Raw genomic sequence first — 115,343 nt, 5'->3', positions numbered from 1 at the left:
CGGTTCGACCGCCAACGCCCTAGCGATACAAATGCGTTGCCGCTGGCCGCCGGAAAATTCATGCGGATAGCGCAATGCCGAAGACTCCGGCAAACCGACCTGTTCCAGCAGCTTAGCGACTCTTTCCTGTCTATCCGCTGAACGGACATTCAGGTGCAGCGCCTTGAGGCCTTCGGCGACAATATCGCCGACCAGCATGCGCGGATTCATCGCCGCGAAGGGATCTTGAAAAATGATCTGCATCGCGGCTCGATGACGGCGCAACGCCTCGCCCTGTAAGGCGCTGATATCGACACCGTTAAAAATCACTCGTCCCGCGCTGGATGCGGTCAGATTCAACAGCGCCTTGCCCAATGTGGTCTTACCGCAGCCCGATTCCCCCACCAGCGCCAGCGTTTTCCCCTGTTGCAATCGAAAGTCGACGCCGTCCACCGCCTTGACATGGTCGACCACTCGTTTGAAGATACCCTTTTTTATCGGATAATAAACCTTAAAGTCGGAGACTTCCAGCAAAACCGGCTGTTCGCGCTGAGCTTTATTCAGGCAACTGTCCATCGACGGCAAGGCCGCCAACAGCTTCAGGCTATAAGGATGGCGGGCTTGTTTAAAAAACACCGACGTCGCCGCCGTTTCGACGATACGTCCCTGCTGCATCACCGCAATGCGGTCGGCCATATTCGACACCAATGCCAAATCATGACTAATCAACCACAGCGCCATGCCGGTCTGGCGCTGTATGTTCTTCAGCAGCTCCAGGATCTGCGCCTGTATCGTCACGTCCAGCGCCGTGGTCGGCTCGTCGGCAATCAACAAATCCGGCTGACCGGCCAAGGCGATCGCGATCATCACCCGCTGTCGCTGGCCGCCCGACAACTGATGCGGATATTCATCGATGCGTCGTTGCGGTTCGGGAATTTCGACCTGCTTCAGCAATTTCAGGACCTTGCCGCGGATGCCTTTGTTGTTGTCATCAAAATGTATCCGCATCACTTCGGCGACCTGTTCGCCTATCGTCATCACCGGATTCAGCGACGACATCGGGTCTTGAAAAATCAGGCCGATGCGTTTGCCGCGCACCTGGCAGAAATCGATTTCCGGAATGCGCAGCAGATTCTCGTCCTGCAGCAGGATCGAAGAAGCCTGCAAGCGTGCGCCGCTCGGCAGCAGTCTCAGCACCGACAAGGCGGTAATCGATTTGCCGGAGCCAGATTCGCCGACCAACGCGAAGGTTTCACCGCGATTGATCGTGAAGCTGATATTATCGACGACGGTCTCGTCTTTGAACGAAACGCTCAGGCCGTTAACGCTTAATAACGACTCAGCCATGTTCGGCCCTCCTGGGATCAAAGGCGTTTCTGACGGAATCGGCGAACAAGTTGGCGGCCAACACCAGCGAGAACATGAACACGAACGACGCCGCCAGCGACCACCAGACGATCGGATCGCGCGCCATTTCCAGCCGGGCGCCGTTAATCATGTTGCCCCAGCTATAGGTCGTCGGATCGACGCCGATATTGATATAGGACAACACCGCCTCCGCCAGCACCAACGAGCTGAAATCCAGCACCACCGAAATCAACACGATATGCATGACATTGGGCAGGATATGACGGAATAAAATCATCGATCGAGTCACGCCCAAGGCCTGCGCGGCCAGAACATATTCCATCTCACGCAATTTCAGAGTTTCCGCCCTCAACATGCGGCACAGGCCGGTCCAACTGGTGACGCCTAGGATCAGACATAGAAACAGCAACCGCATATCGGCCCTGACCAGCAAACTGTTGAATTCCTCCGGATGGTTCGCCATGTAGACCTGCACCATCAGTATCGACGCGGCGATCAACAGCACGCTGGGAATCGAGTTCAGCGTCGTATAGACATATTGAATGACATCATCGACCCAACCGCGAAAAAACCCCGCCATGATGCCGAACAAAATCGCCAACGGCAACATGATCATCGTCGTCAGCGAGCCTATCACCAAGCCGGTGCGTACGCTTTTAATGGCCTGATAAAACACATCTTCACCGACCTTGTCGGTGCCTAACACATGATAATAGGACGATAAATAAACCAGCGTATAAAAACCGCTGACCAAGAGGAACAAAGTCGTCAACACGGCGCGGGTAGAACCATGGGCCAACAGATGCCGGTGCCGGTCTTTAAAAAAGCTCCACAACAACAGCATAAACAACAACATCAGACCTGCGCCTTTAGCGAAACCGACCAAGCCTTTCGCCGCGATATCGCCGCTTTTCTCTCGTTCAGGGTCCTGCAGGTGGGCGCCGCCATAACGCAAACGCGGATAGCCCCATCGCGTCGATCCATCGGCCTGAGTGATCGTTTCCTTGCTGTACAAATAAGCCGCAAAAGGCGCCGAATAGGTCTTCTCGCTGTTTTCTTGCAACGGCCTGGCCAGGTAATCGAGCACACTGATGACTTCGCCGTTATCCTTAAAATGCAGCGAGTCGAGCAGCCCGATCAGCAGAAAAAACAGCAGCACTACCAGCGCAGCCATGCCGGTTTTACTGCGGCCTATTTTCCGCAGCGGCCTGCGCATATGAGCCTTGCGGCTCATATAGACACCCAAAATTAGCAACATCAGCACCAAGATGAACAACAATGCATCGGTCCATAATACTATCATCACGACAACCTGACTCTCGGGTCGACAAGGGTATAAGAGATATCGGTCAACAACAAACCGAATATATAAAGGGCGGAACCGAGAAACACCATCGAACGGACGATGGCGAAATCCTGTCGGTTGATCGCATCGATCGTGTAGCTGCCCAGCCCAGGAATGCTGAAAAACGATTCCATGATCAAGCTGCCCATGAACAACAACGGCAAGATGACGACCACGCCGGTCAGGATCGGAATCATCGCGTTTTTCAACACATGCTTAAACAGCACCTGGGGTTCGCTCAAGCCCTTAGCCCGTGCCGTACGCACATAATCCTTCTCCACTTCCTCCAGAAACAGCGTACGATACCAACGCGCGCCGGAGCCGACGCCGGCGACCACGCTGATCAATACCGGCAGCACCAGAAACTTGATCGCCTCTAAGCCTGTGTCGTAACCGGAAATCGGCACCAACTTCAGCAGTTTGCCGATCAGAAACTGGCCGCCGATAATATAAAACAACGAGGAAATGGACATCAGGATCACGCATAACACGATGCTGCCGAATTCCAGATACGTATTGCGGAACAGCACCATCATCAAGGCCACCGTGATATTGACCAAAAGTCCCACCAGCAGCGATGGCAATGCCAGGGCAAGGCTAGGCCACATTCGCTGTTTAATGTCGGCGCCGATATTTCTACCGCTGTCGGAAGTACCGAAATCGAACAAAAACAAACCGATCGATTTGCGATAAAAAATGGTTTCGCTGATCTTTTTGACGCCGCTCTGCTCGGCATTCCATAACAACGGTTTATCGTAGCCATGCTGACGCTTCCAGTTGACTATCGCCTGTTCGGTCACGTGTTTCTGCCCCAACTGCATGCGCGCCATATCGTCGGGACTGTTGACGACAAAGAACAATACGAAGGTCAGGATATTGACCCCTAACAGTAGCGGCAATGCATAAAGACTACGACGGATGATGTATTGAATCATTGCAGACTCTCCCTTAAGCGACGGCGGTAAGCTCGGACCGCCGGTACGACCAATACTAAAAGCAGCGCAGCCAATACGATCAATGGCCAAAATTGCGCTCGATTCCATTGCCGGCGTTTTTTCAGTCTTTCGCTGGCGTCTATGCGGGTGTATTTCAGACTATTATTGGCCATCAAATTAGGTTTAATGTTTTTATACCAGCTGTGATAGAGGCTGAAATCCTTCGGATGCAAGCCGAAAACCCAGGGGGCGTCACGGCGCAGAATAGCCTGCATCTGCTGAATAATCCGATAGCGTACCGGGCCATCATCCATGTTGCGCATTTTTTCGAACAAACTGTCGAATTTTCGATTATGGTAATTGGCCGCGTTCTCCCCGCCATGCTTGACCTTGCCGTTCGGGCCATACAGCAGAAAGAAGAAGTTTTCCGGATCGGGATAATCGGCATTCCACCCCCACAAAAAAAGCTGGCCGCTGCCGCTACGCATTTTTTGTTGAAAACGGTTGTAATCGGTCGCCCGGATGATCAGTTTGATGCCGAGTTTCTCCAGCTGCTTCCTGAACCAATTCATCCGCGGTCGATCGTCTACGCTGACCGAGGTGATATCGAAATACAACGTCAAGGCCTCACCGGATTTCGGATCGATCCCCTGCGGATAGCCGGCCTCCGTCATCAGCTTCCGCGCTTCTTCAATGCTCTTGCGCTGCACCTGGCCACCTGCCCAGTCGTAAACATAGGGGTTCATGCCGGCCTTCCCTTCCTCAAAACCATAAATTCCCGGTGGCAGCAGACCCTGAGCGGCGACGCCACGACCATTCATGAAAATAGCGATGTATTCTTCATAATCGATCGCGATCGAAATAGCTCGTCGCAGCTTGCGCGCCCGTTCCGATTCGCCGCCGATCACCGTATCGAGCATATTGAAGCCCAAATAATAAATCGAGGTGGTGACCGAGGTTTGCAATTGTATGCCTTTTTCTTCCATCATCGGCGTCAATTGCGCATCGCCTTCACCGGTGAATTGCACGGCCTGATCGAAACTGTCCGACGCGATACCCGAGGCGTCGTAATAGCCTTGCAGAAACTTATTCCAATAGGGAATCGTTTCCTTTTCCAGCATATAAACCACGCGCTCGATGAACGGCAGTTTTTTTCCGGCGTCGACTAACAGCTCATTTTCCTTGTCCCCTTCTTCTCCTTCATGGGGATAAAACTCGTCATGAAACAACGGATTTTTCGCCAATACCATGCGCCGGTTAGGATTATTCTCTTCCAAAAAATAAGGCCCGGTGCCGACCGGATACCAATCCAGCGTGATATTTTTTTCTTGCAAGCCGGCTTGTTGGTAAAAGGCGTCTGCCTCCCAGGGCATCGGCGCAAAAAAAGGCATGGCCAGCCAGAAGCGAAACTGAGGATATTTGCCTTTGATCCTGACCCGATATTGATAACGGCCAACGGCTTGAACACCGCTGATCGCATAGTTTTTCAACTCGGTCTTGGGGACCTCGGCGACTTGGCGGGAAAATTCGTCGAAGCCTACGATATAGTGTTTCATGATTTCGGCAATCGGCGACTGCACCTTAGGATGCGCCAAGCGTTTGATCTGATAAACATAATCTTCCGCCGTCAACTCCCGGCTTTGGCGAATCTCAAAATCGCTCAAATCGTCGATGCCGGACAATTGCTGTTCATTCAAATGATGATATAGAAAACGACCGCCTTCATCGCGGCTAAACAGCGGATGTGGTTGAAAACGTATGCCGGGTTTGATTTCAATCAGGTAATCGCTGTAGGCCACATCGTCATCGGCGAATCGACCTTTCAGCTGTTTGCCGCCCTGGTCGTAATAGCGGATTTGCGGCATGTCCGCTGCCGTCAACGGCACCAACTGATAAGGCCTTTTCAGATAATGATATTGATAAGGCGGCTCGTAAATCTGGGCGATAAACGCGTATTCATTGGCGCTGTAGGCCTTGGCCGGATCGAGATGCTTCGGCCTCTCGGAAAAAGACGAATAAAGGATGTTCCGCCCGTCTTCGCTTTCCTGATAGGGATTGTTCAACTGCGAAACATTGCAACTTACAAGCAACGCGGCGAACACGCTGAAAACAAGGCATCGACTGATTTTTGCTGACAAAATACTGGACATCATTATTAGGGTCATAGATACTGGCGCCTATTCTAACAACAAATACAATTGGAGATACTAATGGGTTTTATGCAGGGCAAACGTGTCTTGATTGTTGGCCTGGCCAGCAACCGTTCCATCGCTTGGGGGATTGCTCAGGCCATGCATCGTGAAGGCGCTGAACTGGCCTTTACCTTCCAAAATGACAAGCTGCAAAGCCGGGTCGAAAGCATGGCCGCGGAATGCGGCTCCAATATCACCGTCGAATTGGACGTCAGCAGTGATGAGCAAATTGCCAATGTCTTCACCGAATTGGGCAAACACTGGGACGGCCTGGACTGCATCGTTCATTCCGTAGCTTTCGCGCCGCGTGATGCGCTGGAAGGCGATTACGTTGACGCCACGACGCGGGAAAATTTCGCCACTGCCCACGACATCAGCTCTTACAGTTTCACCGCGCTGGCCAAGGCCGGCCGCGAAATGATGAAAGGCCGCAACGGCTCATTGTTGACGCTCAGCTATCTGGGCGCGGAAAGGGCGATCCCCAACTACAATGTCATGGGCGTCGCCAAAGCCAGCCTGGAAGCCAATGTCCGCTACATGGCCGCAGCGCTGGGAACGGAAGGCACGCGTGTCAATGCGGTCTCGGCCGGACCGATCAGAACGCTGGCGGCTTCCGGCATTAACAATTTTAAATCGATGCTGAGCAAAGCCTCCGACACCTCGCCGTTAAAACGTAATGTCACGATCGAGGAAGTCGGCAATGTCGCCGCCTTCCTATGTTCCGACTTAGCCTCGGGCGTGACCGGCGAAATCACCTATGTCGATTGCGGCTATAACATTGCCGGTTTAGCAGCGGGCTGATTAACCAGGTTATCGATAAACCGTCATAAGCCGGCCTTAACCCCCGCTTATCAGCAATTCCCAGTTTGAGTATTTTTGCGGGGTTTAGGGCATGGGGTGTGTCTGTCGAGGAGCGCCGTTCACCCCCATGCCCTTTTTGAACGCCAAAGTGGGAATTGCTGCCCGCTTATGATGGTGTTTGGATTCAATTGTTTTTTTAGCCGTTGTCATACCACTGACATATTAATGCTTTATAAAAGCCGAATGGATCACAAATCAACTTATTTACCCGGTTAAACAGAGCCATTAATGACGTTTTCACGATTAGTTCGCAGTATGCTTGCGCAAAATCATTATTCTTTTATTCATCAGCAATCAATAAGGAGGATTTAGTCATGAATAAACTAGCTATCGAACGGATGAATTTTATCGACATGCTCAATGAGGAGTTTTTATCCGTGACCGGCTATGGGGCCTATGCGTTTCTCTCCACTTTTGAAGGAGTGGATTTGTTCGACCGCTTTAGTGAACAACAATCGCAACCGGCAAACTTGTTTATCAGATCGTTTGTCAGAAACTTCTACGCCTAAGCCTTACACCCCACAAACTCCCGAGCGAGCATCATGCCTGTCTCGGTCGGCATTGCAAACATGCCGACCGAGAATCACTTATTTTTCATCCCAATTAACCTCGGCGCCGCAATGCGGACAGAATGGCTGCGTCGCCGTCAAAACGCCGCCACATTCGGAACAATGGGACGATTCCGCTATTTTATGACCGCATTGACTACAATAATTGGCATTGGCGTCAATCTCCGCATCGCATTGATTGCAGATGACACGTTGATTCGGGACAAAGCGCGACAAAAAGCCGCTCACTTTCTTTGTCGAATCGACTAAATACAGTGCATCGCGATAAGCGCTTAATATCAGCCAGACACTGATTGCCAAGATCAAAACGATGGCGGCGCTGTAGTAAAACGTCCTGCCGTCGGCATCGACAAATGGGCCCAGCAATTGCCAGAGCAATGCCTGTCCGATGATCACGATCACCAAGACCGTCAACGGTTCGGCAATGCCTTTGACAAAAGACAGCATCCCGCCACTGTTTGGGACGGCCTTAATCGAATAGCGGGCAAACAAATAAAATACCAACAACGCGGCGGCCTTGGCGACAAACCAAACAACGTCGGCGGCAGTGAAGGTATCGAGGACTTGCAAGCGCTGCATAACCGGCACCCAGGTAATCAGTTTACCTAACACCAGTATCATCAACATCGTGATGAAGTATTGCGCGGCATGCCGGCATGCATTAACCGCCGGCGAGGCTGGACCAGTCATGACGAAACCTCCTGCTTTTTTGGATAAAGACTGATTTCGATGATGCGCCCGGCGCCTATATTTTGCAAGCCTACAAAGCGATTTGTTTGTGTGCCGGTGCCGGATGCCTGCCTTATTCTGGAAATAGCCTCACTTGACGCCGCATTGATGGCAGTTCGAAACTTTCAGCGTTTTCCCGGTCCTATCGATAAGGAGGGAAATCATGCCAAACGACGAACTCTCGGCATTGCGCCTAGCCATCCATCAGCATTATCTCGACGATGAAGAGGCTGCTGTCGCTCGTTTATGCGCCAGGCTTTCACGTTACCGTCCCCACGAAGTCGAAAGCGCCGCCGGTAAACTGATTGCAGCCATTCGCGGCAACAAAGAAGACCAATCGCTGATTGCAGCCTTTTTACACGAATACCGTCTCGATTCGGCCGAAGGCCTCGTGCTGATGAGTATTGCCGAGGCGCTATTACGCATACCCGACCGCAAAACCCAGGACTTGTTATTACAGGATAAATTAAGCTCCCATTTGTGGCGGAATCAAGGCGATCACTCTTTGCTCATCAGCCTTTCCAACCATGCCTTGCAACTGGCCGGCGCCCTCGAACAACATTTGCGCAACCCCGGCAAAGTCTATGAACGAATGCTGTCTCGCCTGGGGGCGCCGCTGATCCGCTCGGCGCTCAAACATGCCATGCAACTGATGGCCCATCAGTTTGTCATCGCCGAAGATATCGAAACCGCCTTACAGCAGACCGACGATCATTATCGCTATTCGTTCGATATGCTTGGCGAAGCGGCCTTGACCGAAACCGATGCGGAACGTTATTTTCAGGCTTATCTGAAGGCCATCAGCGCATTAGCGAGCCAGTCCGAACACGACGACATCATCGGTAATCCAGGCATATCGATTAAATTATCGGCGCTTTATCCGCGCTACGAGCCTTTGCAGCACCGAAAAGCGGAACGACAGCTGATCGACAAACTGTTCGAACTGGCCCGGCTAGCCCGTGATGCGAATATTAGCATCACGATCGATGCGGAAGAATCGGAACGACTGGATATGTCGCTGACGATTTTTCAGGCGCTGTTCGGCCATGACGAGCTGCAAGGCTGGCAGGGTTTAGGCCTGGCGGTTCAGGCTTATCAAAAAAGAGCCTATGCCCTGATATGCTGGCTGGCGGCGCTGGCCGAATCGAAACAAAGACGCATCCCGCTAAGACTGGTTAAAGGCGCCTATTGGGACAGCGAGATCAAACGCGCCCAGGAAAACGGCTTGAGCGATTACCCCGTTTTTACTCATAAATCGGCTACCGACATTTCTTACCTGGCTTGCGCAGAACTGATGCTGGCCAACCCTCATGCATTTTACTCCCAGTTCGCCACCCATAACGCCCACACGGTTTACGCCATTAGTCAACTGGCAGGCAATACCGAATTCGAATTCCAACGCCTGCAGGGCATGGGGCAGCGTTTGTATCAACAGTTATTCGACAGCAAAGGGCAGCCGCCTTACTGTCGCGTCTATGCACCGGTCGGCGACTATCGGGATCTCTTGCCTTATCTGGTCAGAAGACTGCTGGAAAACGGCGCCAATACCTCGTTTATCAATCAGCTTGAAAATCCGAACACAGCAATCAAAACGTTGATCCAAGACCCGGTAACGGTTTATCGGTCACAAGCGGCGAAAAAGCCGGCTGTCGTTTTACCCCGCGACCTGTTCGGCAAACAACGCCAGAATTCGGCCGGCCTGAACCTAGCCGATCCATTGCAATTGCAATCCCTACAACAGGAACTGGAGATGCTGGCCCAGCACCGCTGGCAGGCCGCGCCACTGATCAACGGCCAAGCGCAATCCGGCGTCAAATATGTCAGTTATAGCCCGGCGAACCGGAAAACCAGACTGGGAGAAGTGACCATGGCGGATCATTCCGCGATACAGGCGGCTCTCGATTCGGCGGCCGCCGCCTACGGCGAATGGCGACTTTGCCCGGTGAAGAAGCGCGCACTCTATCTGCAACAAGCCGCCGAACTGCTGGAAAATCACCATATGGAACTGGCCTCGCTATGCATACGCGAAGGCGGCCGAAGTGTTAAAGATGCACTCAACGAAGTGCGTGAAGCGGTCGATTTTTGTCGCTATTATGCCGCCATCGCAGAGGATACCTTCGGCCAACCAATCCTCTTGCCCGGTCCTGCCGGTGAACAGAATCGATTACTGCATTACGGCCGCGGCGTGTTTGCCTGCATCAGCCCCTGGAATTTCCCGATCGCCATCTTCGTCGGTCAAATCAGCGCCGCGTTGGCGGCCGGCAATACCGTGATCGCCAAGCCCGCCCAGCAAACATCATTGACGGCGATGTTTTGCATCCAATTGCTGCATCAAGCCGGCATCCCTACCCAGGTTTTGCAATTCCTGCCTGGCGAAGGCGCAACGATCGGCAAAATCCTGTTAAGCGATCCACGTATTGCCGGAGTCGCTTTCACCGGTTCCACCGCCACCGCTAACTTAATCAACCGGCAATTGTCCTCCCTTCCCGCCATCGTAGCGCTGATCGCCGAAACCGGCGGCCAGAATGTCATGATTGCCGACAGCTCCGCACACTGCGAACAGCTTGTTCAGGACGCCATCGTCTCGGCATTCAACAGCGCCGGTCAACGCTGCTCCGCTTTAAGAGTGCTCTATTTGCAACAGGATATCGCCGATAAGGTCATCGCGATGTTGACCGGCGCGATGAAACAGCTGGTGATCGGCGACCCGAATGATTATGCAGTCGACATCGGCCCGGTCATCGATCAACAGGCGGTCGACCGCCTCGAAAAACATGTCCGAGCTCGACGAGAAGATGCTGAAGTGCTCTATCAAATAAATCTGCCTGCCTGCTGTGCAGCAGGCAGCTTTTTCCCGCCGACGCTGATCGAATTGACATCACTGAATCAGCTAGAAGAAGAAATTTTCGGTCCGATACTGCATGTCATTCGTTACCGTGAAGGGGAATTGCAACAAGTCATCGAGGGTGTTAACCGCTGCGGTTACGGCCTGACCTTAGGCATACAAAGCCGTATTCAACAAACCATCGACCGCATACACCGACAGGTCAAAGTCGGCAATGTCTATGTCAATCGCAACATGATTGGCGCCGTGGTCGGCGTCCAACCGTTCGGCGGCATGGGGCTGTCCGGCACCGGTCCTAAAGCGGGAGGCCCCTCCTATTTACAGCGCTTTTCAGTGGAACAAACCCTCACCGTCAATAGCACCGCCATAGGCGGAAATGTCGCCTTATTATCCCGTCAACTTTTATAACCTGAGTTCGAGTTAAGCAACCAGCCTGTATCAGGCAGCTCTTCCAGAAGACGCCGCTCACCCAGCACTAAATAAACGAAGATGATTTATCGCAGCCATTAGCCTATGGAATTTAGGTGCTGGGCGCACACTTCTTCCAGAGTGACCTGATACTGTCTTACCCCTTTGCAATATACGATTCTTTTACCCCGAACTGAGATTTTTATAAGTTCATTAGGAACTTCCTGAGACGACAGCCTACTAATACATTACACCTTGACAGAAATCGACTACACTGTTAACCATTTCCTCTTTGTTTGGCCTGTTAACGTCATGAGCTCAGATGATTCCAGACAACATTCCAGCAGACGCCAGCATGAACGACGCATTAAAGAAAGGCGAGCGGTAGAATATCCATTCGGCAGCGCCGAATGGATCAGAAGAATTCAACAGGAAAACCTGTTGTGGCCGAAATACGATCGTCGTTGCAACGACAGACGTCAACATGACAGACGCCAGCAAGACCGCAGAGCAAATAATCGCAGTCTCAAAAGCCGCAGAAGATTAGCCCCCTCGCAACCGTTCAAAGACCACAATATACTGACCGACGAAGAGAAACAAATGCTCAGAGAATTAATGTCACGGGATAACAGCCATTAATCAACGTTTGCGTTCTCTCTGAGACGAGATCACGGACTGGCTTTCCAATAATCTTACTTCATCGGCGGACAAGCGTTTATTGCGCGACAAGCGCTCATGTCTGGCGCGGGCCAAATAACCTGCCAAACCGCTTCCCGAGGCGATCAACACCATCATGCCGACGGTGATCAATTGGCTGAATATCATCACGCCGCCGGCCGCAGCCGCCACGGCAAATGCGGCGCCGACCTTCAAGTTGGCTTTGCCATGCGCCTTTCTGATCTCTTTTTCCAGATTCCGATAACTTTCCAATGCGATGCCGGCTTTTTCCCGTTCGGCGTCCAGCAATATTCTTTCCCGCTCCCGGGCGTGCCGCTCCTGTAATTTCGATCTTTCCGCAACGATATCGGCCTTTTCCCGTTCCGCGTTGAGCAATAGTTTTTCTCGTTCCCGGGCGTACTGCTCCTGCATCTTTTGCAGATCGTTTTTATAGAGATCGCGGGCAATATAGGCGAACCAGAACGCCGCCAATAGCCCGGTGATCAGGCAAAACAACACAATAACGGCCGTGAGCTGAACATCTTCCGACCAGTTGATGGCGGTCACCACCATAACGCTGGTGACCAATTGTATCAGCAGGATTCCGGGTAGAAACTTAAACACGTTATTTCTCGCAGCCTAAAGCGGAACGGTTAAAAACCATCATTGCGCTCAATTAAATGATATTTGCCCACCCTCACCGGGCCGGATAGACAAAACGTCAGCTCTCACCTTTCGGCTTTCGTCGTCGCCGCTTAAAACTGCGTTTTTGGCCGTCTCTGCCCTGTCCGGTTCGTTTTTTCACGGCATTGCCCTGCTTGGGTTTTCTTTTTCCGGGTCCCTGTGCCGCCTTCTTCTCGACTTGCAATGAAACCGGCTCATAACCGGTATCGGCGACCCTAGGAATCTTTTTATCCAACAGCTTCTCGATCGCGTACAGTAAATGCGCCTCCTCCTGCGCAACCAATGAGATCGCCTCGCCTTCGGCTCCCGCGCGACCGGTGCGGCCGACCCTGTGCACATAGTCCTCGGCCACCGTTGGCAGGTCGAAATTGATGACATGAGGCAATTGATCGATATCTAGACCGCGGGCAGCGATATCGGTCGCCACTAATGCGGTAATCTTATTGCTTTTGAAATCTTCCAGCGCACGATTCCTGGCCGCCTGGCTTTTATCGCCATGCAAGGCCCGACAGCGGATGCCATCCTTGATCAATTGCCGACACAAGCGGTCGGCGCCATGCTTGGTTCTGACGAACACCAAAACCTGTTGCCAATTACCATGGCCAATCAGCCAGGAAAGCAATTCGCGTTTATATTCTTTCTTAATCGCGTATATGCGTTGCGAAACAGTATCGGCGGCCACATTTTCCCGGGCGACAGCCACTTCGACCGGATCATGTAGAATTTGTTCGGCCAAGACTTTGATTTCTTTTGAATAGGTCGCCGAAAACAACAGATTCTGCCTACGCGCCGGCAAGCCATCGATAATTTTGCGGATATCTTTGATAAAGCCCATATCCAACATGCGGTCGGCTTCATCCAGCACCAGCAACTGTATCTGTGCTAAGTCGACCTTTTTCTGATAAAGCAAATCCAGCAAGCGTCCGGGGGTGGCGACCAAAATATCGGCGCCGCGCTGCAGACGCTTAATCTGGGTGTTGATGTTGACGCCGCCGAACACTACTTCGGCAAATAACGGGGCATGCTTGCCATAAGTTCTGACGCTTTGATAGACCTGCATCGCCAATTCGCGAGTGGGCGCCAGTATCAGGGCGCGCGGCGACCGCGGTTTGCGCGGTTGCGGCTGATTCAGCAATCGTTGCAATAAAGGTAGGGTGAAACCGGCGGTCTTGCCGGTGCCGGTTTGTGCGCCGGCCAAGATATCGCGCCCTTGCAATATCACCGGAATGGCCTGTTCCTGCACCGGCGTCGGCTGCTGATAGCCCTGCTCGGCGATGGCCTGCAACAGTGCTGGGGATAAGTCTAATTGATCGAATGACATATGGGAATTAGGTTGCGCCGAGTAAGACCTCAGCGTAGTTTTTTATCAGAGATTGTTATATGAAGCGCTAAGGCGCAAAGTCACAGAGTAATTTACCGCCGCACCACTGCGCCATAGCAATTCCGCGGCAGTCTAATTGGTAATGACAAAACGGACCGCATCCAGCTTCAGCTGTGCCGCCTGAATATTTTCATGGGACAGCAGCAGCTTTTCCTTCAACTGCTCGATTTCCTGTTCCCTGATGCCCGGATTGACCTTTTTCAGCCTGACCAGCCGTTTGATTTCCCCGGTCAACGCCGCGAGCATTTCCTGCCCTGCGTTGGCGACCAGGTTCTGCATTTGCAGGCGGGCATCCTGCTCGGCCACCTTGATCATATCGAGCACAAGTTGGCGTTGATGATTCAGGAAACCGACGATCTGCGCCTTATCGAATTTTTCTCCGGTTTCGATCATGCTCTGATGACTGATCAGCTCGGTCAGATCTTTTTTATTCTGGTCGATCAACACTCTAATCGGCGTAGGCGGTAAAAAACGGCCGATCTGCAACTCGGAGGGCGCACTGCACTCGACGACAAACAGCATTTCCAATAGAAACTGGGCGGCCTTCAGCCGCGGATGCTGGATCACGCTGACCGCGGCGTTGCCGGTTTCGCTGGATAATACCAAATCCATCGCCGCCGTCACCAGCGGATGTTCGGCGGTCAAAAATTGCATATCTTCGCGCGCCAGCGCGACCTCGCGACTCGTCGTGACGGTCAGACCGTCATCCTGCAACATCGGGAAATGATCGATGCGCAAGCTTTCGCTGGGCCAGAGTATGTGACAATTCTGAGAATGAAACTCCACATCGACGCCATAACAATCGAACATAGCTTCCATATAATCCCATAGACTGTCGTCCTGTTCCCGGCTTTCCAACTGTCCGATCAATTGCGCCGCTGCTTCCGGGCGACAGGAATTTAGCTCCAACAACTGATCACGACCTTGCTGCAATTCCTGTTCGATGCGGGCATTGAGCTCTCGGGTTTTATCGATAAACGCGTCGATAATGTGCGGATCCTGACTGTGCAGCGCTTGGCTAAATTGATCACCCAGCAGCTGCAAGACTTGTGAGGCGCCGGCGCAGTTATGCCTGAACGCATTCAATCCTTCGTCATACCAGCGAAACAAAACCTGCTGACGGCTATTTTCCAGATAAGGTATATGAATCTGGATGACATGTTGCTGTCCGATTCGGTCCAGTCGGCCGATACGCTGTTGCAGTAAATCCGGATTGTCGGGCAAATCGAACAAAATCAGATGATGCAGAAACTGGAAGTTACGGCCTTCGCTGCCGATTTCCGAACAAATCAACAAGCGCGCGTGGCTTTCCTCGTCGGCGAAATAGGCGGCTGCCCGGTCCCGTTCGACGATGCTCATGCCTTCATGAAAGACCGCCGCTGCAATGCCATGACGATTTTTCAACAATTGCTCCAGCTGGATAACGGTCTCCGCCTGCTGACAGATCAACAAAGTCTTATCATCGCCCAGCGCCTGTAATTGGCCGACCAGCCAATTGAAATAAGGATCCTGTTGCAGATCATCCGGGCGCGCATCGCCCTGCAAAGGATAGGCATGGCACTGACGTTCGGGAAACCCCTTGACCGTGTGACGCGAATTTCTGAACAGAATCCGGCTGGTGCCATGGTGATCCAGCAACAGTTTGATCAGTTCCTCGCGTACCGGTGTCGCCTGCTGAAGATCGTTGACCTTGTCCAGCAATTTTTCGACATGGTCCTGCTGCAGCAGGCCGTTCAGCTTACGCCGGTCGTCTACACCTAAGACTTCACCGGCGATCAATAAGTTGGCAATTTCCGCGACCGGCGCAAACGTTTTTTCCTCTTCCATGAATCTATCGAACGAGTAAAAGCGGTCGGGATCGAGCAGACGCAAACGGGCGAAGTGGCTTTCCTGGCCCAGTTGTTCCGGCGTCGCGGTCAATAAAATCAAGCCGGGCGTTTCTTCAGCCAAGCCTTCGACGAACAGATATTCAGCACTCGGCGACTGCTCGTTCCATTCCAAGTGATGCGCTTCATCGACCACGACGATATCCCAACCGGCTTCCAGAGCCTGCTGCTGGCGCTGCGGATAGGCGGCAAAAAAATTCTGACCGCACAACACCCATTGTTCGCTTAAAAACGGATTGTCTTCATGAGTTTCGACGCAACGCTCCTCATCGAAAAGACTGAAGCGTAAATTGAAACGCCGGAGCATTTCCACCAGCCACTGATGCATCAAGCTGTCCGGTACGATAATCAGTACCCGCTGGCTAAGGCCGTTCAGTAAGCGGTGATGCAGAATCAATCCGGCTTCGATGGTTTTGCCCAGTCCAACTTCATCGGCCAGCATGACGCGGGGAGCGCTGCGTTTAGCGACCTCATGGGCAATGTAGAGCTGATGCGCTATCAGTGCGATGCGCGCGCCCCGCAGCCCTTTCACTTCCGATTGCTGAAACTGCCGCTGACGACGCCAGGTCTCGTAGCGCAGCAGAAACCAACCGGTCGGGTCGAACTGGCCTGTAAACAAGCGGTCCTGCGGCTTATTGAATTGAATATGATGATTCAGCTCCATCTCATCGATGCGCACCGGCTTGCCATTTTCGTCGGCGCCCAGATAGGTGATCATGCCGTCCTGTTCCAGCAGATCTTGCACAGTCATACTGATATGATCGGCCGACTCGATCACGTCGCCGACGGCAAATCTGACCCGGGTCAGCGGCGCATTATCCCTGGCGTAAACGCGGCGGTCTCCGGTCGCCAGAAACAAAACGGTGACGCGGTTATAGTCGGCATCCAGAATCAGGCCCAAGCCCAGTTCCGATTCGGTATTACTGATCCACCGTTGCCCGGGGATAAAGTCATTCATAGATATTTAACATTACGATTGTATTAAAGGGCTGCAGAGCGCGGTTTGACCGACTTTCTTACCGTCAGCCCATCCTCCATCCATAACTAGCGAGGCGCGAAAACTTGACGATAGGACACATACATCAGCGTCGAAACCAGCATGTAAAACAGCGGTGTCAGCAGCGGAACCAAACCCATGCCGATAAGAGCGCACAGCAACAAGAAAGCGTTCAGCTTATACATCGCCCCGGCGTTCTCATTAAAGGCTCGTCGTCCGAGCTCTCTAGCTTCGCTCCATCCGCAGCGCCGAAACATCATCAACGGATAACTGAACCAGCTGGCAAAGCTGTTTATCATCAACAACACGAAGATCAACGCAACGATGGCCGACGAATAAAGCCATAGTATTAACTGACGCAAGGTCTTGCCGGCCAGATTCTCCGGCGTCAATTCCCAGGCGAAGAAGAAGCGGACGATTTTTTCGCTTTCGCCGGCATTGAGATTAGCGACGACCCTGAACACGAACCAACACAGCATGATGACGGCCGCCCACAACAACGCCGGTCCGATATGACGGCTGATGACAGCGGCCAAATTCAGCGGTTCATCCCGGTCGATCGCCGCGACGATGCCGACACCGACGAAGAGACAGGAAACGGAAGTCAGGATACCCAGCATCAACGAAATACGCTCCAACCCCAGCAGTAAAGCCATCAGCAACACACAGCCCAACCACAGCGCCGGTCTCTTATTGGCCAATTCGAATGCCTGAACCAAGCAAGCGCCAAAAGTCATGTGGTTCAAAGAGAAATTTTGGAAATACCGACTGCTTCACGCAATTCCTGAATGAAGGGCTTGCTGATTTCGCGGGCTTTTTTCGCCCCTTCCTGCAATTGCTCTTCGATATGTTCGGGCGCCTCCAACAGGGCCTCGTAACGTTCGCGAGCCGGGGTGATTTCGTCGTTGATTTTTTCAAATAATATTTTTTTCATTTCTCCCCAAGCGATGCCTTCGGCATATTGCTGACGAACCGCCTCCACTTCAGCCGGTGTAGCGAAGGCCTGGTAGATGCCGAACAAGGTGCAGCCTTCCGGATCTTTCGGCTCGCCAGGCTCCAGCGAGTTGGTTTTGATCTTATTGATCAATTTTCTGAATTTCTTTTCCTTTTCAAACAACGGAATCGTATTGTTGTAACTCTTACTCATTTTACGGCCATCGAGGCCCAACAGGGTTGCGGCGTTGTCATCGACCACCGCTTCCGGCAGGGTAAAATGCTCGCCATAAAGATGATTGAAGCGACTGGCAATGTCCCTCGCCATTTCGATATGCTGAATCTGATCCTTGCCGACCGGGACCTTATCGGCATTGAACATCAGAATATCGGCCGCCATCAGGATCGGGTAACTGAACAGCCCCATATTGATGCCTTTATCCGGGTCGTTGCCGCCGGCCTCTTCATTTTCCGCGACCGCCGCCTTGTAGGCGTGAGCTCGGTTCATCAGGCCTTTCGCAGTAACGCAGGTCAGCATCCAGGTCAGCTCCATGATCTCCGGCACATCGGATTGACGATAGAAGACCGCATTGGAGGTATCCAGCCCTAACGCCAGCCAAGTGGCGGCGATTTCACGACTGGACTGCTTAACCCGCTCCGGTTCGTTGCATTTGATCAGGGCGTGATAATCGGCAAGAAAGTAGAAAGGCCTGACATCATCATTTTTACTGGCGGCGATAGCCGGTCGGATAGCGCCCGCGTAGTTGCCTAAATGGGGGGTTCCTGTGGTGGTAATGCCGGTAAGGACAATGGACTTGCTCATTAAACTATTCCTGAATGTGGTAAGTGTTTCTTACTGAAAAAATCTGTGAAATATTACATAAATTGACGTTAATAGCCAGCGATTAGCACATTAATTCGTATTTAAACGGCAAGAATTTTCAGCTCGATAACAGCAATTTCCATATTTGGACTCCTCCCCAATTGCAAGCCAAGATTGTTCAAAAATGATGTTTCCAACAGAGATCGAGATTGCCGCCATATATTCGGCCTCTTGATGAAGGTATCCGCGCGCTTTTATCTCTATCAATTTGCCGATTTCAAGGAATCTTTGGGGATAACGGATTTTCTGGGCGGGGTGGGTTATTTAACCCGCCCCGAACGTTTAACTTACTCTAGTCACGGTCGGAATCGTTCAGGACCTCGTTGACCTGCATTCCGCATAGCGGCATGCGACTACTTGCGGCGCTCCTACGCAAAGCACCGTCTTGCCTTCGGATGCGCTGAACTGCGCGAAGCGCATCAAAAACCGGTGCGCTTCCTATCGTCAGCACACCCTACCGCATCGTAGGGCGGCTTCGCGTAGGGTGGCTTCGCGAAGCAAGCCACCAAAACCTGCACCGGAGGCAAAATTAGCCGTTGTGCGTATCCAGGCGGATTGCCTGGCGGCGAATCCACCCTACGGTTACGATGCCAATGCAGCCTTGCCTTCGGATGCGCTGAACTGCGCGAAGCGCATCAAAAACCGGTGCGCTTCCTATCGTCAGCACACCCTACCCACATCCGTGAGGTGGATCACGCGCAGCGGAAAGGAGAGGAGTCCATATCATCCTGCCTGGCGTATTTGTTGTTAATTTTCTGTTTTGCCACTCATTCATTTAATGAGGTAGCCCTGCTGACCCAGTAGTTTGATAAACTATTGTTACTATTTTTATAGTAAACTCTCTGTTATTGAATTTTGATAGTTCAACTAAGGCATAACGCCAGGGGAAACAGATGCTGGAATATGATGAGAAACGTAGTTATATTCGGATGGATGTTGATTGTGACATCACCTATAAATTAGCAGATTCCGACGAAGTCCAAACCGGACGTTGCACATCGATCAGTGGCGCAGGCTTATCATTTATCACGGAAAGCCCGTTTAACGAGGGCGCCGCAATGGAAGTCAGCGTTTTACCGAAAAAATCTGTCACCCCGCCGATGACGGCCTTCATCAAGGTGGTTCGCTGCACCGAAATGGACGTCAACAACTACGAAATCGCCGCGACTATCAAGAGTATCAAGGGGAATTAACAGGTATTCCCCTTTCTTTCCGGAAACCGGGGAACAATTAACTATGTATATCATCACCAAGGAAGTCTATTTCTGCTACGGCCACCGTTTGATGCATCATCCCGGCAAATGCCGAAATCTGCACGGCCATAGCGTCAAGGCGTCTATTTCCATCAAACAAGAACAGCTGAACGAACAGGCCATGGTTTGCGACTTTTCCGACATCAAGGATAGCGTCGAACGCTATGTCGATGAAAACCTGGACCACAATTTCCTGCTGCACAAGGACGACCCGATCATCCCGGCATTGGAAGCCAATAACGAACGCTTCATGACGCTTGACGAACATCCCACCGCCGAAGTGTTAAGCAAAATGATCTATCGCTATCTGCAACAGCAGGGCTTCAATGTCGATCAAGTCGTGTTATGGGAAACGGCCAGCGCCAGCGCCTGCTACCGGGAGAACTGATATGAGTTTGGTGCATCCCGTCAATACCTCGCTGTGTTTGGAAAAGCTTTGCGAATCCAATTACCAAAAGTTGTTCCGTCTGATTCCGAACTTGGAGCGCTTTGATAAAAAAGCGACCGGCTATACCGGCAATCAACCGGCCTTGCACCTGAACGTGCTGGAACACAATCCTTACACGATGACGATAGAACTGAGCCATTGCTTCAATCATCAACTGGAAGAATTCATGGAGCCGGCCGTCAAGATTCGGCTTTATCTGGACGCGCAATTGGCCGAAGTGTTGCGCGACCACGCCCGCCACGACGTCCACAAGGTTTACCGCTGCCCGTCGCAGACCCAGGAGATCATGGACTACAAATGGCGCCTGAACTATTTTCTGCAAAAATGGCTGGACCACTGTTTGCAGCACAAATACCGGTTTAGCGAGCAGCAACAGGAATTGGTCTACGCATAGCCTCCTTCCCGTGAATAGATAAGAGTGGAGTCTGGCTGTTATGAATAAAGCCATCGTCGTCGGCAGCATCAACATGGACATCGTCGCCTTCGTTCAAGACCATCCGAAGACTGGGGAGACGATCTTCGGCCGCGAGGTCAAATATTTCCCCGGCGGCAAAGGCTCGAACCAGGCGGTTTCCTGCAAGCGCCTGGGCAGTGAGACCTTGATGATCGGCCGTCTGGGCGACGACGCCTTCGGAGGGCAATTACTGGCCTTTCAACAGCAGCAAGGCATCGACATATCAGGCGTGCGACAACTGGAAAACACTGCGACCGGCGCCGCCTTCATCACGGTCGCGGACAGCGCCGACAATTCAATCGTCGTCGTTCCCGGCGCCAATGCGCTGTGGGACGATGGCTTTATCGATGAGTTGACGATCGAGCAAGGCGATATCGTGCTGGCGCAATTCGAGATACCGGACACCGTGATCGAAAAAACCTTCAACAAGGCCAAGGCTGTCGGCGCGATGACGATACTGAATCCGACGCCAGTCCGAACAATCAACGCCGACATCAGGAATTCGACCGACCTGATCGTGGTCAACGAGCATGAGCTGGCCGCCTTATCGGGCCGCGAGATCGACGTCCATAAGGACGACACGATCTTCAACGGCGCCGCGCGACTCCATCAAGAAGACTACGGTACGATCATCGTGACGTTGGGCGATAAGGGCGCGCGGCTGGTCCAAGCCGGCCAAAAACATGCTATCGCCGCCCGCCCTGTCAGCGCAGTCGACACGACAGGGGCCGGCGACACCTTCATCGGCGGAATCGCGGCGGGATTATTGTCGGGATTGGATTTGATTCGGGCCTGCGAACTGGCCAACATCGCGGCCTCGATCAGCGTCACTCGGGAGGGAGCCGCGGCATCGATTCCCAGCCTCGACGAAGTCAACAAACTATTGCGGAAACGCGGACATATGTGATGCCTACCCCATCAAACGCAGATGATGCAGGCTAGTACATAGTCAATCTTATGCTGTCGGCAATTGTGAATGTAGGTGGGTGAACGGCGTCTTCTGGAAACGCTACCTGATACCGGCTGACTTCTTAACCCTAACTCAGGTAAATGCAGCAAAAATGCTCAAACTGAGAATTGCCGGCGCCTGCCGAGTATCCGAGTAAAAGTACCTGAGTAAAAGTAGCCTATCCCCTTTTCCTTGTCCCCTTTTCCTCCCAAAGGGTTAAGACGGTATCAGGTCGCTCTGGAAGAAGTGTGCGCGGCATGGAGGCGGCGCTCAAGCCTACATGGACGTATTCACGGCGTCTTCTGGAAGCGCTACCTGATACCGGCTCGCTTCTTAACCCGAACTCTGGTAAACACAGCAAAAATGTTCAAACTAGGAATTGCCGGCGCCTTCGAGTACCCGTCATATATGACATGACTGAGAAAAGTAGCCTGTCCCCTTTTCTCTGTTTGGAGCTCAAAAAGGGCATGGGGTGTGTTTGGCGAGGATGTCGGCAGCAAGGATGCTGCCGTCAAGCCCCCAAGGATGGGTCTACGGCGCTCCTCGACAGACACACCCTGTGCCCTAAACACAGCAAAAATGCTCAAACTGGGAATTGCCGACGCCTGCTGAGTATCCGAGTAAAAGTAGCCTGTCCGAGTAAAAGTAGCCTGTCCCCTTTTCTCTGTCCCCTTTTCTGTTCGCAAATTGGGAATTGCTGACGCCTGCCGAGTTTCCGTGATATATAACATGACTGAGTACTAGCGCTGCAAATTGGCCCGGATGCAGCGCAGTATATTGTAGCTGTAGGCACCCTCGAACTGTTCATATACCGGTTTCAGCGCATTTTTCTTATCCTCCGGCAAATCCAAAAATGCGGCCTCCACCCTTCGGAGCTCCTGTTCCGGCATGTCCATGACATCGGCCAGCATCACCGCCCCGTCTTCCAGCGCATGGGCGAGATGATTGTAGACGGTGTCGGCTTTAAGCTCGCGTTGCCGCGCCACCTGCTCCACCGTATAACCGAGCCGGAACAACGCCACGCTTGCGGCGACGGTATCGTTCAATTCGTCGCCCTGCTGGTCGCGGAATTCATCGATCACGGCGAGAAAGTCGTCGCCATACAATTCAAGCTTACGTTCGCCGACCCCGGAAATCTGCGCCAGCTGCTGATGATTGATCGGTTTTTTCTCCAACATCTCCATCAGCGTGGCGTCATGAAAAATCACATAGGGCGGAACATCTTGTTCATCGGCGATTTCCCGGCGTTTAGCCCTTAATGCATTCCATAACAACTGATCTTGCTGATTGCCGAACTCCCGGCTTTCCGCCTTGCTGCGTTTTGTTTTTTCCGGCAGGCTGTCTTTGCGCAGCATCAGGGTTTGTTCGCCTCGCAACACCGGCCGGCACGTTTCGGTCAGCTTGAACGCGCCATAGCCCTCAAAATCGATCTCCACCAAACCCTTGGCGACCAACTGCCGAAACACCGAGCGCCATTGTTTTTCTCCCAGGCTTTGGCCGATGCCGAAAGTGGATTGTTTGTCGTGACCGAAACTGCGCATTCTGTCGTCGGCCTTGCCCAGCAGCACGCTAATCAGATAGGTCGCGCCGAAGCGTTGACCGGTGCGATAAATGCACGACAAAGCCTGTTGCGCGGCGACCGTGCCATCCCATGTCTCCACCGGCTCCAGACAGGTGTCGCAGTTACCGCAGCCTTGCTGCAATTCATCGCCGAAATAAGCCAGCAGGGTTTGACGCCGGCAACCGATCGATTCGCACAAAGCCAACATCGCATCCAATTTGTGATATTCGACCCGTTTATGCAGCTCATCGGCATTGGAACCGGCCAACATCTGTCGCAACGTAATCACATCCTGCAAGCCGTAAGCCATCCAGGCATTGGCCGGCAGACCGTCGCGTCCGGCCCGGCCGGTTTCCTGATAATAAGCTTCGATGCTCTTCGGCAGATCCAGATGGGCGACAAAGCGCACATTCGGCTTGTCGATGCCCATGCCGAAGGCGATCGTGGCGACGATGACCAGGCCTTCTTCCATCAGAAAGCGGTGCTGATGACTTTGCCGCAGTTCATGGCTCATGCCGGCATGATAAGGTAAGGCGTTAACCCCCTTGTCATTCAGCCATTTCGCCGTCTCCTCGACCTTCTTGCGCGACAAACAATAAACGATGCCGGCATCGCCCGGATGTTCTGCGCGAATAAAGCCGAGCAACTGCTGACGGGCGTTTTGCTTTTGGATGATGCGGTAACGAATATTGGGCCGGTCGAAGCCGCTGATGAACACCTGGGCCTGCTCCAAGGCCAAGCGTTTGATGATTTCCTGGCGGGTTCTTTCATCGGCGGTTGCGGTCAGAGCAATGCGCGGCACGTCCGGAAATTGCTGATGCAACAGGGATAGCTGCAAATAATCGGCGCGGAAATCATGTCCCCATTGGGAAACGCAGTGCGCCTCATCGATCGCAAACAAGGCGATTTTGAGGCGGGCGAACAATGCCTGAGTGCGTTCGCCAGTCAAGCGCTCCGGCGCGATATAGAGCAAGTCCAGCTCGCCGTTCAGCAGATCCTGCTCGACCCGGCGCGCCTCGTCAAAACTGAGCGTCGAGTTTAGGAACGCCGCCCTGACGCCTAGCTGATGCAAGGCGCTAACCTGATCCTGCATCAATGCGATCAACGGCGATACGACGATGCCGACACCGTCCATGACCAATGCAGGAATCTGATAACACAAAGATTTTCCGCCGCCGGTCGGCATCAACACCAGGACATCCTGACCGTCGATCACTTGCTCTATGATCTGTTGCTGCTGCCCTCTAAAGCTTTCGTAACCGAATAACGAATTCAGTGTTTCCAACGGTGTTTGAGGCACGACCCACTCCGTCACTTTATTGCTAATGTTTCTCAAATCTATCCGAACCTTTATAATAGCAAGATTATATCAGGACTATCGGGCTGTTAGGCCCTCTTTAATGAATAAGCACTCACAGCAATATCCATCACGACTGCAATATATACTCGATAAGCAACAGCAGCATTTATTAAGCAGCGGATTAAAGGGGATTGAAAAAGAAAGCTTGCGCATTTCCGCGGACGGGATGATCGCCCAAACCGATCATCCTGCCGTTCTGGGATCGGCATTAACGCATCCGCATATCACCACCGATTACTCGGAAGCGCTGCTGGAATTTATCACGCCGCCGTTCGCCGATATCAGGAAATCATTGGACTTCTTGCGAGATATTCATCAATTTGTCTACGATCGCCTGGACGGCGAAATGCTGCTCGCCGCCAGCATGCCCTGCGGCATCGATGGCGATGAAAGCATACGTATCGCAGAATACGGCGCATCCAATATCGGCAAGATGAAACATATTTACCGGGTCGGCCTATGGCACCGTTACGGCCGCACCATGCAGGCGATTGCCGGCATACATTTCAATTATTCGGCGCCCGACGCCCTGTGGCCACTGCTGCATCAGCATAGCGGCTCCACGTTAACGCAGGAAGCCTTTATTTCCGACGCCTACTTCGGCCTGGTCCGCAACTTTCTCCGCCAGGGCTGGTTGATTCTATATTTATTCGGCGCCTCCCCGGCGATCTGCAAAAGTTTTTTCAAGAGTCGTCCGCATCTGATGGCCCAGTTCGATGAGTTTGATCGTTATACGCTCTATCACCCCTATGCGACCTCATTACGCATGAGCGACATCGGCTATAAGAGTAAGAATCAAGCCGATCTTAAGATCGACTACAATTCATTGATAGGCTATGTCGACAGTCTCAGCGCCGCCATTGCAACTCCCTATCCTGAATATCAAAAATTCGGCGTCAGAAATCGGGAGTATCATCAACTGAACGCCAATATTCTACAGATTGAAAACGAGTTTTACAGCATCATTCGTCCGAAACAGATTACCGACTCCGGCGAAAAACCGACGCTGGCGTTAAAACGCCGCGGCGTGCGTTATGTCGAGATTCGCTCATTGGATCTGGACTTGTTCAATCCGATCGGCATCGATGAAGAAAAAAGCCACTTCCTGGAAGCGTTTCTGCTTCACTGTCTACTGCAGGACAGTCCTTTGCTGGCCGAGGAAGAACGCCAAATCAACAACCGCAACCAACTGACCGTCGCCCACGAAGGCAGAAAACCCGGCGTCGAACTGACTAACGTCGGCAGGACTATAGCATTGCAAGACTGGGCCACACAGATCCTGCACGACATGGAGCCGATCTGCGACATTCTCGACCAACAACAGCCGGACCAGCCTTATCGGCGGGCGCTGGCGCAACAACGGACATTGGTCGACAACCCCGACCAGACTCCGTCGGCCAAGATTCTGGCGGAAATGAGAAACAAACGACAACCCTTTGGTCGCTTCGGCTTAGACACCTCGGCCGAACACCAGAGATATTTCAGCGATAAAAAACTGGCCGAAGAAACCTGCCGCCGCTTCGAGGAACTGGCCAGCGTTTCGCATCGCAAACAACGGGAAATCGAGTCAAATAACGAAATGAGCTTCGAACAATTCTTACAGAATTATTTCGCCCAAAAATAATAGCCACCACACATCATGACAGCATTCGACCTAACAAAAGCGCAAAATGAATTACAGCAAAAGAATCCTCGCATCATCCTGAGAACGGCATTGGAAAATTTCGATAATATCGCCATCTCCTTCAGCGGCGCGGAAGATGTCGTATTGATCGATATGGCCCTGAAAATTCGTCCGGATATCCAGGTTTTCACGTTAGATACCGGACGCCTGCATCCGGAAACTTACCGCTTTATCGAAAAAGTCAGGAAGCACTATAAGATCGACATCGAGGTGCTGACGCCGGACAGGGAAAAGTTGGATGAACTGGTCAAAAACAAAGGATTGTTCAGTTTTTACGAAGACGGTCATCAGGAATGCTGCGGCATACGTAAGGTCGAACCGTTGCGGCGTAAACTGGCGCAATTGGATGCCTGGATCACCGGCCAACGTAAAGACCAGAGCCTGGACACACGCTCCGATTTGCCGAAAGTTCAGTTAGACAGCGCTTTTTCAACTGACGATAAAAAACTGATCAAGTTTAACCCGTTGGCAAACTGGAGCTCCGCACAGGTTTGGGATTACATCGAAGCCTATCAGGTGCCTTATAACGAACTGCATGAAAAAGGCTTTACCAGCATCGGTTGCGAGCCTTGCACCCGCCCGGTGCTGCCTAATCAACACGAACGTTCCGGACGCTGGTGGTGGGAATCCGACCACAAAAAAGAATGCGGCCTACATGTCGATAATGTGAAGAAATGATGACGATATTGACCCCTCTCCTTTCCAAGGGGTTTGGCGGCTTGCTTCGCGAAGCCGCCCTACGATCCGCTGCGCGTGATCCATCTCACCGATGTGGGTAGGGTGTGCTGACGATAGGAAGCGCACCGGTTTTTGATGCGCTTCACGCAGTTCAGCATATCCTACCTGACAGGAAACAACCTGAGGTAAGTTAATAGCCATTTTGAAATAAGCATTAAGATTAAGAGGGTCGATATTTTTCTGGTACAGTTTGAACCTGAATGGTTTTCTGAACAATCGGCCTTCGAATCTTGAACAAAATCGCTCAAGCCATAGCTTGCTATGGCATTCGTGATGTTTGTCCAACCGTCTTCGCCCGATTTTCCAGAAACTCCATTTCCTTCACGAAATATCAGGATTAAGGGGGAGATAGATGTCAGCCAGAATCGATTTTACCTTGGGTTTCAATACCCAAAAACCGGCGCATGAACGCGGCCATGACAACGGCTTGCTGATTTATGTCCTGGGAAACTTCTCCGGCCGGCAACAAGATACACCGGCGCAACGGAAGATCAGGAAAATCGACATCGATAATTTCGAGCAGGTGATGACACTGATCAAGCCGACGCTTGCAATCGACCCTACAGCATCGCTGACATTCGAGACAATCGACGATTTTCATCCCGATAGCTGGTTGGAAAAAGTCCGCTTACTCTCTGATTGGCAGAGATTAAAAAAGAAGCTAAACGAGCCGGCTCTTGCCGCGCAAGCGTCGGCGGCCATACAGGCTTATTATCGTGCTGAAACAAACAGCGACGCGCCTATTCAAACTAATGAGGCGAAGGAAAGTCAGCAGGACACGCTGCAGCGCCTGTTAGGCGACAAGCCTAAAAAGACTGGCGCCCGCCAGGATTCGGTGGATCATCTGATTGAGCGGATCGTCTCCCCTTATGTCCAGGAAGACGCCTCCCCCCAGCTTCAGGTCTTGACTTCCGAAATCGACGCCATAAGCAGTGAACTCTTACGCACATTGTTGCACCGGCAGGACTTTCAACGTCTGGAAGCGCTTTGGCGCGCCACCGAAGGGCTGATTAATGAAGAAGGCGGCGACGAACATGATTTTTTTCTGGTCGATATCGATCAGGCCGAATTATTGGCCGAACTGAGACATGACAAGGGTTCGGCATTCGAACAGCGCTTGCTGCAACACGCCCACTCTATTGCTGACTATGGCGATATTTTATTGGTCGGCGATCATTATTTTTCCGACAGTGAAGATGACCAAGACCTGATGCAATACTGTAGCCGCTTGGCAAAAGCCTGCGCGGGCAGCTATCTGGGTTCAACCGCCCCTTCTTTGCTTGATCTCGCCATCGCCACTGATCCGGAAATCAAGCCAGTCGGCGCAAAAGACGTCTTGCTCAGCTGTCCGCGTTATTTGCTGAGATTGCCTTATGGCGACAAACGTGAGCCGCTGGACACATTTTCTTTTGAAGAATGTCCGAATCTTCCCCAAACGCATGAATTGCTTTGGGGGAACCCGGCATTCCTATGCGCGCGCGTACTGATAAGAAACCAATTGAAACAGGAAGAAGCGCGTTTTTATTTCGACGACATACCGGCCTTCAGCTTCGAACAGGATGGAGAACCGCGGCTGCAACCCGGAACGGAAAGAGTGTTAACCGAAAACCAGATCAATGCCTTGTTGTCGCAAGGCATCATAGCTTTGATCGGTTTTCATCGACGCCCAGGCGTTCGATTAGCGATCTTTTAGCCCTTAGGATCGCGCCTTCCTGCGTGTCTGAAAAAGCCTATAAATCAGCCGCTTTATTTCTTCTCCTTTAAGCACAGAGTTCATTCTCGTTTAACATCGTCAAGCGATTAGGTTATGCTTAGGACCTAAACGATTTTTTAATTTTTCAGCCGTAGAGCTCTGAAAACTTAAAGCAATGACCTCTGTACACGATAAAAATTTACCCAATGGTTCATGGAGATGATGGTAGGATGGGCAGAAGCGATAGCGAAACCCATCCTCCACAAGAAATCATAATTCCCCATGAGAACCAATTTATGACAAATTATTAAGATTTTTTGTCGTGTATAGAAAGCAATGACAATTAAAACAAAAAATAGGTGCTTACATGGCCAAAAACTTTATAGACAAAATACTCAGCCTGACTGGAATAAAACTCCCCGATGCCAACGGCTATTATGATCCTTCGGTATACCGTCAAGAACCGAGCCAAACAACAGAGGCCACTTCCGCTCAAACAACGCCAAGTCCAGCTGAAACGGAGGGACTCTCCAGTGTCGAGAAGTATTTGCGCAAAAAAAACGGCGTAGACACTTCACCCCAAACCGAAGAACCGACCGGTGTCGAGAAATATCTGTCCCATAAAAAGCAACCTGAAGTTGCCGAGTCCGCGGAGACGACGGAAGAACTTACCGGCGTCGCCAAATATTTAGCGCAAAAACAACTGGAAGCGCAGCAAAAAGCCGAGGCCGAGGCGGCGGCATGGGCGCAGATGACCGGGGTGGCAAGGTATCTGGCAAAATTGGAAGGCCGCCCCCCAAGCACGACACGTCCCGATACGACCGCCGTCAAAAAAACCACAGAGTTAACCGGCGTCGATAAATATCTTGCCAAGTCATCACGGACGCTCGCAGAAAAACCACAAGCGAAGCCCGAGGCGCAACCCAAGCCTATCGAAGCCGAGTCCGTCAGCAAGGCAGAGATCACAGAAGACAAAGCCGCAAGCGTAAAAACCACCGAAAGCGACAGCGAAACGAGTCCCGAAGCTAAAGCCGAAACTAAAAAACGGTCCGTCACGCCAGCCAAAAAAACAAGCGCTAAGATCATCGATCTTGCCGAGCACGCCGTTCGATGTCAGGCAGCCACGCAAAAAGGCTCTCAATGCCGCCGCAAATCAGGTTTGGAGGTGCTGGAAAAAACCATAGATAAGCAAAAATATAAATTTGCCGTCTGCAGTCAACACCATAACGATGCGTTCACCCCTTTTGCACAACTGCTGAAAAACGATTAATTAAAAAGGGTGAAAGGCTTCAGCCTTTCGCCTTTTCGACACGCATCCCTAACGTCAATATAGCTAACCGATCATCTCCACACAGCGATCGGCTATCAGAATATCCTGTTTTTCACGGTTGAATGATGCGTATTTATCGGCGAATTCTGCAGACTTTTGATGGTATTTACGATGCGCCAACATTTCTTTGACGGCGGCGCGATAATTCGGTTTCTTGACCTCACTCGGGATACATACTCCGGCTCCCAGCGCCACAACATTGCTTGCCGTCAATGCAGCCTCGATATGCATGGGCAACAACAGTAACGGTTTACCTGCCAACAACATCGTTGCGACGGTGCCGGCGCCGGCATGGCAAATTACGAGATCGCACTGTTGTCCCACTTGCCGCATATTAAGCGGCTTAGCCGAAACATGCAGATTGGCGCCGCTGTATTTTTGCAAAAATGCCTGGGTAGCCCCCGGTATATGAACCAGAACCGAACAGGATGTCGACCGCAACTGTTCCAGCAAATGAGGCAAGCCTTTATAATCTTTATGTAAATAAGCGAAGATACGCTTATCGCCTAGCATAGGCCAGGTCGGATCTAGTCCGTCCGTGTCTATGAAAGCCGGCCCCCAATATTCGGCTTGTTCGCGTTGTTGATAATGATCCAACTCCGGCAGCGTGCATAGAAAATCTTGCTCCACATCGAATAAATCCGCCAACATCGACAGACGCTGTCCGCCTAGCCGATCGATGACGGCGTTTATCGAGGCGACAATTTGAGTCTCACTGTCGATTAATTGTTTTTCCGGGAATTTCTTGTAGGGAAGCATCGTAGGCATCGGACTGAGTCGCGGCGGCGCATAAAAACCGCTGCCGAATAAGGCGCGCGGAACCTTCAATTCCCGTGTCGCCACTAAGGCCGTCGGCGCATGATCAAACAGTAGCAGATCCGGCTGCAAACAGGTTATCAACGTTTTCCAGGCCTGCGCTCTGGCCAACAAGCCAGCCTCATTAAAGCCGGTATTGCGCAGAATCCCGGCGTAGTTGATTGCCGGCGGCTGAGCGATGACCGGCCAACGCATCGGCGCCTGCAGATAGGAAAAACCATATTTACCGAGCAGCGTATCGGCGTGTTCGAGGTTTTTCAGCACGAAAACGACGTCATGGCCGCGTTGCTGCAACTGTTTCGCCACCGCAAGGAAGGCGCCGATATGCCCGTAGCCTCCTCCCAATTCCCAGGCGTAAACTATTTTACTCATGTCGTTAAGCTAATTGCGGCAATCCACATATAGACCGAGGGCTCCCTCATTAAAAAATACCTGAACCAACACATGGGTTAATATCGCGTCATCCCTCTAGGCGGGGCGGGTTATTTACCCGCCCCAAACGTATAACTTACTCTAGTCACGGTTGAATCGTTCAGGACCACGTTGACCTGCATTTCGCATAGCGACATGCGGACTACTTGCTTTTCGCGCCAAGGGCGGCGCTCCTACGCAAAGCACCGTCTTGCCTTCGGATGTGCTGAACAGCGTGAAGCGCATCAAAAACGGTGCGCTTCCTATCGTCAGCACACCCTACCGCATCGTAGGGCGGCTTCGCGAAGCAAGCCGCCAAAAACCTGCACGCGGGGCGGGTTATTTAACCCGCCCTAAACGTTTAACTTACTTTAGGCGTATTTGTTGTTAATTTTCTGTTTTGCCACTCATTCATTTAATGAGGTAGCCCTGCATATAGACCGAAGACTAATTTATATTTGGTAGCAGATAAGCTATGTTCCGCCAGCAATTCCCACTTTGGCGTTCAAAAAGGGCATGGGGTGTGTTTGGCGAGGATGTCGGCAGCAAGGATGCGGCCGTCAAGCCCCTAGGGATGGGTTTACGGCGCTCCTCGACAGACACACCCCATGCCCTAAACACAGCAAAAATGTTCAAACTGGGAGTTGCTGATGTTCCGCCTTCGAGTTTCTGGTAATATTCATTTACAATTAGGTTAGCGAAGACTAAAAAACAATCATGCTGTCGGCGGTGATAGCCGCCCATATTTCTGGAGCCGCACCCACTATGCAATCACCCTCGCTACCTGTCAAGCATCCTTCGCCACATTCGAACGGACCGATCTCGACTCAGCGAACTGCGACCTTCAAGACGCCTCGCTTATATGGCTCCAAGCCGATCATCATGGCGGCCTTGAGCATGATGGCGTTATCGCCAACGGCGGTCGATGCCTGGACCTTGGATTTCATCCCTAACTCTTATACCGTCGACGAGGCGGCCGGTAGCGTGCAGGTAGGCGTCACCCTGACGCCAGATTCTAACGATTATGGCGGTTGTTTTGTGAACGGCGATGTGGTCGCTGTTGGCGGTACGGCAACGGCGGGCAGTGATTATAGTTTTAATGGCGCATTTAGTGTCAGCGATAATTCCGAAATACCGCCAGCGGCCTCGACCAATATCAGCATCAGCATTATCGACGATATCGACATTGAAGGTCCCGAGGACATCCAGCTAGAGCTACAAAATATATCAGCTGACTGTTCTTCCATCCCCATAAACAACACCACCTCCGCGACTGTCAACATCAGCGACAATGACATACCACAGCCCGGCACGATCAGCTTCGACAACGCCTCGTCCAGCGCCAGCGAAGGCAATACGGTGACGGTGACGGTCAATCGAACGGCAGGGAGCGATGGCGAGGCGCGCGTGGACTATGCGACCGCCAACGGCACGGCCGTCGCCGGCAGCGATTACACCGAAAAATCGGGCACGTTGGTCTGGAACGATGGCGATGCCAGCCCGAAAACCATCACACTACAAACCTTGACGGATAGTGATACACTCGAACAGGATGAATTATTTTCAATCATCCTCAGTAACCCGAGCGGCGCCACACTCGGCTCGGTCGATACCGTCGACATCACGATAGGCAACACGACACCGACTCTCAGCGACATTGTAAACCTCACGCCCAATCAACGATCGGTCGCCGAGGCCTTGGACCAGTCCTGTGCGACGGCAACCGGCGAATTCAAACAACGTTGTGACGAATTGTACCAGTCAGGACTCAGCGATGGCGACATCATCCAAATCCTCGACGCCATCGTTCCCGAACAAATCGCGGCGCAGGGGTCCGCGGCGGTCGATTTCGGCTCACAGCAGTTACAGATTATCCATGGCCGCATCATCGAATTAAGAAACAATCAAAATAAAAATCGCATCTCGGTGCTCGGCTTTTCGATGGATGTCGACGGCGAATATATCCCCCTAGGAAAAATCGCGCAGAGCGCCTTCAACACTGCATTAGGCGCCGCCGCGGCGGCCGGCGATGAACCCTTGCGGGACAGTCCGCTGGGCTTTTTCCTAAAAGGACAGATCAAAGTCGGAGACAAAAACAAAACCGACCGAGAAAAAGGCTTTGACCTGTTAACCCGAGGCATTACGATGGGCGTCGATTATCAATTTACCGACACACTGGTGATGGGGGCGGCGGCTGGTTATGGTTACAGCAAAACCGATTTTGACAGCAACGGCGGCGAGATGACCACGCAATCGGGCGACTTTGCCGTCTATGGCAGCTATTTCATGCCCGAAGATTTTTATGTCGACTGGGTCATGAGTTATGCGATCCATGATTACGATATGGATCGTCGTATTGTTTATCCGGGCATGACAAGCTCGGCGACCAGCAACCCGCAGGGCGACCAGTACGGAGGCAGCCTGGGCTTCGGTAAGGATATTTATATTAAAAGTTTCTTCATCAGCCCCTATGTGCGTGGCGAATATATCGAGACCACCATCGACCACTACGACGAACAAGGCGGCGCGGGCTTCGCCTTGAGCGTCGCCGATCAATCGATTACCTCGATCAGCACGATCATGGGCAGCCAGTTCGGTCATTCGATCAGCATGCCCTGGGGCGTTATCGCGCCGGCCGCTCGCTTCGAATGGGTGCACCAATTCAAGGATAATGAACGAGTATTACGCTCGCGTTTTATTAATGCATCGGCCGGCGCCGGTAATTTCTCGATACTGACAGACAATCCCGACCGGGATTATTTCAACCTCAGCGCCTCAATCGCCGCCACTTTACCGGAGGGGCGCTCGGCCTTTGTCCGTTATGAAACTCGCTTGGGCCAAAACGACATCTCCAACCATATTATCGAGCTGGGCCTCAGAATACCTTTTTAATGCTAGCGATTCCCATCAGTTTGGCGTTCAAAAAGGGCATGGGGTGTGTTTGGCGAGGATGTCGGCAGCAAGGATGCTGCCGTCAAGCCCCCAGGGATGGGTTTACCCAGCACCTAAATTCCATGGTTACTGGACTATAATTTACATTCCAGGATAATTTAGGTGCTGGGTGAACGGCGCTCCTCGACAGACACTCCCCATGCCCTAAACACCGCAAAAATACTCAAACTGATGACATTACTGTTTTAATGCGGCTAGTTTTATCCGAAACCGAGGCCTTCTATAACGTAATTATTCAGACACCCTAACAATTGGCAAGGCCGGTACCGGCAAGCCTGACCGCTGACTTGCGATCACTTGTGCCAAATAAATCCACGGTGACTGATTTCTTTTGCGGCAGGTTTCAATGACGCTGATTAAAATAGCGAACACACGCGTCCCATTTTCCGAGCGCGTGCCATAGCAAATGCCGCGTAAAATAACCCAGTGGCGCAACGCTCGCTCCGCTTCATTATTCGTTAAGGGCTGATGCGGTTGATCCAGAACTTGAAAAATAGCTGTCCAGTCATTTAGCATTTCCGTGGCTAATGCTGCTGTTTTCTTATGTTCATGGGTTTTCATTTGTATACACATCTGCTGATAGAGCAGTAATTGCAGGCGATAAGTTTCAGAAAGTGGCGTATCAGGTGGTGTTATTCGCGCTTTGCGTACCGCACCTATCAACACAGCCAGTAAATCGTGCGTTTGTTGACCAAAAAGCTGGGCGTCTCTGTTTAAGCTTTCATTGAGCCCTTTCGCTTTACGCAGAAGATGAGCCCAGCAACGTAACCGACTCAGATATTTGCGATAAACCGTGTAGCCATCGCTCATTAACCAACCATTAAAGTCGTCGCCTAAAAGATTTTCCAATAATTCAGCGCTACGCGTAGCAATCCAATAGGCTGTGACGCGATTCGTACTGAACACCCATAACCAAAGAAAAGTCGTGTGCTCCATCCAGGAGGTTTCGTCTACATGCAGCAATTCGCTGTTAATGATTTCTTGTGCAAACTCATCTTCAAGCGGCATAGCCGCTGCGCCACTTTCATGCAGGGTATTATTGATGGTGCCAACACTTAATTTAATACCTAACCAGTCATATAAAAATTCCTGAATACGCTCACGCGATAGGCGCATACGGTAGGCAAGACAAACAATCATTGCTGCCAGTCCAGGCCCCACTAAACGCCATTCAGTTCGGCTAATACCCGGCAATTGAGCATGACTGCTACGACTGACTTCTTTGCGCGTGATATGTCCATTGGCGCACACTACTTCATAGAGAGTGTGCTTGGTATGGGTGACTAGAATGCCTGGATGCTCAACATCGCCCCATTCGACATTGATTGTTTCATACGCGGCATAGGCGATAGCATGACGCGGCTCTAATGTTTGATGGCAGCAGGCACATATTTCAGGGTAATGATCTTGATAGTGGGTAATGGCTAGCTTTTGTGTCCGGCCAAAGCCTTGTGCGCCTGGTTGTTTGCCGGGTTTGCGGGGTTCTTGATGTTCATTGTTAGGATCAGCGGACTGTTGCTGATCTTTTTTAGAAGGCGACGGGGGGGTGACGGTGTCTTCCGTTTCAGCAGACTTATCGATCTCCGTTTGTTCTTGATCGTTTGTATTATCTGTAGCTGCTTTATCCCAAGGCGCTTCGCTGCTAGGTGGACGAGAGCTGTTGCGCGAATTTTGGCTTAAGCGCTCACGCGCTTCTTTTAGGTCGTTAAGTAACTTAATCGATAGGTAACGTAATTCCTCTTCCGGTAAATTGAGAAGCTCGTCTTCATCGATTTGGCTTAGGTCCTGGTTACTGAGTTGCATGGGATAAATACTAAGGCTTCTTAATGGATTTGTACAATGTTCTTGTGTCGGTTTGTCAATTATTTTGTATTTTCAGCTAGGGTGTGTGAATACTTACTCTATAACGATTCCAGGGTTTCCAGTTCCAGCACCTGCTCCAGATTTTTTCTTAATTCGGCCAATTCCTTGGACTTGAAGGAGTTTTTAGTTTTTTCTAAGACACAAACGGCGTCCTGAACAGCCTTGATTAATCGTTGGGGTCTTTGGCATGCCAGAGTCAGACAGGCATCGCCAGAGAGGTTGACGGGGTTCGATAAGGCGTTTAACGCCTTGTTTAAATCGATCACTGAGCGCGTAATCGCCAATAAATTATTGGTGACAAATTCATTCAGTGGTGAAGCGCTATTGCGGCTCGTACGCCGACTTTCAAGCTGAAAATCTTGCAAACTGTTATCTAGCTCCCGGATTTTCGTCAGCAACATCGCTTGCGCCTCCCTATATTCATGCCCCTTCGCCAGCGCCTTGTCGACATAGCCGAATAATTCCTCACAGGCAAAGGGCTTTATCAGGTAGGCATCCACCGAAAGATTCACCGCATCGATAGCGGTATTGATATTGGGGTAACCCGTCACCAGAATGACCGATAAATGATTGGACTGTTGAGAAATCTCTTTGACCAAAGCCAGATCGTGATTGCCCGGCATCTTGATATCGGCAACGATCAAATCGAACGACTCTGTTTTTAACAACTGCAATGCCTTTTCCGCATCGCTTACGCATGTGCAATGACAACCTTGGATGCGTAATAAATCGGCGGTCGATTCGAGAAAGGTTTTCTCGTCATCGGCGATTAAGATTTTGCCCGTCTTTTCCATAACAATTAGTTGTTGTAATAATTAAGAGGGATGATCAATTCGATGATCAAGCCCCCGTTATCTTTATTTTTGAGCTTCAGCTCGCCATGCATCAGCTTAACGGCGCTGTGGACGATGGTCAGTCCGATTCCCAGCCCGCGATATTCGCTGTCGGACCGGGTAGAATAAAACGGTTCAAACAATTTATGCAACTGCTCATCATTAATGAACTCGCCCTCGTTTTCGATCGTAACCTTCAGTTTCTGATCGCTTTTGAGCGCCTCGATGGTAATCGTCTCGTTCTCCGGAGAATGATCGATCGCGTTCTTGATCAGATTAAACAGCACTTGCCGGATCAGATTCTCTTGCAGAGTCACGCCGCATTCATTCATCGCCGAAACATGGCGAATGTTGACCTTTTTTTGTCCCGAGTTACATAACAGCACGATTTCCTCGATGACGATATTGCAATCGAATTCATGCGCTTGGGTATCTTCCTGTTTGTACATCGAATAAAGCTGCTTGGTGATCAAGCTGATGCGGTCGATTTCCTTGTCGATCAAGCCGACATACCGAAAATACTGATGATCATCGGGAATCGCGCTTTTCAGCAACTGAAAGGAATTCTTGATGCCGGCCAAAGGATTATTGATTTCATGCGCCACCCAGGCGGCCATGCGACCAATCGCCACCGATTTTCGCTGTTCACTGCGTTGCTGCTCCAATAATTTGATTTTTTGGGTGTGTTCCTTGAGCTGACGTTCTAATTCCTTCGATGCATCAATCATCTTGCTGACATCTTCCTGTATGGCGACGAAATGAGTGATTTGACCACCGCTGTTTCTGATAGGGGCAATCGCTTCCTTCACCCAGAAATACTGACCGTCTTTCTTTTTATTTCGAATCGTGCCATACCATTTTTTTCCCTGGGTGATTTTGCTCCACAGATCCCGATAAAGCGAGACCTCGGTGCGACCGGATGAAAACAACTTGGGCGTACGGCCAAGGACCTCGCCTTCGTCGTATCCCGTCAACTCGGTGAGTTTCGAATTGACATACTCGATAATCCCCCTGGTGTTGGTGATAAAGATCGGACATGGGCTTTGCTCCACCGCGCTGCTCAATTTAAGCACTTGCTGTTGAGTATGGACGATGTCGCTAACGTCCATCATCGAACCGATCACTTGACAAATTTCACCCTGCTCATCCCTCTGCACGATCAATTTTTCATTCAACCAACGGTACTCGCCATTTTTATGTCGAAAACGATATTGGTTATCGAGGCCGGTTTCACTAGATAAATGTCGATAACCTTCTTTTAATGACTTGACGTCGTCAGGATGAACGCGCTCCAACCAAAGCGAGCAATCGGACATATAGTCACGTTCAGAAAACCCGGTGATATCTTGAATACTGGCGCTGATAAAAGACAAATGCATCTTGCATTGTGGATCCGACGCGCATAATGGGCAATTGGGCCCATCGCCCAAGGTCAGTATATAAATGGCGGCCGGACTAATGTTGAGAACGGCTCTTAACCGCGCCTCTTTGTCGCGGAGCGCCCATTCCACCCGCTTGATGGCCGTGATGTCCTTGCAGGTCGCCGAGATCGTTTCCCCGGCCGGTGCTTGATTCAAATGCGCATTAATCAACAAATAAATCTTACTGCCATCGTCCCGTTGGCAAACGCATTCATAATCCGAAACAAACCCCTGTTGTTGGCAGCGCAACAAGGCCTGAACGAAACCTCTTTTCGCTTTCTCCTCCATCCAATCAGTGATCTTATCGCCGCTAATTTCCGAGAAATCCTTACGACCCAATATTTTTAAAAAAGGGGCGTTTGCTTCTAAAATAAGGCCTTAAACATCAACGGTGACCAGCCCGGTGTCTGTTTGATCGATCACGCTGCGAGTTTCGTTTTGCAAAATCTTATACGTTTCCTTTAACGACTGATAACTTCTTGTTTTTTTGCTTACCGAAAAATCGATCCATAAAAACAATGTAAGTAACAAAAAGCCATAACTCCATCGAACCCAGCTTGCTAAATCAGTTTGGAGCATGCTCCATGACGTTGAGCTTAAGACCTGCCGACTGACGGCTATTATGTGTGGCCATGCAAAGCAAACCAGAACGAGAAAAAAAGCCAAACAACGCGCAATTATCCGTCCCATGCACCTAACACAACTAGTCTTAAATTATCATTATCTATAAAACCAATAACTTTGTCACATTTTCTGATTGCAAAATATGACCGGGTTATTTTTTATGCTATAAATTACTCCGAAGTAAGCTGTTAATGACGAACAACAGTGAACGGAAGCCGGTTTTGGCCGGCTTCCGTCCTTGTCGGGTTGGATCATAGGCCAATCAGTCGAAGGCACACAAAAATACCTTGTGGCGAAATGCCCAGGAAATTTTTGTGTGCCTTTTTTTTTGCCAAAAATTTGTTCCCGACTGGCTTAAGCCGCACCGAAACCGTTACCTGCAGCGGCTGACCGGATATCCACCGATATCGACGATTCAGGTGACTTAACCTAAAAAATCACATACGAGGGCAAACCATGAATGAGAAAAAATTAACGTCACTATTGAATCATCTGAACTGCAGCCACCGTGACATCGAAATCGAGGCCTCCGAAATTGTAACGACGGATGGCGTATCCAAGGCCGCTGCGCTACCGGACGACTGCAATGAAGACCGCGTCGGCCCCTTGTGCGCTGGCGTGTTTTGCTTTGCTAGAGGGGTCGCGAAAGCATTCGGCATGGGAGAGGTGGAACAAATCATCCTCACCGCCGGCAAAAGCAGCGCCCTGATCAACCTCACCGACGAACAAACGCTACTGGCAATGAAGATCAAATCGCATAACGATATTGAGCGACTCAGTCAAGCGGGCAAATGCGTTACTGAAGAAATCGGCCATGCCATGGCTTGAGCCGTACGCGCGGCGGCTAATAAATAATGCGGTGATGTCGGCAATAGTTTGCTTGAAGGCTAATGTTCCGTTACAGGCATCGCATCAAAATGCCAAAGGCCTTTAACTAGACACATCACCCTCCACTTAGGAACGAGTATGAAATAACTTCTCCAAATGCCGGAAGAGGAATCGGTGGCTCGATTGACAGGTGTCGGCGGCAGGGATAGCCGCCGTCAAGCCTACGCCGCACAAGGATGTGCAAGTGCCGCGTGAGATAGGAAATCGGAAGCGGCCGCCGCACAAGGACGTGTAAGTGCAGCGGTAAGCAGGAGCTGTTAGCTGCCACGGATGTATTCACCCAGCACCTAAATTCCATAGGCTAATGGCTGCGATAAATCATCTTCGTTTATTTAGGTGCTGGGTGAACGGCGTCCTGGCAAGCGAGTTACCGAACCTCCACAAAGCCTACTGTTTCGGGAAGTTATTTTGTGCATATTCCTTAATGCACCACCAACAATTATAAAAAATGAAGAGGTAGAAAATGCGTCAAGATATGTTGACTTCGATATTAACCGATTTGAATGGCACTTCAGCAGATATCGAAGCCTCGGGAATCATCTCCACCGACGGCCTGATGATGGCGTCGGTATTAACGCCCGGACTCGATGAGGACCGAGTCGGCGCAATGAGCGCAGCGATGCTTTCTTTAGGCGACAGAACCGCAAAAGAATTGGCTCGTGGGGAACTGGAGCAAGTTTTGATTAAGGGTGACAAAGGCTATGTATTGATGATTTATGCCGGCGCCGAGGCGGTTTTAACGGTTATTGCGAAACCGAATACTAAATTGGGACTGGTTTTCCTGGATGTTAAACGAGCATCTCAACAAATTGAAAACCTAATCTGAATATTTTGGGAAAACAAAGATCCATTCGGTCATTACGCCAAATAACTATTAGCCATTGAGGAGCTAGCCATGAAAGACATAAAACAGATCACCTCGGAAATTTTTGAATCCATGCCGTCTAACACGCGTTTCAGCGCGGCCGACGCCGCCTTGATCAAAAAGCATAAAGACATTTTATTAGGACTGGAAGATGAATTAGCCAAAGGTTTTTACGACACCCTATATGACCATCCGAGTACGTTTGAAATTCTAAAACAAGAAGACCGCTCCAAACGAGAAAACGTCCTGCGCTCCTGGTGGCAAAAAACGGTCAACAGCGATTTCGACAATGCCTATTGGGAATGGCAAGTTTTTGTCGGCCTAATCCATATCAAACAAAAAGTCAGCAACCCGATGATGATAGCGATGTGGGGCTGGATTCTAACCACCTTGCGCAGGCAACTTAGCGCACACCTGGATCAGGCCGAACTCGATGAAATCATGATTTCCTTCGAACGATTGGCCGCGACCATTCAATCATTAACCGCGGAAAGCTTCTTGTCGAATTATGTGCAAGCGATCGAACAGGCAACAGGATTCAATAATAAATTGATAGACAGAATGGTCAATTTGCAAATCGATGATCTAATTTCTCAGAAAGCATAAGCAACGATATTTTAAATGGCTATCAACAAACATCAAATTAACGACGCTTTGTTCATAGCCATATTATTGGGTTAATGATTAATGAATAGTCGGACCAAACAACCTGATAGTTTTGACGCAGCGATCAATATTTGGTAAAAAAAAACTGACTTTTTTTATTGATTTTATACTCCGAAATATACCTCTTCATCAAACGGTAATAGGTATATTCAATCTCGTGTTTTATTTAGGTATCAAAATAAAACGAAATATTTAAATTATTCGAAGAGCACTTTCTTAGCTGTTTCCATTCCAGCCAAAGGAGCAGGTGCCGATTAAAACGAGCCGATGACTCTATTCAATGACACCTTCTTGCCTCATGGGTATTGTCTGCATTGGCAACCCATCCTGATCTGGCTGTACACCGCGTTTAACGCTCTGATAGCAACCGCCTATTATTCGATACCGCTGGCGTTGCTTTATTTTGTCAAAAAACGCAGCGATTTATATTTTCCCTGGCTATTTGTCTTATTCGGGCTGTTTATCTTCGCCTGCGGCACAACCCATATCTTGCATATCTTATCGCTTTGGCAGCCAATCTATAGCGTACAGATCATCTTAGACGGCATCACCGCGCTAATTTCTATTGTCACTGCGGTAATGTTATGGAAAATGCTGCCGATGGCCTTAGACATCCCTAGCCCCACGCAACTCAAGGCGCTAAACCGGAATTTAAACGACGAAATCAGACTGCGGAATCAAGTCGAGCAGGATCTCAGGGAAACCCAATCGCAGTTGGAACGCCGGGTGACGGAAAGAACGGAGCAATTAAAAAAAACCAATGAACTGTTAAACGAAAGCAAAAAACGCTTAAGCACGATCATCGCCAATGTGCACGCCATCATCTGGACCATGGACGACAACAGACAAGTGACCTTCATTTCCGATTACATCACCCAGCTACTCGGTTTTCCTGCTAGTCAGCTTTCCGACAGCAGAGATTGCCTAGCAATCATTCATCGCCGCGACCATTACAGACTGATCCATACCGTATTAAGGACATTGAGCCAACAGATTCCCGGCCATATCAAGTGCCGAATTAGACATCGAAATCACTGCTGGCGCTGGATCTGCATCAGCATGACCCCGGTTAAACTAAACGATGATTCATGGCAGATCGTCGGCTTCGTACACGACGCCCACCAGGATTATCTGCAACAAAAACAGATTCGGCTGATGAATAAACAATTGGATAAAAGGGTCAGGCAAGCCATCGCCGAAAATTTGCAGCAGGAGAAAATCATCGCCAGCCAGGCCCGTTTCGCGGCGATGGGTGAAATGGTCGCCAACATCGCCCACCAATGGCGCCAACCGTTAAATTCGCTCAGCCTGACGCTAGAAGACCTGCAGGAGGCCGAACACCAAAACCAATCAAATAAGCAATTCTTGCAACAATCGATCGACAAGGCGTTGCAACAGATCGACAAAATGTCGGCTACGATCGACGTGTTTCAATCGCGCCTGCAAGGCGAGAACCGTAAACAGTTTTTTGCCGTGCCGGATGTCATTCACGATACGGCAAATCTGGTCCAGGACTACCTAAGCAGCCAAGGCATCAACCTAGTCATTGAGGCTAGGCAGCAAACATACGCCTACGGTTCACCGGAAGAATTGAGCCAAGTTTTCCAAAATCTCATCGCCAATGCCCGCGATGCCATTCTGACAAACAATAGTTCAAATAAGGAAATCCGCTTCGCATTGACCGCCGATTCCAAACAATCGATTATCGAGATCAGCGACAGTGGCGGCGGCATAGACTCCGCGATCAAAGACAGAATTTTCGACCCTTTTTTCTCCAGCAAGAACTCCGCTCGCGGCATCGGCTTATACATGGCTAAACAACTGATCGAGCAAAGCCTGCATGGCAGCATTTCCCTGGACAACGATCAACATGGCGTCAAAGTCACGATTACCCTGCCCAACAAGAGGAACAGAGATGATTAGTCAAATCAACGTTAACGAAGCGATTGTGAAAATCCTGTTGGTGGAAGATGAAAGCGACGCATTGGAAATCATGGGACGCTATCTGCGCCGCAAGAATTTTGAAACGGTATTGGCAACGGATGAAGCGCAAGCATTAGCCGAATTCGACAAGAACCCGCCGGATCTCGTCGTTTCCGATTTATGTTTGAAACAAGGCAGTGGCTTGACGCTTTATAAAAATATTTTCAGTCGTAATTCCGACATTCCTTTCATCTTGGTGTCGGCCTATGTCGATAAAGACATCCTGTTAGAGGCCTTTCAGTTGGGCATCGACATGGTATTGCCCAAGCCGATCAGGATGCAAAAATTAATAGAAACCATTTCCGAATTGCAAAAAGATCACGCCAATGTGAAACGTCTTGAACGAGAGCTGAGCCGGCTAAGTAAGCAATACAGCCAATCCCAACATTACCTGACCCATATCGAAGATCGGGCCAGACGACTGTTGACCCCCATCCGCGACCTGAGCCAAAACGTTAAATATTTTTCCAAACCGGCCGGCGCCGTCAGCGGCGATCTTTTTTCCGAATACAATGACAGAAAAGGCTTGCATTATTTGTTTCTGGCCGATTCCGCCGGGCATGGCGTCGATGCGACGATGCCGGCACTGTTTATTCCCGCGCGTTTCACCGAACTGGCCAAAAAAAGCCTCGCCATCCAATTTATCGCCAACGAGCTCAATGAAGAAATTTATAAATTGAGCCTCAGTGATTTTTTTATTTCCTTGACGCTGATCTGCATCAATCGCGTACAGAATAAGCTGCAAATTCTCAACTGCGGCAATCCGGCCGCCCTACTGATAGATAACAACAACAAGGTGCTGGCCAGATTTGAATCCGGCGAAATGCCATTGGGCATCTTGCCGAGCGGAAAATTTCACCCCCAGGTCGAAGAAATCATTATCAGACGGCCCTGCCATCTTTATTGCTACACCGACGGACTGACCGACCTGAAAAATAGTCGCGACATCACGTTAGGCGAAGAGGCCATCGAACGATCATTATGTTCAATCAACAGTCCCTTGCGTTTTGATGAATTGTTGACCGGCCTGAGCGACAGCATCGAACGCAACGAAGATGACATCACCGTGCTTGAAATCGCCTGTGAGATGCAGGCTTCCAATCGGATCGCGGCTTCCTCTGCCCCTGCGTACGACACCGCTCCGGCCGCCTTGATCGACAGCAAGATACTGTTCGTCCAGGATGAAAATCGCTCTCAGCCACACTTTCTGACCTATTTGCAGCGGCGCAGCGGGCATTTATTTTATACCCAGCATTATTCCGAGGCCGTCTGCCTATTCACCGAGTTCAAGCCCGACCTCATCATTCTGGATATCGACTTGTTGCGTTCCGACAGTTTGGCGTTGATTAAATTGATCCGTAAAAGCAGTTTAACGGTTCCGATCATTCTCTTTCACGAACACGACGACCTCAGCGAGATCATCAATTTACTCCGCTACCGCATCAATTCGGCAATCCCCCGACAAGAAAAATACGACCGAGTGTTGAGCAAGCTGGAGGACACCCTCTGCGAAAATCATGAATTGCAAAGGCAGAAATTCTCGAGTTTGGCATTTCAATATTCCGACAACGCCATGATCATTACCGATGAACACATGAAAATTCTATCGGTCAATCCGGCATTCTCCGCCGTCACCGGTTATGGAGAAACCGATGTCATCGGCCGCACCCCAAGAATACTCAGTTCCGGACGCCATGGAGGAAAATTTTATAAACGCATGTGGCAAGCCATTAACGAACAAGGCGCTTGGTCCGGAGAGATATGGAACCGCCGCAAAAACGGCGAAATTTATCTGGAATGGCTGAGCATCAACACCGTTAGAGATGAAAACGGCAATATTCAAAATTTTATCGCCACCTTTCAGGACATTACCCAGCGCAAAAAAGCGGAAAAGCGGATTAATTTTCTCGCTTACAATGACTCGCTGACCGGACTCTCCAATCGCTCCTTATTTCACGATCGTTTGTCGCAATGGCTCATCTTGGCCAAGCGCAATCAACGCCTGTTCGCCATTTTGTTTCTCGACCTCGATCATTTCAAGCATGTCAATGACACCCTGGGCCATGATGTCGGCGACAAGCTGTTGCAGCAAGTCGCGCAACGCATGCGTCGCTGTTTGCGCAAATCCGATACCATCGCCCGATTGGGCGGCGACGAATTCGCCATTTTACTGGCCGAGCCGCAGTCAAGGACCAATGTCGCACAAATCACCCAAAAAATTTGCGCTGAAATCGCCCAGCCGGTTTGGGTTGACGGCAAACAACTGCACATCAGCACCTCAATAGGGATCACCTGCTTCCCGGATGATGGCGACTCGTTGGAAAAGCTGATGAAAAATGCCGATATCGCGATGTATCACGCCAAGGAGAACGGCCGAGATAATTTCGAATTTTATAAAGCGGAACTTAATGAGGAATTGCACCGAAAAATTGGCGTGAGAAATAATCTTTATAACGCCCTCAACAACGAGGAATTGCAATTACATCTGCAACCTAAAATAGACCTTGCCAGTCGGCAAGTTGTCGGCGCGGAAGCCTTGATACGCTGGACCCACCCCGAGCTTGGCATGATAATGCCGGATCAATTCATTCCGATTGCCGAGGAATCCGGCCAGATCATAGCGCTCGGAGAATGGATCATCGGCGAAGCCTGTCGCAATGCTGCAAGATTTACAGAAAATTGACAAACTAATGCCGATCGCGATCAATGTTTCGCCGATTCAGTTTCTACGCGGTGACTTTTCCAAAACCTTGCAAGCAAGGCTGGAGAATTGCGCATTTCCCGCCCAATTGCTCCAAATCGAAATCACTGAATCGTTGTTATTAAATCGACAAAATTCCGTTATCCAGCAATTGAACCAGATCAGGGAAATGGGTCACACCATCGCTATCGACGATTTCGGCACCGGCTACTCCAGCCTGAATTATCTGAAACGTTTTCCCATCGACATCCTCAAAATCGATCGCTCCTTCATGCCTTCAACCGTGGATGAAAACCATGAAAACCGGCCGCTGACGATCGCCATCATCGAAATGGCAAAGGCCTTAGGTCTCGATATCATCGCCGAAGGCGTGGAAAGCGAAGAACAATGCCGTTTTTTACTTGAGCATGGCTGCTCATTAGGGCAAGGGTTCTTTTTCAGTAAGGCGCTTGAATTTGACACCTTCAAATGCTTCGTTATGGAATCGGAGAACCGTCAACGCGATATATTTTAGCCCATCATTTTGAACATTTATCAACCGTCAGACTCATTATTAGAGAGAGTGAATTCTCATACACTCCACCATCCCGGTGATCTAGCGCGTTAAAGCATCAGCACAAACAGCTTCGGGATGGCTGAGCATCTTTGAACAATGACAACAAACCCGATGCCATGTCTACATCCGATCAAAAAAACGCCCAGTCAGCCCGCCCGCAAGGCTATTTCAGCTGCCCGATGCATCCTGAAGTTCATCAATCGGGACCGGGCGCCTGTCCAAAATGCGGCATGTCATTAGAACGCGTTGAAACAACGACTCATACACTTCAAACGGTATATGTTTGTCCGATGCACCCCGAAGTCGTCCGAGACGCACCAGGAACCTGCCCCAAGTGCGGCATGTCGCTGGAGAAACGTGAAACGGATTCCGCGAATGAAGAGAGCAATCAGGAATTGAGCGACATGAGCCGGCGTTTCTGGATCAGCATGATGCTGACGCTTCCGGTATTCATTATCGCGATGGGGCATGACCTGATCAAACCATGGCTGCCTGAGCAAGTTTCTTCCGCCGAACTACAAATCGTCCAATTCCTGTTAGCGACTCCGGTGGTATTATGGTCCGGCATGCCATTCTTCCAACGCGGCTGGCAGTCGATCATCAATCGCCACTTGAACATGTTCACACTGATTGCGATGGGGATAGGCGTCGCCTGGCTATACAGCACCGCGGCGACCTTTGTTCCAGCCTTGTTTCCGGACACGGTGCGCAATCCTGACGGCACGGTGAACGTTTATTTTGAGGCGGCCGCCGTCATCACGACACTGGTGCTGTTAGGACAGGTTCTGGAGCTGAGGGCGCGAAGCCGGACCAGTCAAGCGATCAAAATGTTGCTGCAGTTGGCGCCGAAAACGGCGCGCTTGATTCGTGAGAATGGCGAGGAAGAAGATATACCCCTGGAACAGGTCCAAGCCGGAAACATACTCCGCGTCAGACCCGGGGAAAAAGTCCCAGTCGACGGCGTGGTTACCGAAGGACACAGCAGCGTCGATGAATCGATGGTGACCGGAGAACCGCTGCCGGTGGAAAAGAATAGCGGCGATCCACTGATCGGCGCAACGATCAACAACACCGGCAGCTTGCAAATGCGCGCCGAAAAAGTCGGCGCCGACACCTTGCTGGCCAGAATCGTCGACATGGTCAGCGAAGCCCAACGCAGCCGCGCCCCTATCCAGAAACTGGTCGATGTCGTTGCCGCCTATTTCGTGCCGTCCGTCCTCATCATCGCCATCCTGACATTACTGGCCTGGTGGCTATGGGGGCCCGAACCCCGCCTGGCTCACGCCGTCATCAATGCCGTCGCCGTGCTGATTATCGCTTGTCCTTGCGCCCTCGGGCTGGCTACGCCGATGTCGATCATGGTCAGCACCGGCAGAGGCGCGCAAAGCGGCGTCTTGATCAAGAATGCCGAAGCCCTGGAGGTCATGGAAAAAATCGATATCGTCGTGGTCGACAAAACCGGCACGCTGACGGAAGGCAAGCCCCGATTGATGGAAACGGTGTCCGATAAGAATTTTTCCGCAGACGCAATTCTGCGTTACGCCGCCAGCCTGGAAAAAGGCAGCGAGCATCCTTTGGCCGCAGCAATCGTCGCAGGAGCCGAAGAAAAAGGCATCGCGCCGACCCAGGCGGAAAACTTCGAATCGGTCACCGGCCAGGGCGTCCGCGACCGTATCGATAATCACCTGATTGCGTTGGGCAACAGTCGCCTGATGGAAACGGAAAAAATCGACATCACGGCGTTGCGGCAACAAAGCGAAAGTTTGAGGCAACAAGGTCAAACGGTGATGTTTATCGCCGTGGACGGGCAACTCGGCGGCCTCATCAGCGTTGCCGATCCGATCAAGCCATCCACCTCCGAGGCACTCAAGGCCCTGCATGAAAGCGGCGTGAAAGTCGCAATGCTGACCGGCGACAATCAAACGACCGCCGACGCGGTCGCCGGCAAGCTGGGCATAGATCGAGTCGAAGCGGAGGTGCTGCCGGAACAAAAATCGGAACTGATCAAACAACTGCAATCCGAAGGCTATATCGTCGCGATGGCCGGAGACGGCATCAACGATGCTCCCGCCCTGGCCCAGGCCCATGTCGGCATCGCGATGGGAACCGGCGCCGACGTGGCGATGGAAAGCGCCGGCGTCACGCTGGTTAAAGGCGACCTGCGCGGCATCGCCCGTTGCCGACAGTTGAGCCGGGCGACAATGAACAACATCCGGCAAAATCTGTTTTTCGCCTTTGTCTACAATGCCCTGGGTGTACCGATCGCCGCCGGGATATTGTATCCTTTCTTCGGACTCTTGCTCTCGCCGATGATCGCCGCGGCGGCGATGAGCTTCAGTTCGGTATCGGTGATTTTCAACGCTCTAAGACTTAGAAACTTAACACTTTAGCCTTGACTTTCTAATCGATCACACCTTACGCCGCCTTACGGTAGCCGCGTTTAAAAGCCTCCCTGGTTTGCCGCCATTTATTGACTTTAAGTTAGGTTCTACGCGCGCCAGCCCCGCCGATATTGGCGCCGGCCATGGAAAGCGGTAGCCTATCGCATGCTCCTTTTCTCCTCTGATAACCTACTCATAGCCTTCTTCATTTGTTCACCGAAATCCGCCACTGTCTTTTCGGCACGATTTCCTCACACTGAATGTCGACATCGAGAAATTGCTTGATGACCGCGATATTGGTGCGGACATGTTCACTGAGCGGACCGGTAACGAATGATCCGCCGGCCGCCAGAACCAGCGGCAACAACAACTGATCGGCCAGATGCCCGCCGACCGGCGCGCCGGCCCATTGATAGCATCGCAGCTGTTCGACGGCCATGCTCGCCACTTTTTCCGCTCGGATACCGATGACGCCGATGCTATCGATCACTTCGCAGACATGCCCATAATAGATCCGCAACGAAACCGCGTTGCCGGCGCCCAGCGCCTTGACATGCAGGCTTCTGATTTGCTCGGCAGGCCAGTCCAGCTTGTCCTGCAATCGTTGCATTTCCCGTTGCGTGACATGCTCCGGCAACCCGGCCTCGATGCAAACCGCTTCAGCTTTAAGCGGCTCGCCGCGTTGCGTCAATTCGATGCGCCTGAATGGCTCTTTTGCTTCGATCGCCACGCGCCATTTCCCGCCGCCGACCGGATAAAAGCCGTAACGCTCGAGCCGTGCTTGGCAGTGCACGCCGATACGACTCAGAACCGGCAAAAAAGCCTCGTGAATGAAATCGAAAGTCGGCGCCATCGGATTATGAGTGCCGCCTTCCAACAGCAGATGTGAAGGCTTGCCGGCCAGCATCAACAGCGGCAACACGGTCTGAAAGATCAACGTACTGCTGCCGGCGCTGCCGACTGCAAAGCGGTAGTCGCCGGCCTTGATAACGCCTGGAACGAATTCGATGTCTTTCGACCCAAGGGACGCGCCTTTGACCTCGGCATTACAGATTTCCGCCGCAGCGTTGACGCAGGCCAAATGCTGTTTCATCAATCCCGGCTTTTTCCGACCGCTGCGTATAGCCCGGATATGCACCGCTTGTCCGCTGCAGGCCGACAGCGACAAAGCCGTCCTCAGCACCTGCCCGCCGCCTTCGCCCTGAGAACCGTCTATCTCCAGAAATCCCACCCCACACCTTCTTATTGAAGCAAAGAAATTTTTCGTCTTTCGTCAACGTGTAAACCGTTATGTAACAAAAAGCGTTGTCATAACTAATGCCTAACGTTAGAATTCATGCTTGTCGCTGCTATTTCTAATATAGAGCCCATTCCCCGTCAAGAGAACAAACCATGCTGGCCACCAAACGCTACGAATATTTGCCCATCGATCAAATCGAGTTTCACCATTCGCTGACCAATCACCGCAACCTGGACCAGGCCAAGGTCGCGCATCTCGAAAAAGACATCGTCACCAACGGCCTGTTGGAACCGCTGGTGGTATGGGAACGCAACGGCAAAGAATACTATCTGGTCGGCGGCTTCCACCGCATGGAGGCGATTCAGGGCATCCGTGGCTCCAACCCCGGCTATTTCGACCGGGTCGACGTCAGGATCGTGACCGGCGATACCGACGAGATCAAGGCGCTTAATCTCAAACTGAATTCCGACCGCGTCGACACCCGGATCACCGATTACTTCCAAACCATCCTCTATCTGAACAACGCCAATTGGCCCAAGGACCGCATTGCCGAGTTCTTCGACAAAAGCGTCAGCTGGATCGACGACATCATTCGCTACGCCCCGCTGACCACGGAAGCGATGCGCGAAAAGCTGGCCAGCGGTGAGCTTTCCTGGACACGGGCGAAGGAAATACTGCGCAAAAGCCTCAAGGCTCCGGCCGGTAACGAAAAAGAGATCATCGAGAACGAACTGTCGCGACCTGCTAAAGTCGTCGCTAAACCGCTGCCGATGCAAACGACCATCAAGCGGCTATCGAAATCGCTGGAATCGGAACCGAAACGCACCTTACAGGTCGACACCCACGACCTCTATTCGTTGCTGGTGACGTTACGGGGAAAAAATGTCGATCAGGCGCATATAGACCGGGTGCGCAAGGTTTTTCCGATGTTGTGGGACGAGGACGGCTTGTAGGCAAGCATAGCCGTATGACAAAAGCCTAGAGGGCACAATTATCGCACTAGGCTTATTCCGACGGATAACCGACTGGAACCAGATACAGCGGCCTCTCATTGTTCGGCAATTTAATGACGTCAACCACATGGCCATCATTGAATGCCCCTATAGGCACGCCGGCCAAGTTAAGCGCTGCCGCCTGCAACAATAAATTCTGGCAAGCATGTCCGCTTTCGATCTGGACATAACGAGCGGCCCGACTGCCGTATTTTACCGCGGTCCTTTGATAGGCTGCCGCCACCACAAAAACGGCTGGAGCCGACGTTATCGCTTCCTGGCCCAACGCCGCTTGTTGCAACGCGAGACGCCTATCCCAGCAATTCCCACTTTGGCGTTCAAAAAGGGCATGGGGTGTGTTTGGCGTGGATGTCGGCAGCAAGGATGCTGCCGTCAAGCCCCCAAGGGATGGGTTTACCCTGCACCTAAATTCCATGGCTACTGGAGTATATTTTACATTCCAGGATAATTTAGGTGCTGGGTGAACGGCGCTCCTCGACAGACACACCCCATGCCCTAAACCCTGCAAAAATACTCAAACTGATGACATGGGAATTGCTGTGCCTATCCCCTTCTATCACGCGTTCCAGCTCATGCCGTTGAGGGATGTAGTGATAAACCCCTGCCGACACGACCAGATAGAGTTCCAAGGGATACAACGCTCCCGCCGACGGGGCGACGCGCAACCCTCGGCGTTCCTCCGTGATGCCTTGCGCCGCCCATAGCAGCTGACCGATCTGTTCGATCGACAAGGGTCTGCTATCGAATGCTCTGACAGAGCGGCGTTTGGCAATGCTCTCCGCCAAGGATATCCCGCCTGTCGTATGCGCTTGAGGCAAATGAATGACTTCAGCAAAATCGATAGACTGAGTAATGAATGCCATCGCAATCCATCCCACTATATTCATCGCCCCCCCTTATATTATTAATCAGAGCTGGCCGCTGATGTATTTGAAAGTTTGAAAAACTAAACGCTTATGACAAAACCTGTCATGTTAATCAATGAATATCATCGGCTTACGGTAGTTCAAAAGCAATGCCCGCATTTACTGCTTTCATCACGGCGATGAATACACTATAAATAGATCCTATACGATCATATCTACAGCCGCATAATAAAAATTTTAACGACGACTCAAGATCCTTATGAACAGCCCAACTCGACCCAATCTCAGCCCCTTGGCCAATCTGCACAAAGACCTGCCTGCCGGCCTGGCCGTTTTTCTGGTCGCCTTGCCGCTTTGTCTGGGCATCGCCCTCGCTTCAGGCGCCCCATTGATCTCCGGCGTCATCGCGGGCATCGTCGGCGGCATCGTGGTCGGCTTTATCAGCAACTCATCATTAGGCGTCAGCGGTCCGGCAGCGGGCTTGACGGTCTTGGTGTTAACCGGCATCGAACAAATGGGACTTTCCGCCTTTTTGCTCGCCGTCATTTTTGCCGGCTTAGTGCAAATCATGCTGAGCTTCTTGCGCGCCGGCATCATCGCCTACTACTTTCCCTCCGCCGTGATCAGCGGCATGCTGTTTGGCATCGGCGTCATCATCATCCTGAAACAAATTCCGCACGCCTTGGGCTACGACAAAGACTATGAAGGCGACATCGGTTTTGCCCAGAGTGACGGCTTCAACACGCTCAGCGAACTAAGCCATATTCTTGACATGATTTCGCCCACCGCCATCGCCATCTCGCTGGGCGCACTGGCCATATTGCTATTATGGGAAACGGATTGGATCAAACAAACGCGGCTGGGCAAACTAGTGCCGAGCTCTCTGGTCGCCGTGGTCAGCGGCGCCGTCGCCAATCAGATTCTCCTGGTTGAGGCGCCCCATCTGGCATTGGCAAGCAACCATTTGGTCACGATCCCGGTCACTGAAAGCCGCCTCGATCTTTTTTCTCAGCTGACATTTCCGGATTTTTCGCAATTTGCCAATCCATCCATCTATTCCGCCGGCTTCATCATAGCGATCGTCGCCAGTCTGGAAACCCTGCTCAGCACCGAAGCCACCGATAAGCTCGACCCTCACAAGCGTCCGACCAATACCAACCGGGAACTGTTAGCGCAAGGCATCGGTAACGCAACCTCCGGTCTGTTGGGCGGCATGCCGATCACCCAAGTGATCGTGCGCAGCTCCGCCAATGTCCAAGCCAACGGCCAAACCAAAACTTCCACCATCTTTCACGGTATTTTATTGTTGGTCTCAATATTGGCGATTCCAACACTGCTTAACACGATCCCCCTGGCAACCCTGGCCGCCATTCTACTGGTCGTCGGTTTCAAACTCGCCCACCCGAAAACCGTGAAAAAGATGTACACGACCGGCATCTTTCATTTTATTCCGTTTATCGCCACGGCCGCCGGACTGGTATTTACCGACTTGCTGACCGGTATCGCCATCGGTAACGGCATCGCGGTCTTCTCCATTTTGATGGAGAACTATCGCATGGGTATGTATTTCCAACGCACGCAAAAAGGCAATACCAGCATTCTGCACCTGGCCGAGCATGTCTCTTTCTTGAACAAGGCCAACTTGCTGCAGGTATTGCACCGGCAACCCTCTAACACAGAACTGATCATTAATGCGATGGGGGCCAAATTTATCGATTACGATGTGCGCGAAATCATCAATAATTTTAAAATCGAAGCAAAAGACCGAAATATCGATTTCAAATTCATCGAAATGCCGACCACCTTCCCGGTTCGTTCCAAAACCATTCAGGAAACGATGACGCCGGCCGAAGCCCTGGAAATCTTGAAAGCAGGCAACAAACGTTTCGTCAACAACCTGCACTCTCATCATGATTTGTTGGCTCAGGTCAACGTCACCAGCTCAGGCCAGTATCCGTTTGCGATCGTGCTGTCCTGTATCGACTCGCGAACGTCGGCGGAATTGATTTTCGATCAGGGCTTGGGCGACATTTTCAGCGTGCGCGTCGCCGGCAACGTCATCAATGAGGATATCCTCGGCTGCATGGAATACGCCTGCAGCGTCACCGGCTCCAAACTCATCATCGTACTAGGACATACCCACTGCGGCGCCGTTCGCGGGGCCTGCTCCGGCATCGAATTGGAAAATCTGACCGGTCTATTAGGGAAGATCAAGCCGGCCGTCAATTATGTCCACCACCATCATGCCGAGCTGACGGATGAATCCTTTATCGACAAGGTGGCCAGGCAAAATGTACAACTGTCCATGCAACAAATCCTCGATAAAAGCCAGACCCTGAAATCTCTGTTACAGCAAAACAAAATCGACATCGTCGGCGGCATGTACGATATAGAAAGCGGTGAAGTTGAGTTCTGTTCGACGGAAACCAATTTCAATGGCGAACAAGTCGACCGTATCATCGCGGAAGCTTGACTGTTATGGAAACCGTTGAAGCGAGCCGACTTATCCCGACAATTCTCAATTTAAAGACTAAAGTAGGCGCGAACAAGATTTGGCAAGGATGCTTGCCATCAAAGTGTATGACCCAGATTTGGCTGAGCTTTACTGACTCTGACTGGCTCAATTCGGCCACTATGCAAAGTATACAACTATGAATAGAAGCGACTTTAACTCAAGAAATTACAAGGGATTACCAGTAGGGCTCTACACATAGTTTTAATGCATAAAGGAACTCCGTGATTTCATAGGTAGTTGATTGCTAACTAGGGCGAAAAAGGGGACAGATTTGAATGGCGAAAAAGCGAAAAAGGGGACAGATTTATTTTTTGGAGAAAATCAGGCCGATAAATAAATCTGTCCCCTTTTCCTCCGCCGTGATTGTTCCGTTTACCTCATCGATGTCGTCTAATTTATGGCGGGCCTTGGAGACTTTGTTCGGGATCGAGATTAAGCAAAAGCGGTTCTATACCTTCATGGCTTCGTCGACACTGCCCTGGGAAAGGCTTTGGACGACGCTGTGGGGATTGATTCCGTCCCCCACGACCGATGGCCGCTTATTGATTGGCTTGGACGATTTTATCAACCTCAAAGTGGGTCAACACATTTTCGGCTGCGCGTCGATTTTCGATCATGCCGCCAAAGCGAATCAAAGCCGTTACCCCTGGGCGCAAAATGTGGTGTCGATCGGCTTACTGAAGCAGGTCAAAGGTCGTTGGGCCTGTTTGTTTTTGGGCTTTCGTTTTTACTTACCCCGTCACATGATCGCCGAACAAAAGGAAACCGCCAAAATCAAAGGCCAAGTCGCGCCGTTTCAAAGCAAACTCACGCAAGCGGCGGAATTGCTAATCGCCGTCGCCGGTCACTTTGCTTCGACACCAATGCTGGCGGTCACCGACAGCTGGTTTGGGAATCAGGGGTTATGGAAGCCGGTGCGCCAAACGGTAGGCGAACGTTTTCACCTGTTATCCCGATTGCGCAGCAACCAGGTGCTCTATGCGCTCCCCGACGCCCGGTCCGCCGATGCCAAGACACGCGGACGCCCCCGTAAATACGGCCAGCGTCTGGGGACCGTGACCGACCGAGCGCACGCGCTCCGGCAGCAAACTGCTGCCTATCAGGTTAACCTGTATGGCAAAGTACGCGAAGTACTGGCGGTTGAGAAAACCGTCATGCTGAAGACCTTAAAATGCCCCATCAAGGTCGTGTGGGTGTTTCGTAAAACCCAGTGGGTCGCCTTGTTTACGACCGATCTCGACTTGTCGGTCACCCAGGTCATGAAACCCAAAAGGGTCAGAAACCCAAAAGGGTCAGACACCTTGAAACCCAAAAGGGTCAGACACCTTTGCACCTGGTTGCTGAGATTGAAATAGCACTAACCATGATTGCACCCAGCGCCGCATCACTCAACTCAGTCGGATTAAGATCCACTATCTTTGAGCCCAGCATTAGTGCTCCATGTGCCTCTCTTCACGAATTCTTTCAAGTATTTCTACCGTCTTGCGATAAAGATCCTGTGGATCAGGGGCTCGCAAAAAAGAAACAAACCCAAAAGGGTCAGACACCTTTGCAACCTTTTGCAACCCGCCCGCGTAGAGAGGAAATAACCCGCTCTAGTTCATGAAATATACCGGCATGCTGGGAAATAATTTGCTGAGCACTCTCTCGCCCAGACTCAGAAAGAAAACCATCCCCGCATATTTTCATGCATCCTCCCGTGAAACATAACAGCTAACGGGTAACTTGACGGCGAAAGCGTAGCGACGGTAGGAGCGTAGCTTTTGCCGGTCAAGTTGACCCGCTGGTTAGCACAAAACTCAGGCCAACAACGCACCGGAACCACCACAGCATTTCTTATATTTCTTCCCACTACCGCAGGGACAAGGCTCATTTCTTCCAACCTTTTCGGATACTAAAGGCGAAGGAGGATTCAACATTTTCTCAAAATCCGATATGTCTTCAGGTTTATCTAATTCAAACCCAATGATATAGTGCCACCCATGTTCCGCACATGTTTCAGCAACATATCTTGCTTTTTCTTCAGAATGTACACGAACGATTATTGGTCGTTTCTCTGTTCCTAGTTTTGCCATTTTAATTCTATGTGCTTGGTTGCTCTTTAGTGCTAACGGGTTATCTAGATCTGCATATCTTGTACACTAGACCCGCTCTTCAAGTCAATTTCTTTCTGAAAGCCTTGTAGTTCTAAACGGGATAACATACATTTTTAGCATGATAACCAGATCCGGATAACTACGATACTTAGCCTTCCCGAGGGTGCACGGGGTCCGAGGGCGCACGGGGTCAGACTCGATTCAAATAAACATTGACTCATGTTTATTTACCAGAAGCGGATAGAAAAAATGTCAAATGTAAGGCCTGACCCCGTGAGTGTTCAGGCCTGACCCCGTGAGTGTTTTTGACGCCCTCCCCTTCATTTTCAATCTTTTCGCTGCTTGGCTAAAGCCCTAGTGTCAAGGGTAAGACCAGCCCCGGAGCGTGCGCTACAGAAAAAACGTCTGTGGCGAACTGTAAACATCCTTTTTTTAACATGATTTAGGATATATTTGACGAAATAAGTGTCTAACCCTCACATTATCGAGTCAGCAAAAATAAAGAAATATCTTCCGTAACACGTTTTTAGAATCCGACAAGACGCGGTGACTATTTAATAAACAGGAGAAAAACAATGAACCGAATTAGATTCGTATTTCGCAGTTTTAAATGGGCATTTATCTTGATCTTTTTATCGGGATTAACTTCAAATGTTTACGCCAAAGATAAGGATTGTTGGGTTGATTTTTATGAGTCACCTCAATACGAAGGGGAACATTTTAGACTTCAAGGCCCTAGCGAGTTGAAAAATCTTGATCACGTGAATGGAAAAAGCTGGGATCGACGCATTTCAAGCCTTATTGTCGGCCCTAACGCAAGAGTCACTCTGTTTGAAAATATTGACTTCAAACTCACGCTAAGGGAGATGGCTAATTATCCGGTCTTGATGAAATCATTAGGTGTTACCAAACAAGATGTGCTTGAAGAATCAGAATTAATTTTTGATGCTAATTCAAAAATTCACACACTCGCTGACTTTAATTTTCATGATAGAGTCAGATCACTAAAGGTCAAATGCAATAAATAACCCATGTTATTTCAATAACTTGACAACTTTTCGACGCTTTAAAAAAATCATTTTCTGTATGAAATAAACTTGACTTGCCTTTAAAACCAGTCAGGTTTATTTCCCTTTAGAATGCTGTTTGGCCAAGTCAGGCCGTAATTATTCAGCGTATTTTTATCAGAGGGAGTAGGCTATTGATTTATCGGGCTGTCTGCAACAGGACGTTGCAGTCAGAGCTTACATGGAAGTATTCACGCGTCCCGAGAAATCAATGGTCTACTCCCTAAACCCTGAAAGATACTGAATAGTTACGTCAGGCCTTACATTTGACATTCCCGCTTATTTTTCAGTCCTTGCCCCGTTTGACTAATGCCCTAGCGTCAAACTTTAAGGCTTGAACGTGCTTCGATCCGCACCGCCATCGAGGCGAACGCGGCGAACGCGGCGAACGCGGCGAACGCGGCGAACGCGGCGAAGTATATCAACGCCAAGCCTCGGAGAAACAACCAGGCGATCAGGGCATAGTCAGAACTGTAGCGGTTCCAAAATGCGCGGGTGAACACTTTGTTCGATCATCAGCTTGGCTGATGACTATTCGATTTTCAGCAGCCAGCCATCTTGCCCTCGACACTGATTGCCCCCCTTCGCCTCTATCTGCACCCTGGCGTAGGTATTTTGTAACGGGGCAGGCAATTTTCCGCTGACGAGATAGCCATTGCCGGACGTATCGACCGTGACTTCCACCGGCTGTTTTTTGACGCTGACCTCGATGGAGGAAGGATTGGTGATAGAGGATGCAAAAAAAGAAAATTCCGATTCAGGTGCGACAACGCTTAAATGAGACGGGGCAAACTGGCTGAATTTTGGCGATTTACACGCCTTCTTGCTACTGCTGCTGCCATAAGCCCATGCCTGGGCGCTGAACAGCGCGAGTATTAAGACCGGGAATAATTTAACGTTATTCATAAACCACCTCCAAGCAATGGCTGTATAGCCTATCGTGAAAAAGCTCCCTGTTCCGACTATCGATTCGGATGCGAAGCAACAGTCGCAGAATCCTTATCTCGTATCATGCCAGCTATTCAAATGCATTGCCAATGACTTCGGATCAGCGACAGGACTCCCTCATTAAAAAGTACCTGAACCAATACATTGGTTAATATCGCCCATCCTTCTAGGCGGGGCGGGTTATTTAACCCGCCCCAAACGTTTAACTGCCCATAGGAGGACCGCTCTCGGGCCGAATGGCTCTTTTCGCGCCGAGGGCGGCGCTCCTACGCATGGTAAGCGATCTACCCTGCGAAACTTTTTTGGCGGATCCGCAAGGGCTTGATCCGCCCTACCATTAGCCTCATTGCCTTTCTATGCGTAGGGGAACAAGCGGACCTGGTGCGTTTCCTATCGTCAGCACCCCCCACATCCGTGAGGTGAATTACGCGCAGCGGATCGGCTAAAAGCATTCAATGCACGCGGGGCGGGTTATTTACACACCCTAAACGTTTAACTTACTTTAGGCCTATTTGTTGTTAATTTTATGTTTTAGCCCTGGGATCAGCGAGCGCCCGCTCAGACGACAAGATTCTGTTGCCGACCGCCTTGACGAGAAACACGGGTTAAACATTATTCCTTGTGTCACACTGCGGAATTACGTAATATTAAACACAATAAAGCCATAAAGCTTGTTATCTAGCATGAGACACAGACCCCTTTCCCTGTTGATCGCTCTTTTATTGATCATTTCGCCGCTCGCGCAAGCGCTCGGTCAATGTGTCTTGATGAACGCCGATAATGCGGGGCAAATGTCGATGCTTGAACTCGACTTATGCCAAGATAATGAAAATTCTGCTGTCTGTGTCGCTGAAGCCCCCGCCGACAACACGCTCATAGACGATGAAGGGTGTTATTCGGGGAATCTATGTACGCCGCATTTCCATGCGATCAACACCGATGCCGGTATCGCCAAGCAGTTCTTCAATATCCCCTCGTTTCTTGTAACGCCGACGCGCGTTGCTATTTTGAGTCAAATCATCCCCCCTGAGATAAAGCCCCCGATCGGCATCGCCTGATCAGGTGTCGCTGCCGTTTCGGGATGGACTACTGTTCGCATTATTCCTTTAATCAGGCCGCGCGCCCTTAACAACACGACAAAACTCTTTTTCTTTTTTGTGTACGAGGGCTTTATGTTTTCCCCACACTGTCTAACCAGACCTGTTCTCGCCATGCTGCTGATGGTCGCCATCAGCAGCAGCCGCGCCTCGGAACAGCCCGTTGTGACGCTCGAATCGGCCATTACAATCGCCTTGCAAAACAATCCCGATCTGGCGCAGATGCAGGCCAGGGCTCAAGCGCTGATGGCCATCCCTTCACAGGTCGGCAGCTTGCCGGATCCCGTCGTCAGTTTCAATACCTTGAATCTTCCGGTCGATACCTTCGATACCCGTCAAGAAAATATGACCCAAATCCAACTAGGAATATCCCAGACTATTCCGTTTCCGGGTAAACTCGCGCTGCGCGAACAGGCCGCCTCATTCGAAGCCGCCGCTGCCTTACAATCTGTGACCGAGGCCAGATGGTGGCTACAGAAAAAAGTCAGAAATACCTGGTGGCAGATTTTCTATCTGGACCATGCCTTGCAAATCGTCGACAGCAACCTAACCCTGTTGAGGCAGTTTATCCAAATCGCCCGCACCAAATACGAGGTTGGCGAAGGCTTGCAACAGGATGTTCTGTTGGCGCAATTGGAATTGTCAAAACTCCTGGACCAGCAGCTTAAATTGAACGGACTGCGGCGTAATACCGTGGCGCAACTCAACACCCTATTGGATAGACCGTCGAATTTACCCGTCGCGTTGCCGAATAGATTGGCGGAAAAATTGCCTAAGCTGATTGCGGAAACCGTTCTTTACCAGATGGCTGAAGAGTTCAGGGCGCTGCTGGCCGCCAAACGAGAAACCATTAACGCCGCCCAATCACGACTGGATCTGGCCAAAAAAGACTATTTCCCCGATTTGAATGTCGGAGCGGCCTACGGCATCCGGGACCGTATGCTTGACGGCGCCGAACGCGCGGATTTCCTCAGCATGAAATTGAGCATGACCGTGCCGATCTTCATCGCCAGCAAACAGGCCAAAGCGGTGGATCAAAGGACCAGCGAGTTGATGCGGCAAAAATATGCGCTGCGGGACGAATGGAATCACGTGCGCGGGCAAATCTCGCAAGGCGTAAGCGATTATCAACGCGCGAAAGATCAAGTGATTTTGTTTAAGACCGGCATCATTCCTCAGGCGCGACAGACCGTTGCTTCCATGCTGGCCGGCTACCAGGTTAACAAATTGGATTTTCTCAATCTGGTGCAAAGCCAGATCACCTTATTCAATTATGAAATGCAATACTGGAATGCCTTTGCTGAGGCCAATCAGTCTTTAGCGCAGTTGACGGCCGCGGTCGGTAAGGAAGAAATTTATGAATAAGCATTCGATTATCACCGCCCTCTTGTTTTTGGCCGCCGGTCTCGGCGCAGGGTATTGGTGGGCGACCCTGCAACAGATTGAAACCCAACCAGCTCCGCCGTCGTCAACACCGAGCGCTCCCCCTTTATTCTACCGCAATCCGATGAACCCATCGGTGACCTCGCCGGTGCCGGCCAAGGATGCGATGGGCATGGATTATGTTCCGGTTTATGCCGATGACGCAAACGGTGCGACCGCACCCTCGGGTACTGTCAAAATTGATCCGGTTACCGAACAGAATATCGGCGTGCGCACCGCCGTTGCGACACGGGAAACGTTGTCTCATATTGTCCGTGCGGTCGGTCGAGTCGCTTACGATGAAGAGCGCCTGGTGCGTCTGCATCCGAAAACCGAAGGCTGGATCGAAACGTTGAATATCGACAAAACCGGAGAATGGGTCAAAAAGAACGAAGACTTGCTCAGTATTTATTCGCCGCAACTGGTGACCAGCCAACAGGAATATATTTTGGCGCTGAATAACCTTAAGGTGTTGGAAAACAGTCCGATCGAGGATATTCGGCGTGGCGCCGAGGAATTGGTCAAAAGCTCACTGGAACGCTTGAAACTGCTGGATGTGCCCGAACATCAACTGCATGATTTGACCCACTCCCATAAGATCAAAAAGAGTCTGCATATTCATACGCCCGAGGCCGGCATCGTCATGAATATTGGTGCCCGTGAGGGCCAGTATGTCACTCCGGCCACCGAACTTTATATGATCGCCGACCTGTCTACTGTCTGGGTTTATGCCGATATTTATGAATATGAACTGCCCTGGATCAAGGTTGGCGATCCGGTCGAGATGCGCTTGGCCGGTGTGCCGGGACGGGTGTTTAAAGGCCGTCTGGCTTTTATTTATCCCTATGCCGAACCCAAGACACGGACCATCAAGGTGCGGCTCATATTCGATAACTCGGCGTTATTATTAAAACCGGACATGTTCGCCGAATTGACCATATTTGCCGGCAAAAATGTGGAAACGATCACGATCCCCTCCGAATCCGTCATCCGCTCCGGCGCCCGCAATCAAGTTTTCGTCGTGCGTGCGCCCGGCAAGTTCGAGCCCCGAACGGTGACGCTGGGACTCTCGTCCAACGGTAAAGCGGCCGTATTGGACGGCGTGAATGCTGGCGAACGGGTTGTTATTTCCGCGCAATTTCTGATTGATTCGGAATCCAAACTGCGCGAAGCCGCGACCAAGATGGTCGAACCGAACGAGTCTGGCGGTTCGATGAACATGAACCAGGAACCGGCAGATCACCCTCCAAGCGGCGACGTTGAAAAGCCCGATAGCGAAATGGAGGACGACCGATCAGGAGCTCATCGACATGATTAAGACCTTAATCGAGCAGTCACTGAAAAACCGTTTTATCGTGCTTTTGGCGGCCGTTATCCTAGGCTTGGCAGGCCTGTGGTCTTTTAAAACCATGCCGTTGGATGCGATACCGGACTTATCCGATGTCCAGGTCATCGTTTTCACTAAATATCCGGGCCAAGCGCCGCAAGTGGTCGAGGATCAGGTGACCTACCCGTTGACGACGGCCATGCTGGCGGTTCCGAAAGCCAAAGTCGTGCGCGGCTACTCCTTCTTCGGCCTGTCTTTCGTTTACATCATTTTCGAAGACGGCACCGATATGTATTGGGCCCGTTCGCGTGTGCTGGAATATTTGAATTATGCCACCAGCCGCCTGCCCCTAGGCGTCAATCCGGCACTGGGGCCCGACGCCACCGGCGTCGGCTGGGTTTATGAATATGCCCTACTCGATAAAACCGGCAAACACGACCTGGCGCAGCTGCGTTCGATTCAGGACTGGTACCTGCGCTATCCGTTGCAAACGGTACCCGGCGTATCCGAAGTGGCTTCGGTCGGCGGTTACGTCAAACAATATCAGGTCGAAGTCGATCCGAATGCCTTGCTCGCCTACGGTATTCCACTGGCCAAAGTTAAACGGGCCATTCAACGCTCCAACAACGATGTCGGCGGCCGCTTGGTGGAAATGGCGGAAACCGAATACATGGTGCGGGGCTTGGGCTATATCCGCGGTATCGACGACATCAACGGTATACCGCTGGCCGTCGACGCCAACGGCACGCCGGTTCGGATACAGGATGTCGCCCATGTACATATCGGCCCGGAATTGCGCCGGGGATTGGTGGAACTGGACGGTGAAGGCGAAGTGGCCGGCGGCGTGGTCATCATGCGCTTTGGTGAAAACGCCAAGGCGACCATTGAGGGTGTCAGAGCCAAGCTTGAGGAACTGAAAAAAGGACTGCCGGACGGCGTCGAACTCATCCCTGTTTACGACCGGGGCGACTTGATCGAGCGGGCGGTGGCGACCTTGTACCAGGCGTTGACACTGGAATTGATCATCGTCTGCGTTTTGGTCGGCTTGTTCCTGCTGCATCTGCGCTCATCGCTGGTGATCGTGATCACGTTGCCGCTGGGCGTATTGATCGCTTTCATCGTGATGAAACTGCAGGGACTTAACGCCAACATCATGTCGCTGGGCGGCATCGCCATTGCCATAGGCGACATGGTCGACGGCGGCATTGTGATGGTGGAAAATGCCCACAAGCATCTGGCCGAGGCAGCCGCTCAGAAAAAAGCCGAATTGACCGGGCAGGAACGCTGGCAGGCCATCTCCACCGCATCGCAAGAAGTGGGGCCGACGCTGTTTTTTTCATTGCTGGTCATCACCGTTTCGTTCATTCCCATTTTTACCATGCAGGCGCAGGAAGGCCGGCTATTTAGTCCGCTGGCCTTCACCAAGTCCTACGCCATGGCGGCAGCGGCGCTATTGACGGTCACCGTCGTTCCGGTCTTGATGGGCTATTTTATCCGTGGCAAGATCATGCCGGAGCACAAAAACCCGGCTAACCGCTTGCTGCATTCGATCCATTCGCCCGTTTTAAAAGTAGCCATGCGCTGGCGTTTTATTACGTTAATAATAGCCAGCGCCTTATTGGCATCAACCGCCTATCCGCTGGCCAAAACCGGCAGCGAATTCATGCCGCCGCTGGACGAAGGCGACATCCTCTATATGCCAAGCACATTTCCCGGCATTTCGATCACCAAAGCCAAGGAACTGCTGCAACAAACCGACAAGATCCTGAAAACCTTCCCGGAAGTGCGGCATGTCTTCGGTAAAGTCGGCCGGGCCGATACTGCCACCGATCCTGCGCCGCTGTCGATGACCGAAACCACGATTCAGCTCAAACCCAAAGAGCAGTGGCCGGATCCTGATAAAACCACCCGGCAATTGATGACCGAAATGGATCAAGCAATCCGTTTTCCGGGGGTCACCAATGCCTGGACCATGCCAATCAAGACTCGCATCGATATGCTCTCCACCGGCATTAAAACGCCGGTCGGCATCAAGGTGTCCGGGCCGGACTTGAATGAATTGCAGCGCTTGGCCAAGGCGATCGAGCAGGCGATGAAAACCCTACCGGACACCCTGTCCGCCTTCGGCGATCGCGCCGTGGGCGGCTATTACCTCGATTTCGACATCGACCGTGACGCCGCCGCCCGCTATGGCTTGACCGTCGGCGACGTGCAAGACGTCATTCAAAGCGCCATCGGCGGCATGAACGTGACCGAAACCGTGGAAGGCCTGGAGCGCTATCCGGTCAATCTGCGTTATCCGCGTGAGCTGCGGGATAATCTGAATAGCCTGAAACGGGTGCTCATTCCAACCCCAACCGGCGCGCAAATTCCACTGACTTTGGTGGCCGATCTTAATTTAAGACGCGGCCCTCCCGTCATCAAAAGTGAAAATTCCCGCCCCAACGCCTGGATTTATGTCGATATCAAAACCTCCGACATCGGCGGTTTTGTCGCCAAGGCCAAGCAAACATTGGAACGGCAGGTAAACATTCCCAAAGGCTATACCGTCAGCTGGTCGGGCCAGTTCGAATACATGGAAAGAGCGGCGGCCCGGCTGCGTATCGTGGTTCCGCTGACGTTGTTTCTGATTTTTTTGCTGCTGTATTTTTCTTTCCGCAATTTTGTCGAACCGGTCATCGTCATGTTGACGATTCCGTTCGGCCTGATCGGCGGCATTTGGATGATTTACTGGTACGGTTTCAACCTGTCGGTGGCCGTCTATGTCGGTTTCATCGCGCTGGCCGGCACCGCCGCCGAAACCGGCGCGATGGTGTTAAATTTTATCGATATCGAGGTAGCCAGACTGAGAAGGCAGAAACAGGCTCCGTTGACGGCTTTGGAAATTAAACAGGCCGTCGAAGCCGCCACGGCGCTGCGCGTTCGTCCGGTTGCGATCACCGCGTTCACGACCATGCTGGGCTTGATTCCGATCATGTGGGCCACGGGTTCCGGCGCCGATGTCACCCAGCGCATCGCCGCACCGGTGCTAGGCGGCATGCTGACCGTGTTGATGCTCAGCCTTTTGGTATTTCCGGTGATTTACAGTCTGGCGCTGCAGTTTCAGGAACGCATGAAGAGATAACGCATGCTGCTATGAACGCAAAATCATTTTTAAAGCATTCCCCACTACAAAACCTAAGTGATCGAGATGAATTGTCAACACTGTGGAACAGAAATTACGACACAGCCCTATGTCATCAATGAACGGACCTATTGCTGCGAACATTGTTATTTAAAAACCCGGGACGAATATGCCAGACAGAATGATCCTTATGCTGTGCTGACCGAAATACTGGTCAACGCACTGGATCTGAGGGAACATGAAACCGGCATGCATTCAAAGCGAGTCGCCTGTCATACGATGGTGCTGGCTCGCCGCTTTATGAAAGCCCCCCGCCGATTACAGCAAATTTATTGGGGGGCCTTATTGCATGATATCGGAAAAATAGGCATTGCCGACGAAATTTTATTGAAGCAAGGCCCTTTAACGGATAACGAATGGCGGATAATGCATACCCACCCGGAAAAAGGATATGAACTGATTGCGCAAATACCCGATATGGTCGATGCAGCCAGAATCATCCTAAGCCACGAGGAACGTTATGACGGCTCCGGCTACCCCCATCGTCTTAAGGGCGATGAAATTCCTCTCGGCGCGCGTTTATTCATGGTGATCGACACATTGGACGCCATGACTTCCGACCGCCCCTATCGCAAAGGACAAACTTTCGATATCGCCAAACAGGAAATCATGAGCATGAGAGGGACCCAATTTGATCCTTCGGCGGTTGACGCCTTTTTGGCCGAAGAATCGGTGTTGCGGGATATGGTTTTGAATAAATGTCACCATGAATTTTCTTTATAGCAAAAGCCTAAAAGCATCGTAACCGTTAGCCGAAGCAAGACTGTCGAACGTCACCGTTGAACCGGAATCAGTCTGTCCTAGATGATGATAAAAACCCGAGTCCATGTCTTCGCAGCAATTCCCATATATGGACTCCTCTCCAATTGCAAGCCAAGATTGTTCAAAAATGATGTTTCCAACAGAGATCGAGATTGCCGCCATATATTCGGCCTCTTGATGAAGGTATTTATCGACCTTCGGGCCCTGATGAAGCTATCCGCGCGCTTTTATCTCTATCACTTTGCCGATTTCAAGGAATCTTCGGGAATAACGGATTTTAAAAGCGCCGGTCTGACCTGTTGAATGTCATCACTTTGAGAGTCTTGCCTCCGCAATTTGGTTGAACTCGTTTACTACAGTGTTGTTAGGGTTATCCACGCTTTGTCCACATGCGTAGAGCCCTTCAATCGTGCTCGGAGCTTGTGGGCAAAGGGTGGATAACCCGGTTTTCATCGGCTTAGGCCATTTGTGGCACGTAATCGCCGCCACGCGTTGCCAGCGCCCAAATGATCCGGGCGTTCTTGTTGGCCAAAGCCACGGCCGCTTTGTTGAAGCCTCGCCGTTCAATCAAGCCTTTGAGCCACAGGCTCAAGGGGTCGCTCTTGTCACCGCAGTATTTCAGCACCGCTCTTGCCCCGTGAATCAAGGATGTGCGCAATTGGCGGTTGCCGCGTTTACTGATGCCCAGTAATACCTGCTTATCGCCGCTGCTGTGCTGCCTTGGCACCACGCCCAAGCTGGCCGCGTAATCTCGGCTCGAATCATAACCCTTGCCATCGCCGACGTCAGCCGTGGCCAAAATGGCGGTCAAAGGACCGATACCCGGTATGTCAAGCAATCGTCGGGCTAAGGCATTGTTTTGGCATACTGCCGTAATTTCCCGGTCCAGAGCCCGGATCGCTTCGTCCAAGGCTTTCAGCGCTTGATACTGCTCGGCAAACAGCTTCCGGCTCAGCGTGCTGAGGTCATTTTCCCCGTCCTCCAGAATACTGGGCAGTTGTTTTCTGAACTGATTCACGCTACGCGGCAGCACGATGCCTCGTTCAGCCAGATAACCGCGCATTTGATTGACCAAGGCCGTGCGTTCGTCCACCTTACCTCGCCGGACACCTTGCAGCATGGCTAAGTCTTGCTGCTCAATGCCTTTGATCGCCACGCTGCGTTTGTTCGGCTGGCAGGCCGCCGTGTAAATCGCCTCGGCGTCGTTGTAATCGTTTTTATTGCCAACCACGAATGCCTTCACGAAGCGAGTATTCAACAGCACTACTTCGTGGCCCAGGGCCTGAAATGCCCGGGCCCAATGATGAGCGCCGCCGCAGGCTTCCATCGCGATCACGCTCACCGGCATCTGAGCCACAAAGGCCAACAGTTCCGACCGTTTCAATTTCTTTTTCTTTGCTTTGCCGTCTTGCATCATGAACATATGAAACACTAGTTTTGCAATATCTAAACCCACTACGTTAAGATTCATCTCGAACTCCTCTTTGTTCTGTTTAAGTTGTTAGTAGGTGTATTGTGACACCGTTAGAGGGTGGAGAGGAGTCCATATCATCACTTTGGCGTTCAAAAAGGGCATGGGGTGTGTTTGGCGAGGATGTCGGCAGCAAGGATGCGGCCGTCAAGCCCCCATGGATGGGTTTACCCAGCACCTAAATTCCATGGCTACTGGACTATATTTTACATTCCAGCATAACTTAGGTGCTGGGTGAACGGCGCTCCTCGACAGACACACCCCATGCCCTAAACCCCGCAAAAATACTCAAACTGGTAATTGCTGATGTCTTCGGCTTTTTACCAACGGTTTCATCGCCGTAAAACTGCGTTACAGTGGTGGCGTCAACTTAGCCACCCTCTTTACATGAAGCGTGGCTACAACGATATTTCTGCAAATTTGCCGCCAGTCGATAGCGTTTGGCATATCCCTTGCTTTGCAAGTCACTAAGCAAAGATTGCAGATTTCTTAGCTTAAACGCACCAAAAATTAGCATGTTGCGCATAGACCGCACCAAGCCATAGGCGTTATGTAGCTAAAGCAGCATGCTCAACAGGGGGGGACGATCATGCAGGACTATTGGCGGGAAACGATGAAGTTAGCGCAAGCTATGCGTCATCAGTTGCATGCCGAGCCCGAGCTGACCTGGCAGGAAACAGCGACCGCCGGACGAATCCGTGAAGCCTTGACGACACTGGATATTCCTTGGCGGCCATGCGCCGATACCGGCACCGTGGCTAGGCTGAACCAGTCCGGCGCCAGAGCGCCTCATATCGCCCTGCGCGGCGATATCGACGCGTTGCCGATTAACGAACAGACCGATAAGGACTGGGCCTCGCGCCATCCTGGCTGCATGCATGCCTGCGGCCATGACGGCCATACCGCTACATTGTTGGCCGCCGCCCGCTGGCTTAAACATTGCGAACAGCAACTGCCGGGGCCGGTCACGTTATTGTTTCAACCGGCCGAGGAAGGCGGTCACGGCGCCCGCCGGATGATCGAGGAAGGCGCGCTGGAAGGCGTCGACGAAATCTACGGTTGGCATAACTGGCCGGCGTTGCCTTTCGGCAAACTGGTCTGCCCGGACGACTTGGTCATGTGCGGCAACGGCACCTTCATCATCACGCTGACCGGCATCGGCGGACACGCCAGCCAGCCGGAACTTTGTCGAGACCCGGTATTGGCCGCCAGCGCCGTCGTCATCGCCTTGCAACAGATCGTCAGTCGCCGACTCGCGCCGCAGCAAACCGCCGTCGTCAGCGTGACCTCTATCGAGGCGCCCAGCCAGCCCACGGTGATTCCGCAACAGGCGGTACTCGAAGGCAGCATACGTGTGCCTGACCGGGCGACCCGCGACCGGGTCAATCAACTGATCAACGAAATCAGCCGACAAACCGCGCAAAGCTATGGTGTGGACTGCGACGTCAAGATCCTGCCCCGCTATGACGCCACCATCAATCATCCAGAGCAGGCTGCACGCGTGCGAAATCTGTGGCAACAGGAATTCGGGACAGACGCCTTGGACCGGCTGATTGCCCTACCGATCATGGCTTCGGAAGATTTTCATTATTATTTGCAGCAAATCCCGGCGCCTTTGCCTTGATCGGCGGTGACGACGGCCAGGGCCACGATGCTCCCTGCCACAGTCCTTATTACGATTTCAACGACCGTTTAATTCCCTACGTCACTCGATTATTCGCGCGCCTGGTCGGCGCGCCCGTCCCCGCAAAAACCCAAGGAGATCAGCATGAACATATTCGATGAGCGAGAATCCGACATCCGCGCCTATTGTCGCGTCTATCCTGTGGTGTTCGATAAAGCCAGCAATGCCCGACAAACCGATGAAGACGGCAAGGAATATATCGATTTCTTCGCCGGCGCCGGCGTGCTGAATTTTGGCCACAACAATGAACGAATGAAACAGGCGATGATCGATTATATTCAGAATAACGGCGTCACTCACAGCCTGGACATGCACACCACCGCTAAACGCCGCTTCATGGAACGTTTCGTCAACATCATCCTGGAACCGCGCGGCATGCCCCATAAACTGCAGTTTATGGGGCCCACCGGAACCAATGCCGTCGAAGCGGCGCTGAAACTGGCTCGCCGCGCCACCGGCCGGCGCGAGATCGTCGCGTTCAGCCACGGTTTTCACGGCATGACGTTGGGCGCACTCAGCTGCACCGCCAATCAGCATTTTCGCGCCGCGGCCGGCGTGCCGCTGGAGCACGTGCGCCACTTTCCGTTCGGCTGTGAAAAAATATGCCAGGATTGCCATCTGGGCTGCGGCATGGCCAGTATCGATCAGTTGCGCGCCTATTATCTGGACAGTTCCAGCGGCATTACGCCGCCGGCGGCGTTCTTGGTCGAAACGATACAGGCCGAAGGCGGCGTCAAGGTGGCCGGCAAGGCCTGGCTGCAGTCCTTGGAAAAACTGGCCCAGGATATCGGCTCGCTGCTGATCGTCGACGACATTCAGGTCGGCTGCGGCCGTACCGGTTCTTTCTTCAGCTTCGATGATCTCGACATCGACCCGGACATTATCTGTTTGGCCAGGGCATCGGCGGCATGGGCACGCCGATGGCGATGAATTTGGTCAAACCGGAAATAGACCGACACTGGGCGCCGGGCGAGCATACCGGCACGTTCCGCGGTCAAGACCTGTCCTTCGTCGCCGGCTCGGAGGCGCTAAGTTATTTCGAGGACGACAGCCTGATGAAGGACGTTCGGGCGAAAAGCCAAATCATGGCCGAGGCGCTGACAGCGTTGGAAAAACGTCATGCCGACCTCGAAGTTAGCGGCAAAGGGATGATCCTAGGACTCGATATCGGCGACGGCAACCGGGCCAAAGCCATCGTCGACGCCTGTTTCCAATCCGGTTTATTGATCGCCAGCTGCGGCACCGGCGGTCGGGTCGTCAAACTGATTCCGCCATTGACGATTCCCGAAGACGATCTGAAAGACGGCTTGAATATTCTAATCACTGCCACCGACCAGGTGATGGAGGCCTCATGAGACAACGCGACGACATGACCTTCCCGTTCGAGGAATATCAACGACGCCTGGACGAGCTGCGCCGTCGTATCGAGCAACGACATCTCGATGCGGTGGTGATCAGCGATCCGGAAAACATCATGTATTTGACCGATTATCAGACCACCGGCTATTCCTTTTTCCAGGCGCTGGTGATCCCGTTGACCGACGAACCCTTCATGATCACTCGCGCGATGGAAGAATCCAATATCATCGCCCGCACCTGGGTCGAGCGCACCCGGCCTTATCCCGACACCGGCGATGCGATACAAATGCTGGTCGATGCGCTGAAGGAATTCGGCCTGGCCAATAAACGCATCGGTTACGAGCGCAACAGTTATTTCTTTCCCGCTTACCAACAGGATAAAATACACACCACACTGACCGGCGCCAAGCTAATGGACTGTTTTGGCATCGTCGAGCAAGGCCGCATCCGCAAATCGCCGTTGGAAATCGAACTGATGCGCAAGGCTGCCGCCGCGACCGAGGCCGGCATGCTGGCTGGGATCGACGCCTGCGAGGCCGGCGTCAGCGAAAACGACATCGGCGCCGCGATCAGCGCCGGCATGTTCCGCGCCGGCGGCGAGCCGCCGGCGGTGATGCCCTATGTCACCTCCGGCCCGCGCTCGATGATCGGTCACGCCACCTGGAGGGCCGTACCGTCGAAGCCGGCGAACATGTATTTTTGGAAGTCGGCGGCTGCTACCGCCGCTATCACACCGCGATGATGCGCACCGTGGTCTTAGGCGAATTGTCCGATTCGATGTACAAGGCCCAGGAACTGATGAAACAGGCGCTGAACTGCGTTCATGACTATGTGCAAGCTGGCATGACCGTGTCCGACGTGGATAATCTAGTGCGCAACATCATTACCCATAACGATATCGGGGCTCAACTGATTACCCGCTCCGGTTATTCCATCGGCATTGCCTTCCCACCCAGCTGGGACGAGGGATATATCGTCAGCCTGAAGCAAGGTGATTCGACGGTATTGGAACAAGGCATGACCTTTCATATCATTCCTTGGATGTGGGGCGTTGACGGCGATAAAACCTGCGGCATTTCCGACACGATATATATCACCGAGGAAGGCTGTGAATCTTTTTTCTCGCTGGAGCAGCGTGATTTTGTCGTAAAACCGGCGCGTAGCAATAAAAAACTGTTGCAAATCAATAAGGCCAAGCAACAGCAAACCGATAAAAAACAAGCGGTCAAAAAAGCCGTCCCCCATCCAGAACACTGAGGAGATCATCATGCTGATAGCAACCAATCCCTATAGTGGCGAAAAAATCGCCGAATATCCGGCTCTGAATGACGAACAAATGCGAGAACGCATCGCGTTGGCGCACCAGGCTTTTCCCGATTGGCAAGCCAGCAGTTACCCGGAAAGGGCGGAGGTATTGCGGGCGGTGGCCGGCCAATTACGCGAATACAAAAGTGAATTAGCCAAACTGATGGCCGAGGAAATGGGCAAGCCGGTCAAGGAAGGCGGACCCGAGGTGGAAAAAGCCGCCTGGTGCGCCGAACACTATGCCGATCATGCGGCAAGCTATCTGGCCAACGACGTACTGCCTTCCGATGCCTCGCTCAGCTATGTTTGTTATCAACCGTTAGGGACGTTACTGGGCATCCTGCCCTGGAACGCCCCGTTATGGTTGGCGTTTCGCTATCTGGCGCCGGCGTTGATGGCGGGCAATACCTGCGTGATGAAACATGACTCCCATGTGCCCGCCTGTGCTCTGGTAATAGCCGATGTCTTTGTCGAGGCCGGCGCGCCGGACAACATCATGGTCAATCTGCCGCTGACGACGCCGGCGGTGGAAAAGGCGATACGCGACCCGAGAATTGCCGCCGTGTCCTTCACCGGCTCCAGCACCGCCGGCAGAAAAGTAGCGGCTGCGGCCGCTTCGGAATTGAAACCCTCGGTGCTGGAACTGGGCGGCTCCGATCCCTGCATCGTGATGGCCGATGCCGATTTGGAACAGGCCGCCGATATCGTCACCCTGTCGCGTATCATCAATGCCGGCCAGTCCTGCATCGCGGCCAAGCGGGTGATCGTCGAAGACAGCGTCTATGATGATTTTATCCGGCGCCTGAAACCCCGTCTGGAAGCGCTCAAATCGGGCGATCCGCGCTCTCCCGACACCGATATCGGACCGCTTGCCCGCGACGACTTAAGGCAAAATCTTCATCGTCAGGTCAGCGAAACAATCGCGGCGGGCGCGACCTGTTTACTAGGCGGTGAAATCCCGGCCGGCGACGGTTATTTCTACCCGGTGACGCTATTGACCGATGTGACACCCGACATGTGTGCGTTTCGCGAGGAAACTTTCGGCCCGGTCATGGTCGTCACGCCGGCGGCGAATCTTGATGTGGCGTTGCACTGGCCAACGATACCGACTACGGCCTCGGCGCCAGCATCTGGACAAGCGATGCCGAAGTCGCCGAGCAGGCGGCCGCCCGTTTGAATGCCGGCCAGGTCGCCGTCAACGGCATCGTCAAAACCGACCCCCGCCTGCCCAGCGGCGGCATCAAGGGTTCCGGTTTCGGTCGCGAACTAGGGCCGCACGGCATTAAGGAGTTTGTTAACGCTAAACAGATCTGGATCAAATAACGTTAGTCAAACAGGGGGCGGAAACTATAGCCCCCAAGCCATAGTCGGATTTTGTCGTTGCTTATTCGTTTGCTGACATAGTTTTTGGCTTCCGCCTGAATATCAACGCCGTAATGACGGGCGATATCGCGCCAATGCAGCGCTTCGCTGTCGGCAAGATTGAAGCGCTCTCCGCGCGCATCGCGTTGATCGTTCAACAGTCGTTCGGTAATCGCGACGATATCGTCGACGTGAACCAGGTTGACGCGTTTATCCGGCGTCTTGATCAAGCCCTTTTTCAGCCAGTCCAGCGGCTGACGATTCGGCCCATAAATGCCTGCTAAAACCAGTATCGCGGCGCCTTGTTGGCGCAACCATTCTTCGCCGGCGACCCGCTCGCGAGCCAAATCCAGCGGCTGACTCTCGTCGATCCATTGATCCCCCTGGGGCGCCAAATAACAGGAGGTGCTGGCGTAGACAAACAGTCTTTCCACATCCGCTAATTTGGTCCGATAAAAGTCCTGAACCTGTTCCAGCGGCGCCGCCGGAAATGTCCAGATCACGTTTTCGCTGCGCGGAAGATTATTCCAACTGCTGCGGTTGGCGAGATCGAAATAAAGCGAGTGTTGCGCCGAGCTTTTTTCTTCGCTGCGATGAGTCGTCGGCGCATCTATCCGATCAGCCAGCCTTTGACCGACATAGCCGCCGCCGAGAACCAGGTTTTTAATAGTCATGTATTTTTAGCGTGTTGAATTAAGTTTTTTCGCTGATGCGCCGTTTTCCGGTCAACGGCAGACGATAATAGGCGAATATACGGTAGACGCATTCCATCAGCGGCAATAGTCCCGGAAACGTTTCGACCAGGACAGCCAGCCGGCGATAATATGGCAAACGCTTCCACAGAACCAGGAATGCGCGCGCCCCGGTTTGCAATTGCCTGTTTTCGTCGATGACATGGAGACGGTCCATCGCCTGTTTATAACCGATTCCGGCGCTGTCGAGAGCAGCCGGGTCGCAGACTATATCGACCCATTCAATCGCGCCGTCTCGATCGAGTCTTTTCATCGCCTTAACCTCGGCTTTGCATATAGGGCAATCGCCATCATGGAAACATCTGACTTTCGTTGAGAATTCTGGCTTCATCATTATTAGTCCCGAAAAATCGCCAAGCCTTAATTTATCTATACCACGATGGCCAAAAAATGAAAATTTATCCCACCAAGCAACGTTATCAATCGATAGAAACTAGCTTTACAGATAATAGCTGAGTAAAATACTCGGTTATTATCATCCGACTTGAAACTGAATCTGTTCAATCAGGGCCAAACATTGATAGATTATTATCGCTAGACATGGAATTTTCAATAGCGAAAACTGTTCCGCCCAACTGTATAAGGAAAATATTTATGCGTGATACCTTCCCGAGCAATCTCAAACGCCATTAGACGAGGAACGTTATCGGTTGTTCCGACAGTTTTCATCCCTGCTGACGTCGGAACAAAAGGCCTGGGTAGCCGGCTATCTGACCGCGCAATTGTCATCCGCTCTAGGCGCCGCGCCCCACAAGGCAACAGCCGATGAAATCACCATCCTGGTCGGTTCGCAGACCGGCAACTGCGAAGAGCTGGCCGAACAAGTCCATGACTTGGCCGCCGAACGCGGGCTACGGACCGTGATCAGGACATGGGCGATTATAAGGCGCCGCAACTGAAGACCGAGAAATATCTGCTGGTGATCGTCAGCACCTATGGCGAAGGCGATCCGCCCGACAATGCTCGCGACTTATACGATTTTTGTTCAGTAAACGGGCGCCGTCATTAAACACACCCAATTCGCCGTGCTGGCGTTAGGCGATTCCAGTTATGAATTCTTCTGCAAGACCGGCGTCGATTTCGATCAACGTTTGGAAGAACTCGGCGCGACGCGTCTGCATGCCCGTATCGATTGCGATGTCGATTACGCGACGGCGGCGGAAGGCTGGATGGCTTCGGTGCTGAACGAATTGAGCCAGCGCACGCTGAGCGCCACTGAGGAAACGGGCCTGGCGCCGGCCATGGCTAAGACCACCGCCCTATCCCAATATTCGCGCAAGAACCCTTTTCCGGCGGTGTTGTTGGATGACATCGTATTGAACGGACGCGGCTCGAGCAAGGAAACCCATCACTATGAATTGTCACTGGAGGGTTCCGGTTTAAAGCTATGAACCCGGCGATGCCTTAGGCATCTATCCTCGCAATGCGCCGGAAATGGTCGACGAACTGCTCGAAACCCTGCATTTCAATGGAGATGACGCAGTCAGCAGCGACGGCAAAGACCGCCCATTGTACGACGCTCTGCTTTATGACTATGAAATCACGACCTTGACCCGGCCGATGCTGCATAAATACGCCGCACTACACGACAACCCCAAACTGGAACGACTGCTAGACGAGAAACATAAGCAAGATCTAGCCGGCTATTTATATGGCCGCGAAATCATCGATTTGATCACCGATTTTCCCCTGTGCCGATTTGAATCCGCAAGACTTCATCGATAGCCTACGCAAATTGCCGCCGCGTCTCTATTCGATCGCCTCCAGCCTGAAACAGCATCCCGATGAAGTGCATCTGACCGTCGCGTCGGTCCGTTATCAAAGTCACGGCCGCCGTCGTCAGGGGGTCTGCTCGACCTTCCTCGCCGACCGCATCGGCTCGGAAACCACGATACCGGTCTATGTCGATCACAACAAAAACTTCAAGCTGCCGAGCGACCCCAGCGCGCCGATCATCATGATCGGTCCGGGCACCGGTATCGCACCGTTCCGCGCCTTCGTCGAGGAACGCGAAGCGGTCGGCGCCACCGGCAAGAACTGGCTGTTCTTCGGCGATCAGCATTTCATGACCGACTTCCTCTATCAAAGCGAATGGTTGCGTTATCTGAAAAGCGGCCTGCTGACCCGGATGAACGTCGCCTTTTTCCGCGACCAGACCGAGAAAGTCTATGTGCAACAGCGCATGCTGGAACACGGCCGCGATTTGTACGGCTGGCTACAGGAAGGCGCCTATCTTTATGTCTGCGGCGACGAAAGACACATGGCGCGGGACGTACACGAGACCCTGCTAGATCTGGTCGAACGTGAAGGCGGCATGAACCGCGATACGGCGGAACAATATGTCAAAACCTTACAGAAAGAAAAACGCTATCAGCGTGACATTTATTAACGAGGATACAAACATGACCGACGTGTCTGAGGAAGAATTGAATAAACGTGTCGAAGTGGAACGCATCAAGGATGCCAGCAATTATCTGCGCGGCAGCCTGGTGGAAAGCCTGAATAATCCATTGACCGGCGCACTGACCGATAGCGATACCCAACTATCCAAGTTTCACGGAATTTACCAGCAGGACGACCGCGACCTGCGCGACGAACGGCGCAAGCAAAAACTGGAACCGCATTATCAATTCATGGTTCGGGTCAGGATCGCCGGCGGCATTTGCACGCCGGCGCAGTGGCTGGAGATGGACCGCATTGCCACTACCTGGTGCAACGGCAGCATACGCTTGACCACGCGCCAGGCGCTGCAGTTCCATGGCATCCTGAAACGCGATCTGAAACGCAGCATCGCCGAAATCAACGCCTCGTTGCTCGACACCATCGCCGCCTGCGGCGACGTCAACCGCAATGTCATGTGCAGCCCGGCGCCGGAACAATCCCGACTGCACGAGGAAGCCTATGAATATGCCCGTCGCATCAACGATCATCTGACCCCGAGGACGACCGCCTATCATGAAATCTGGCTGGACGAAAAGCTGATCGATTCCAGCCGCCAGGACGAGGAACCGATCTACGGCAAACATTATTTGCCGCGTAAATTCAAGACCGCAATCGCGGTGCCGCCCGCCAACGATGTCGATATCTTCGCCAATGACCTCGGCTTCATCGCAATCGCCGAGAACGAGCATCTGGTCGGCTTCAATGTCACGGTCGGCGGCGGCATGAGTCTGACCCACGGCGAGCCGAACACCTACCCGCGCCTAGCCGACGTGATCGGCTACTGTCCCAAGCATAAGACGCTGCAGGTGGCCGAAGAAATTCTCAAGATTCAGCGCGATTTCGGCGATAGAACCAACCGCAAGCATGCGCGGCTGAAATATACCATCGACGACCGCGGCGTCGACTGGTTCAAGTTCGAATTGAATCGTCGCCTGGGCTGGCAACTGGGAGCGCCGAGAAAATACAAGTTCGAGTATTCCGGCGATCGCTACGGCTGGAACAAAGGCGTCAACGACACCTGGGATTACACCGTGTTCATCCAGAACGGCCGTATCGCCGACGACGATGCGCCCCTCATGACCGGGCTGCGCGAGATCGCCAAGGTCCATGACGGCGACTTCCGGATTTCCCCGAACCAGAACCTGATCATCGGCAAGGTCAACGACCACAACAAACCGATCATCGAATCACTGCTGCGCCAGCACCGTTTCATAGAGCCCGGACAGCAAAGCGCGTTACGTTTGAATGCGATGGCCTGCGTCGCCTTTCCGACCTGCAGCCTGGCGATGGCCGAGAGCGAACGTTATCTGCCGACATTTCTCGACAAACTGGAACCGATACTGCGACGGTTTGGCCTGGAGAATGACTCAATCCTGTTGCGGATGACCGGCTGCCCAAACGGCTGCGCCCGCCCCTTTCTCGGTGAAATCGGCCTGGTCGGCAAGGCGCCGGGCAAATACAATCTGTATTTAGGCGCCGGGTTCGAAGGTCAGCGGCTGAACAAGCTGTACCGGGAAAATATCAACGAGGAGCAGATTCTGGCCGAATTGACGCCGCTGCTGCAGCATTATGCCGACAACCGGCAAGCCGGCGAACGTTTCGGCGATTTCGTGATCAGAACCGGCTATATCGAAGCAATGACGGCAGGACGCAATTTTCAACGTTGAATATATCCCTGGCGACTAACCGCTCCTGCTTAACGCGGCGCCCTCAGCGGCGCGAGATATGTATATCCCGCGCCAACGTTTAATGACTCAGACCTGTCATTAATTATGGTTTTTACTATGAAAATGCATGGATTTCCTTAGTCCGGACAAAAAATGCCTATGTCGCGGCGTACTGTGTTCTAGGCGCCGATATACCGTCAGTTTCAACGCGTCCTCGATAAAAACCCAGAACAGACAATAAGCCCAGATCATGCCGATATATTCCCAGGAAATCGGAGCCACATTCCAGCCGTAGTGCGCAATCAACACCGCGACGAGTTGGGTGGCTATAATCGTTATTAATAATAACGGAGCGGGATACGGGCGTAACAGAAAAAAATGCCGGCTGCGCGCAACAAAAAGCGTCAGATGCCCTGCCACCGCCAGTTTCAGAAAGATAATGGTCTGCAATTGCGCCATCTCGATATGGAAGTGATTTTTTGCGACGATTAGCAACAAGAAGGTCTCGATGACGCCGACGATGCCTAATACCGTGGCCACGGTCAAAACCCGGCCCATGTCCCAGCGCACCGGCGCCGACGGCAGCCGGGTGTTATCCTTGGCGATAGTCAGTATCGGCAGATCGTTCAGCAAGGCCAGCAGTATGATCATCACCGCGGTGATCGGATAAACGTTGTACACCAAAATTGCGAGCACCATGAACAGCATGATGCGGATCGTTTCGGTAATGCGATAAATCGCATAGGCGTTCATACGCTCAAAAATGCGTCGGGCCTCCTCGATCGCATGGGTGATCACGCTCAACCCGGGCGCGGTCAGCACCAGGTCGGCCGCCGCCCTTGCCGCATCGGTCGCACCGGAGACGGCAATACCGACATCGGCCTGTTTCAAGGCCGGTGCGTCGTTGACACCGTCACCGGTCATGCCGACGAAATGATGATCGGCCTGCAGACTTTTGACCAGCCGGTATTTGTGTTCCGGAAACACTTGGGCGAAGCCATCGGCTCGCTCGGCGCAACGGGCGACCGCAGCGACATCTTCCTGATCCTTGCTGCTGCCGATCTGATCGGCCGGAATGATGGTTTGCCCCAGACCGAGCTGACCGGCAATTTGTTTGGCGATGGCGAGATTATCGCCGGTCACCATCTTAATCGCGATGCCTTGGCTTCTGGCCTTATCGATGGTCTGACGGGCATCTTCCCGGGGCGGGTCGAACAACGACAGGATTCCCAAGAATTGCCAGCGGCCTTCCTGATCGGTACGGGCCACCCCCAGTGCCCGATAACCCTTGACGGCGAAGCCATCGACGACCTCTTCGGCCTCTCGCCTCTGCGCCGGATTGGGATTGCATAAATCCAACACGACCTGCGGCGCCCCTTTGCTAACACGGAAATTGCTGCCATCGTCGGCTTGAATTTTCGCCTCGGTGCGTTTATGGATAGGGTCGAAAGGGATGAAATCGGTTTGATGATAACCAGCCAGAGCTTTCGCATCGCCGAGCTTATGCAGAATCGCGCTATCGATGGCATCGGGATTTTCCGTTTCGGCGGCCAAGGCCGCCGTCAGAATCAGCGTTTTTTCGTCGGCGCCGTTGAACATGGCCGAATCGCCCAAAGACAACTTGTTCTGAGTCAAGGTTCCGGTCTTGTCGGAACAAAGAATATCCATCCCGGCCAGCTCCTCGATCGATTCCAGTCGGGACACGATAGCCTTGAGTTTGGACAGACTCATTGCGCCGACCGCCATTGTTACCGATAACACTGCGGGCATCGCCACCGGAATCGATGCAACGGTCAAGATCAATGCGAATTGGAGCAGATCCATGAACGGCAAATGACGTTCCAAACCAACCAGAACCAGCACGGCAACCAACGCCATACTCATGAAGATCAAATAGTCGCCGATTGTCAACACCGCCTTCTGGAAGTGCGATACCGTTTTTACCGAACCGACCAGTTGGGCGGTCTTACCGAAGAAACTATGAGAACCGGTGGCGACGACGACACCGCTCATTTCACCCTGCTTGGCGATAGAACCGGAATAAACCAAATCACCGGCGCCTTTATCGACCGGCAGCGATTCGCCGGTCAATGCCGATTGATCGATACTCAGATAATCGCCAGACAGCAACACGATATCGGCCGGCACGACATCACCGAGCCGCAAACGGACGATGTCGCCCGGCGCCAGTCGCTCGGCGGGTATTTCACGCCAGTCGCCATCGCGGCGTACTCGGGCTTTCAGCGCCAATTGTTTCTTTAACTGATCTATCGCATTACCGGCCTGATATTCCTGCCAAAAGCCTACAACGGCATTGAATACCAATAGCACCAAAATAATATCGAGGTCCTCATAATTGTGCACGAATGCCGACAGCACGGCTGCGGTCTCGATCATCCAAGCGATAGGCCCCCAAAAATAGGAAAGGAATTTAAGTAGAGGATTTCTACGTCGTTCATGAATGGTATTAAGGCCGTAGAATGCCAGCCTTTCTTCGGCGTCCTGTTCGGAAAGACCGTTTTTTCCGCTTTGCAGATAATCGAGCAGTTTTTCCGGACTTAACGAACGGATTTTTTCGTCGCTCGCCTGGGGTGGAAATAATTGAGACTTATTTTTCATGCGCATCACCCTTTATTATTTGTAAAAGCAGATAAACCGGACCACATCAGTCAACTCTATGCTTTCTGAATAATGATTGCCAGGACATCATCCTTATATTCGATCCTAATCATTGACCAATACCCATAACCTACCCCGAATTGTTAGGCTTGAAAATAACGACTCAGAAAGACAAAGGGCGAAAAAAATTTCGCCCTCATAAACTCTATTTTTTCGAGTGCATCATTTTATTTTTAAAGTCTTTAAGGGATTGTTTGATCCTGTTCCAGGTCTCAGCCGACTTTTCGGAATGAATAACATCTTTAATGCCGTCAATACTGTCATAAAGGGTTTCATAATCCTCTTTGTCGCCATAGCCTAGCGCCTGTGCAAGCTTTAATTGTTGTTTGGCGGCATCGGTCACTTTAAGAACCTCCGATCGGCTCTGTTCCTGACTCAAATCGTTTTGATGTTCCAGTTGCGCCGCTTCTGACAATAAGGCTTCGGCCCGCAACACCGGCAACGGAATGATATCCGTGGTTTTCACCAGCATGCTCAAGGTCGCAGACAGAGCTTCTGCAGCCTCATCGGTTTTACCTTGATCGCCCAGCGCCGCCGCTTCCTTGATCGCATCGGGAAATATTCCCAACGGGATGCTCGTGGTGCTGATACGGATTTCGCTCACCAATGCCGATAGAATATAGCGCGCGTCCTGAACCTTGTCATCATCGAGCAAATCATCGGCAGTATCGACCATTTTCGCCACTTGCTCGGGGTCGCTGTCTAAATCATAGACATCCGCTTCCACGTTGGCTGGAATCAATTTCAAGTCGGGATGTCTGGCCAACAGGATATCTAGCTTACCCGAAACCTCCTGCAATAGCGCCATCGCCTTTGCGCTGTCTTGCTTTTGAAATGCCAGGAGCGCATTGCGCGTCTCCTGAATAACTTCCTGCGCTTCATGTTCTACTTTCCGTTGTTTTTCTTTGAGTAATGTCTGCTTTGTCGCCTCCGATTGCTGATCGCTTTTGCTTGCCGAACTGGAAGAAGACCTGTCGGCTGCCGCTACAACTTCCTGTGCCATCCCGAATGCTGTCGCAAATGCCAACAGCAAGGCGGCTGTTGTTTTATTTTTACTGGTCTCGTTTCTAGACATGACTTTCTCCTCTCACAATTATTAGATTTTCTTATCTAGCGATGTGAAAACATCACAAGCTCATTGTTCATCGATGCTCGTAATAAAGCTGGCAAACCCTATGCCAAAACCGACTCGACTGATCGAATCCTGCGATCGATTGACAGATCAGACAGTTAAGTTATTGAGATAGAAAGGAAAGAAAGACTGACAGGACCTTATAAAAATCATTTGCCCTATCAAAACGATACGCATAAAAAATCGAACACTGTTGAATCTGGTGGATATCAACCATTAACAACGGTTAATATCCACTAAGACGGCGATATAAAATATCCTAAATGTGCTGACTCTGACTTGATCTAACAATTACAGCTATCGGAATGGATATGTGCCAATAGCAGTCTCAGTTCGCTAAAAGCGCCCTTTTAAATTCTGAAAATACCACCATTGAACGTCAGCTACGAAAGATTAAGAAGTCAAACATTACATAAGCAGAGTGTCAGAGAGTAGAAGAACACGCACAAGATTTTAATTCTAATGAAACCATTCGTGGATTTACTGCGAACATGTCATCGACTGACTTGCGCCCTCTCTTCCGTTGATAACAAACTTGATCATGTCGGGGTATTAGTGAAACAATAAAAGCCATCATTAAAGCGATTTAGTTCAATACCTCATTAGTGAAATGACATTTCAAAGTCATCACAAATTGTCTGAAACCATTTCCGGTTTTATATTAGTAGCCATGCTCTTCAATATGCTCACCGGCTATGGCGCCTTGACTTCGTTTGTATTATGCATCGGCCATCATGGCCATGTCGCCGTAGAAAGAGCCGGTCATGAGCATGGCGATGACTGGTCTTTCGCTCCCAAAAATCAAACGAGTGTCTTTCTAGCCACTACCTTATCGACGCAGGAAAAAACCTCGCCACCAGTACATCACGATTCATTCGAGCGACATTCGGCCGGTTCGATCGAGCCTTGTCTGGATGTCCCGATCGGACAGGGAGAGCAAACCAGAGATTCAATGCTGGAAAGCATTTTGCAATACCTGATAGCGATCGGTTACGCCTTATATGCAATCGTCCTATGCCTGATCGTCTCCGGACAATCAACGCCCTCATTGCGCGCTCGGATTGTCGAGACAAACCCCATTTCATCGACGCCCGCCCTACGGCGCAGCACCGTCCTGCTGATTTAAGTCAATTCCCAAAATCTTAGCCCTGAACACAGGGGAGTATTTTTCGCGATGCGATCGCGAAAGTGATTTACGATTTTTTGGGAATTCTTATGTCTATTTTTTCTAAAACCCTGACCGTTATTCGGCGGTTATGGGTGATTCTGCCATTTTGCGTTCTGCCGTCGAGCGTGTTTTCGGAATCAAGCCATCCGGAAAACACGGCTGAAACGGTAATATCGTCTTCGTCAATTGGCGACAACCTCACGTTGCAACAAGCTTTGGCGCTGACGTTAACCCATAACCCGACGCTGGTCGCCTTTTCCGCAGAAATTCGCGCCCGCGAAGCGCTGACCCTGCAAGCGGGTTTGTTACCGAATCCGGTGTTGAACGCCAATGCCGGAAATTTTGCCAACGCAACCGCCAAAGGCTTCGACGGCGATTCCGTGACGCTGCAACTCAGTCAGTTGATCGAACTGGGCGGAAAGCGCGCGGCCCGCATCGAGGCGGCAGCGGCCGGCCGGGACGTCGCGGATTGGGATTACGAAATCCGGCGCGTCACGATCTTGGCCCATGCCACGCAAGCCTTCATCGAAGTGCTCGGCGCACAAGCGCATGCCGAATTGGCCGCGCAGTCCTTAAAGCTGGCGCAAAAAGTCGTCGAAACGGTCGCCAACCAGGTCAAGGCAGGCAAGGTGTCGCCGGTCGAAGAAACACGCGTTAACGTGACGCTGGCGACCGCAAAAAGCGCAAAGTTGCGAGCCGAACGCGAATGGGCGGTCAGCAAACAAACACTGGCGGCATTTTGGGGCGGGTCGGCCTCGGCGTTTGCCACCGTCCGCGGCGATCTCGAACGCATCGAGCCGTTACCGTCGATCGAATCGTTGAACCACCGGCTTAAGCAAAGCCCGACGCTTCGCCGCTGGCTCTCGGAATTGTCGCGACAACAAGCTTTGCTGCATTCGGAACAGGCCAAAGCCATCCCTGACCTGACCGTAAAATTGGGCGGCACGCATTTTCTCGATAATCAGGACTCTGTCGCCAATGTAGGTATTTCGATACCTTTGCCTGTTTTCGACCGCAACCAGGGCGGCATTGCCGCAGCCGAACGACACCTCGATAAAACCGACGCCGAATTACGCGCGGTTCGATTCCGGATCGACAGCGAACTCAATGCCATTTATCAGAGGTTGGATGCGGCGCAAGCCGAAATCGAAAACTACCGGCTTACGATATTGCCCTCGGCGCAAAGCGCCTATCAAGCTGTGCAGAAAGGCTACCGGCTGGGAAAATTTGCGCTGCTGGACGTGCTCGATACGCAGCGCACGCTATTCAACGCCAAGGCCCAATATCTGCGTGCCCTGACCGCCTATCATCAAGGCCTGGCCGATCTGGATCGACTGATCGGCGGAACCGTCAACGAGGATTCCCAATGAACAGAAACTCAATTATCGCCATTCTCGGCATCATCGTCGGCGGTTTATTGCTGGCCGTCCTGATACTCGCGTCAAATCCAGCTGCGGATCATGACGAACATCAACATGAGGAATCCACCGATCATGACGAGGATTTTCCGCGCGGGCCGCATCACGGCCGCTTGTTAAGCCAAGATGACTTCGAACTGGAAGTCACGATTTACGAAACCGGTATTCCGCCTCAATTTCGAGTTTATGCTTACCAGGATGAAAAACCGCTGCCACCGGCGGCTGTCCAACTTGAGATGACGTTGTTGCGTCTCGGCGGCCGCCGCGAACAAATAGGCTTCAAACCGGTAGACGGCTATTTGCTCGGCGATCGCGTGGTGGAAGAACCGCATTCCTTTGCCGTCAAGGTCGAGGCGACATTCGCAAGCAAGACTTACTCGTTTCAGTATTCGCAGGAGGAAGGCCGGGTGCATTTGCCGCCGGCAGCGCTGGAGAGCGCCGGAATCAGCGTCGAAACGGCGGGACCGGCCGAGATCGAGCGCGTGCTAAAGCTGCCCGGCACTATCGAGTTCGACCAGAATCACTTGGCCCATGTCGTGCCCCGCGTCGGCGGCATCGTCGTCGAAGTGCGCAAACGCTTGGGTGAGACCGTTACCCGCGGAGAAGTGCTGGCGGTCCTGGAAAGCCGCGACCTGGCGGAGCTGAAGAGCCGTCTGGCCACAGCGCGTAAACGTTTGCAATTGGCCCGATCTTTATACCGTAGAGAAGAACAGTTATGGCGAGACAAGATTTCCGCCGAACAGGATTATCTGAGGGCCAAAACGCAACTTGCGGAAGCGGAAATCGCCGTCGCGACAGCCAAGGACCAATTGGAAGCCTTGGGCCTTGATACGGATCAAGCCAAACATTCCGTCAATCTGGCTCGCTATGAATTGCGCTCGCCGTTGAACGGCACAGTGATGGAAAAACATCTGGTCGCCGGCGAAGCGGTCAAGGCCGATGCGAGGGTCTTCGTTATCGCCGATCTGTCCGAGGTTTGGGGAAGTTTCAACGTCCCGGCCAACGACTTAAACCGGGTCAGAATCGGCCAGCAGGTGCGCATTCAGGCCCCCGAACTCGGATACGAGACCCAGGCGGTTATCGACTACCTCGGCGCCCTGGTCGGCGAACAAACCCGTTCTGCGCCGGCCCATGTGCATATAGAGAATCCGGAACGTCGCTGGCGTCCTGGCCTGTTCGTTAGCGTCGAGGTGATCGAGGAAAAAATCGCTGCGCCGGTGACGGTGTCGCTTGAGGCCCTGCAGACTTGGCGCGGTAACGAAGTGGTGTTCGTGCAATCCGGCGATGAATTCGAGGTGCGCCCTCTGAAGTTAGGACGGCGCGACACTAACAAGGCGGAGGTTATCAAAGGCCTCGTGGCCGGTGAACGTTATGCGGTGACCAACAGTTTCGTGTTGAAAGCGGATCTGGGCAAGGCCGGCGCGACCCACCAACATTAGGAGAAGCCATGTTCGAACGTATTTTGAAATTCTCGATCGATAAGCGCTGGTTGATCTTGCTTGCGACCCTGGGTTTCGTCGTATTAGGCCTTTATCAATCACTGCGCCTGCCGATCGATGCGGTGCCTGACATCACCAACGTGCAGGTGCAAATTAATACCGCAGCTCCCGGTTATTCGCCGTTGGAAACGGAGCAGCGGGTCACCTTTCCGATCGAGATCGTCATGGCCGGGCTGCCGGGCCTGGAACAGACCCGCTCGTTGTCCCGTTACGGCTTGTCCCAGGTCACGGTGATCTTTGCGGATGGCACCGACCTCTATTTCGCTCGGCAATTGGTCAGCCAGCGCATCCAGGAGGCGAAAAGTCAGCTGCCGCCGGGATTGGAGCCGACAATGGGACCGATCGCCACCGGCCTCGGCGAAATCTTTACGTGGTCGGTCAACGCCGAATCCGGCGCACGCAAAACCGACGGTGAACCTTACAATGCCACCGATTTGCGCACCCTCGAGGATTGGGTGGTGAGACCGCAGCTGCGCACCGTGCCGGGCGTGACCGAGGTCAACAGTATCGGCGGTTACGTCAAGCAGTATCATGTCACGCCTGCCCCGGAAAAGTTGATCGCCTACGGCCTGAGTTTTCGCGACGTGTTGGCCGCGCTGCAAAGAAACAACGACAACATCGGCGCCGGCTACATCGAGCACCGCGGCGAACAATATCTGATTCGGGTGCCCGGCCAGGTCAAGACCCTGAAGGAAATCGGCCGAATCATCGTCGGCAATTACCGGGGCACGCCGATTTTCATCCGTGACGTTGCCGACGTGCTGCTGGGCAAGGAGCTGCGCACCGGCGCCGCCACCGAAAACGGCCGCGAAACGGTGCTCGGTACGGTATTCATGCTGATCGGCGAAAACAGCCGCACGGTATCGCAAGCGGTCGGCGAAAAACTGCAAGAAGTCAATCGCAGCTTGCCGGACGGCGTCAAGGCCGAACCGGTTTACGACCGTCTCGTTTTGGTCGATAAGACCATCGCTACAGTCAAGAATAATTTGCTCGAAGGCGCGCTGCTGGTCATCGTCGTACTATTCTTGTTTCTCGGCAACCTGCGCGCCGCGCTGATCACGGCGGCGGTGATCCCACTGGCGATGCTGCTCACGATTACCGGCATGGTTGCGCACGGCGTCAGCGCCAATTTGATGAGCCTCGGCGCGTTGGACTTCGGCATTATCATCGACGGTGCGGTAGTCATCGTCGAGAACTGCGTCCGACGTCTGGCGTTGGAGCAACGGAGGCTGCAACGACCGTTAACGTTGCCGGAACGGTTAGCCACGGTGTTTTCCGCTTCGCAGGAGGCGCGCCGGGCGCTGTTGTTCGGTCAGGCGATCATCATTACCGTGTATCTGCCGATATTCACGTTGTCGGGCGTCGAAGGCAAAATGTTTCATCCGATGGCGTTTACCGTGGTCGCCGCGCTGGTCGGGGCGATGTTGCTTTCCATCACCTTCGTGCCCGCCGCGCTAGCGGTATTTATCGGTAAGCGGGTCGAAGATAAGGAAAATCCGGCGATACGTATCGCACAGAAAGCCTACCGGCCACTGTTACAACGATCCTTGGCCCATGGCCCCGTGGTGTTGACCGGCGCCGGCATGTTGTTGTTTCTTAGTCTGTTAATGGCGTCGCGCATGGGGACAGAGTTCATTCCGGCGCTGGACGAAGGCGATATTGCCATGCATGCTCTGCGCATCCCCGGTACCAGCTTGACGCAGGCGGTCGAAATGCAGCACGACCTGGAAAAGAAAATCGGCGCCTTTCCGGAAGTGGAACGGGTATTTTCCAAGATCGGCACGGCCGAGATCGCGACCGATCCGATGCCGCCCAATGTGGCGGATGCTTTCATCATGCTGAAGAATCGCTCTGAATGGCCCGACCCCGACCGTCCCAAAGCCGACCTGGTCGAAGCCTTGGAGCATGAGGCCAAATCGGTGCCCGGCAACAATTACGAATTCACCCAGCCGATCAAGATGCGCTTCAACGAGTTGTTGTCCGGGGTGCGCGCCGATGTCGCGGTCAAAGTATTCGGCGACGATCTGGACACCTTGCTGGCGATCGCCGAACGCATGAGCCATGTGCTGGAACAGGTTCCGGGCGCCGCCGATGTCAAAGTGGAACAGATGACCGGGTTGCCGGTGTTGACCGTTAACATGAAAGACGACATGCTGGCCCGCTTCGGTTTGAACCGACATGACGTGCAACAAGCGGTGCAGGCGGCGATGGGCGGCGCCAAAGCCGGCGAAATCTATTTGGGCGACCGGCGCTTCGACCTGGTGGTGCGATTGCCGGAACAGCTGCGCAGTGATCCCGACGCGATGCGGCAAATCCCGATTCCGCTACCGATCAATTCGTCGGATGCATCGCAACCGTCGTTCGTACTGCTCGGTACGGTGGCCGACTTCGAAACCAGGCAAGGACCGAACCGGATTAGCCGCGAAAACGGAAAGCGCCGCGTCGTGGTGACCGCCAATGTGCGCGGCCGGGATCTCGGCTCCTTCGTCGCTCAGGCTCAGGAAAAAATCTACGCCCAGGTGATATTGCCTAGCGGTTACTGGATCGCCTGGGGCGGTCAGTTCGAGCAGATGATTGCCGCCGCCGAGCGACTGCAAGTGGTGGTGCCCTTGGCGCTGTTGATCATCTTTCTATTACTGTACGCGACCTTCGGCAATGTGCGCGACGGCCTGTTGGTATTCACCGGTGTTCCTTTTGCGCTGACCGGCGGCATTGCCGCATTGTGGCTGCGCGATATTCCACTGTCGATCTCGGCGGCCGTCGGCTTTATTGCCCTGTCCGGAATAGCCGTGCTCAATGGCTTGGTGCTGATCACCTTCATCAACAAACTGCGCCGGGAGGGCTTAGGATTGGAACGGGCGCTACGCGAGGGCGCCTTGGTCCGATTGCGACCAGTGCTGATGACTGCGGTGACCGACGCCTTAGGCTTCATACCGATGGCGCTGGCCACCGGCACCGGCGCGGAGGTGCAACGGCCGTTGGCCACAGTGGTTATCGGCGGCATATTATCATCGACACTGCTGACCCTGCTGGTGTTGCCGATACTGTACCGCATGGCGTACCGTACCCAGGCAGCTCAGTCGTGATCGAACGAGAGGTAAAACGACCCGATGGCTCCGCAAAGCGAAGCCATCATACTTTTTATCAAGACCGCCAATACATCGTTTCCAAAATTGGTAACTACTCCCCCCATTCGTAAGGTGGATAAGCGGAGCGCATCCATCGGGTCGGCATCTTTGGTGGATGCGCCCTTCAGGCTTATCCACCCTACATGCCCTGCCGCGTTCGATAAGTGGGGCGAGCAGTTACCAAAATTGAAATGCGGTGAAGACAAGCGGGCGTTATTGGTATCATTGCCATAAATCTCTCGACTCACTTTAGTCGGCCTTATCTCGGTATAAACGATACCGGATGCAACGCTACGCTACGTTGTACCAATCAATTTTCTGGCGAGTTTTGCCGTCTTGTTGTCTCTGCAGCTTCGGACCGATGAAACTTGCGGCGTCCTCTGTGTGGCTGTCCAGCTTTCGCATTCAGTCATGATGTCCTGTTTTAAATAGGCTTCCAGCAAGCTGAGCAAGCGCCGGTATGCGTGTGGCTCACCGATTTTGCTCATCAGCAGGTCATGTCTGATGTGCTCGAAGTAGCCTTTGATATCGGCATCGACAATCCAGGTGTAGCCGGCTTTGAGCCATTCATCGACCGCTCTTAAGGCGTCTTTACAACCTCTGCCCGGTCTGAATCCGTGGCTGCTGTCTCTGAAGGTGTGCTCAAAGATCGGTTCTATCACCAGCTTGATCGCCATCTGCACCACCCGGTCTTTGACCGTGGGTATGCCTAAGGGCCGCTCGCCGCCTCCGGCCTTCGGGATCATTACCCGTTTGACCGCTTGCGGTTGGTACGTACCGCTTTGCAGTTGCTGCTGTAGTTCTTGCAGATACTGCTCCGCTTTACTTTCAAATCGCTCGATACTGATCTTGTCTATGCCGGCCGCGCCCCGGTTACTTTTCACCCGTTGCCAGGCGATCCGTAAGGTTCGCTCCGCATAGATTTTGTCCATCATACTATGCCATTTGCCTCCTTTGACACCGTTGCCCAGTGCCGCCAACATGCGCTCCGTCCATAGTCCGGCTTTCACCCCCGGACACTGTTCCAGTGCCGGGGTGTCTGTTTCCTGTCTAGTCTTTTCTGACACTGTGGATTCTACCTCTTCGGTTGCCTTTTCATGTTCAGTTCGCATCTATCTTCCTACCCCCCTTAGCTAAAAGCGGTTTTGCTTCCCGCTCGTCTCAACGGCTACAAGGCGTAAGACAGAGCCGGTTTCACGCTACGTCCTGCTGTCGGGATTTCTGGTTCGGCTTTCCCACAAGCTCTACGGGGCTCTGTCTGTATCCGTCTTCACTACTATGAGGGCTCTGACTCCTGCCGGTCGTTCACTGCAACCCGCAGGTCTCCCCGCTTGCTACGTACTACCTTCCTGTCATTCAATCTCCAAACATCCCATGCAGCCGAATCATCGCTTTAATAGCCAAGTCAGCGTGATCCGTGAGTTCCAGGCTTCGCCATGAATCCGAAGGCTCGCCACCACATAGAACCGAAACGAGTTTGCCTTACTACAAACAGTTCATTTCCAGTGACTCCCCACCCCACCTCGCGGTGACGCAGTTACTTTCCATTTCAGAGCTTTTGGCTTACTCTGGTACGGACTTTCACCGTACTGATAGTGCCCTTACGGGCGAACGGATTCCGGCAATCCATGCCGGAATGACGAATCACCTAAGACCGTCTGACTTTTTTCTAGGCGTTTACACGGCCTAAAAGCGATAATTCACATTGGCCTGCAGATTATGGGTAAACAGGTTATTGCCGCTGGGATTATCGACATATTGCCCCATGTAGCCCAGATCCACACCTGCATGATCGGTGAGTTGGTAACTCAAGCCCCCGAAAATACGATTCTCGGTGAAGCCCCGCTTGCCCCAATCGGTTTTATTCATATAAAACATCACTTCTTCGCCGGCATAGGCGCTTAAGCCGTTCATAAACGCCAACGGGTGATTGATTTGCAAGAGTTGTCTGGCTCTATAGCCTTCGTTGCCCGTGCTCTGATTGATCCTGTCTTCCATGCGGGTGCGGCTGGTCAGCTTGAAATCGCCGAATGGCTGCTTCCAGACGAAATCCACATAAGGACGGCTTTCCTGATACGAGGCTTTGTTCAACGGATGTATCCAATCATGGGTATAGCCCAGCCATAAGGATGCCTGTTTATTCACTTGATACCCGACCTGACTGAATAAAAGATTTTCGGTGAAACGCGAACCATCGGGCGAGTCTTCCCGGGTGCGGCTTTGGTTCATCACCGTCCAGTGAAACTTATCCAAATCGGGAGACAGAAATTTAAAATCGCCATGCAGCGTTAGCGATCCCCAAACCCCGAACATATCGTCGTCATCGGCCGCCGAGGCCTTCAAGGGTTGTGAGAGTAATAATGTCGTCGCAATTAAGGTTTTGGTTAATTTTTTCATCGATCTAATCTGTTAAAAATAGTTATGAACAAAAATAAGGGATGCATCATTCAAATCAATGCCTGATGCGCTAAAGTGTTATTCAGGTTTGGCATTAAACCGACTGTGTTTCGATCGAATGAGCGACTTCGACGTCGACATCCTCGGAAAGCACATTCAACTCGCTGGGCCGGCCCATGCATAGCCTCAGAAAAACGCGGGCGCCTGCAATGCCGTTAATGACAAAGGCCAATGTGATGGGCAAGGCAAACCAGGGATCATGGCTGCTGGCATGGGCTAATAACAAATCCTCGCCCAAAAAGGCCGGCGAAATCGGAAAGCCGATCAAGCCGAGAAAACTGACGAAAAACAACAGTGACAATTTCGGTTGAGTTTCAGCCAAAGCCCGGTAAGCGAAAGGTGTTTCACGGAACTGGTCGCCTTTGAGCATTCTGCCCAACACGAACAATCCCAGCACCCAGGAAGGCAGGATGCCGGTGGCGAAGATCGCGATATCCGAACTGGCGGCGGGGTTTAAAAACCACACACCCAGAGCCGCCAACGCCGAACTCAAGGCCATGGCGTTCCAGACCCCGAACGGACTACGTTTCAAACTGAAGGCGCTGATCGAGGCCAGCACCATGAACACGGAAATCGGCAAGGCCAAGTATTTATTGGACAACCCGGCGGTAACGATGGCCAGATAAACCGCCCCCAACACGGCAACGGCATTCAATAATTTGACCCAGAATTTCATCGCGTTGAGACTGGCGCCGATGCGTTTCAACGGGTTCCACAGCACATTGCGCACCAACAATTCCAAATTGCCTTCCTGCAACGAAAACACATACAGGGTGTTTTGCAGCACCTCCGGTAAGGTGCTGCGTATCGACAGCGGCAGAAACTCGAAACGGGCGCTGTTTTTAATATAGAAATCGGTATCGGCCGAACCTTCGACCCGTAATAAATGCGCGACGATGGACGGTGAAACCAGCAGCTGATAACAGCGTAAGAAGGCATTGCCGAGAAAATGCAGCAACACCAAAGTTTCCAAGCCCAGCGCCAGCTCCATGAACATGAATCCGACCTGGGTGATCGATGCGTAGGCGATCTGGCCCTTGATATTCGATTGGGTTTTTTCCGACAGGCTGGCGACGATCACGGTCAGCAAACCGATCACGAACACGATGAAACGGGTGAAATAATGATAGGTCCAGATCGGCGTGGTACGCAGCAGCAGAAACACACCTAGGTGTACCGAAAGCGCACCGTAGAAAATGGCGCTGGACGGCGTCGGACCTTCCATGGCTCTAGGCAACCAGAAACAGAACGGAAATTGCGCCGATTTGCCGCTGGCCGCAATCAAAATCAACACCGACAACAACAGCAAGGCACCGTAACCGGCCGGCGGCATGGCCGCATGGTTGAACAGATTGCTCAATTGACTGAAATGCTGGCTGTCGTGGAACAACAAATGACTCATCCAGGCGCCCAGCAATAAACCGATGTCGCAAAAACGGTAGACGGTATAGGCTCTCAACGCGTTACGCACCGGTTGCGGGCGATGCCGATAGAACGCGATCAACAGGAAGGAAGCCATGCCGACGATTTCCCAGCCGGCGAACAAGAGGTCGATAGAACCGGACAAAATCACCATGTTCAAGCCGAACACGAAACCGAAAATGGTCATAAAAAAACGCTTATAACCGGCTTCGCGGTGCAAATACACCCGGCAGTATTTGATGATGACCGAAAATATCGCCCAGACACAAAACAGATAGGCGCCGCCGATACGATCCAGATAAAACAGAATCGGAAAACGATAATCCTCACCGGCATACAGCGTAAACCATTCGTATTCATAGTTCAGGAATCCAGCCCCGCCCCACATCAACAGTAATGCCATGATGCTAGCGCCCAAGGCGATACTGGACCCGGTGCTGATGCGGGCGATTTTATGTTCGTCGTTTGGACTGAGCAAAATGAGCAACAATCCCAGCAAGGGTATAAATTGGCTACTTAACAATAATTCGTTCATGCTGATCTCCTGACCAATCGATGGACGGGGATGGTCTGTGTTTGGCCGACGATGATCTTTTCCGAATGCTGCGCGGACGGTGTTTCGTCATCTGCCAACTCGACCGCTTCCCAAGCGCCGTCCGAATAGAGATGCAAGGCCTGAGTCTCAGGATCGCAGGATACGCATCTGACCCACTCGTTATCGACCCACTCTCTCAACTCGCCCAGCAAATCGAAGGTCTTATCGAGTACGCCGGGGCTTTGTTCGACCACCAACAACAGACGCGCCGGTTCATGGACTTCAATCATTTGTGCCGGCAGACCGGTGCGCAAATCACCGTCGACGCCGTTAGCGACGCCCAGCAGACCGATGACGTTGTGAGGCAACTTGGTGCCGGCGCCGTACACCGAGTTATCGATACGCGAAAACAGATATTCCAGATTGATGCCGCCACATACAGGGATCGCGGCCGATAAAATCCGCGCCAGAATCTGACCAGACTTATCGGTGGCCGGATCATAGGAATGCAGAAAGGCGCGCCTGTCCAGAAACAGATCGCGGGTCAAGTCTCTTCTGCCGACGATGCAGTAGAGGTTATTGGAATGATTGTATTCCGGGCGTGGCTCAAAGATCGATGAAGCCCTATCGATGACATGATTGTGGGCTTTTTGATTGTCTGGCGTCTTCGGCCCCAGTTCGAACCAACGGCAGCGTTCGCGCGCATTGCGTTGCAGGGCTTTTTTCATGGCCTGTTGAAAGGCGTGCAGACCCGCGGGCATCTGTTCTTGGTCGAAATAGGTGATTTCATCGCGGCTGGTGTTATGCAAAGCGGCGACGAAACGGGTCGTGTCGGGAATCTCGATGCCGCGTTCTTTCAAGATGGCGCGCACCGATTGATGATTCGCCATCCAAGCAAAGGCGCGGGCATTCGGCGCCCCTGGCTTGCCGGCACAGGCGCCGCAATCGTAGGCGGCGAAATGGGGATTGTTGACGCTGCTGGAGCCATGGGCCACGACGACAACCAGTGGCGCAAACCCTTGTGTCAGACCGATATTACGTAGCAAGCCGCCGACCCGATCGGCCATTTCCTCGAACGAAAATCCCAACAGATAACCATCCTCGGTAGTTTCATCGGATTCCCGCAAAAGATGCAAGCGCGAATGCGAGTCGACTTCGCTCAGACTGCGGATATTCGGCAACTTACCGCTGGGCCGAAACACATTCCAGGCCATGCGCAAAGCATACGCTAGGCCCAGGGTCTGGGTATACAACCAGCCCCGTAACATCGAATGCGCGCTGAAATGCATATTGTTTAAATCGTCGAAATGGGGTTTTCTGCCGGCTGCGTCCTTCGCGGCCCCTTCCTTGACCAGGTGTTTCGGTACGACGCCATTCGGGCATTGGGCAACCGGATAGGCATCCTCAAGCCCCTGATACAGAAAATCGATGCCGAAAAAACCGGCCGCGCCGAAGGTTTCGATAGCCGGATTGATTTCCTCCAGATAGCGCCTCAGCGAACATTCGCGGTCGTCGATACAGAATAAAGCCTGCGCCTCGACGTCCGGCTTAAACTGGGCTGAAGGTTGGGATTGTAAAGCCCGTAACAATTCTGAATGTAAGGCCCATTCCATCGCCTCGTGCCAAACTCGCAGATGCAAAGGGATTTTTGGTTTGAACGCATCATTCTTCAATAACGGAACGTCACTGCCGAAGGAAACCTCGGCAACACGCAGGAACTGGCCTCGTGTTTTTCGGCTGACGAAGGCCAGCTCCAAAATCAGCTCCAGCGCCAGCATCTGTTTCAGTGAAATGGAACGATTCGCCAACAGCGCCGCAGGATTTTGCTCGATGATCCTCACCATGCCGGCCCAGCCCGGATGCGACAACAGCATTTCCAACATATATTGCTGATACAACGTCTCATCGCCGACGATCTTGTCGAGACAGATCATCAGCGTCTGTTCCGGATCGTCGGATAACAGCTCCCGGATACCGGGATCGTTCAACGGATATAGCGGTAACAGACTGTTTTGCGCCAAGCGCAACACACACTGCCAAAACGACTCTCCCTCCTTAGGCAGGTTCCAGCGGCTGATGCCTTGATCGAGAAAATTACTGAGTAGACGAAACAAAATCGGCTGCACCAGGGCATTCAGATCGATCTCCAGTTCGTTCAGCCAAGCCGTGCGAATACCGTGATTAGCCAACGACAACGGTGGATAATGACTGTTCTCGTCGCTATCGAACATGCGATCCCGCAATTTCAATTGATCGGCCCTGGCGCAACCGCTATGTTCTAAAGCCCAATCGATCGCGGATTCGGTAATACGGCCGCTGCGATACAACTGCTGATAATCCTGCATCGGCAGATAACTGCGCGCGCCGAATATTTTGGCTGCGACCGCAACGCCTTCATGAAAAGGCAGATGCTGTACCGCATGCAAGGTGTTGTGATGCACGAAGTCCTTAATCGGACCCTGGGCCGGCAGCCAATGAGCAATGTGTTCCAGCGCCATATCCAGATCGAAGCCCGTGCTGTGCTTTGCCTGATTCTCGGCTCCTGCATTAAAACTATGTTCACGATAAGCCATGATAGTAATAACCTCCTTGAAAAGCATGGCCCCACAGATAGAACCCTGCTTTTGTAACGGTGAATGAAATACTCACTAAGGACTTAATACAGAAAACATGCCAATACCGTATCGCATACCATCGAACGCAAAAAAGCGTGCCTCCTTACGCCCCATCGAAACCTGCCTGAAACAAACTAATACAATTAATTCAATGAGTTAAAAAAGGACATCATGATTGGCAGAATTTCGATCCCCTAGCGGATCTATGCCAAGCAGCGTCGTTCGTAGCGAAAGCATACCGATGAAAAAAGCCGGATTGGTTTAAATAAACCAATTTATTCGGTTTAAAGTCACCAGCATGATCGCGTTAACTGAACCCTAAATTGAAGATCATTCCACTTTTCAATGTCTCAGGAGGCTGTCGTAAAAACCGAATGTAGGTTGGGTAGAGAGCAGCGAAACCCACCAAAATCAAAAAGATGGGTATCATTGCATTTAACCTATTTAGCTTTTACAACACTATCCTTAGAGAGGGAGTCATATAAATTGGCACGATAATCGCAATAAGCTGGTTTTCTAACCAGTAAGAGGATTACGTAATGACATCATTGAATCAGGTCGCTTTACCTAAAACAGGTATTCCTGGACTGATCGAAAACTGGCGCAGCGATTTGCTGTCCGGGTTTCTGGTATTTCTAATCGCGTTACCGCTGTGTCTCGGTATCGCGATGGCTTCGGGCTTTCCGCCCATGAGCGGCATTATCACCGCCATCATCGGCGGACTCGTGGTATCCCGCATCAGCGGTTCTTTTGTGACGATCAACGGCCCGGCAGCCGGTTTGATCGTCGTGATACTCGATGCGGTGCAAAGCCTGGGTCAAGGCGATGCGATGGCCGGCTATCGTTATACGCTGGCCGCAATCGTGATCGCCAGCATCTTGCAAGTGCTGCTGGGTGTGTTCAAAGCGGGCAAACTCAGCGCTTTTTTTCCGACCTCGGTCGTGCACGGCATGCTGGCAGCAATCGGCATTATTATTATGGCCAAGCAGTTTCATACCTTGTTGGGCGTCAAACCGGAAGCAAGTTCGTTATTCGGCACCATTGCCGCCATTCCCCATTCATTGCTGGCAATGAACCCCGAGGTGATGTTGATCGGCGTTTGCGGTCTGGGCATGCTGATTCTGTGGACAATGGTTAAAAACCCGCTGCTTAAGATGATACCGGCGCCGCTGTTGGTCGTAATGCTGGGTTTGGCCTTAGGCCAATATTTCGATCTGGATCATGTCCACAAATATCTGTTCCTGCCCGATGCCGGCATCCTGCCTCAGCACGAATATAGTTTGGGGCCGTCTTTTCTGGTCGCGGTACCAGAACATTTCTGGTCCGGTTTTTATTTCCCCGACTTTTCCAAAATCGCCACATCAGAATTCTGGTTTGCGGTAATATCGATCTGTCTGGTCGGCAGTTTGGAAAGCCTGTTGAGTGCGGCCGCTGTCGATAAACTGGACGGCTATAAACGCAATTCCGATTTAAACCGCGATTTGGCGACGGTCGGCATCGGTAATGTGGTTTGCGGCTTGATCGGCGGACTGCCGATGATTGCAGAAATCGTCCGTAGTTCAGCCAATATCAACAACGGCGCTAAAACCGGCTGGGCCAATTTCTTTCACGGCGCGTTCTTATTCTTATTCGTCGCGCTGTTTCCGACATTGATCCATGAAATTCCGCTGGCGTCATTGGCCGCGTTATTGGTTTACACCGGTTTTCGTCTGGCTTCGCCTAAGGAGTTCGCAAAAACGCTGGCGGTGGGTTGGGATAATTTCGCGGTCTTTTTAGCGACTATCATTGGCGTGCTGGCGACCGACCTGCTCATCGGTGTCGCCATCGGCATCGTCGTAGAATTATTATTGCATGTATTCCGCGGCCTGAAGTGGAACAACGTGTTCTCGATGGCATACCATGTCCGGCAAACCGACGAACAGACTTACCATATCGCGGTCAGCGGCGCGGCGGTATTTTCCAATATCATCAGTCTGAAAAGCATGTTGTCTGAACTGCCCATGCGAAAAACCATCTATTTCGATCTGTCCGACTCGGATCTGATCGACCATACCGTCATGGAGTTCATTCACCATTTCTCTGAGGACTATCAGTATGCCGGCGGCGAATGCTTGATCATCGGCCTGGAAAATCACCGCGCCTTTTCCGCACATCCATTGGCGGTCAGACAGAAAACGTGAAGAGGTTATTAACCCGGATATTTCACAAAGGCGGTCTTGGTATTTGCATTAAGTATTAAGACCGCATGCATTAGGATTAATTTCGGTTATCTTTTCCCGGTGTCAATAGCTCATAACCCCTCATGGGGATTCGCGAATCCAAAAGCGAATCCAAAAGCGAATCCAAAAGCGAATCCAAAAGGGTCGGACTCCAATACTGCTACCTTAAGACAAGGTACTTTATATATATCAGAGAGATAGGGAAATAAATTAAGGTTAAGTTCCCGGTATAAATTGGGTAGAATTTTATTTAACGATAAAAACACCCACCAAGGAACTTAACCATGTTTTATTCTACGAGGAAGCGCCTAGATCAGCAAATCCGACATTTCAAGCAAACGTTCATTCAGCGCCATGATTTGCCCTTTGATGACCTGTTGAAGAATCAGGAGATAACCCACTTCATTGAGCAAAGTGGGTTTCTGCGTGACAGAGTCTTTACGCCATTAGTGACCTTGAAGGCCTTTATTAGTCAGGTTTTGAGTGAAGACCAGTCCTGTAAATTAACTGTCAGCCGTCTCTTAACTGAGCGCCTGAAGCGGGGCTTGAAGCCCAATACCGTTAACACCGGTCCTTATTGTAAAGCCCGTCGGCGATTACCTTTAGCCCCAATCATCGGGATGGCAAAAGGAATAGGAAAACGCCTTCACCAATCGAGCGCCCATGCTTGGAAATGGAAAGGTCATAACGTCATGTTGGCAGACGGAACCACTGTGCTGATGCCGGATACGGTGCACAACCAAAACGAATTTCCACAACAGCGTAACCAAAAGCCTGGACTTGGCTTTCCAATTGCTCGTATCGTAGGCTTAATCTCATTGGGCACCGGGGCAATGACAGATTATGCATTGGGTCCCTACCAAGGCAAGGGGACAGGAGAAACTTCATTATTCAGTCAACTACTGGACAGCCTAACCGGCGGTGACTTGCTTTTGGCGGATCGCTACTATGCCACTTATGCGATTGTCGCACTGATGCAGTACATGAGTGCGGATGTGTTGTTTAAAAACCATGCCAATCGTCATGCGGATTTTCGTTTAGGCAAAAAGTTAGGCGCCAAAGACCATCTGATAAAGTGGAAAAAACCACTGCGGAAGCCAGTTTGGATGTCGAAAGAAGCGTATGCTGATTTACCGGAAGTCCTGTTGATACGCGAATTGAGGGTGGATGGCGTTGTTTATATGACTTCCTTGACGGATGCGAGGAAATATCGGAAGAAAGAGATTGCGGAACTCTACCGGAAACGCTGGCAGATAGAGTTGGATATCCGCAGTATTAAAACTCATATGAGAATGGAGATGCTACGTTGCAAAACGCCGGAGAACGTCAGGAAGGAAATTGCGGTGCATTTCTTAGCCTATAATTTGATCCGAGCTGCGCTTGCAAGATCAGCGAAACTCTGTGGTAAAGTCCCACGCCAGCTCAGTTTTAAGACGGCCGTTCAGTTGATTAACAGTGCCTCATTGGATTTTTTCTGTTGTTCACCCAAGCGGCGAAAAGAAGTATCGATCTCCCTATTGAAATCTATGGCAGAGACCTTAGTAGGACGACAAAAGAGGGAAAATCAACCACGGGCAATCAAGCGAAGACCGAAACCCTATTCCCTGCTCATGGAACCGCGCACTCTTGCTTGTAGGCGCTTAAATGCTTAGCTTGCAATTACTTAAGGTAGCAGTATTGGGGTCTGACTCTAATACTGCTTACTTAATAAAAATTTCCTTATAAATTAATGGCGTTACAGGCTTGATTTCTAGGCTTTGTTAACAACGGGTAGGCTTTCGGACGGCGCTTCACTGCACGAGGCTGTGTTTTCCTTTTTTGTTGTCCGATCGGGATAGAAGCAATGGCGTTCAATAAGGCATCAACGACTCGTTTTAACGCTTTTCCAGAAAGAGTGAGGAGTTGCGATATACCTTCATTAAAAACCTGTACCGTGGTCATAAAACTAATGCATCTGGGAATTTGGCGCTTCCCTTTAACGGCCCGAGCGATGCTCACTCGGATCAGGTTATACGCTAATAAATAAACGGCGAGCTCTTTTTGCGCCATCTCCGGCGATTTGCAGCGCAACATATCCATTTTCAGATGCGTTTTAATCGTGCGAAAATCCAGCTCAATCAGCCAGCGTCGAGAGTAAAACTCCGCCAGTTCTTTGGGATGATAGCGTTTCGCGTCCAACAGAGTGGTCACATAGACCGTGCCCTTTACCGAGAACTCCCGAATCACGAGGGTATCGGGTAACGCCTCATAGTCCTGTTGACTGATCCAATCGGGTTTCCGCTTGGGCTTGTTCCACTCAACCAGATGATCCTTAGTGCCTAACGATTTGCCAAGACGAAAATCAGGACGACGTTGAGCGTGGTTTTTTACCAGGATATGAGAGCCTTGTTGCATCAGTAGGGCAATGATGGCCCAGGTACAGTAGTATCGATCAGCGAGCAACAAATCCTGTGGGCCGATCTTGTCTATCAATCGACTGAATAAAGAGGTTTCACCGCTCCCTTTGCCCTGGTAGCTCCCTATGGAATAAGAAACCACCGTGCCCACACTTAAGGAAATGAGTCCGACTATGCGAATAATAGGAAAACCTAAACCGGGCTTTTGATTAGACTGTTGTGGAAAAACGGCCTGATTTTCCGGGGTATCCGGCATCAGCACCGTAGTGCCGTCAACCATTAGCGTGTTATGTCCTTTCCATAGCCAAGTTTGCTGAGCACCTTGATGTAATCGCTTTCCTGAGGTCTCAACAGCCAGTTTGATCGGGTTAAGGGGTAAGCGCTTCCTCGCCTTGCAATAAGCGCCTGTCCTTATTGAGTTGGCAGCGTTCCCCTGATAGAGCCGTTCCATCAGCAGATGACTGACCGCTTGCCGACAGGAACCATCCGCGCTAAGCACCTGAAAAATAAACGCCTTGAGAGTGACTAACGGTGTAAAGATACGCTCTCTGCTGCTCGCCGACTGTTCAATGATTTGTTCCAATGCCTCGGTCGTTAAAATATCGGCAAACGGGAGGTGAGAAAATTGAAGAACGGAATTTTTGAATCGCCGAATTTGTTTGATGAGGATTTGTTTTGTAAGATCAGACAAGGTTAAGCTCTTTTTTCAGAATAATTTTTATTGGTAATTTAATTATATCTGACTAGAACAAGGAGCTTAACCTTCACAAAATAACTTATCTTATTGAATTCTATTGATAACTCACTCTTAAGTAAGCAGTATTAGGGTCTGACTCGATTGTTTTCTGATAGGACAACTATCGGTTCATTGCCGTTGTGTTCCAGCATATACGCTTCTTGATAAGCCGGACCAACAATGTTGGAATCAGTGTGCCAGACCTTTCCGACGGAGATTCCGCCTCGAATCAGGTACCCAGCATTCAAGAAGTGGTGCGCGAGCTGGATTGCACGCATTACGACAATGGAAAGTCCGTCATAGTTCTGTCGGTCTGAGTCTGTCAGTGGCGCACTCAAGATGATGCAGTCGGAAATGTAGATGTGCCTTGGAATGAGGTGCGCTGCGACGGACGAATGTGCGTCCGAGTCCAGAGTCGGCACGGCTGATGAGAGGAGATCGACCAACTCTGAAAGCTGCTTGAGTTGATCGTTACTCTGGGTAGCACCGGCCACAAGTGCCTTGAAACCTAGTACATCGATAAACGCGACCGCGCGATCCTCAAAATTCACGAGAACTCCCATAAACAGGTTTAACACTGAGCTGTGGGGCGCGAGCCGCATCGCGACGAAGCGTCCCACACGAGCGTATTGTTATGGGTAGCTGCGCAATCCATTAAAGCGCTATCCCTTCTTTAACTTCCAAGATAAGTCTAGCGATCTTCAAGTCGTGCTCTCTTGCTTTAGATAGCCCCATATTTTCGGTTGTAATTACAGTTAAATAGTCTGCTATTGGTTCTGGCGTATCATTCTCTAATGCTAATTTAAAAACATGTGGTAGATATGATTGGTATTCATCCCTAGCCCAATCACCATCAGATATGCCAATAGGGTCCCATTTGTAGAAAAGGATTTCATCAATCCTTGTGTAGAGCTCCATCTGTTCTGGTGGCAACTTCTGTCCCATTTTTTACCCAACACCAAAATCACCGGCCCGCGTTAGCGGGTCAGGTGGATTTTATGGTTATGGTCAACCGTAAGCTGGATCACGCGGCGGTTTAGATGGTGGATTGTAATCAGGATTGTCATAAACCATGCGACATTCTTTAATAGCGCATTGCCAGTAGGAGTCTTTATTTATCAGTTTAAAAAGTCTCTTATGTCCGTCCTTGCATGATGGGCAATAAGGAATTTCAGTTTTTATATCAATGTATATTTGCAAACGCTTATCGAATTTTAAACGAGGTTTGAAATAAAAAAATGCAGCCCATGAATATGCCGTTATGGCAGTTAATACCGCTATTGAGCGCACTATCACTTTGGGGTCTACTGTGGGTACATATTCTATTAGATGATTTTCAACCAGGAGTAGCCCGGATAGCAGCATTGTTCCTAGCGCCACCAGCGATAATTCTAGCGCTCTGGCTCGTATCTGTTCAATGGCCTGTTTTATCATGTGTTCCGTAACTTTTGTAACCATAACGCTCGCGCTTAGCGGCGCGCGCCTTTGGCGCCTCCGCTAGAGCGCTTTGTTCGGCGTTTTGCATTTATTTGCTTTTTGCCGGAAAGCTTTTGACATCCATCTTCTACCAATTGAATAAAATCTCGGGCATCAGAGAAGTAGTTCTTAAACGCAAACCGGACCTCCTCTGAGGTGTCTGCTTTTACCAACACTATGTCCGTGCCAGGATGTTCTTTCTCTAGTTCAAAAAGTGACGCCAAAGCTTCGGTAGCGCTACGGTATGTCCGAACCTCGAGTTCACCTGATCCATGGAAAATAAGGATAGAATTGCGATTTTCGCTGACTTCAGTACTTGCTGAATTTAGGCCACGAAGCGTGTTCAAAAGGTTTAACTCCGCATCAAGGGCGAGAAACTCTTGAACCACTTCGATGCTAGTTCTTTCAGGATAAGGGCCTTTTTCGTCTTCATATGCCCTAGCCAAGATTTCCGATGCTAGTGCCATTGCATGATTGTACCGGTCATCGCCTTTTTCAAATTTTGGCTGATTCTCTGTAATAAACCCGATTACTTCTACGGCAGTAGCCCAAGCATGTTGAACTTCAGTTCGATACTGAACCTCAACAAGAAGACCTTTCAGGTGTTTTCCCGATTCGGAGTTAACGTCATACGAATAAACATCATGTATCCCAGCAATTCCCATATATGGACTCCTCTCCAATTGCAAGCCAAGATTGTTCAAAAATGATGTTTCCAACAGAGATCGAGATTGCCGCCATATATTCGGCCTCTTGATGAAGGTATTTATCGACCTTCGGGCCCTGATGAAGCTATCCGCGCGCTTTTATCTCTATCAATTTGCCGATTTCAAGAAATCTTTGGGAATAACGGATTTTAAAAGCGCCGGTCTGACCTGTTGAATGTCATCACTTTGAGAGTCTTGCCTCCGCAATTTGGTTGAACTCGTTTACTACAGTGTTGTTAGGGTTATCCACGCTTTGTCCACATGCGTAGAGCCCTTCAATCGTGCTCGGAGCTTGTGGGCAAAGGGTGGATAACCCGGTTTTCATCGGCTTAGGCCATTTGTGGCACGTAATCGCCGCCACGCGTTGCCAGCGCCCAAATGATCCGGGCGTTCTTGTTGGCCAAAGCCACGGCCGCTTTGTTGAAGCCTCGCCGTTCAATCAAGCCTTTGAGCCACAGGCTCAAGGGGTCACTCTTGTCACCGCAGTATTTCAGCACCGCTCTTGCCCCGTGAATCAAGGATGTGCGCAATTGGCGGTTGCCGCGTTTACTGATGCCCAGTAATACCTGCTTATCGCCGCTGCTGTGCTGCCTTGGCACCACCCCCAAGCTGGCCGCGTAATCTCGGCTCGAATCATAACCCTTGCCATCGCCGACGTCAGCCGTGGCCAAAATGGCGGTCAAAGGACCGATACCCGGCATGTCAAGCAATCGTCGGGCTAAGGCATTGTTTTGGCATACTGCCGTAATTTCCCGGTCCAGAGCCCGGATCGCTTCGTCCAAGGCTTTCAGCGCTTGATACTGCTCGGCAAACAGCTTCCGGCTCAGCGTGCTGAGGTCATTTTCCCCGTCCTCCAGAATACTGGGCAGTTGTTTTCTGAACTGATTCACGCTACGCGGCAGCACGATGCCTCGTTCAGCCAGATAACCGCGCATTTGATTGACCAAGGCCGTGCGTTCGTCCACCTTACCTCGCCGGACACCTTGCAGCATGGCTAAGTCTTGCTGCTCAATGCCTTTGATCGCCACGCTGCGTTTGTTCGGCTGGCAGGCCGCCGTGTAAATCGCCTCGGCGTCGTTGTAATCGTTTTTATTGCCAACCACGAATGCCTTCACGAAGCGAGTATTCAACAGCACTACTTCGTGGCCCAGGGCCTGAAATGCCCGGGCCCAATGATGAGCGCCGCCGCAGGCTTCCATCGCGATCACGCTCACCGGCATCTGAGCCACAAAGGCCAACAGTTCCGACCGTTTCAATTTCTTTTTCTTTGCTTTGCCGTCTTGCATCATGAACATATGAAACACTAGTTTTGCAATATCTAAACCCACTACGTTAAGATTCATCTCGAACTCCTCTTTGTTCTGTTTAAGTTGTTAGTAGGTGTATTGTGACACCGTTAGAGGGTGGAGAGGAGTCCATATCATCACTTTGGCGTTCAAAAAGGGCATGGGGTGTGTTTGGCGAGGATGTCGGCAGCAAGGATGCGGCCGTCAAGCCCCCATGGATGGGTTTACCCAGCACCTAAATTCCATGGCTACTGGACTATATTTTACATTCCAGCATAACTTAGGTGCTGGGTGAACGGCGCTCCTCGACAGACACACCCCATGCCCTAAACCCCGCAAAAATACTCAAACTGGTAATTGCTGATGTCTTCGGCTTTTTACCAACGGTTTCATCGCCGTAAAAACTGCGTTACAGTGGTGGCGTCAACTTAGCCACCCTCTTTACATGAAGCGTGGCTACAACGATATTTCTGCAAATTTGCCGCCAGTCGATAGCGTTTGGCATATCCCTTGCTTTGCAAGTCACTAAGCAAAGATTGCAGATTTCTTAGCTTAAACGCACCAAAAATTAGCATGTTGCGCATAGACCGCACCAAGCCATAGGCGTTATGTAGCTAAAGCAGCATGCTCAACAGGGGGGGACGATCATGCAGGACTATTGGCGGGAAACGATGAAGTTAGCGCAAGCTATGCGTCATCAGTTGCATGCCGAGCCCGAGCTGACCTGGCAGGAAACAGCGACCGCCGGACGAATCCGTGAAGCCTTGACGACACTGGATATTCCTTGGCGGCCATGCGCCGATACCGGCACCGTGGCTAGGCTGAACCAGTCCGGCGCCAGAGCGCCTCATATCGCCCTGCGCGGCGATATCGACGCGTTGCCGATTAACGAACAGACCGATAAGGACTGGGCCTCGCGCCATCCTGGCTGCATGCATGCCTGCGGCCATGACGGCCATACCGCTACATTGTTGGCCGCCGCCCGCTGGCTTAAACATTGCGAACAGCAACTGCCGGGGCCGGTCACGTTATTGTTTCAACCGGCCGAGGAAGGCGGTCACGGCGCCCGCCGGATGATCGAGGAAGGCGCGCTGGAAGGCGTCGACGAAATCTACGGTTGGCATAACTGGCCGGCGTTGCCTTTCGGCAAACTGGTCTGCCCGGACGACTTGGTCATGTGCGGCAACGGCACCTTCATCATCACGCTGACCGGCATCGGCGGACACGCCAGCCAGCCGGAACTTTGTCGAGACCCGGTATTGGCCGCCAGCGCCGTCGTCATCGCCTTGCAACAGATCGTCAGTCGCCGACTCGCGCCGCAGCAAACCGCCGTCGTCAGCGTGACCTCTATCGAGGCGCCCAGCCAGCCCACGGTGATTCCGCAACAGGCGGTACTCGAAGGCAGCATACGTGTGCCTGACCGGGCGACCCGCGACCGGGTCAATCAACTGATCAACGAAATCAGCCGACAAACCGCGCAAAGCTATGGTGTGGACTGCGACGTCAAGATCCTGCCCCGCTATGACGCCACCATCAATCATCCAGAGCAGGCTGCACGCGTGCGAAATCTGTGGCAACAGGAATTCGGGACAGACGCCTTGGACCGGCTGATTGCCCTACCGATCATGGCTTCGGAAGATTTTCATTATTATTTGCAGCAAATCCCCGGCGCCTTTGCCTTGATCGGCGGTGACGACGGCCAGGGCCACGATGCTCCCTGCCACAGTCCTTATTACGATTTCAACGACCGTTTAATTCCCTACGTCACTCGATTATTCGCGCGCCTGGTCGGCGCGCCCGTCCCCGCAAAAACCCAAGGAGATCAGCATGAACATATTCGATGAGCGAGAATCCGACATCCGCGCCTATTGTCGCGTCTATCCTGTGGTGTTCGATAAAGCCAGCAATGCCCGACAAACCGATGAAGACGGCAAGGAATATATCGATTTCTTCGCCGGCGCCGGCGTGCTGAATTTTGGCCACAACAATGAACGAATGAAACAGGCGATGATCGATTATATTCAGAATAACGGCGTCACTCACAGCCTGGACATGCACACCACCGCTAAACGCCGCTTCATGGAACGTTTCGTCAACATCATCCTGGAACCGCGCGGCATGCCCCATAAACTGCAGTTTATGGGGCCCACCGGAACCAATGCCGTCGAAGCGGCGCTGAAACTGGCTCGCCGCGCCACCGGCCGGCGCGAGATCGTCGCGTTCAGCCACGGTTTTCACGGCATGACGTTGGGCGCACTCAGCTGCACCGCCAATCAGCATTTTCGCGCCGCGGCCGGCGTGCCGCTGGAGCACGTGCGCCACTTTCCGTTCGGCTGTGAAAAAATATGCCAGGATTGCCATCTGGGCTGCGGCATGGCCAGTATCGATCAGTTGCGCGCCTATTATCTGGACAGTTCCAGCGGCATTACGCCGCCGGCGGCGTTCTTGGTCGAAACGATACAGGCCGAAGGCGGCGTCAAGGTGGCCGGCAAGGCCTGGCTGCAGTCCTTGGAAAAACTGGCCCAGGATATCGGCTCGCTGCTGATCGTCGACGACATTCAGGTCGGCTGCGGCCGTACCGGTTCTTTCTTCAGCTTCGATGATCTCGACATCGACCCGGACATTATCTGTTTGGCCAAGGGCATCGGCGGCATGGGCACGCCGATGGCGATGAATTTGGTCAAACCGGAAATAGACCGACACTGGGCGCCGGGCGAGCATACCGGCACGTTCCGCGGTCAAGACCTGTCCTTCGTCGCCGGCTCGGAGGCGCTAAGTTATTTCGAGGACGACAGCCTGATGAAGGACGTTCGGGCGAAAAGCCAAATCATGGCCGAGGCGCTGACAGCGTTGGAAAAACGTCATGCCGACCTCGAAGTTAGCGGCAAAGGGATGATCCTAGGACTCGATATCGGCGACGGCAACCGGGCCAAAGCCATCGTCGACGCCTGTTTCCAATCCGGTTTATTGATCGCCAGCTGCGGCACCGGCGGTCGGGTCGTCAAACTGATTCCGCCATTGACGATTCCCGAAGACGATCTGAAAGACGGCTTGAATATTCTAATCACTGCCACCGACCAGGTGATGGAGGCCTCATGAGACAACGCGACGACATGACCTTCCCGTTCGAGGAATATCAACGACGCCTGGACGAGCTGCGCCGTCGTATCGAGCAACGACATCTCGATGCGGTGGTGATCAGCGATCCGGAAAACATCATGTATTTGACCGATTATCAGACCACCGGCTATTCCTTTTTCCAGGCGCTGGTGATCCCGTTGACCGACGAACCCTTCATGATCACTCGCGCGATGGAAGAATCCAATATCATCGCCCGCACCTGGGTCGAGCGCACCCGGCCTTATCCCGACACCGGCGATGCGATACAAATGCTGGTCGATGCGCTGAAGGAATTCGGCCTGGCCAATAAACGCATCGGTTACGAGCGCAACAGTTATTTCTTTCCCGCTTACCAACAGGATAAAATACACACCACACTGACCGGCGCCAAGCTAATGGACTGTTTTGGCATCGTCGAGCAAGGCCGCATCCGCAAATCGCCGTTGGAAATCGAACTGATGCGCAAGGCTGCCGCCGCGACCGAGGCCGGCATGCTGGCCGGGATCGACGCCTGCGAGGCCGGCGTCAGCGAAAACGACATCGGCGCCGCGATCAGCGCCGGCATGTTCCGCGCCGGCGGCGAGCCGCCGGCGGTGATGCCCTATGTCACCTCCGGCCCGCGCTCGATGATCGGTCACGCCACCTGGGAGGGCCGTACCGTCGAAGCCGGCGAACATGTATTTTTGGAAGTCGGCGGCTGCTACCGCCGCTATCACACCGCGATGATGCGCACCGTGGTCTTAGGCGAATTGTCCGATTCGATGTACAAGGCCCAGGAACTGATGAAACAGGCGCTGAACTGCGTTCATGACTATGTGCAAGCTGGCATGACCGTGTCCGACGTGGATAATCTAGTGCGCAACATCATTACCCATAACGATATCGGGGCTCAACTGATTACCCGCTCCGGTTATTCCATCGGCATTGCCTTCCCACCCAGCTGGGACGAGGGATATATCGTCAGCCTGAAGCAAGGTGATTCGACGGTATTGGAACAAGGCATGACCTTTCATATCATTCCTTGGATGTGGGGCGTTGACGGCGATAAAACCTGCGGCATTTCCGACACGATATATATCACCGAGGAAGGCTGTGAATCTTTTTTCTCGCTGGAGCAGCGTGATTTTGTCGTAAAACCGGCGCGTAGCAATAAAAAACTGTTGCAAATCAATAAGGCCAAGCAACAGCAAACCGATAAAAAACAAGCGGTCAAAAAAGCCGTCCCCCATCCAGAACACTGAGGAGATCATCATGCTGATAGCAACCAATCCCTATAGTGGCGAAAAAATCGCCGAATATCCGGCTCTGAATGACGAACAAATGCGAGAACGCATCGCGTTGGCGCACCAGGCTTTTCCCGATTGGCAAGCCAGCAGTTACCCGGAAAGGGCGGAGGTATTGCGGGCGGTGGCCGGCCAATTACGCGAATACAAAAGTGAATTAGCCAAACTGATGGCCGAGGAAATGGGCAAGCCGGTCAAGGAAGGCGGACCCGAGGTGGAAAAAGCCGCCTGGTGCGCCGAACACTATGCCGATCATGCGGCAAGCTATCTGGCCAACGACGTACTGCCTTCCGATGCCTCGCTCAGCTATGTTTGTTATCAACCGTTAGGGACGTTACTGGGCATCCTGCCCTGGAACGCCCCGTTATGGTTGGCGTTTCGCTATCTGGCGCCGGCGTTGATGGCGGGCAATACCTGCGTGATGAAACATGACTCCCATGTGCCCGCCTGTGCTCTGGTAATAGCCGATGTCTTTGTCGAGGCCGGCGCGCCGGACAACATCATGGTCAATCTGCCGCTGACGACGCCGGCGGTGGAAAAGGCGATACGCGACCCGAGAATTGCCGCCGTGTCCTTCACCGGCTCCAGCACCGCCGGCAGAAAAGTAGCGGCTGCGGCCGCTTCGGAATTGAAACCCTCGGTGCTGGAACTGGGCGGCTCCGATCCCTGCATCGTGATGGCCGATGCCGATTTGGAACAGGCCGCCGATATCGTCACCCTGTCGCGTATCATCAATGCCGGCCAGTCCTGCATCGCGGCCAAGCGGGTGATCGTCGAAGACAGCGTCTATGATGATTTTATCCGGCGCCTGAAACCCCGTCTGGAAGCGCTCAAATCGGGCGATCCGCGCTCTCCCGACACCGATATCGGACCGCTTGCCCGCGACGACTTAAGGCAAAATCTTCATCGTCAGGTCAGCGAAACAATCGCGGCGGGCGCGACCTGTTTACTAGGCGGTGAAATCCCGGCCGGCGACGGTTATTTCTACCCGGTGACGCTATTGACCGATGTGACACCCGACATGTGTGCGTTTCGCGAGGAAACTTTCGGCCCGGTCATGGTCGTCACGCCGGCGGCGAATCTTGATGTGGCGTTGCAATTGGCCAACGATACCGACTACGGCCTCGGCGCCAGCATCTGGACAAGCGATGCCGAAGTCGCCGAGCAGGCGGCCGCCCGTTTGAATGCCGGCCAGGTCGCCGTCAACGGCATCGTCAAAACCGACCCCCGCCTGCCCAGCGGCGGCATCAAGGGTTCCGGTTTCGGTCGCGAACTAGGGCCGCACGGCATTAAGGAGTTTGTTAACGCTAAACAGATCTGGATCAAATAACGTTAGTCAAACAGGGGGCGGAAACTATAGCCCCCAAGCCATAGTCGGATTTTGTCGTTGCTTATTCGTTTGCTGACATAGTTTTTGGCTTCCGCCTGAATATCAACGCCGTAATGACGGGCGATATCGCGCCAATGCAGCGCTTCGCTGTCGGCAAGATTGAAGCGCTCTCCGCGCGCATCGCGTTGATCGTTCAACAGTCGTTCGGTAATCGCGACGATATCGTCGACGTGAACCAGGTTGACGCGTTTATCCGGCGTCTTGATCAAGCCCTTTTTCAGCCAGTCCAGCGGCTGACGATTCGGCCCATAAATGCCTGCTAAAACCAGTATCGCGGCGCCTTGTTGGCGCAACCATTCTTCGCCGGCGACCCGCTCGCGAGCCAAATCCAGCGGCTGACTCTCGTCGATCCATTGATCCCCCTGGGGCGCCAAATAACAGGAGGTGCTGGCGTAGACAAACAGTCTTTCCACATCCGCTAATTTGGTCCGATAAAAGTCCTGAACCTGTTCCAGCGGCGCCGCCGGAAATGTCCAGATCACGTTTTCGCTGCGCGGAAGATTATTCCAACTGCTGCGGTTGGCGAGATCGAAATAAAGCGAGTGTTGCGCCGAGCTTTTTTCTTCGCTGCGATGAGTCGTCGGCGCATCTATCCGATCAGCCAGCCTTTGACCGACATAGCCGCCGCCGAGAACCAGGTTTTTAATAGTCATGTATTTTTAGCGTGTTGAATTAAGTTTTTTCGCTGATGCGCCGTTTTCCGGTCAACGGCAGACGATAATAGGCGAATATACGGTAGACGCATTCCATCAGCGGCAATAGTCCCGGAAACGTTTCGACCAGGACAGCCAGCCGGCGATAATATGGCAAACGCTTCCACAGAACCAGGAATGCGCGCGCCCCGGTTTGCAATTGCCTGTTTTCGTCGATGACATGGAGACGGTCCATCGCCTGTTTATAACCGATTCCGGCGCTGTCGAGAGCAGCCGGGTCGCAGACTATATCGACCCATTCAATCGCGCCGTCTCGATCGAGTCTTTTCATCGCCTTAACCTCGGCTTTGCATATAGGGCAATCGCCATCATGGAAACATCTGACTTTCGTTGAGAATTCTGGCTTCATCATTATTAGTCCCGAAAAATCGCCAAGCCTTAATTTATCTATACCACGATGGCCAAAAAATGAAAATTTATCCCACCAAGCAACGTTATCAATCGATAGAAACTAGCTTTACAGATAATAGCTGAGTAAAATACTCGGTTATTATCATCCGACTTGAAACTGAATCTGTTCAATCAGGGCCAAACATTGATAGATTATTATCGCTAGACATGGGAATTTTCAATAGCGAAAAACTGTTCCGCCCAACTGTATAAGGAAAATATTTATGCGTGATACCTTCCCCGAGCAATCTCAAACGCCATTAGACGAGGAACGTTATCGGTTGTTCCGACAGTTTTCATCCCTGCTGACGTCGGAACAAAAGGCCTGGGTAGCCGGCTATCTGACCGCGCAATTGTCATCCGCTCTAGGCGCCGCGCCCCACAAGGCAACAGCCGATGAAATCACCATCCTGGTCGGTTCGCAGACCGGCAACTGCGAAGAGCTGGCCGAACAAGTCCATGACTTGGCCGCCGAACGCGGGCTACGGACCGTGATCAAGGACATGGGCGATTATAAGGCGCCGCAACTGAAGACCGAGAAATATCTGCTGGTGATCGTCAGCACCTATGGCGAAGGCGATCCGCCCGACAATGCTCGCGACTTATACGATTTTTTGTTCAGTAAACGGGCGCCGTCATTAAAACACACCCAATTCGCCGTGCTGGCGTTGGGCGATTCCAGTTATGAATTCTTCTGCAAGACCGGCGTCGATTTCGATCAACGTTTGGAAGAACTCGGCGCGACGCGTCTGCATGCCCGTATCGATTGCGATGTCGATTACGCGACGGCGGCGGAAGGCTGGATGGCTTCGGTGCTGAACGAATTGAGCCAGCGCACGCTGAGCGCCACTGAGGAAACGGGCCTGGCGCCGGCCATGGCTAAGACCACCGCCCTATCCCAATATTCGCGCAAGAACCCTTTTCCGGCGGTGTTGTTGGATGACATCGTATTGAACGGACGCGGCTCGAGCAAGGAAACCCATCACTATGAATTGTCACTGGAGGGTTCCGGTTTAAGCTATGAACCCGGCGATGCCTTAGGCATCTATCCTCGCAATGCGCCGGAAATGGTCGACGAACTGCTCGAAACCCTGCATTTCAATGGAGATGACGCAGTCAGCAGCGACGGCAAAGACCGCCCATTGTACGACGCTCTGCTTTATGACTATGAAATCACGACCTTGACCCGGCCGATGCTGCATAAATACGCCGCACTACACGACAACCCCAAACTGGAACGACTGCTAGACGAGAAACATAAGCAAGATCTAGCCGGCTATTTATATGGCCGCGAAATCATCGATTTGATCACCGATTTTCCCTGTGCCGATTTGAATCCGCAAGACTTCATCGATAGCCTACGCAAATTGCCGCCGCGTCTCTATTCGATCGCCTCCAGCCTGAAACAGCATCCCGATGAAGTGCATCTGACCGTCGCGTCGGTCCGTTATCAAAGTCACGGCCGCCGTCGTCAGGGGGTCTGCTCGACCTTCCTCGCCGACCGCATCGGCTCGGAAACCACGATACCGGTCTATGTCGATCACAACAAAAACTTCAAGCTGCCGAGCGACCCCAGCGCGCCGATCATCATGATCGGTCCGGGCACCGGTATCGCACCGTTCCGCGCCTTCGTCGAGGAACGCGAAGCGGTCGGCGCCACCGGCAAGAACTGGCTGTTCTTCGGCGATCAGCATTTCATGACCGACTTCCTCTATCAAAGCGAATGGTTGCGTTATCTGAAAAGCGGCCTGCTGACCCGGATGAACGTCGCCTTTTCCCGCGACCAGACCGAGAAAGTCTATGTGCAACAGCGCATGCTGGAACACGGCCGCGATTTGTACGGCTGGCTACAGGAAGGCGCCTATCTTTATGTCTGCGGCGACGAAAGACACATGGCGCGGGACGTACACGAGACCCTGCTAGATCTGGTCGAACGTGAAGGCGGCATGAACCGCGATACGGCGGAACAATATGTCAAAACCTTACAGAAAGAAAAACGCTATCAGCGTGACATTTATTAACGAGGATACAAACATGACCGACGTGTCTGAGGAAGAATTGAATAAACGTGTCGAAGTGGAACGCATCAAGGATGCCAGCAATTATCTGCGCGGCAGCCTGGTGGAAAGCCTGAATAATCCATTGACCGGCGCACTGACCGATAGCGATACCCAACTATCCAAGTTTCACGGAATTTACCAGCAGGACGACCGCGACCTGCGCGACGAACGGCGCAAGCAAAAACTGGAACCGCATTATCAATTCATGGTTCGGGTCAGGATCGCCGGCGGCATTTGCACGCCGGCGCAGTGGCTGGAGATGGACCGCATTGCCACTACCTGGTGCAACGGCAGCATACGCTTGACCACGCGCCAGGCGCTGCAGTTCCATGGCATCCTGAAACGCGATCTGAAACGCAGCATCGCCGAAATCAACGCCTCGTTGCTCGACACCATCGCGCGCCTGCGGCGACGTCAACCGCAATGTCATGTGCAGCCCGGCGCCGGAACAATCCTGACTGCACGAGGAAGCCTATGAATATGCCCGTCGCATCAACGATCATCTGACCTCGAGGACGACCGCCTATCATGAAATCTGGCTGGACGAAAGCTGATCGATTCCAGCCGCCAGGACGAGGAACCGATCTACGGCAAACATTATTTGCCGCGTAAATTCAAGACCGCAATCGCGGTGCCGCCCGCCAACGATGTCGATATCTTCGCCAATGACCTCGGCTTCATCGCAATCGCCGAGAACGAGCATCTGGTCGGCTTCAATGTCACGGTCGGCGGCGGCATGAGTCTGACCCACGGCGAGCCGAACACCTACCCGCGCCTAGCCGACGTGATCGGCTACTGTCCCAAGCATAAGACGCTGCAGGTGGCCGAAGAAATTCTCAAGATTCAGCGCGAT

88 protein-coding genes and 3 pseudogenes (2 of these 91 only partly in view) are annotated in these 115,343 nt (G+C 52.1%); 52 read left to right on the top strand and 39 right to left on the bottom strand.

The window, feature by feature from the left end:
- The 4 genes in view from Q9L42_RS08015 to Q9L42_RS08000 are tightly spaced (each overlapping or abutting the next) and all read right to left on the bottom strand, a layout consistent with a single transcriptional unit that may run on beyond the window.
- On the bottom strand, positions 1-1,326 hold the 5' portion of the coding sequence (locus tag Q9L42_RS08015) for an ABC transporter ATP-binding protein (protein WP_349432571.1). Its footprint begins 282 nt before the window's first position; the window shows 1,326 of its 1,608 coding nt (coding positions 1-1,326); its start codon is at positions 1,324-1,326; the stop codon falls past the left edge of the window.
- Entirely contained in the window at positions 1,319-2,650 is a 1,332-nt protein-coding gene (locus tag Q9L42_RS08010) for an ABC transporter permease (RefSeq protein WP_305908968.1), read from the bottom strand. Before Q9L42_RS08010 ends, Q9L42_RS08015 begins: the two co-directional genes overlap by 8 nt.
- Positions 2,650-3,627 carry an ABC transporter permease gene (locus tag Q9L42_RS08005; RefSeq protein ID WP_305908969.1) on the bottom strand — a complete coding sequence of 326 codons (978 nt, stop codon included), beginning with the start codon at positions 3,625-3,627 and terminating at the stop codon, positions 2,650-2,652. The genes Q9L42_RS08010 and Q9L42_RS08005 overlap by 1 nt, the downstream gene beginning before the upstream one ends.
- Positions 3,624-5,777 (bottom strand): ABC transporter substrate-binding protein, encoded by a 2,154-nt coding sequence (locus Q9L42_RS08000; protein WP_349432568.1) that lies wholly within the window; start codon positions 5,775-5,777, stop codon positions 3,624-3,626. Before Q9L42_RS08000 ends, Q9L42_RS08005 begins: the two co-directional genes overlap by 4 nt.
- 60 nt (positions 5,778-5,837) lie before the next feature.
- Here Q9L42_RS08000 and Q9L42_RS07995 point away from each other — a divergent pair, with 60 nt between their 5' ends.
- Both Q9L42_RS07995 and Q9L42_RS07990 read left to right on the top strand, forming a co-directional pair.
- Positions 5,838-6,620 carry an enoyl-ACP reductase FabI gene (locus Q9L42_RS07995; protein ID WP_305908970.1) on the top strand — a complete coding sequence of 261 codons (783 nt, stop codon included), beginning with the start codon at positions 5,838-5,840 and terminating at the stop codon, positions 6,618-6,620.
- A 374-nt stretch (positions 6,621-6,994) separates the two neighbouring features.
- Complete coding sequence (locus Q9L42_RS07990; RefSeq protein WP_305908971.1) at positions 6,995-7,189, top strand: hypothetical protein; 195 nt, start codon at positions 6,995-6,997, stop codon at positions 7,187-7,189.
- A gap of 78 nt (positions 7,190-7,267) precedes the next feature.
- Here Q9L42_RS07990 and Q9L42_RS07985 read toward each other — a convergent pair whose 3' ends face one another.
- A complete protein-coding gene (locus tag Q9L42_RS07985; RefSeq protein WP_305908972.1) occupies positions 7,268-7,939 on the bottom strand; it encodes a zinc ribbon domain-containing protein in 672 nt (223 codons plus the stop codon).
- Positions 7,940-8,141: 202 nt separating this feature from the next.
- On the opposite strand from Q9L42_RS07985, the gene putA reads away from it, so the two are divergent.
- A complete protein-coding gene (putA, locus tag Q9L42_RS07980) occupies positions 8,142-11,231 on the top strand; it encodes a bifunctional proline dehydrogenase/L-glutamate gamma-semialdehyde dehydrogenase PutA (RefSeq protein WP_305908973.1) in 3,090 nt (1,029 codons plus the stop codon).
- Between the two features lie 312 nt (positions 11,232-11,543).
- Positions 11,544-11,870, top strand: coding sequence for a hypothetical protein (locus Q9L42_RS07975; protein WP_305908974.1), 327 nt, complete (start codon positions 11,544-11,546; stop codon positions 11,868-11,870).
- On the opposite strand, the gene Q9L42_RS07970 is transcribed toward Q9L42_RS07975, so the two are convergent.
- The 5 genes from Q9L42_RS07970 to Q9L42_RS07950 all read right to left on the bottom strand — a co-directional run bounded on the left by Q9L42_RS07970 (position 11,871) and on the right by Q9L42_RS07950 (position 18,592).
- Entirely contained in the window at positions 11,871-12,512 is a 642-nt protein-coding gene (locus Q9L42_RS07970; RefSeq protein ID WP_305908975.1) for a hypothetical protein, read from the bottom strand.
- A 97-nt stretch (positions 12,513-12,609) separates the two neighbouring features.
- Positions 12,610-13,893 (bottom strand): DEAD/DEAH box helicase, encoded by a 1,284-nt coding sequence (locus Q9L42_RS07965; RefSeq protein WP_305908976.1) that lies wholly within the window; start codon positions 13,891-13,893, stop codon positions 12,610-12,612.
- Between the two features lie 132 nt (positions 13,894-14,025).
- Positions 14,026-16,797: an RNA polymerase-associated protein RapA gene (rapA, locus tag Q9L42_RS07960; protein ID WP_305908977.1), complete on the bottom strand. Its 2,772-nt coding sequence runs from the start codon at positions 16,795-16,797 to the stop codon at positions 14,026-14,028.
- Positions 16,798-16,883: 86 nt separating this feature from the next.
- The gene (locus Q9L42_RS07955; protein WP_305908978.1) at positions 16,884-17,573 is read right to left on the bottom strand and encodes a hypothetical protein; all 690 of its coding nucleotides are present in this window, start codon (positions 17,571-17,573) and stop codon (positions 16,884-16,886) included.
- Between the two features lie 5 nt (positions 17,574-17,578).
- Complete coding sequence (locus Q9L42_RS07950; protein WP_349432563.1) at positions 17,579-18,592, bottom strand: tryptophan--tRNA ligase; 1,014 nt, start codon at positions 18,590-18,592, stop codon at positions 17,579-17,581.
- Between the two features lie 953 nt (positions 18,593-19,545).
- Here Q9L42_RS07950 and Q9L42_RS07945 point away from each other — a divergent pair.
- The 4 genes from Q9L42_RS07945 to rbsK are packed head-to-tail and all read left to right on the top strand — an operon-like array spanning position 19,546 to position 21,714.
- Positions 19,546-19,845: a PilZ domain-containing protein gene (locus tag Q9L42_RS07945; protein WP_305908980.1), complete on the top strand. Its 300-nt coding sequence runs from the start codon at positions 19,546-19,548 to the stop codon at positions 19,843-19,845.
- Positions 19,846-19,888: 43 nt separating this feature from the next.
- Complete coding sequence (locus tag Q9L42_RS07940) at positions 19,889-20,293, top strand: 6-pyruvoyl trahydropterin synthase family protein (protein ID WP_305908981.1); 405 nt, start codon at positions 19,889-19,891, stop codon at positions 20,291-20,293.
- Between the two features lies 1 nt (position 20,294).
- Positions 20,295-20,747, top strand: a complete 453-nt coding sequence (locus Q9L42_RS07935) for a DUF1249 domain-containing protein (RefSeq protein ID WP_305908982.1) — start codon at positions 20,295-20,297, stop codon at positions 20,745-20,747.
- Positions 20,748-20,787: 40 nt separating this feature from the next.
- On the top strand, positions 20,788-21,714 hold the full coding sequence (rbsK, locus tag Q9L42_RS07930) for a ribokinase (RefSeq protein ID WP_305908983.1): 927 nt from the start codon (positions 20,788-20,790) through the stop codon (positions 21,712-21,714).
- A 782-nt stretch (positions 21,715-22,496) separates the two neighbouring features.
- Here rbsK and recQ read toward each other — a convergent pair.
- On the bottom strand, positions 22,497-24,617 hold the full coding sequence (gene recQ / locus Q9L42_RS07925) for a DNA helicase RecQ (RefSeq protein ID WP_305908984.1): 2,121 nt from the start codon (positions 24,615-24,617) through the stop codon (positions 22,497-22,499).
- 100 nt (positions 24,618-24,717) lie between these two features.
- On the opposite strand from recQ, the gene gshA reads away from it, so the two are divergent.
- The 4 genes from gshA to Q9L42_RS07905 all read left to right on the top strand — a co-directional run bounded on the left by gshA (position 24,718) and on the right by Q9L42_RS07905 (position 30,062).
- Complete coding sequence (gene gshA, locus Q9L42_RS07920) at positions 24,718-26,301, top strand: glutamate--cysteine ligase (protein WP_305908985.1); 1,584 nt, start codon at positions 24,718-24,720, stop codon at positions 26,299-26,301.
- A gap of 15 nt (positions 26,302-26,316) precedes the next feature.
- Complete coding sequence (locus tag Q9L42_RS07915) at positions 26,317-27,039, top strand: phosphoadenylyl-sulfate reductase (RefSeq protein WP_305908986.1); 723 nt, start codon at positions 26,317-26,319, stop codon at positions 27,037-27,039.
- Positions 27,040-27,451: 412 nt separating this feature from the next.
- Positions 27,452-28,792, top strand: coding sequence for a type VI secretion system contractile sheath domain-containing protein (locus Q9L42_RS07910; RefSeq protein ID WP_349432559.1), 1,341 nt, complete (start codon positions 27,452-27,454; stop codon positions 28,790-28,792).
- 367 nt (positions 28,793-29,159) lie between these two features.
- The gene (locus Q9L42_RS07905; protein ID WP_349432557.1) at positions 29,160-30,062 is read left to right on the top strand and encodes a hypothetical protein; all 903 of its coding nucleotides are present in this window, start codon (positions 29,160-29,162) and stop codon (positions 30,060-30,062) included.
- 63 nt (positions 30,063-30,125) lie between these two features.
- Here the strand turns inward: Q9L42_RS07905 and Q9L42_RS07900 are convergent, their stop codons facing one another.
- On the bottom strand, positions 30,126-31,310 hold the full coding sequence (locus tag Q9L42_RS07900) for a glycosyltransferase (protein ID WP_305908993.1): 1,185 nt from the start codon (positions 31,308-31,310) through the stop codon (positions 30,126-30,128).
- A gap of 804 nt (positions 31,311-32,114) precedes the next feature.
- Here Q9L42_RS07900 and Q9L42_RS07895 point away from each other — a divergent pair.
- Positions 32,115-34,241, top strand: a complete 2,127-nt coding sequence (locus Q9L42_RS07895) for an autotransporter outer membrane beta-barrel domain-containing protein (protein WP_305908995.1) — start codon at positions 32,115-32,117, stop codon at positions 34,239-34,241.
- Between the two features lie 291 nt (positions 34,242-34,532).
- Here the strand turns inward: Q9L42_RS07895 and tnpC are convergent, their stop codons facing one another.
- The 3 genes from tnpC to Q9L42_RS07880 form a co-directional block, all read right to left on the bottom strand.
- Complete coding sequence (tnpC, locus tag Q9L42_RS07890; protein ID WP_349431288.1) at positions 34,533-36,104, bottom strand: IS66 family transposase; 1,572 nt, start codon at positions 36,102-36,104, stop codon at positions 34,533-34,535.
- A gap of 98 nt (positions 36,105-36,202) precedes the next feature.
- A complete protein-coding gene (locus Q9L42_RS07885; RefSeq protein ID WP_305908996.1) occupies positions 36,203-36,958 on the bottom strand; it encodes a response regulator in 756 nt (251 codons plus the stop codon).
- A 5-nt stretch (positions 36,959-36,963) separates the two neighbouring features.
- Positions 36,964-38,790, bottom strand: a complete 1,827-nt coding sequence (locus Q9L42_RS07880; protein WP_349432748.1) for a PAS domain S-box protein — start codon at positions 38,788-38,790, stop codon at positions 36,964-36,966.
- A gap of 708 nt (positions 38,791-39,498) precedes the next feature.
- On the opposite strand from Q9L42_RS07880, the gene Q9L42_RS07875 reads away from it, so the two are divergent.
- The 7 genes from Q9L42_RS07875 to Q9L42_RS07845 all read left to right on the top strand — a co-directional run bounded on the left by Q9L42_RS07875 (position 39,499) and on the right by Q9L42_RS07845 (position 49,091).
- A complete protein-coding gene (locus Q9L42_RS07875; RefSeq protein ID WP_305908998.1) occupies positions 39,499-39,870 on the top strand; it encodes a roadblock/LC7 domain-containing protein in 372 nt (123 codons plus the stop codon).
- Between the two features lie 523 nt (positions 39,871-40,393).
- Positions 40,394-40,756 (top strand): roadblock/LC7 domain-containing protein, encoded by a 363-nt coding sequence (locus Q9L42_RS07870; RefSeq protein ID WP_305908999.1) that lies wholly within the window; start codon positions 40,394-40,396, stop codon positions 40,754-40,756.
- A gap of 69 nt (positions 40,757-40,825) precedes the next feature.
- Positions 40,826-41,401, top strand: coding sequence for a protoglobin domain-containing protein (locus Q9L42_RS07865; RefSeq protein ID WP_305909000.1), 576 nt, complete (start codon positions 40,826-40,828; stop codon positions 41,399-41,401).
- A 327-nt stretch (positions 41,402-41,728) separates the two neighbouring features.
- Positions 41,729-43,384 (top strand): ATP-binding protein, encoded by a 1,656-nt coding sequence (locus Q9L42_RS07860; RefSeq protein WP_349432553.1) that lies wholly within the window; start codon positions 41,729-41,731, stop codon positions 43,382-43,384.
- Positions 43,377-46,127, top strand: coding sequence for a diguanylate cyclase domain-containing protein (locus Q9L42_RS07855; RefSeq protein WP_349432551.1), 2,751 nt, complete (start codon positions 43,377-43,379; stop codon positions 46,125-46,127). Before Q9L42_RS07860 ends, Q9L42_RS07855 begins: the two co-directional genes overlap by 8 nt.
- Positions 46,102-46,659 carry an EAL domain-containing protein gene (locus tag Q9L42_RS07850; RefSeq protein ID WP_305909003.1) on the top strand — a complete coding sequence of 186 codons (558 nt, stop codon included), beginning with the start codon at positions 46,102-46,104 and terminating at the stop codon, positions 46,657-46,659. The genes Q9L42_RS07855 and Q9L42_RS07850 overlap by 26 nt, the downstream gene beginning before the upstream one ends.
- A gap of 158 nt (positions 46,660-46,817) precedes the next feature.
- Positions 46,818-49,091: a copper-transporting P-type ATPase gene (locus Q9L42_RS07845; protein WP_305909004.1), complete on the top strand. Its 2,274-nt coding sequence runs from the start codon at positions 46,818-46,820 to the stop codon at positions 49,089-49,091.
- 196 nt (positions 49,092-49,287) lie between these two features.
- On the opposite strand, the gene rtcA is transcribed toward Q9L42_RS07845, so the two are convergent.
- A complete protein-coding gene (gene rtcA / locus Q9L42_RS07840; RefSeq protein WP_305909005.1) occupies positions 49,288-50,313 on the bottom strand; it encodes an RNA 3'-terminal phosphate cyclase in 1,026 nt (341 codons plus the stop codon).
- Positions 50,314-50,474: 161 nt separating this feature from the next.
- Between rtcA and Q9L42_RS07835 the strand changes: the two genes are divergently transcribed.
- Positions 50,475-51,275 carry a ParB/RepB/Spo0J family partition protein gene (locus Q9L42_RS07835; RefSeq protein WP_305909006.1) on the top strand — a complete coding sequence of 267 codons (801 nt, stop codon included), beginning with the start codon at positions 50,475-50,477 and terminating at the stop codon, positions 51,273-51,275.
- 52 nt (positions 51,276-51,327) lie between these two features.
- Here the strand turns inward: Q9L42_RS07835 and Q9L42_RS07830 are convergent, their stop codons facing one another.
- Positions 51,328-51,750: a nitroreductase family protein gene (locus tag Q9L42_RS07830; protein ID WP_305909007.1), complete on the bottom strand. Its 423-nt coding sequence runs from the start codon at positions 51,748-51,750 to the stop codon at positions 51,328-51,330.
- A gap of 34 nt (positions 51,751-51,784) precedes the next feature.
- The gene (locus Q9L42_RS07825) at positions 51,785-52,222 is read right to left on the bottom strand and encodes a nitroreductase family protein (protein ID WP_305909008.1); all 438 of its coding nucleotides are present in this window, start codon (positions 52,220-52,222) and stop codon (positions 51,785-51,787) included.
- Between the two features lie 238 nt (positions 52,223-52,460).
- On the opposite strand from Q9L42_RS07825, the gene Q9L42_RS07820 reads away from it, so the two are divergent.
- Both Q9L42_RS07820 and Q9L42_RS07815 read left to right on the top strand, forming a co-directional pair.
- Positions 52,461-54,674, top strand: coding sequence for a bifunctional SulP family inorganic anion transporter/carbonic anhydrase (locus Q9L42_RS07820; RefSeq protein ID WP_305909009.1), 2,214 nt, complete (start codon positions 52,461-52,463; stop codon positions 54,672-54,674).
- Between the two features lie 317 nt (positions 54,675-54,991).
- Entirely contained in the window at positions 54,992-56,071 is a 1,080-nt protein-coding gene (locus Q9L42_RS07815; protein ID WP_349432547.1) for an IS701 family transposase, read from the top strand.
- Positions 56,072-56,515: 444 nt separating this feature from the next.
- Here Q9L42_RS07815 and Q9L42_RS07810 read toward each other — a convergent pair whose 3' ends face one another.
- Entirely contained in the window at positions 56,516-56,791 is a 276-nt protein-coding gene (locus Q9L42_RS07810) for a PBPRA1643 family SWIM/SEC-C metal-binding motif protein (RefSeq protein WP_305909011.1), read from the bottom strand.
- A gap of 596 nt (positions 56,792-57,387) precedes the next feature.
- Here Q9L42_RS07810 and Q9L42_RS07805 point away from each other — a divergent pair.
- Positions 57,388-57,840, top strand: coding sequence for a beta/gamma crystallin domain-containing protein (locus Q9L42_RS07805; protein WP_305909012.1), 453 nt, complete (start codon positions 57,388-57,390; stop codon positions 57,838-57,840).
- 359 nt (positions 57,841-58,199) lie between these two features.
- Here the strand turns inward: Q9L42_RS07805 and Q9L42_RS07800 are convergent, their stop codons facing one another.
- Entirely contained in the window at positions 58,200-58,382 is a 183-nt protein-coding gene (locus Q9L42_RS07800) for a hypothetical protein (protein ID WP_305909013.1), read from the bottom strand.
- A 28-nt stretch (positions 58,383-58,410) separates the two neighbouring features.
- Positions 58,411-58,785, bottom strand: coding sequence for a hypothetical protein (locus tag Q9L42_RS07795; RefSeq protein ID WP_349432544.1), 375 nt, complete (start codon positions 58,783-58,785; stop codon positions 58,411-58,413).
- An 809-nt stretch (positions 58,786-59,594) separates the two neighbouring features.
- On the opposite strand from Q9L42_RS07795, the gene Q9L42_RS07790 reads away from it, so the two are divergent.
- The 5 genes from Q9L42_RS07790 (at position 59,595) to Q9L42_RS07770 (ending at position 66,580) form a co-directional block, all read left to right on the top strand.
- Positions 59,595-59,885, top strand: coding sequence for a hypothetical protein (locus Q9L42_RS07790; protein WP_349432542.1), 291 nt, complete (start codon positions 59,595-59,597; stop codon positions 59,883-59,885).
- Between the two features lie 153 nt (positions 59,886-60,038).
- Complete coding sequence (locus tag Q9L42_RS07785; protein WP_305909016.1) at positions 60,039-61,289, top strand: TolC family protein; 1,251 nt, start codon at positions 60,039-60,041, stop codon at positions 61,287-61,289.
- Positions 61,282-62,664 (top strand): efflux RND transporter periplasmic adaptor subunit, encoded by a 1,383-nt coding sequence (locus tag Q9L42_RS07780; RefSeq protein ID WP_305909017.1) that lies wholly within the window; start codon positions 61,282-61,284, stop codon positions 62,662-62,664. Before Q9L42_RS07785 ends, Q9L42_RS07780 begins: the two co-directional genes overlap by 8 nt.
- The gene (locus tag Q9L42_RS07775) at positions 62,657-65,797 is read left to right on the top strand and encodes an efflux RND transporter permease subunit (protein ID WP_305909018.1); all 3,141 of its coding nucleotides are present in this window, start codon (positions 62,657-62,659) and stop codon (positions 65,795-65,797) included. Before Q9L42_RS07780 ends, Q9L42_RS07775 begins: the two co-directional genes overlap by 8 nt.
- Positions 65,798-65,863: 66 nt before the next feature.
- The gene (locus tag Q9L42_RS07770; protein ID WP_349432540.1) at positions 65,864-66,580 is read left to right on the top strand and encodes an HD-GYP domain-containing protein; all 717 of its coding nucleotides are present in this window, start codon (positions 65,864-65,866) and stop codon (positions 66,578-66,580) included.
- Between the two features lie 496 nt (positions 66,581-67,076).
- Here the strand turns inward: Q9L42_RS07770 and Q9L42_RS07765 are convergent, their stop codons facing one another.
- Entirely contained in the window at positions 67,077-68,090 is a 1,014-nt protein-coding gene (locus tag Q9L42_RS07765) for an IS110 family transposase (RefSeq protein ID WP_305907107.1), read from the bottom strand.
- A 589-nt stretch (positions 68,091-68,679) separates the two neighbouring features.
- Here Q9L42_RS07765 and doeB2 (Q9L42_RS07760) point away from each other — a divergent pair.
- From doeB2 (Q9L42_RS07760) to Q9L42_RS07735, 4 genes and pseudogenes are all read left to right on the top strand, one after another.
- On the top strand, positions 68,680-69,714 hold the full coding sequence (gene doeB2 / locus Q9L42_RS07760) for a N(2)-acetyl-L-2,4-diaminobutanoate deacetylase DoeB2 (protein ID WP_349432539.1): 1,035 nt from the start codon (positions 68,680-68,682) through the stop codon (positions 69,712-69,714).
- Positions 69,715-69,858: 144 nt separating this feature from the next.
- A pseudogene (locus Q9L42_RS07755) lies at positions 69,859-71,129 on the top strand (aspartate aminotransferase family protein).
- Positions 71,126-72,390 (top strand): annotated as a pseudogene (gene doeA / locus Q9L42_RS21450) (ectoine hydrolase). The pseudogenes Q9L42_RS07755 and doeA (Q9L42_RS21450) overlap by 4 nt, the downstream one beginning before the upstream one ends.
- Before the next feature lie 10 nt (positions 72,391-72,400).
- A pseudogene (locus Q9L42_RS07735) lies at positions 72,401-73,761 on the top strand (NAD-dependent succinate-semialdehyde dehydrogenase).
- Between the two features lie 2 nt (positions 73,762-73,763).
- Here the strand turns inward: Q9L42_RS07735 and Q9L42_RS07725 are convergent.
- Together Q9L42_RS07725 and Q9L42_RS07720 are read right to left on the bottom strand one after the other, a co-directional pair.
- On the bottom strand, positions 73,764-74,474 hold the full coding sequence (locus Q9L42_RS07725; RefSeq protein ID WP_349432502.1) for a hypothetical protein: 711 nt from the start codon (positions 74,472-74,474) through the stop codon (positions 73,764-73,766).
- A 19-nt stretch (positions 74,475-74,493) separates the two neighbouring features.
- Positions 74,494-74,883, bottom strand: a complete 390-nt coding sequence (locus Q9L42_RS07720; protein WP_305910262.1) for a thiol-disulfide oxidoreductase DCC family protein — start codon at positions 74,881-74,883, stop codon at positions 74,494-74,496.
- A gap of 319 nt (positions 74,884-75,202) precedes the next feature.
- Here Q9L42_RS07720 and Q9L42_RS07715 point away from each other — a divergent pair, with 319 nt between their 5' ends.
- Genes Q9L42_RS07715 through cysI form a run of 6 tightly spaced genes read left to right on the top strand, consistent with a single transcriptional unit; the run spans position 75,203 to position 78,661 of the window.
- On the top strand, positions 75,203-75,451 hold the full coding sequence (locus tag Q9L42_RS07715; protein WP_349432529.1) for a hypothetical protein: 249 nt from the start codon (positions 75,203-75,205) through the stop codon (positions 75,449-75,451).
- The gene (locus tag Q9L42_RS07710) at positions 75,424-75,561 is read left to right on the top strand and encodes a flavodoxin domain-containing protein (protein WP_349432527.1); all 138 of its coding nucleotides are present in this window, start codon (positions 75,424-75,426) and stop codon (positions 75,559-75,561) included. Before Q9L42_RS07715 ends, Q9L42_RS07710 begins: the two co-directional genes overlap by 28 nt.
- 16 nt (positions 75,562-75,577) lie before the next feature.
- Complete coding sequence (locus Q9L42_RS07705; RefSeq protein WP_349432525.1) at positions 75,578-75,943, top strand: flavodoxin domain-containing protein; 366 nt, start codon at positions 75,578-75,580, stop codon at positions 75,941-75,943.
- Between the two features lie 43 nt (positions 75,944-75,986).
- Positions 75,987-76,277: a hypothetical protein gene (locus Q9L42_RS07700; protein ID WP_349432523.1), complete on the top strand. Its 291-nt coding sequence runs from the start codon at positions 75,987-75,989 to the stop codon at positions 76,275-76,277.
- Positions 76,252-76,941: a diflavin oxidoreductase gene (locus Q9L42_RS07695; protein WP_349432521.1), complete on the top strand. Its 690-nt coding sequence runs from the start codon at positions 76,252-76,254 to the stop codon at positions 76,939-76,941. The genes Q9L42_RS07700 and Q9L42_RS07695 overlap by 26 nt, the downstream gene beginning before the upstream one ends.
- 13 nt (positions 76,942-76,954) lie before the next feature.
- Complete coding sequence (gene cysI / locus Q9L42_RS07690; protein ID WP_305909028.1) at positions 76,955-78,661, top strand: assimilatory sulfite reductase (NADPH) hemoprotein subunit; 1,707 nt, start codon at positions 76,955-76,957, stop codon at positions 78,659-78,661.
- Between the two features lie 99 nt (positions 78,662-78,760).
- Here the strand turns inward: cysI and Q9L42_RS07685 are convergent, their stop codons facing one another.
- Together Q9L42_RS07685 and Q9L42_RS07680 are read right to left on the bottom strand one after the other, a co-directional pair.
- On the bottom strand, positions 78,761-81,280 hold the full coding sequence (locus Q9L42_RS07685; RefSeq protein WP_305909029.1) for a plasma-membrane proton-efflux P-type ATPase: 2,520 nt from the start codon (positions 81,278-81,280) through the stop codon (positions 78,761-78,763).
- A 205-nt stretch (positions 81,281-81,485) separates the two neighbouring features.
- Positions 81,486-82,415, bottom strand: a complete 930-nt coding sequence (locus Q9L42_RS07680; protein ID WP_305909030.1) for a YfdX family protein — start codon at positions 82,413-82,415, stop codon at positions 81,486-81,488.
- A gap of 667 nt (positions 82,416-83,082) precedes the next feature.
- On the opposite strand from Q9L42_RS07680, the gene Q9L42_RS07675 reads away from it, so the two are divergent.
- The 4 genes from Q9L42_RS07675 (at position 83,083) to Q9L42_RS07660 (ending at position 89,643) form a co-directional block, all read left to right on the top strand.
- Positions 83,083-83,598, top strand: a complete 516-nt coding sequence (locus Q9L42_RS07675) for a hypothetical protein (protein ID WP_349432518.1) — start codon at positions 83,083-83,085, stop codon at positions 83,596-83,598.
- An 89-nt stretch (positions 83,599-83,687) separates the two neighbouring features.
- Positions 83,688-85,010 carry a TolC family protein gene (locus tag Q9L42_RS07670; RefSeq protein ID WP_305909032.1) on the top strand — a complete coding sequence of 441 codons (1,323 nt, stop codon included), beginning with the start codon at positions 83,688-83,690 and terminating at the stop codon, positions 85,008-85,010.
- Positions 85,007-86,497, top strand: a complete 1,491-nt coding sequence (locus tag Q9L42_RS07665; RefSeq protein ID WP_305909033.1) for an efflux RND transporter periplasmic adaptor subunit — start codon at positions 85,007-85,009, stop codon at positions 86,495-86,497. Before Q9L42_RS07670 ends, Q9L42_RS07665 begins: the two co-directional genes overlap by 4 nt.
- Positions 86,498-86,505: 8 nt before the next feature.
- On the top strand, positions 86,506-89,643 hold the full coding sequence (locus tag Q9L42_RS07660) for an efflux RND transporter permease subunit (RefSeq protein ID WP_305909034.1): 3,138 nt from the start codon (positions 86,506-86,508) through the stop codon (positions 89,641-89,643).
- Here the strand turns inward: Q9L42_RS07660 and Q9L42_RS07655 are convergent.
- From Q9L42_RS07655 to Q9L42_RS07635, 5 genes are all read right to left on the bottom strand, one after another.
- Entirely contained in the window at positions 89,634-89,933 is a 300-nt protein-coding gene (locus Q9L42_RS07655; RefSeq protein ID WP_349432517.1) for a hypothetical protein, read from the bottom strand. The genes Q9L42_RS07660 and Q9L42_RS07655 overlap by 10 nt on opposite strands.
- A gap of 48 nt (positions 89,934-89,981) precedes the next feature.
- Positions 89,982-90,752, bottom strand: coding sequence for a reverse transcriptase domain-containing protein (locus Q9L42_RS07650; protein WP_305909036.1), 771 nt, complete (start codon positions 90,750-90,752; stop codon positions 89,982-89,984).
- A gap of 619 nt (positions 90,753-91,371) precedes the next feature.
- Complete coding sequence (locus Q9L42_RS07645) at positions 91,372-92,082, bottom strand: DUF2490 domain-containing protein (RefSeq protein ID WP_305909037.1); 711 nt, start codon at positions 92,080-92,082, stop codon at positions 91,372-91,374.
- A 94-nt stretch (positions 92,083-92,176) separates the two neighbouring features.
- On the bottom strand, positions 92,177-94,099 hold the full coding sequence (locus Q9L42_RS07640) for a proton-conducting transporter membrane subunit (protein WP_305909038.1): 1,923 nt from the start codon (positions 94,097-94,099) through the stop codon (positions 92,177-92,179).
- Entirely contained in the window at positions 94,096-96,672 is a 2,577-nt protein-coding gene (locus tag Q9L42_RS07635; protein WP_349432514.1) for a YbcC family protein, read from the bottom strand. Before Q9L42_RS07635 ends, Q9L42_RS07640 begins: the two co-directional genes overlap by 4 nt.
- 581 nt (positions 96,673-97,253) lie before the next feature.
- On the opposite strand from Q9L42_RS07635, the gene Q9L42_RS07630 reads away from it, so the two are divergent.
- Together Q9L42_RS07630 and Q9L42_RS07625 are read left to right on the top strand one after the other, a co-directional pair.
- Positions 97,254-98,894: a SulP family inorganic anion transporter gene (locus tag Q9L42_RS07630; RefSeq protein ID WP_349432512.1), complete on the top strand. Its 1,641-nt coding sequence runs from the start codon at positions 97,254-97,256 to the stop codon at positions 98,892-98,894.
- Between the two features lie 323 nt (positions 98,895-99,217).
- A complete protein-coding gene (locus Q9L42_RS07625) occupies positions 99,218-100,585 on the top strand; it encodes an IS4 family transposase (protein WP_305909040.1) in 1,368 nt (455 codons plus the stop codon).
- Between the two features lie 67 nt (positions 100,586-100,652).
- Here Q9L42_RS07625 and Q9L42_RS07620 read toward each other — a convergent pair whose 3' ends face one another.
- The 6 genes from Q9L42_RS07620 to Q9L42_RS07595 form a co-directional block, all read right to left on the bottom strand.
- Positions 100,653-102,020, bottom strand: coding sequence for an IS4 family transposase (locus Q9L42_RS07620; protein ID WP_305909041.1), 1,368 nt, complete (start codon positions 102,018-102,020; stop codon positions 100,653-100,655).
- A 131-nt stretch (positions 102,021-102,151) separates the two neighbouring features.
- Positions 102,152-102,616: a hypothetical protein gene (locus tag Q9L42_RS07615; protein ID WP_305909042.1), complete on the bottom strand. Its 465-nt coding sequence runs from the start codon at positions 102,614-102,616 to the stop codon at positions 102,152-102,154.
- Positions 102,617-102,719: 103 nt separating this feature from the next.
- On the bottom strand, positions 102,720-103,010 hold the full coding sequence (locus Q9L42_RS07610; protein WP_305909043.1) for a hypothetical protein: 291 nt from the start codon (positions 103,008-103,010) through the stop codon (positions 102,720-102,722).
- Between the two features lie 63 nt (positions 103,011-103,073).
- Positions 103,074-103,499, bottom strand: a complete 426-nt coding sequence (locus Q9L42_RS07605) for a hypothetical protein (protein ID WP_349432509.1) — start codon at positions 103,497-103,499, stop codon at positions 103,074-103,076.
- Between the two features lie 35 nt (positions 103,500-103,534).
- Positions 103,535-104,206: a hypothetical protein gene (locus tag Q9L42_RS07600; protein WP_349432507.1), complete on the bottom strand. Its 672-nt coding sequence runs from the start codon at positions 104,204-104,206 to the stop codon at positions 103,535-103,537.
- Positions 104,207-104,577: 371 nt separating this feature from the next.
- Positions 104,578-105,591 (bottom strand): IS110 family transposase, encoded by a 1,014-nt coding sequence (locus Q9L42_RS07595; protein ID WP_305909046.1) that lies wholly within the window; start codon positions 105,589-105,591, stop codon positions 104,578-104,580.
- 590 nt (positions 105,592-106,181) lie between these two features.
- Between Q9L42_RS07595 and doeB2 (Q9L42_RS07590) the strand changes: the two genes are divergently transcribed.
- Genes doeB2 (Q9L42_RS07590) through Q9L42_RS07575 form a run of 4 tightly spaced genes read left to right on the top strand, consistent with a single transcriptional unit; the run spans position 106,182 to position 111,267 of the window.
- Complete coding sequence (gene doeB2, locus Q9L42_RS07590) at positions 106,182-107,378, top strand: N(2)-acetyl-L-2,4-diaminobutanoate deacetylase DoeB2 (protein WP_305909021.1); 1,197 nt, start codon at positions 106,182-106,184, stop codon at positions 107,376-107,378.
- Entirely contained in the window at positions 107,362-108,633 is a 1,272-nt protein-coding gene (locus Q9L42_RS07585) for an aspartate aminotransferase family protein (RefSeq protein WP_305909047.1), read from the top strand. Before doeB2 (Q9L42_RS07590) ends, Q9L42_RS07585 begins: the two co-directional genes overlap by 17 nt.
- Positions 108,630-109,895: an ectoine hydrolase gene (gene doeA, locus Q9L42_RS07580; RefSeq protein WP_349432504.1), complete on the top strand. Its 1,266-nt coding sequence runs from the start codon at positions 108,630-108,632 to the stop codon at positions 109,893-109,895. The genes Q9L42_RS07585 and doeA (Q9L42_RS07580) overlap by 4 nt, the downstream gene beginning before the upstream one ends.
- Before the next feature lie 10 nt (positions 109,896-109,905).
- Entirely contained in the window at positions 109,906-111,267 is a 1,362-nt protein-coding gene (locus Q9L42_RS07575; RefSeq protein ID WP_305909024.1) for an NAD-dependent succinate-semialdehyde dehydrogenase, read from the top strand.
- Positions 111,268-111,269: 2 nt separating this feature from the next.
- Here Q9L42_RS07575 and Q9L42_RS07570 read toward each other — a convergent pair whose 3' ends face one another.
- Complete coding sequence (locus tag Q9L42_RS07570; RefSeq protein ID WP_349432502.1) at positions 111,270-111,980, bottom strand: hypothetical protein; 711 nt, start codon at positions 111,978-111,980, stop codon at positions 111,270-111,272.
- A gap of 19 nt (positions 111,981-111,999) precedes the next feature.
- A complete protein-coding gene (locus Q9L42_RS07565) occupies positions 112,000-112,389 on the bottom strand; it encodes a thiol-disulfide oxidoreductase DCC family protein (protein ID WP_305910262.1) in 390 nt (129 codons plus the stop codon).
- Between the two features lie 265 nt (positions 112,390-112,654).
- Between Q9L42_RS07565 and Q9L42_RS07560 the strand changes: the two genes are divergently transcribed.
- The 3 genes in view from Q9L42_RS07560 to Q9L42_RS07555 are tightly spaced (at most 57 nt apart) and all read left to right on the top strand, a layout consistent with a single transcriptional unit that may run on beyond the window.
- Positions 112,655-114,451, top strand: a complete 1,797-nt coding sequence (locus Q9L42_RS07560) for an assimilatory sulfite reductase (NADPH) flavoprotein subunit (protein ID WP_305909048.1) — start codon at positions 112,655-112,657, stop codon at positions 114,449-114,451.
- A gap of 13 nt (positions 114,452-114,464) precedes the next feature.
- Positions 114,465-114,968, top strand: a complete 504-nt coding sequence (locus Q9L42_RS21445; protein WP_432648885.1) for a hypothetical protein — start codon at positions 114,465-114,467, stop codon at positions 114,966-114,968.
- 57 nt (positions 114,969-115,025) lie between these two features.
- A protein-coding gene (locus Q9L42_RS07555; protein ID WP_432648894.1) for an NADPH-dependent assimilatory sulfite reductase hemoprotein subunit crosses the window boundary here: on the top strand, positions 115,026-115,343 show its 5' portion. Its footprint extends 828 nt past the window's final position; the window shows 318 of its 1,146 coding nt (coding positions 1-318); it begins with the start codon at positions 115,026-115,028; its stop codon lies off the right edge, out of view.

It is taken from the genome of Methylomarinum sp. Ch1-1 (genome assembly GCF_030717995.2).
GTDB lineage: Bacteria > Pseudomonadota > Gammaproteobacteria > Methylococcales > Methylomonadaceae > Methylomarinum > Methylomarinum roseum.
Note: the sequence above shows the minus strand (reverse complement) of the source record. Positions and strands in the feature narration are given on the sequence as shown.

Excerpts from the sequence above, each read along its gene's own strand:
- gshA (WP_305908985.1), top strand. The coding sequence starts at position 24,718 with ATGAATAAGCACTCACAGCAATATCCATCACGACTGCAATATATACTC.
- Q9L42_RS07830 (WP_305909007.1), bottom strand. The coding sequence starts at position 51,750 with ATGGAATTTAGGTGCAGGGTAAACCCATCCCTTGGGGGCTTGACGGCA.
- Q9L42_RS07585 (WP_305909047.1), top strand. The coding sequence starts at position 107,362 with ATGAACATATTCGATGAGCGAGAATCCGACATCCGCGCCTATTGTCGC.
- Q9L42_RS07825 (WP_305909008.1), bottom strand. The coding sequence starts at position 52,222 with ATGAATATAGTGGGATGGATTGCGATGGCATTCATTACTCAGTCTATC.
- Q9L42_RS07815 (WP_349432547.1), top strand. The coding sequence starts at position 54,992 with ATGGCGAAAAAGCGAAAAAGGGGACAGATTTATTTTTTGGAGAAAATC.
- Q9L42_RS07990 (WP_305908971.1), top strand. The coding sequence starts at position 6,995 with ATGAATAAACTAGCTATCGAACGGATGAATTTTATCGACATGCTCAAT.
- Q9L42_RS07955 (WP_305908978.1), bottom strand. The coding sequence starts at position 17,573 with ATGACTTTTGGCGCTTGCTTGGTTCAGGCATTCGAATTGGCCAATAAG.
- Q9L42_RS07565 (WP_305910262.1), bottom strand. The coding sequence starts at position 112,389 with ATGAAGCCAGAATTCTCAACGAAAGTCAGATGTTTCCATGATGGCGAT.
- Q9L42_RS07810 (WP_305909011.1), bottom strand. The coding sequence starts at position 56,791 with ATGGCAAAACTAGGAACAGAGAAACGACCAATAATCGTTCGTGTACAT.
- Q9L42_RS07975 (WP_305908974.1), top strand. The coding sequence starts at position 11,544 with ATGAGCTCAGATGATTCCAGACAACATTCCAGCAGACGCCAGCATGAA.
- Q9L42_RS07965 (WP_305908976.1), bottom strand. The coding sequence starts at position 13,893 with ATGTCATTCGATCAATTAGACTTATCCCCAGCACTGTTGCAGGCCATC.
- Q9L42_RS07675 (WP_349432518.1), top strand. The coding sequence starts at position 83,083 with ATGACATTTCAAAGTCATCACAAATTGTCTGAAACCATTTCCGGTTTT.
- Q9L42_RS07765 (WP_305907107.1), bottom strand. The coding sequence starts at position 68,090 with ATGAATCTTAACGTAGTGGGTTTAGATATTGCAAAACTAGTGTTTCAT.
- Q9L42_RS07625 (WP_305909040.1), top strand. The coding sequence starts at position 99,218 with ATGTTTTATTCTACGAGGAAGCGCCTAGATCAGCAAATCCGACATTTC.
- Q9L42_RS07720 (WP_305910262.1), bottom strand. The coding sequence starts at position 74,883 with ATGAAGCCAGAATTCTCAACGAAAGTCAGATGTTTCCATGATGGCGAT.
- Q9L42_RS07790 (WP_349432542.1), top strand. The coding sequence starts at position 59,595 with ATGAACGCCGATAATGCGGGGCAAATGTCGATGCTTGAACTCGACTTA.
- Q9L42_RS07985 (WP_305908972.1), bottom strand. The coding sequence starts at position 7,939 with ATGACTGGTCCAGCCTCGCCGGCGGTTAATGCATGCCGGCATGCCGCG.
- Q9L42_RS07640 (WP_305909038.1), bottom strand. The coding sequence starts at position 94,099 with ATGAACGAATTATTGTTAAGTAGCCAATTTATACCCTTGCTGGGATTG.
- Q9L42_RS07660 (WP_305909034.1), top strand. The coding sequence starts at position 86,506 with ATGTTCGAACGTATTTTGAAATTCTCGATCGATAAGCGCTGGTTGATC.
- Q9L42_RS08000 (WP_349432568.1), bottom strand. The coding sequence starts at position 5,777 with ATGTCCAGTATTTTGTCAGCAAAAATCAGTCGATGCCTTGTTTTCAGC.
- Q9L42_RS07875 (WP_305908998.1), top strand. The coding sequence starts at position 39,499 with ATGAATGAGAAAAAATTAACGTCACTATTGAATCATCTGAACTGCAGC.
- Q9L42_RS07665 (WP_305909033.1), top strand. The coding sequence starts at position 85,007 with ATGAACAGAAACTCAATTATCGCCATTCTCGGCATCATCGTCGGCGGT.
- Q9L42_RS07780 (WP_305909017.1), top strand. The coding sequence starts at position 61,282 with ATGAATAAGCATTCGATTATCACCGCCCTCTTGTTTTTGGCCGCCGGT.
- Q9L42_RS07775 (WP_305909018.1), top strand. The coding sequence starts at position 62,657 with ATGATTAAGACCTTAATCGAGCAGTCACTGAAAAACCGTTTTATCGTG.
- Q9L42_RS07865 (WP_305909000.1), top strand. The coding sequence starts at position 40,826 with ATGAAAGACATAAAACAGATCACCTCGGAAATTTTTGAATCCATGCCG.
- Q9L42_RS07895 (WP_305908995.1), top strand. The coding sequence starts at position 32,115 with ATGCAATCACCCTCGCTACCTGTCAAGCATCCTTCGCCACATTCGAAC.
- Q9L42_RS07950 (WP_349432563.1), bottom strand. The coding sequence starts at position 18,592 with ATGAGCAAGTCCATTGTCCTTACCGGCATTACCACCACAGGAACCCCC.
- Q9L42_RS07845 (WP_305909004.1), top strand. The coding sequence starts at position 46,818 with ATGTCTACATCCGATCAAAAAAACGCCCAGTCAGCCCGCCCGCAAGGC.
- Q9L42_RS07635 (WP_349432514.1), bottom strand. The coding sequence starts at position 96,672 with ATGGCTTATCGTGAACATAGTTTTAATGCAGGAGCCGAGAATCAGGCA.
- rapA (WP_305908977.1), bottom strand. The coding sequence starts at position 16,797 with ATGAATGACTTTATCCCCGGGCAACGGTGGATCAGTAATACCGAATCG.
- Q9L42_RS07795 (WP_349432544.1), bottom strand. The coding sequence starts at position 58,785 with ATGAATAACGTTAAATTATTCCCGGTCTTAATACTCGCGCTGTTCAGC.
- Q9L42_RS07680 (WP_305909030.1), bottom strand. The coding sequence starts at position 82,415 with ATGTCTAGAAACGAGACCAGTAAAAATAAAACAACAGCCGCCTTGCTG.
- Q9L42_RS07935 (WP_305908982.1), top strand. The coding sequence starts at position 20,295 with ATGAGTTTGGTGCATCCCGTCAATACCTCGCTGTGTTTGGAAAAGCTT.
- Q9L42_RS07820 (WP_305909009.1), top strand. The coding sequence starts at position 52,461 with ATGAACAGCCCAACTCGACCCAATCTCAGCCCCTTGGCCAATCTGCAC.
- Q9L42_RS07595 (WP_305909046.1), bottom strand. The coding sequence starts at position 105,591 with ATGAATCTTAACGTAGTGGGTTTAGATATTGCAAAACTAGTGTTTCAT.
- Q9L42_RS07630 (WP_349432512.1), top strand. The coding sequence starts at position 97,254 with ATGACATCATTGAATCAGGTCGCTTTACCTAAAACAGGTATTCCTGGA.
- Q9L42_RS07995 (WP_305908970.1), top strand. The coding sequence starts at position 5,838 with ATGGGTTTTATGCAGGGCAAACGTGTCTTGATTGTTGGCCTGGCCAGC.
- tnpC (WP_349431288.1), bottom strand. The coding sequence starts at position 36,104 with ATGCAACTCAGTAACCAGGACCTAAGCCAAATCGATGAAGACGAGCTT.
- doeB2 (WP_349432539.1), top strand. The coding sequence starts at position 68,680 with ATGCAGGACTATTGGCGGGAAACGATGAAGTTAGCGCAAGCTATGCGT.
- doeA (WP_349432504.1), top strand. The coding sequence starts at position 108,630 with ATGAGACAACGCGACGACATGACCTTCCCGTTCGAGGAATATCAACGA.
- Q9L42_RS07725 (WP_349432502.1), bottom strand. The coding sequence starts at position 74,474 with ATGACTATTAAAAACCTGGTTCTCGGCGGCGGCTATGTCGGTCAAAGG.
- Q9L42_RS07560 (WP_305909048.1), top strand. The coding sequence starts at position 112,655 with ATGCGTGATACCTTCCCCGAGCAATCTCAAACGCCATTAGACGAGGAA.
- Q9L42_RS07570 (WP_349432502.1), bottom strand. The coding sequence starts at position 111,980 with ATGACTATTAAAAACCTGGTTCTCGGCGGCGGCTATGTCGGTCAAAGG.
- Q9L42_RS07905 (WP_349432557.1), top strand. The coding sequence starts at position 29,160 with ATGGCCAAAAACTTTATAGACAAAATACTCAGCCTGACTGGAATAAAA.
- putA (WP_305908973.1), top strand. The coding sequence starts at position 8,142 with ATGCCAAACGACGAACTCTCGGCATTGCGCCTAGCCATCCATCAGCAT.
- Q9L42_RS07605 (WP_349432509.1), bottom strand. The coding sequence starts at position 103,499 with ATGATAAAACAGGCCATTGAACAGATACGAGCCAGAGCGCTAGAATTA.
- Q9L42_RS07770 (WP_349432540.1), top strand. The coding sequence starts at position 65,864 with ATGAATTGTCAACACTGTGGAACAGAAATTACGACACAGCCCTATGTC.
- Q9L42_RS07805 (WP_305909012.1), top strand. The coding sequence starts at position 57,388 with ATGAACCGAATTAGATTCGTATTTCGCAGTTTTAAATGGGCATTTATC.
- Q9L42_RS21445 (WP_432648885.1), top strand. The coding sequence starts at position 114,465 with ATGACCGACGTGTCTGAGGAAGAATTGAATAAACGTGTCGAAGTGGAA.
- Q9L42_RS07915 (WP_305908986.1), top strand. The coding sequence starts at position 26,317 with ATGACAGCATTCGACCTAACAAAAGCGCAAAATGAATTACAGCAAAAG.
- Q9L42_RS07575 (WP_305909024.1), top strand. The coding sequence starts at position 109,906 with ATGCTGATAGCAACCAATCCCTATAGTGGCGAAAAAATCGCCGAATAT.
- Q9L42_RS07835 (WP_305909006.1), top strand. The coding sequence starts at position 50,475 with ATGCTGGCCACCAAACGCTACGAATATTTGCCCATCGATCAAATCGAG.
- Q9L42_RS07645 (WP_305909037.1), bottom strand. The coding sequence starts at position 92,082 with ATGAAAAAATTAACCAAAACCTTAATTGCGACGACATTATTACTCTCA.
- Q9L42_RS07860 (WP_349432553.1), top strand. The coding sequence starts at position 41,729 with ATGACTCTATTCAATGACACCTTCTTGCCTCATGGGTATTGTCTGCAT.
- Q9L42_RS08010 (WP_305908968.1), bottom strand. The coding sequence starts at position 2,650 with ATGATAGTATTATGGACCGATGCATTGTTGTTCATCTTGGTGCTGATG.
- Q9L42_RS07670 (WP_305909032.1), top strand. The coding sequence starts at position 83,688 with ATGTCTATTTTTTCTAAAACCCTGACCGTTATTCGGCGGTTATGGGTG.
- Q9L42_RS07900 (WP_305908993.1), bottom strand. The coding sequence starts at position 31,310 with ATGAGTAAAATAGTTTACGCCTGGGAATTGGGAGGAGGCTACGGGCAT.
- Q9L42_RS07785 (WP_305909016.1), top strand. The coding sequence starts at position 60,039 with ATGCTGCTGATGGTCGCCATCAGCAGCAGCCGCGCCTCGGAACAGCCC.
- Q9L42_RS07945 (WP_305908980.1), top strand. The coding sequence starts at position 19,546 with ATGCTGGAATATGATGAGAAACGTAGTTATATTCGGATGGATGTTGAT.
- Q9L42_RS07700 (WP_349432523.1), top strand. The coding sequence starts at position 75,987 with ATGGTCGACGAACTGCTCGAAACCCTGCATTTCAATGGAGATGACGCA.
- Q9L42_RS07855 (WP_349432551.1), top strand. The coding sequence starts at position 43,377 with ATGATTAGTCAAATCAACGTTAACGAAGCGATTGTGAAAATCCTGTTG.
- Q9L42_RS07610 (WP_305909043.1), bottom strand. The coding sequence starts at position 103,010 with ATGGGACAGAAGTTGCCACCAGAACAGATGGAGCTCTACACAAGGATT.
- doeB2 (WP_305909021.1), top strand. The coding sequence starts at position 106,182 with ATGCAGGACTATTGGCGGGAAACGATGAAGTTAGCGCAAGCTATGCGT.
- Q9L42_RS08005 (WP_305908969.1), bottom strand. The coding sequence starts at position 3,627 with ATGATTCAATACATCATCCGTCGTAGTCTTTATGCATTGCCGCTACTG.
- cysI (WP_305909028.1), top strand. The coding sequence starts at position 76,955 with ATGACCGACGTGTCTGAGGAAGAATTGAATAAACGTGTCGAAGTGGAA.
- Q9L42_RS07870 (WP_305908999.1), top strand. The coding sequence starts at position 40,394 with ATGCGTCAAGATATGTTGACTTCGATATTAACCGATTTGAATGGCACT.
- rbsK (WP_305908983.1), top strand. The coding sequence starts at position 20,788 with ATGAATAAAGCCATCGTCGTCGGCAGCATCAACATGGACATCGTCGCC.
- Q9L42_RS07600 (WP_349432507.1), bottom strand. The coding sequence starts at position 104,206 with ATGGGAATTGCTGGGATACATGATGTTTATTCGTATGACGTTAACTCC.
- Q9L42_RS07910 (WP_349432559.1), top strand. The coding sequence starts at position 27,452 with ATGTCAGCCAGAATCGATTTTACCTTGGGTTTCAATACCCAAAAACCG.
- Q9L42_RS07940 (WP_305908981.1), top strand. The coding sequence starts at position 19,889 with ATGTATATCATCACCAAGGAAGTCTATTTCTGCTACGGCCACCGTTTG.
- Q9L42_RS07885 (WP_305908996.1), bottom strand. The coding sequence starts at position 36,958 with ATGGAAAAGACGGGCAAAATCTTAATCGCCGATGACGAGAAAACCTTT.
- Q9L42_RS07685 (WP_305909029.1), bottom strand. The coding sequence starts at position 81,280 with ATGAAAAATAAGTCTCAATTATTTCCACCCCAGGCGAGCGACGAAAAA.
- Q9L42_RS07710 (WP_349432527.1), top strand. The coding sequence starts at position 75,424 with ATGGGCGATTATAAGGCGCCGCAACTGAAGACCGAGAAATATCTGCTG.
- Q9L42_RS07850 (WP_305909003.1), top strand. The coding sequence starts at position 46,102 with ATGCTGCAAGATTTACAGAAAATTGACAAACTAATGCCGATCGCGATC.